The 114,040-nt window shown below is 72.0% G+C and carries 97 protein-coding genes, 2 tRNA genes, 3 pseudogenes and 1 riboswitch (2 of these 103 cut by a window edge); of the genes and pseudogenes, 41 read left to right on the top strand and 61 right to left on the bottom strand.

Annotated elements, in window-relative coordinates:
* Positions 1–248: the 5' portion of a DUF3145 domain-containing protein gene (locus ACIBR0_RS04030; RefSeq protein WP_396712592.1), read on the bottom strand. Its footprint begins 244 nt before the window's first position; only the first 248 of its 492 coding nucleotides appear in the window; it begins with the start codon at positions 246–248; its stop codon lies off the left edge, out of view.
* Positions 249–556: 308 nt separating this feature from the next.
* On the opposite strand from ACIBR0_RS04030, the gene ACIBR0_RS04025 reads away from it, so the two are divergent.
* The gene (locus ACIBR0_RS04025) at positions 557–886 is read left to right on the top strand and encodes a hypothetical protein (protein ID WP_396712591.1); all 330 of its coding nucleotides are present in this window, start codon (positions 557–559) and stop codon (positions 884–886) included.
* Between the two features lie 145 nt (positions 887–1,031).
* Here ACIBR0_RS04025 and ACIBR0_RS04020 read toward each other — a convergent pair whose 3' ends face one another.
* Positions 1,032–1,619 (bottom strand): carbonic anhydrase, encoded by a 588-nt coding sequence (locus ACIBR0_RS04020; RefSeq protein ID WP_396712590.1) that lies wholly within the window; start codon positions 1,617–1,619, stop codon positions 1,032–1,034.
* A gap of 146 nt (positions 1,620–1,765) precedes the next feature.
* On the opposite strand from ACIBR0_RS04020, the gene ACIBR0_RS04015 reads away from it, so the two are divergent.
* The 4 genes from ACIBR0_RS04015 (at position 1,766) to ACIBR0_RS04000 (ending at position 7,384) form a co-directional block, all read left to right on the top strand.
* Positions 1,766–2,782, top strand: a complete 1,017-nt coding sequence (locus tag ACIBR0_RS04015; RefSeq protein WP_396712589.1) for an alpha/beta fold hydrolase — start codon at positions 1,766–1,768, stop codon at positions 2,780–2,782.
* Between the two features lie 125 nt (positions 2,783–2,907).
* The gene (locus ACIBR0_RS04010; protein ID WP_396712588.1) at positions 2,908–5,025 is read left to right on the top strand and encodes a HelD family protein; all 2,118 of its coding nucleotides are present in this window, start codon (positions 2,908–2,910) and stop codon (positions 5,023–5,025) included.
* A 90-nt stretch (positions 5,026–5,115) separates the two neighbouring features.
* Positions 5,116–6,036, top strand: a complete 921-nt coding sequence (locus ACIBR0_RS04005) for a cation diffusion facilitator family transporter (protein WP_396712587.1) — start codon at positions 5,116–5,118, stop codon at positions 6,034–6,036.
* 150 nt (positions 6,037–6,186) lie between these two features.
* Positions 6,187–6,318: riboswitch (cyclic di-AMP (ydaO/yuaA leader) on the top strand.
* 4 nt (positions 6,319–6,322) lie between these two features.
* Positions 6,323–7,384, top strand: a complete 1,062-nt coding sequence (locus tag ACIBR0_RS04000; protein WP_396712586.1) for a coiled-coil domain-containing protein — start codon at positions 6,323–6,325, stop codon at positions 7,382–7,384.
* Positions 7,385–7,460: 76 nt separating this feature from the next.
* Here ACIBR0_RS04000 and ACIBR0_RS03995 read toward each other — a convergent pair whose 3' ends face one another.
* Positions 7,461–7,919: an SRPBCC family protein gene (locus ACIBR0_RS03995; RefSeq protein WP_396712585.1), complete on the bottom strand. Its 459-nt coding sequence runs from the start codon at positions 7,917–7,919 to the stop codon at positions 7,461–7,463.
* A 183-nt stretch (positions 7,920–8,102) separates the two neighbouring features.
* On the opposite strand from ACIBR0_RS03995, the gene ACIBR0_RS03990 reads away from it, so the two are divergent.
* Both ACIBR0_RS03990 and surE read left to right on the top strand, forming a co-directional pair.
* Positions 8,103–9,092 carry a 1-phosphofructokinase family hexose kinase gene (locus ACIBR0_RS03990; protein ID WP_396712584.1) on the top strand — a complete coding sequence of 330 codons (990 nt, stop codon included), beginning with the start codon at positions 8,103–8,105 and terminating at the stop codon, positions 9,090–9,092.
* Entirely contained in the window at positions 9,089–9,907 is an 819-nt protein-coding gene (gene surE, locus ACIBR0_RS03985; RefSeq protein WP_396712583.1) for a 5'/3'-nucleotidase SurE, read from the top strand. Before ACIBR0_RS03990 ends, surE begins: the two co-directional genes overlap by 4 nt.
* A gap of 36 nt (positions 9,908–9,943) precedes the next feature.
* Here the strand turns inward: surE and ACIBR0_RS03980 are convergent, their stop codons facing one another.
* Positions 9,944–10,306: an STAS domain-containing protein gene (locus ACIBR0_RS03980; RefSeq protein ID WP_396712582.1), complete on the bottom strand. Its 363-nt coding sequence runs from the start codon at positions 10,304–10,306 to the stop codon at positions 9,944–9,946.
* A gap of 368 nt (positions 10,307–10,674) precedes the next feature.
* On the opposite strand from ACIBR0_RS03980, the gene ACIBR0_RS03975 reads away from it, so the two are divergent.
* Complete coding sequence (locus ACIBR0_RS03975) at positions 10,675–10,821, top strand: hypothetical protein (RefSeq protein WP_396712581.1); 147 nt, start codon at positions 10,675–10,677, stop codon at positions 10,819–10,821.
* A gap of 118 nt (positions 10,822–10,939) precedes the next feature.
* Positions 10,940–11,347 (top strand): hypothetical protein, encoded by a 408-nt coding sequence (locus tag ACIBR0_RS03970; RefSeq protein ID WP_396712580.1) that lies wholly within the window; start codon positions 10,940–10,942, stop codon positions 11,345–11,347.
* A 144-nt stretch (positions 11,348–11,491) separates the two neighbouring features.
* Here the strand turns inward: ACIBR0_RS03970 and ACIBR0_RS03965 are convergent, their stop codons facing one another.
* The gene (locus tag ACIBR0_RS03965) at positions 11,492–14,182 is read right to left on the bottom strand and encodes a cellulose binding domain-containing protein (protein WP_396712579.1); all 2,691 of its coding nucleotides are present in this window, start codon (positions 14,180–14,182) and stop codon (positions 11,492–11,494) included.
* A 272-nt stretch (positions 14,183–14,454) separates the two neighbouring features.
* Here ACIBR0_RS03965 and ACIBR0_RS03960 point away from each other — a divergent pair, with 272 nt between their 5' ends.
* A complete protein-coding gene (locus ACIBR0_RS03960) occupies positions 14,455–15,153 on the top strand; it encodes a BON domain-containing protein (RefSeq protein ID WP_396712578.1) in 699 nt (232 codons plus the stop codon).
* A 4-nt stretch (positions 15,154–15,157) separates the two neighbouring features.
* Positions 15,158–15,706 carry a DsbA family protein gene (locus tag ACIBR0_RS03955; RefSeq protein WP_357039009.1) on the top strand — a complete coding sequence of 183 codons (549 nt, stop codon included), beginning with the start codon at positions 15,158–15,160 and terminating at the stop codon, positions 15,704–15,706.
* Positions 15,707–15,730: 24 nt separating this feature from the next.
* Here ACIBR0_RS03955 and ACIBR0_RS03950 read toward each other — a convergent pair whose 3' ends face one another.
* On the bottom strand, positions 15,731–18,454 hold the full coding sequence (locus tag ACIBR0_RS03950; protein ID WP_396712577.1) for a LuxR C-terminal-related transcriptional regulator: 2,724 nt from the start codon (positions 18,452–18,454) through the stop codon (positions 15,731–15,733).
* Between the two features lie 191 nt (positions 18,455–18,645).
* On the opposite strand from ACIBR0_RS03950, the gene ACIBR0_RS03945 reads away from it, so the two are divergent.
* The 5 genes from ACIBR0_RS03945 to serS all read left to right on the top strand — a co-directional run bounded on the left by ACIBR0_RS03945 (position 18,646) and on the right by serS (position 23,946).
* A complete protein-coding gene (locus ACIBR0_RS03945; RefSeq protein WP_396712576.1) occupies positions 18,646–19,086 on the top strand; it encodes a hypothetical protein in 441 nt (146 codons plus the stop codon).
* Positions 19,083–20,240: an alcohol dehydrogenase catalytic domain-containing protein gene (locus tag ACIBR0_RS03940; protein WP_396712575.1), complete on the top strand. Its 1,158-nt coding sequence runs from the start codon at positions 19,083–19,085 to the stop codon at positions 20,238–20,240. Before ACIBR0_RS03945 ends, ACIBR0_RS03940 begins: the two co-directional genes overlap by 4 nt.
* A gap of 39 nt (positions 20,241–20,279) precedes the next feature.
* On the top strand, positions 20,280–21,458 hold the full coding sequence (locus ACIBR0_RS03935) for a saccharopine dehydrogenase family protein (RefSeq protein ID WP_396712574.1): 1,179 nt from the start codon (positions 20,280–20,282) through the stop codon (positions 21,456–21,458).
* Positions 21,459–21,505: 47 nt separating this feature from the next.
* Positions 21,506–22,582 carry a MerR family transcriptional regulator gene (locus ACIBR0_RS03930; RefSeq protein ID WP_396712828.1) on the top strand — a complete coding sequence of 359 codons (1,077 nt, stop codon included), beginning with the start codon at positions 21,506–21,508 and terminating at the stop codon, positions 22,580–22,582.
* Between the two features lie 80 nt (positions 22,583–22,662).
* A complete protein-coding gene (serS, locus tag ACIBR0_RS03925; protein WP_396712573.1) occupies positions 22,663–23,946 on the top strand; it encodes a serine--tRNA ligase in 1,284 nt (427 codons plus the stop codon).
* 32 nt (positions 23,947–23,978) lie between these two features.
* Here serS and ACIBR0_RS03920 read toward each other — a convergent pair whose 3' ends face one another.
* From ACIBR0_RS03920 to ACIBR0_RS03905, 4 genes are all read right to left on the bottom strand, one after another.
* The gene (locus ACIBR0_RS03920) at positions 23,979–25,808 is read right to left on the bottom strand and encodes a glycoside hydrolase family 15 protein (RefSeq protein WP_396712572.1); all 1,830 of its coding nucleotides are present in this window, start codon (positions 25,806–25,808) and stop codon (positions 23,979–23,981) included.
* 85 nt (positions 25,809–25,893) lie between these two features.
* The gene (locus ACIBR0_RS03915) at positions 25,894–26,514 is read right to left on the bottom strand and encodes a redoxin domain-containing protein (RefSeq protein WP_396712571.1); all 621 of its coding nucleotides are present in this window, start codon (positions 26,512–26,514) and stop codon (positions 25,894–25,896) included.
* A 25-nt stretch (positions 26,515–26,539) separates the two neighbouring features.
* A complete protein-coding gene (locus tag ACIBR0_RS03910) occupies positions 26,540–28,006 on the bottom strand; it encodes an NADH-ubiquinone oxidoreductase-F iron-sulfur binding region domain-containing protein (protein ID WP_396712570.1) in 1,467 nt (488 codons plus the stop codon).
* Positions 28,003–29,664: a hypothetical protein gene (locus tag ACIBR0_RS03905; RefSeq protein ID WP_396712569.1), complete on the bottom strand. Its 1,662-nt coding sequence runs from the start codon at positions 29,662–29,664 to the stop codon at positions 28,003–28,005. Before ACIBR0_RS03905 ends, ACIBR0_RS03910 begins: the two co-directional genes overlap by 4 nt.
* A gap of 290 nt (positions 29,665–29,954) precedes the next feature.
* On the opposite strand from ACIBR0_RS03905, the gene ACIBR0_RS03900 reads away from it, so the two are divergent.
* The 3 genes from ACIBR0_RS03900 to ACIBR0_RS03890 all read left to right on the top strand — a co-directional run bounded on the left by ACIBR0_RS03900 (position 29,955) and on the right by ACIBR0_RS03890 (position 33,335).
* Entirely contained in the window at positions 29,955–31,400 is a 1,446-nt protein-coding gene (locus ACIBR0_RS03900; protein WP_396712568.1) for an alpha-amylase family protein, read from the top strand.
* A 79-nt stretch (positions 31,401–31,479) separates the two neighbouring features.
* Positions 31,480–32,409, top strand: a complete 930-nt coding sequence (locus tag ACIBR0_RS03895; protein WP_396712567.1) for a L,D-transpeptidase — start codon at positions 31,480–31,482, stop codon at positions 32,407–32,409.
* A gap of 83 nt (positions 32,410–32,492) precedes the next feature.
* Positions 32,493–33,335: an alpha/beta fold hydrolase gene (locus ACIBR0_RS03890; RefSeq protein ID WP_357033392.1), complete on the top strand. Its 843-nt coding sequence runs from the start codon at positions 32,493–32,495 to the stop codon at positions 33,333–33,335.
* Between the two features lie 27 nt (positions 33,336–33,362).
* Here the strand turns inward: ACIBR0_RS03890 and ACIBR0_RS03885 are convergent, their stop codons facing one another.
* Entirely contained in the window at positions 33,363–33,623 is a 261-nt protein-coding gene (locus ACIBR0_RS03885; protein ID WP_396712566.1) for a hypothetical protein, read from the bottom strand.
* 4 nt (positions 33,624–33,627) lie between these two features.
* A complete protein-coding gene (locus ACIBR0_RS03880; protein WP_396712565.1) occupies positions 33,628–33,933 on the bottom strand; it encodes a DivIVA domain-containing protein in 306 nt (101 codons plus the stop codon).
* Positions 33,934–34,300: 367 nt separating this feature from the next.
* Here ACIBR0_RS03880 and ACIBR0_RS03875 point away from each other — a divergent pair, with 367 nt between their 5' ends.
* Together ACIBR0_RS03875 and ACIBR0_RS03870 are read left to right on the top strand one after the other, a co-directional pair.
* A complete protein-coding gene (locus ACIBR0_RS03875) occupies positions 34,301–35,179 on the top strand; it encodes a helix-turn-helix domain-containing protein (protein WP_396712564.1) in 879 nt (292 codons plus the stop codon).
* Positions 35,172–35,372, top strand: coding sequence for a DUF397 domain-containing protein (locus ACIBR0_RS03870; protein WP_396712563.1), 201 nt, complete (start codon positions 35,172–35,174; stop codon positions 35,370–35,372). The genes ACIBR0_RS03875 and ACIBR0_RS03870 overlap by 8 nt, the downstream gene beginning before the upstream one ends.
* Positions 35,373–35,447: 75 nt before the next feature.
* On the opposite strand, the gene ACIBR0_RS03865 is transcribed toward ACIBR0_RS03870, so the two are convergent.
* On the bottom strand, positions 35,448–36,176 hold the full coding sequence (locus ACIBR0_RS03865; protein ID WP_396712562.1) for a hypothetical protein: 729 nt from the start codon (positions 36,174–36,176) through the stop codon (positions 35,448–35,450).
* Positions 36,177–36,187: 11 nt separating this feature from the next.
* A complete protein-coding gene (locus tag ACIBR0_RS03860; RefSeq protein WP_396712561.1) occupies positions 36,188–36,727 on the bottom strand; it encodes a hypothetical protein in 540 nt (179 codons plus the stop codon).
* A 440-nt stretch (positions 36,728–37,167) separates the two neighbouring features.
* On the opposite strand from ACIBR0_RS03860, the gene ACIBR0_RS03855 reads away from it, so the two are divergent.
* Positions 37,168–38,316, top strand: coding sequence for a site-2 protease family protein (locus tag ACIBR0_RS03855; protein WP_396712827.1), 1,149 nt, complete (start codon positions 37,168–37,170; stop codon positions 38,314–38,316).
* Between the two features lie 17 nt (positions 38,317–38,333).
* Here the strand turns inward: ACIBR0_RS03855 and ACIBR0_RS03850 are convergent, their stop codons facing one another.
* On the bottom strand, positions 38,334–39,575 hold the full coding sequence (locus ACIBR0_RS03850) for an FAD-binding protein (protein WP_396712560.1): 1,242 nt from the start codon (positions 39,573–39,575) through the stop codon (positions 38,334–38,336).
* Between the two features lie 102 nt (positions 39,576–39,677).
* Between ACIBR0_RS03850 and ACIBR0_RS03845 the strand changes: the two genes are divergently transcribed.
* Positions 39,678–40,118 carry a hypothetical protein gene (locus tag ACIBR0_RS03845; RefSeq protein WP_396712559.1) on the top strand — a complete coding sequence of 147 codons (441 nt, stop codon included), beginning with the start codon at positions 39,678–39,680 and terminating at the stop codon, positions 40,116–40,118.
* 45 nt (positions 40,119–40,163) lie between these two features.
* Here the strand turns inward: ACIBR0_RS03845 and ACIBR0_RS03840 are convergent, their stop codons facing one another.
* Positions 40,164–41,093 carry an LLM class F420-dependent oxidoreductase gene (locus ACIBR0_RS03840; RefSeq protein ID WP_396712558.1) on the bottom strand — a complete coding sequence of 310 codons (930 nt, stop codon included), beginning with the start codon at positions 41,091–41,093 and terminating at the stop codon, positions 40,164–40,166.
* Between the two features lie 19 nt (positions 41,094–41,112).
* Positions 41,113–43,074 carry a GTP-binding protein gene (locus ACIBR0_RS03835; RefSeq protein WP_396712557.1) on the bottom strand — a complete coding sequence of 654 codons (1,962 nt, stop codon included), beginning with the start codon at positions 43,072–43,074 and terminating at the stop codon, positions 41,113–41,115.
* Between the two features lie 203 nt (positions 43,075–43,277).
* Here ACIBR0_RS03835 and ACIBR0_RS03830 point away from each other — a divergent pair, with 203 nt between their 5' ends.
* From ACIBR0_RS03830 to ACIBR0_RS03815, 4 genes are all read left to right on the top strand, one after another.
* On the top strand, positions 43,278–43,649 hold the full coding sequence (locus tag ACIBR0_RS03830; protein ID WP_396712556.1) for a YciI family protein: 372 nt from the start codon (positions 43,278–43,280) through the stop codon (positions 43,647–43,649).
* On the top strand, positions 43,613–44,878 hold the full coding sequence (locus ACIBR0_RS03825; RefSeq protein ID WP_396712555.1) for an RNA polymerase sigma factor: 1,266 nt from the start codon (positions 43,613–43,615) through the stop codon (positions 44,876–44,878). The genes ACIBR0_RS03830 and ACIBR0_RS03825 overlap by 37 nt, the downstream gene beginning before the upstream one ends.
* Before the next feature lie 100 nt (positions 44,879–44,978).
* Complete coding sequence (locus tag ACIBR0_RS03820) at positions 44,979–45,680, top strand: dihydrofolate reductase family protein (RefSeq protein ID WP_396712554.1); 702 nt, start codon at positions 44,979–44,981, stop codon at positions 45,678–45,680.
* A gap of 198 nt (positions 45,681–45,878) precedes the next feature.
* Positions 45,879–48,023, top strand: a complete 2,145-nt coding sequence (locus tag ACIBR0_RS03815) for a DUF4153 domain-containing protein (protein WP_396712553.1) — start codon at positions 45,879–45,881, stop codon at positions 48,021–48,023.
* Between the two features lie 81 nt (positions 48,024–48,104).
* On the opposite strand, the gene ACIBR0_RS03810 is transcribed toward ACIBR0_RS03815, so the two are convergent.
* The 6 genes from ACIBR0_RS03810 to ACIBR0_RS03785 all read right to left on the bottom strand — a co-directional run bounded on the left by ACIBR0_RS03810 (position 48,105) and on the right by ACIBR0_RS03785 (position 55,920).
* Complete coding sequence (locus tag ACIBR0_RS03810) at positions 48,105–48,914, bottom strand: hypothetical protein (RefSeq protein WP_396712552.1); 810 nt, start codon at positions 48,912–48,914, stop codon at positions 48,105–48,107.
* Between the two features lie 146 nt (positions 48,915–49,060).
* On the bottom strand, positions 49,061–52,327 hold the full coding sequence (locus ACIBR0_RS03805) for a helicase HerA domain-containing protein (protein ID WP_396712551.1): 3,267 nt from the start codon (positions 52,325–52,327) through the stop codon (positions 49,061–49,063).
* Positions 52,324–53,058, bottom strand: a complete 735-nt coding sequence (locus ACIBR0_RS03800) for a hypothetical protein (protein ID WP_396712550.1) — start codon at positions 53,056–53,058, stop codon at positions 52,324–52,326. The genes ACIBR0_RS03805 and ACIBR0_RS03800 overlap by 4 nt, the downstream gene beginning before the upstream one ends.
* Complete coding sequence (locus tag ACIBR0_RS03795) at positions 53,055–54,131, bottom strand: endonuclease domain-containing protein (RefSeq protein WP_396712549.1); 1,077 nt, start codon at positions 54,129–54,131, stop codon at positions 53,055–53,057. Before ACIBR0_RS03795 ends, ACIBR0_RS03800 begins: the two co-directional genes overlap by 4 nt.
* Positions 54,128–54,922, bottom strand: coding sequence for a class I SAM-dependent methyltransferase (locus tag ACIBR0_RS03790; RefSeq protein WP_396712548.1), 795 nt, complete (start codon positions 54,920–54,922; stop codon positions 54,128–54,130). Before ACIBR0_RS03790 ends, ACIBR0_RS03795 begins: the two co-directional genes overlap by 4 nt.
* 110 nt (positions 54,923–55,032) lie before the next feature.
* Positions 55,033–55,920 (bottom strand): winged helix-turn-helix transcriptional regulator, encoded by an 888-nt coding sequence (locus ACIBR0_RS03785; protein WP_396712547.1) that lies wholly within the window; start codon positions 55,918–55,920, stop codon positions 55,033–55,035.
* A 25-nt stretch (positions 55,921–55,945) separates the two neighbouring features.
* Here ACIBR0_RS03785 and ACIBR0_RS03780 point away from each other — a divergent pair, with 25 nt between their 5' ends.
* Positions 55,946–57,184: an MFS transporter gene (locus ACIBR0_RS03780; protein ID WP_396712546.1), complete on the top strand. Its 1,239-nt coding sequence runs from the start codon at positions 55,946–55,948 to the stop codon at positions 57,182–57,184.
* A gap of 84 nt (positions 57,185–57,268) precedes the next feature.
* Here the strand turns inward: ACIBR0_RS03780 and ACIBR0_RS03775 are convergent, their stop codons facing one another.
* Complete coding sequence (locus ACIBR0_RS03775) at positions 57,269–58,657, bottom strand: cutinase family protein (RefSeq protein WP_396712545.1); 1,389 nt, start codon at positions 58,655–58,657, stop codon at positions 57,269–57,271.
* Positions 58,658–58,962: 305 nt separating this feature from the next.
* Here ACIBR0_RS03775 and ACIBR0_RS03770 point away from each other — a divergent pair, with 305 nt between their 5' ends.
* The 5 genes from ACIBR0_RS03770 to ACIBR0_RS03750 all read left to right on the top strand — a co-directional run bounded on the left by ACIBR0_RS03770 (position 58,963) and on the right by ACIBR0_RS03750 (position 62,614).
* Entirely contained in the window at positions 58,963–60,183 is a 1,221-nt protein-coding gene (locus ACIBR0_RS03770) for a sensor histidine kinase (RefSeq protein ID WP_396712544.1), read from the top strand.
* Positions 60,180–60,878, top strand: a complete 699-nt coding sequence (locus tag ACIBR0_RS03765; protein WP_396712543.1) for a DNA-binding response regulator — start codon at positions 60,180–60,182, stop codon at positions 60,876–60,878. Before ACIBR0_RS03770 ends, ACIBR0_RS03765 begins: the two co-directional genes overlap by 4 nt.
* A 271-nt stretch (positions 60,879–61,149) precedes the next feature.
* Positions 61,150–61,428: a type II toxin-antitoxin system Phd/YefM family antitoxin gene (locus ACIBR0_RS03760; protein ID WP_396712542.1), complete on the top strand. Its 279-nt coding sequence runs from the start codon at positions 61,150–61,152 to the stop codon at positions 61,426–61,428.
* Complete coding sequence (locus ACIBR0_RS03755) at positions 61,425–61,835, top strand: type II toxin-antitoxin system VapC family toxin (RefSeq protein WP_396712541.1); 411 nt, start codon at positions 61,425–61,427, stop codon at positions 61,833–61,835. The genes ACIBR0_RS03760 and ACIBR0_RS03755 overlap by 4 nt, the downstream gene beginning before the upstream one ends.
* A gap of 614 nt (positions 61,836–62,449) precedes the next feature.
* A complete protein-coding gene (locus tag ACIBR0_RS03750; RefSeq protein ID WP_396712540.1) occupies positions 62,450–62,614 on the top strand; it encodes a hypothetical protein in 165 nt (54 codons plus the stop codon).
* Between the two features lie 390 nt (positions 62,615–63,004).
* On the opposite strand, the gene ACIBR0_RS03745 is transcribed toward ACIBR0_RS03750, so the two are convergent.
* Entirely contained in the window at positions 63,005–63,589 is a 585-nt protein-coding gene (locus ACIBR0_RS03745) for a hypothetical protein (protein ID WP_396712539.1), read from the bottom strand.
* A gap of 343 nt (positions 63,590–63,932) precedes the next feature.
* Here ACIBR0_RS03745 and ACIBR0_RS03740 point away from each other — a divergent pair, with 343 nt between their 5' ends.
* On the top strand, positions 63,933–64,964 hold the full coding sequence (locus ACIBR0_RS03740) for a beta family protein (protein ID WP_396712538.1): 1,032 nt from the start codon (positions 63,933–63,935) through the stop codon (positions 64,962–64,964).
* On the opposite strand, the gene ACIBR0_RS03735 is transcribed toward ACIBR0_RS03740, so the two are convergent.
* The gene (locus ACIBR0_RS03735; protein WP_396712537.1) at positions 64,930–65,499 is read right to left on the bottom strand and encodes a sce7726 family protein; all 570 of its coding nucleotides are present in this window, start codon (positions 65,497–65,499) and stop codon (positions 64,930–64,932) included. The two genes, ACIBR0_RS03740 and ACIBR0_RS03735, sit on opposite strands and share 35 nt — an antisense overlap.
* A 497-nt stretch (positions 65,500–65,996) precedes the next feature.
* Positions 65,997–66,776 (bottom strand): annotated as a pseudogene (locus tag ACIBR0_RS03730) (hypothetical protein); the annotation flags it as partial.
* Between ACIBR0_RS03730 and ACIBR0_RS03725 the strand changes: the two are divergent.
* A pseudogene (locus ACIBR0_RS03725) lies at positions 66,768–66,974 on the top strand (NUDIX hydrolase); the annotation flags it as partial. The pseudogenes ACIBR0_RS03730 and ACIBR0_RS03725 sit on opposite strands and share 9 nt — an antisense overlap.
* On the opposite strand, the gene ACIBR0_RS03720 reads toward ACIBR0_RS03725, so the two are convergent.
* The 7 genes and pseudogenes from ACIBR0_RS03720 to ACIBR0_RS03690 all read right to left on the bottom strand — a co-directional run bounded on the left by ACIBR0_RS03720 (position 66,954) and on the right by ACIBR0_RS03690 (position 76,443).
* Positions 66,954–67,517 (bottom strand): HD domain-containing protein, encoded by a 564-nt coding sequence (locus ACIBR0_RS03720; protein ID WP_396712536.1) that lies wholly within the window; start codon positions 67,515–67,517, stop codon positions 66,954–66,956. The pseudogene ACIBR0_RS03725 and the gene ACIBR0_RS03720 overlap by 21 nt on opposite strands.
* 34 nt (positions 67,518–67,551) lie before the next feature.
* On the bottom strand, positions 67,552–71,061 hold the full coding sequence (locus ACIBR0_RS03715; RefSeq protein WP_396712535.1) for a tetratricopeptide repeat protein: 3,510 nt from the start codon (positions 71,059–71,061) through the stop codon (positions 67,552–67,554).
* A gap of 217 nt (positions 71,062–71,278) precedes the next feature.
* Positions 71,279–72,562 (bottom strand): tyrosine-type recombinase/integrase, encoded by a 1,284-nt coding sequence (locus tag ACIBR0_RS03710; protein WP_396712534.1) that lies wholly within the window; start codon positions 72,560–72,562, stop codon positions 71,279–71,281.
* 68 nt (positions 72,563–72,630) lie between these two features.
* Positions 72,631–72,707 (bottom strand) — tRNA-Ile (locus tag ACIBR0_RS03705).
* Between the two features lie 126 nt (positions 72,708–72,833).
* Positions 72,834–74,025 (bottom strand): annotated as a pseudogene (locus ACIBR0_RS03700) (NAD(P)/FAD-dependent oxidoreductase).
* Positions 74,015–76,135, bottom strand: coding sequence for an MMPL family transporter (locus ACIBR0_RS03695; RefSeq protein WP_396712533.1), 2,121 nt, complete (start codon positions 76,133–76,135; stop codon positions 74,015–74,017). Before ACIBR0_RS03695 ends, ACIBR0_RS03700 begins: the two are co-directional and overlap by 11 nt.
* 235 nt (positions 76,136–76,370) lie before the next feature.
* Positions 76,371–76,443: transfer RNA gene (locus ACIBR0_RS03690), tRNA-Asn, on the bottom strand.
* A 270-nt stretch (positions 76,444–76,713) separates the two neighbouring features.
* Here ACIBR0_RS03690 and ACIBR0_RS03685 point away from each other — a divergent pair.
* Together ACIBR0_RS03685 and ACIBR0_RS03680 are read left to right on the top strand one after the other, a co-directional pair.
* A complete protein-coding gene (locus ACIBR0_RS03685) occupies positions 76,714–77,109 on the top strand; it encodes a hypothetical protein (protein WP_357039169.1) in 396 nt (131 codons plus the stop codon).
* Between the two features lie 257 nt (positions 77,110–77,366).
* A complete protein-coding gene (locus ACIBR0_RS03680; protein WP_396712532.1) occupies positions 77,367–80,705 on the top strand; it encodes a ThuA domain-containing protein in 3,339 nt (1,112 codons plus the stop codon).
* Here ACIBR0_RS03680 and ACIBR0_RS03675 read toward each other — a convergent pair.
* Positions 80,681–80,812, bottom strand: coding sequence for a hypothetical protein (locus ACIBR0_RS03675; protein ID WP_396712531.1), 132 nt, complete (start codon positions 80,810–80,812; stop codon positions 80,681–80,683). The two genes, ACIBR0_RS03680 and ACIBR0_RS03675, sit on opposite strands and share 25 nt — an antisense overlap.
* Positions 80,813–80,815: 3 nt before the next feature.
* Between ACIBR0_RS03675 and ACIBR0_RS03670 the strand changes: the two genes are divergently transcribed.
* Both ACIBR0_RS03670 and ACIBR0_RS03665 read left to right on the top strand, forming a co-directional pair.
* On the top strand, positions 80,816–81,889 hold the full coding sequence (locus ACIBR0_RS03670; RefSeq protein ID WP_396712530.1) for a sugar phosphate isomerase/epimerase family protein: 1,074 nt from the start codon (positions 80,816–80,818) through the stop codon (positions 81,887–81,889).
* Positions 81,890–81,995: 106 nt separating this feature from the next.
* Entirely contained in the window at positions 81,996–83,180 is a 1,185-nt protein-coding gene (locus ACIBR0_RS03665; protein ID WP_396712529.1) for an ROK family protein, read from the top strand.
* Positions 83,181–83,222: 42 nt separating this feature from the next.
* Here ACIBR0_RS03665 and ACIBR0_RS03660 read toward each other — a convergent pair whose 3' ends face one another.
* The 25 genes from ACIBR0_RS03660 to ACIBR0_RS03540 all read right to left on the bottom strand — a co-directional run bounded on the left by ACIBR0_RS03660 (position 83,223) and on the right by ACIBR0_RS03540 (position 113,061).
* Positions 83,223–84,233, bottom strand: a complete 1,011-nt coding sequence (locus ACIBR0_RS03660) for a sugar phosphate isomerase/epimerase family protein (protein WP_357038449.1) — start codon at positions 84,231–84,233, stop codon at positions 83,223–83,225.
* 219 nt (positions 84,234–84,452) lie between these two features.
* Complete coding sequence (locus ACIBR0_RS03655; protein ID WP_396712528.1) at positions 84,453–85,286, bottom strand: ABC transporter permease; 834 nt, start codon at positions 85,284–85,286, stop codon at positions 84,453–84,455.
* Positions 85,283–86,212: an ABC transporter ATP-binding protein gene (locus tag ACIBR0_RS03650; RefSeq protein WP_396712527.1), complete on the bottom strand. Its 930-nt coding sequence runs from the start codon at positions 86,210–86,212 to the stop codon at positions 85,283–85,285. Before ACIBR0_RS03650 ends, ACIBR0_RS03655 begins: the two co-directional genes overlap by 4 nt.
* Before the next feature lie 91 nt (positions 86,213–86,303).
* Positions 86,304–86,969 (bottom strand): response regulator, encoded by a 666-nt coding sequence (locus ACIBR0_RS03645; protein WP_396712526.1) that lies wholly within the window; start codon positions 86,967–86,969, stop codon positions 86,304–86,306.
* Positions 86,966–88,165 (bottom strand): sensor histidine kinase, encoded by a 1,200-nt coding sequence (locus tag ACIBR0_RS03640; protein WP_396712525.1) that lies wholly within the window; start codon positions 88,163–88,165, stop codon positions 86,966–86,968. The genes ACIBR0_RS03645 and ACIBR0_RS03640 overlap by 4 nt, the downstream gene beginning before the upstream one ends.
* Before the next feature lie 264 nt (positions 88,166–88,429).
* A complete protein-coding gene (locus ACIBR0_RS03635) occupies positions 88,430–90,541 on the bottom strand; it encodes a ThuA domain-containing protein (RefSeq protein ID WP_396712524.1) in 2,112 nt (703 codons plus the stop codon).
* Positions 90,538–93,405, bottom strand: coding sequence for a carbohydrate-binding protein (locus ACIBR0_RS03630; protein ID WP_396712523.1), 2,868 nt, complete (start codon positions 93,403–93,405; stop codon positions 90,538–90,540). Before ACIBR0_RS03630 ends, ACIBR0_RS03635 begins: the two co-directional genes overlap by 4 nt.
* A 296-nt stretch (positions 93,406–93,701) precedes the next feature.
* Positions 93,702–94,769, bottom strand: coding sequence for a polyprenyl synthetase family protein (locus ACIBR0_RS03625; RefSeq protein ID WP_396712522.1), 1,068 nt, complete (start codon positions 94,767–94,769; stop codon positions 93,702–93,704).
* Entirely contained in the window at positions 94,766–96,193 is a 1,428-nt protein-coding gene (locus ACIBR0_RS03620; protein ID WP_396712521.1) for an alkaline phosphatase family protein, read from the bottom strand. The genes ACIBR0_RS03625 and ACIBR0_RS03620 overlap by 4 nt, the downstream gene beginning before the upstream one ends.
* Entirely contained in the window at positions 96,190–97,371 is a 1,182-nt protein-coding gene (eboE, locus tag ACIBR0_RS03615) for a metabolite traffic protein EboE (RefSeq protein ID WP_396712520.1), read from the bottom strand. The genes ACIBR0_RS03620 and eboE overlap by 4 nt, the downstream gene beginning before the upstream one ends.
* Entirely contained in the window at positions 97,371–98,225 is an 855-nt protein-coding gene (locus ACIBR0_RS03610; RefSeq protein ID WP_396712519.1) for a TatD family hydrolase, read from the bottom strand. The genes eboE and ACIBR0_RS03610 overlap by 1 nt, the downstream gene beginning before the upstream one ends.
* 1 nt (position 98,226) lies before the next feature.
* Entirely contained in the window at positions 98,227–98,847 is a 621-nt protein-coding gene (locus ACIBR0_RS03605; protein ID WP_396712518.1) for an EboA domain-containing protein, read from the bottom strand.
* A gap of 25 nt (positions 98,848–98,872) precedes the next feature.
* A complete protein-coding gene (locus tag ACIBR0_RS03600; RefSeq protein WP_396712517.1) occupies positions 98,873–99,817 on the bottom strand; it encodes a sugar phosphate isomerase/epimerase family protein in 945 nt (314 codons plus the stop codon).
* Entirely contained in the window at positions 99,814–100,698 is an 885-nt protein-coding gene (locus ACIBR0_RS03595; protein ID WP_396712516.1) for an SCO3242 family prenyltransferase, read from the bottom strand. Before ACIBR0_RS03595 ends, ACIBR0_RS03600 begins: the two co-directional genes overlap by 4 nt.
* Complete coding sequence (locus ACIBR0_RS03590; RefSeq protein WP_396712515.1) at positions 100,682–101,842, bottom strand: inositol-3-phosphate synthase; 1,161 nt, start codon at positions 101,840–101,842, stop codon at positions 100,682–100,684. The genes ACIBR0_RS03595 and ACIBR0_RS03590 overlap by 17 nt, the downstream gene beginning before the upstream one ends.
* Positions 101,843–102,475: 633 nt before the next feature.
* Complete coding sequence (locus ACIBR0_RS03585) at positions 102,476–103,669, bottom strand: Gfo/Idh/MocA family protein (RefSeq protein WP_396712826.1); 1,194 nt, start codon at positions 103,667–103,669, stop codon at positions 102,476–102,478.
* Between the two features lie 53 nt (positions 103,670–103,722).
* Complete coding sequence (locus tag ACIBR0_RS03580; protein ID WP_396712514.1) at positions 103,723–104,775, bottom strand: substrate-binding domain-containing protein; 1,053 nt, start codon at positions 104,773–104,775, stop codon at positions 103,723–103,725.
* Positions 104,776–104,898: 123 nt separating this feature from the next.
* Complete coding sequence (locus tag ACIBR0_RS03575) at positions 104,899–106,020, bottom strand: ABC transporter permease (protein ID WP_396712513.1); 1,122 nt, start codon at positions 106,018–106,020, stop codon at positions 104,899–104,901.
* A complete protein-coding gene (locus tag ACIBR0_RS03570; RefSeq protein ID WP_396712512.1) occupies positions 106,017–107,606 on the bottom strand; it encodes a sugar ABC transporter ATP-binding protein in 1,590 nt (529 codons plus the stop codon). The genes ACIBR0_RS03575 and ACIBR0_RS03570 overlap by 4 nt, the downstream gene beginning before the upstream one ends.
* Positions 107,603–108,781: an ROK family protein gene (locus ACIBR0_RS03565; protein WP_357030780.1), complete on the bottom strand. Its 1,179-nt coding sequence runs from the start codon at positions 108,779–108,781 to the stop codon at positions 107,603–107,605. The genes ACIBR0_RS03570 and ACIBR0_RS03565 overlap by 4 nt, the downstream gene beginning before the upstream one ends.
* A 256-nt stretch (positions 108,782–109,037) precedes the next feature.
* On the bottom strand, positions 109,038–110,090 hold the full coding sequence (locus ACIBR0_RS03560) for a YihY/virulence factor BrkB family protein (RefSeq protein WP_396712511.1): 1,053 nt from the start codon (positions 110,088–110,090) through the stop codon (positions 109,038–109,040).
* 65 nt (positions 110,091–110,155) lie between these two features.
* Positions 110,156–110,965, bottom strand: a complete 810-nt coding sequence (locus tag ACIBR0_RS03555; RefSeq protein WP_396712510.1) for an ABC transporter permease — start codon at positions 110,963–110,965, stop codon at positions 110,156–110,158.
* 12 nt (positions 110,966–110,977) lie between these two features.
* On the bottom strand, positions 110,978–111,778 hold the full coding sequence (locus ACIBR0_RS03550) for an ABC transporter permease (protein ID WP_396712825.1): 801 nt from the start codon (positions 111,776–111,778) through the stop codon (positions 110,978–110,980).
* Positions 111,779–112,090: 312 nt separating this feature from the next.
* Entirely contained in the window at positions 112,091–112,282 is a 192-nt protein-coding gene (locus tag ACIBR0_RS03545; protein ID WP_396712509.1) for a DUF397 domain-containing protein, read from the bottom strand.
* Positions 112,273–113,061, bottom strand: coding sequence for a Scr1 family TA system antitoxin-like transcriptional regulator (locus ACIBR0_RS03540; protein ID WP_396712508.1), 789 nt, complete (start codon positions 113,059–113,061; stop codon positions 112,273–112,275). Before ACIBR0_RS03540 ends, ACIBR0_RS03545 begins: the two co-directional genes overlap by 10 nt.
* Before the next feature lie 228 nt (positions 113,062–113,289).
* Here ACIBR0_RS03540 and ACIBR0_RS03535 point away from each other — a divergent pair, with 228 nt between their 5' ends.
* Positions 113,290–113,508, top strand: a complete 219-nt coding sequence (locus ACIBR0_RS03535) for a hypothetical protein (RefSeq protein ID WP_396712507.1) — start codon at positions 113,290–113,292, stop codon at positions 113,506–113,508.
* On the top strand, positions 113,508–113,735 hold the full coding sequence (locus ACIBR0_RS03530; RefSeq protein ID WP_396712506.1) for a flavin reductase: 228 nt from the start codon (positions 113,508–113,510) through the stop codon (positions 113,733–113,735). The genes ACIBR0_RS03535 and ACIBR0_RS03530 overlap by 1 nt, the downstream gene beginning before the upstream one ends.
* Before the next feature lie 164 nt (positions 113,736–113,899).
* Here ACIBR0_RS03530 and ACIBR0_RS03525 read toward each other — a convergent pair whose 3' ends face one another.
* Positions 113,900–114,040, bottom strand: partial view of an ABC transporter ATP-binding protein gene (locus tag ACIBR0_RS03525; protein WP_396712505.1) — the 3' end only. Its footprint extends 792 nt past the window's final position; the window shows 141 of its 933 coding nt (coding positions 793–933); its start codon lies off the right edge, out of view — the gene reads right to left on this strand; the stop codon is at positions 113,900–113,902.

Below are 114,040 nucleotides of genomic sequence, written 5' to 3'. Positions count from 1 at the left end.
CCGGGGCTCGGCTCCTCGGTCACCTCGAAACGGATCATGGGCCACTGCCGGAGGGCAGCAGCCAGCTCGGCGCCCGTTCCCGGACGGCCGGTCCACCCGCACTCGGCCCGGCGGGCGCCGGGATCGACGGGTTGAGCCGTCCACTCGAGGTTGACCGGCGCGGCAAGGACGCGCGCGATCGCCCACTCGACGTGCGAGCACACGGCGAGCGGGGTCGAGTGGACGTATACGACGCCACGCGTTGGCACGGTGACCTCCCGGAGAGCGAGGTGCGTCTTCCCCTACGACCTCGTCCGTCCGAGTGGTTCCGGAACTCATGATGACTGGTGTGACGGATGGTGCGCCAGAGAATCGGAAAATTCGCCGCCGGAATAGCCGGACGGGTGACCGCCGTTGACCCCTCACGACGCGATGACCAGCCAGGCATCGAGGTCGTGTACAGTTCCATCGGCGGCCTGTGCCGCGCACATCTTCCCGCGGGCCCACCCACCGGTGCCGTCCGCACAGCCCCCGGACGTTTCCGCGTCCTCCCGTACGTCTTGCAAGGAGTACCTCCGTGGCGAGCAACACCTCTAAGACCGCGCGCGCGTCAGTCCGGGCCGGCCAGGCTGGCCAGGGTGGCGCCCTCAGCGTGCTGGGCGAGTTCAAGTACGTGATTCCGCTCAACGGCGGCAAGCACGCCTACGTGCGGAACCTGACCAACGGCAAGACCGCGCACCTGCGCACCGACTCCGAGGCCTTCGTCGAGGAGATCCGGGTGCTGGCCGCGGCCGGTCACGCCGCCAAGATCCGGGCCGAGCTCAACGCCCTCAACGCCACCCACCCGGGTGACGGCTGGGACGCCACCGAGAAGCGCCTCGTCGAGGCCGGCGTCTTCGAGGGCTGAGCCCCTCCCCCATCGCGACACCGGAAACGCCCGTCGGGACCCCGTCCCGGCGGGCGTTTCCGCGTCCGCGCCCGCACCACCCCACCGTGTTAACAGGGGGCCCTTCCTCTACCTGAGGCGTTAAGCGAGGGCCCTTCCATTCACTTCACCGCAGGAGGGTCACCTCGCCGGTGGCGAGGTCGTAGAGGGCGCCGACGACGTCGACCCGACCGGCCGCGACCGGCCCGGCCAGCAGGTCGTCGGCGCGCAGCGCGCGCACCGTCCGCAGCACGTGCCGCCGGATCGCCACCGCGTGGACCTGCGGGTCGTCCGGGCCCGCCTCGACGACCGCCGGGGCGATCTCGTCGACCAGGTAGGCCAGGTCACCGCCGGGCCGTGGACCGCTGCGCAGCGCGTCGACAGTCGCGGCTACCGCGCCGCAGCGCTCGTGGCCGAGCACCATCACCAGCGGTACGCCGAGCTGACCCACCACGTACTCGATCGAGCCCCGGACGGCCCGGTCCAGCACGTGTCCGCCGGTGCGGATCACGCAGATCGAGCCGAAGGTCTGGTCGAAGATCGCCTCCAGCGGCACCCGGCTGTCGATGCAGCCGAGCAGGACGGCGTACGGCTCCTGGTCGCCGGAGGCGGACGCGGCGGCGGCGGTCACGTCGTGCCCGTGGACGGGCTGCCCGCTGACGAACCGCCGGTTTCCGGCCAGCAGGTCGGCCAGCGCGGCCCGGGGCGTACGCATGTCCTCAGCGTGACCGGTGCCGCCCCGTCGACGGGTGGGGTTGCGAATCTTCTCACCGGCACGGTTGGCGTGGTGTCATGACGGGTAGCCGGTGTTACCGCCGGGTATCCCCCGGTGTTCGATTCGCTCGACCTGGGGAGGTGACGATGTCGGAGATCCACGAGGTACGTCTTCCCGACGACGTCCGCCTGCACGTCGAGGTGACCGGCCCGGCGGACGCCGAGGTCACCGCCGTACTGCTGCACGGGTGGACCCTGGACGGGCGGGCGTGGCACCGGCAGCTCGCCCGGCTGCGGGAGCATTTCGGCGGCGCGGTGCGGGTCGTCACGTACGACGCCCGTGGCCACGGCCGGTCCAGCTGCATGGCGCTGCCCACGGCGACGCTGGCCCAGCTCGGGGACGACCTGGCCGCGGTGCTCGACGCGGTGGTGACCGACGGGCCGGTGGTGCTGGTGGGGCACTCGATGGGCGGTATGACGATCATGGAGTACGCGCACCGCCACCCCGAACACTTCGCCACCCGGACGGCCGGGCTGGTCTTCGTGTCCACGACCGCCGAGGGCCACACGCACACCGTCTACGGCCTGTCGCCCCGGATCGCCCGGTTGATCCGGCTCGCCGAGACCACCGGCGCCGGGGTGCTGGCCCGGTGCGGCGCGTGGCGTCCGCCCCGGCCGCTGCTGCGGGCGCTGCGGCCGAGCATCCGGTGGATGCTCTTCGGCGACCGTTGCGACCCGACCGACATCCGTCTGGTCACCTCCGCGGTGGCCCGCGCGTCGCTCCGCTCGATCGGCGGGTTCCGGGCCTCGATCGGGGCCCAGCACCGGCTGGAGACCCTCGCCCGGCTGGCCCACCTGCCGGCGGCGGCGCTGGTGGGCGACCGGGACCGGCTGACCCCGCCGCCGTGCGCCGAGTCGATCGCCGCCGCGCTGCCGGCGACCGAGCTGACGGTCTGCCCCGGCGCCGGGCACATGCTGATGATGGAGCGCCCGGACGAGGTGAACGAGGCGGTGACCGGCGTGCTGCGCCGGGTGCTGGACCGGCCGGCGGCGGAGCGGGCGGCGTCCGGGTCCCCGGCGGTGGCCGCGGCGGCGGCCATGACCGCGGCCGGACCGGAGGCCGCGTCGACCCCCGACGCGTCGGCGGGGGCCGGCGGGGAGTAGCGGCCGGCACGTCCGCGCACCTCAGGCACGGCTCGTTGCGGCGGGGCCGTACCCTCGTGCGGTCGGTGTGGCGCGCGGCGGTGGTCGTGCGGGTCGCCGCACGCCGGCGTCAGGAGGAGCGAGCGTTGACCGACCAGACCGCGCTGGAGCAGGAGATCGCCGCCGAGCAGCGGCACCTCGACCGGGTGTACGCCCGGTTGGCGGAGCTGCGTCGGTCGGCGGTCCGCGCCGAGCGGGAGGGGTACCGCCTGGCCCGGGTCGGGAACTTCGGCGCGCTCGTGGAGCGGGACGCGATGGTGTTCCACGCGGCGCAGCGGCGGCACGTGCTGGACGCCGAGTACGAGGGCCTGGTCTTCGGCCGGCTCGACCTGCGCGACCGTCAGGTGCTGCACGTCGGACGGCTGGGCATCCGGGACGAGGACGCGGCGACCTTGGTGGTCGACTGGCGGGCCCCGGCCGCCGCCGCCTTCTACCAGGCCACTCCGGCGGAGCCGCTGGGCGTGGTCCGGCGGCGCACGATCCAGTCGTCGGGCGAGCGGGTCACCCGGATCGAGGACGACCTGCTCGACCCGGAGGCCGCGCCGGCCGAGATGACGGTGGTCGGCGACGGTGCGCTGCTGGCGACCCTGTCGAAGGCGACCGGGCGCGGCATGCGGGACATCGTCGCGACGATCCAGCGGGAGCAGGACGAGGCGATCCGCTCCCCCGGCTCGGGCGTCACGATCGTCTCCGGCGGCCCCGGCACCGGCAAGACCGCGGTGGCCCTGCACCGGGCCGCGTACCTGCTCTACTCCGAGCGGAGCCGGTACGCCGGCGGCGGCATCCTGGTGGTCGGCCCGTCGACGGTCTTCGTGGAGTACATCGCCTCGGTGCTGCCGTCGCTGGGCGAGGACACCGCCACCCTGCACTCGCTGGGCACGCTGTTCCCGGGGATGCGGGCCACCCGCACCGACCCGCCGGAGGTGGCGGCGGTGAAGGGCTCGCTGCGGATGCGCCGGGTGCTGGAGCGGGCGGCCCGGGACGCGGTGCCGGACGGGCCGGTCGAGTTGCGGCTGCTGTACCGGGGTGAGCTGCTCCGGCTGGACCGGCGGGAGCTGGACGGGATCCGGGAGCGGGTGCTGCACCGGGGTGCCCGCCGCAACGAGGTGCGCCGGGCCGGCTTCGACGGCGTGTTCGCCGCGTTGTGGGCGCAGGCCCGCCGGCTGGGCATCGGCCGGCTGCCCGAGCAGCGCGCGTTCGAGGACGAGATCGCCGAGCGGTCCGAGTTCCGGGAGTTCCTGAAGGCGTGGTGGCCGCGCCTGCACCCCCGGCACGTGCTCGGCTGGCTGGCCCACCCGGACCGGCTGCGCCGGTACGCCGGTGGGATCCTCTCCGGTCGGGAGATCCGGTTGCTGGGCGACGCGTACCGGTCGCTGGGCGCCGAGGGGCTGACGATCGCCGACGTGGCGCTGCTGGACGAGCTGGACGAGCTGCTCGGCAAGCCGATGAAGCCGGCCCGCGCGAAGCGGGACCCGTACCGGCTCGCCGGCGGGGTGCGTGAGCTGAGCACGTTCGCCGACCGGCAGCGGGTCGCCCGGGAGGCGGCCCGGCAGCGGCCGGAGGACTACCGCGAGTACGCGCACGTCGTGGTCGACGAGTCGCAGGACGTCTCGCCGATGCAGTGGCGCATGATCGGCCGGCGGGGGCGGCTGGCGTCGTGGACGGTGGTCGGGGACCCGGCGCAGACCGCCTGGACCGGCGACCCGCAGGAGCTGACCCGGGCGCGGGACCAGGCGCTGGGCCGGCGTCGTCGGCACCAGTTCACCCTCACCACCAACTACCGGAACTCCGCGGAGATCTTCGCGGTGGCGGCGGCCGAGATCCGCCGGCTCTACCCCGACCTTCCGCTGCCGGTCGCGGTGCGGTCGACCGGCGTGGACCCGGTGCAGCTGGTGGTGCCGGCGTCGGAGCTGGAGACCACCGTCGTCGAGGCGGCCACCGCCCTGCTCGCGGAGGTGGAGGGGACCGTCGGCGTGGTCACGCCGGTGCCGCGCCGCGACGAGGTCGCGGGCTGGCTGGGCGGCCTGGGGGGACCACGACTCCAGGTGGTGACCAGCCTGGAGGCCAAGGGCATGGAGTACGACGGGGTCGCGCTGGTCGCGCCGGGCGAGATCCGGGCCGATCCGGGCTCGGGTGTACGGACCCTCTACGTCGCCCTGTCCCGGGCCACCCAGCGGCTGACCACGGTCGAGCCGACCGGCTGATCCGGGACGTCGACAGACCGACTTCAGTTGCACACATTGCGATGTGAGCATAGATTTGACGTGGGTCCGGACTGCGACGGAGGTTTCGGCGTGGGCGCAGGGCACGACCACCACCATGGTTCGATCGCGAACGCCGCATACCGCCACCGAGGGCGACTCTGGGCCGCTTTCGCGCTGCTCGGCGCGCTGATGGCGGTCGAGGCCGTGACGGCCCTCCGCACCGGCTCGCTGGCGCTGCTCAGCGACGCCGGGCACATGTTCACCGACGTGCTCGGCATCGGCATGGCCCTGGCCGCGATCACCGCCACCCGGCGGAGCACCTCCGACCCGCAGCGCACCTTCGGCCTGTACCGGCTGGAGGTGCTGGCCGCCCTGGCCAACGCCGTGCTGCTCTCCGGCGTGGCGGTCTACGTGGTGGTCGAGGCGGTACGCCGGTTCGGCGACCCCCCGGAGGTGTCCGCCGGCCCGATGCTGGTGGTGGCCGTGCTCGGCCTGCTCGCGAACCTCGTCGCCTTCGGCCTGCTGCGCCCCGGCGCCAAGGAGAACATCAACCTTCAGGGGGCGTACCTGGAGGTCCTCGGCGACCTGCTCGGCTCACTCGGGGTGATCGGGGCGGCCCTGCTGATCTCCGTCACCGACTGGTGGTGGGCCGACCCGCTGGTCGCGGTCGCGATCGGTGTGTTCATCCTGCCCCGCACGTGGCGACTGGGCCGGGCCGCGCTGCGAATCCTGGTCCAGGCCGCCCCGGAGCACCTCCAGGTCACCGCCGTGCACGACCGGCTGGCCGCCGTGCCCGGCGTCGCCGAGGTGCACGACCTCCACGTCTGGACCCTCACGTCGGGCATGGACGTGGCCTCGGCGCACCTCACCACGACCCCCGACGCCGAGGTCGGCGCCGTGCTGACGGCGGCCCGGACGGCGTTGCGGGAGGACTTCCGGATCGACCACGCCACGTTGCAGATCGAGCCCGGGGCGACTCCCGGGGCCTGCGGGACAGTCGAGTGGTGTTGAGCATCTCCTTAATTCAGAGTGTGTAAAGTGCGCTTATGCCGGTTTTGTCGGTAAGGACGTGCGCACCATGCGTCACCACCGCTGCAAGCGTCCCACCAGCACCGGTAGGCTCTGATCCGGCCTCCGCCAGGCGGCACCCACCGGTGCCGGCGGTGGCCGCCGCCTAATCGCCTGCCACGGCGAACCGGGGAACCGCGTTCCTGGGGTGCATCCGCGTCAGCGGTAGGGATCTTCCGTCCCGAACCCGTCAGCTAACCCGGTCGGCGGCTGACGGAAGGACACCTGCATGCCAACACCCGTACGACGACGCGCCGCCCGGACAGCGGCCCTGATCGCCGCGACGCTCGCCGTCGCCCTGGGCGGCACACCGGTCCCCGCCGGCGCCGCCCCCGCCCCGACCGCCGCCCTCGCCGCCCCCGGGGACGATGTGGAGGGCGGCACCCCCGCCCTGCGGGCCCAGCTCGAAGCGGCCAGCAAGGGCTACCTCGACGCCAAGCGGGCCCTGGACACCTCACTCCGGCGGCAGCAGCAGCTCGCCGCCGAGGTGAAGAAGAACGAGACCGAGCTGGCCGAGCGCAGCCAGCAGGTCGGGGACCTCGCCGGTCTCGCGTACCGCACCGGTCGGCTCAGCGCCGCTTCCGCCCTGCTCAACAGCAGCTCCCCGGACGGCTTCATGGACCGCGCCGCCGCGCTGGACCAGGTCGCCGCCAACGAGGACCGGGCGCTGCGCCAGCTCCAGGAGGCCCGCGACAAGGCCGCCCAGGCCAAGCTGGCCGTGGAGGTCGAGATCCGGGAGCAGACCAAGCAGCAGACGGTGATGGCCAAGCGCAAGCAGCAGGCGGAGAAGGCCCTCACCGTGGCGAACGAGCGGGCGTCCAGCCCGCCGACCAGCAGCGGCAGCCGCACCGCCAGCGCGACGGCGAAGCCGGCACCGCGCAACCCCGACGGCTCCTGGCCGACCGAGTCGTGCAGCGTGAACGACCCGACCCCGGCGGACGGCTGCATCACGCCGCGCACCCTGCACGCGCTCAACCAGGCCAAGGCGGCCGGCTTCACCCGGTACGTCTCCTGTTACCGGCCCGGCGGCTCGGGTGAGCACCCGAAGGGTCGCGCCTGCGACTTCGCCGCCCAGCAGGACGGTTTCGGTGGCGACGCCAGCGGTGGGGACCGGACGTACGGCAACAACCTCGCCGCGTTCTACGTCAACAACGCGGACCGGCTCGCCGTGCTCTACGTGATCTGGTACCGGCAGATCTGGCTGCCCAGCAGCGGGTGGAAGTCGTACAGCGGGGCCAACGGCGACCCCTCCAGCGACCACACCAACCACGTGCACCTGTCGGTCTACTGACCGGCGCCGACGGCCCCCGGTGGACGCCTCGCGGCAGCCCACCGGGGGCCGTCGCGTACGCCCACCGGACGGTCGCTCAGGTCGACGGCGGGCGCTGGTCGAGGGCGGCGCCCAGCCGGCTGGCCAGGGCCAGGTGAGCGGCGCGCGCCTGCGCGAAGGCGTAGCCGAACAACGGCGCCGGAGCGGTGAGGACGATCTCCACCTCGATCCGCAGGACGCCGTCCGGCTCGGCCCGCAGCCGCGTGTGGTTGCGCACCGTCGTCGCGGGTCGCTGCCGGGCCACCGTGACCACCTCGTCCGGGTCGGCGACCAGGACGTCGGCCCGGTAGGTGAGCGGGAGGCGCAGGGGCCCGACGGTGAGCCGGTCGGTGATCGCGTAGCTGGCCCGGGCGCCGGGCCGGGTCCGGATCCGACGGACCCGGACGATCAACGGATGCAGGTCGGCCTGCCGCTGCGGGTCGGCCAGCAGCGCGACGGCCTCGGCCGGCGTGCAGCGGGCCTGGACGGTGTAGGTGAAGGACTCACGCCTCGGCACGCCGTCTCCCCACCGTCGCCTCGTCGCCCGATCCTCGCCTACGACCGCTGTGCTGGCAACGCCCCGCCCGACACCCGCCGGACGACCGATGTTCGCCGGCCGTGGTGACTACGGTCAGGTCGGGGGGAATCACGGATGGCATCCAGAGCTGCGGAGGGCGGGACCGATGAGCGGGTACGAGCGATGAGCGGGCACGTGATGGTCTTCGCGCCGACACCCCGGCTGACGGTGACCGTCGACCAGCCCAGCGACGCCCCGGAGCTGCACCTGCATCCCGGCGGGCAGGGCGTGTGGCAGGCGCGGATGATCATGTCCCTGGGCGTGGACGTCGTGCTCTGCACCGCCCTCGGCGGCGAGATCGGCCAGGTGCTGGAGCCCCTCCTGGTCGGCGAGGGCGCCGACCTCAAGGTGGTGGTCCGCGAGACGGGCAGCGGCGGGTACGTGCACGACCGGCGCGACGGCACCCGGCGGGAGGTCGTGGACGTGCCGGGCCAGCCGCTGAGCCGGCACGAGCTGGACGAGCTCTACAACCTCGCGCTCGGCGAGGGCCTGCGCGCGCCGGTCAGCGTGCTCAGCGGACCGAACGAGCCGGCGCTGGTCCCCGCCGAGCTGTACCAGCGCTTCGCCGCCGACCTCGGCGCCAACGGCAGCCGGGTGGTGGTCGACCTGTCCGGCGAGCACCTGACCGCCGTGCTGGACAGCGGGGTCTTCTTCCTCAAGGTCAGCCACGAGGAGCTGATCGCCGACGGCCGGGCCGCCGGGGAGGACGAGGAGGAGCTCGTCCGCGCGATCTACGACCTGCACGACACCGGCGCCCAGAACGTCGTGGTGAGTCGGGCCGACAAGCCTGCCCTGGCCCTGGTCGACGGTGAGGTCTTCGAGGTGGAGATGCCCCGGCTCCAGGCCGCCGACCCGCGGGGCGCGGGCGACTCGATGACCGCCGGGGTGGCCGCCGTCGTGGCCCGGGGCGGTAACGTCCGCACCGCGATCCGGACCGGCGCGGCGGCCGGGGCGCTCAACGTGACGCGGCACGGCCTCGGCACCGGACGGCTCGACTCGATCACCGGGCTCGTCGACCGGGTGCGCCTGGCCCCCGCGGGCAGCCGGCCCCAGGAGCGGACCACTCCTGAGGAGCTGGCCGACCGGGCGGCCGACCGGGCGGCCGACCGATGAGCCTCCGGGTGCTGGTCACCAACGACGACGGGATCGCCGCGCCGGGCATCCAGGCCCTCGCCCGCGCCGCCGCCGACCGGGGCCTGGACGTGGTGGTCGCCGCGCCGCTGGAGGAGGCGAGCGGCACCAGCGCCGCGTTGACCGCCGTCGAACGCGACGGGCACGTGGTGGTCCGCGAGCACCCGCTGCCCGAGCTGGAGGGCGTGCCCGCGTACGGGGTGGGCGGCTCCCCCGGCTTCATCGCGCTCATCGCGGTGCACGGCGCGTTCGGGCCGCCGCCGGCGGTGGTGCTCTCCGGCATCAACCGCGGCGCCAACGCCGGCCGCGCCGTGCTGCACTCCGGCACCGTGGGCGCCGCGTTCACCGCCGTGTCGAACGGCTGCCGCGCGATGGCCGTCTCCCTGGACGTGCTCACCGCCGGCGAGGCCACGGCGGTCAGTGGCGGGGCCGCGGTGGCCGCCGCCGCCCGCGTACGCGACGCCGAACGGAACTGGTTCACCGCCGCGCGGGTCGCCCTGGACCTGCTGCCCCGGCTGACCGCCGGACCGACCGGGAGCGTGCTGAACGTGAACGCCCCCGACCTGCCCCACGGGCGCCTGCGCGGCGTGCGCCGGGGCACCCTGGCCAGCTTCGGTCAGGTGCAGATGACGGTGGCCGAGGCCGGGCACGGCTTCGTGCGGACCTCGCTGGAGGAGCCGGGCGAGGCGGCCCAGGCCGGCACCGACGTGGCACTGCTCGCCGCCGGGTACGCGTCGGTGACGGCGATCCGGGCGGTCACCGAGGTCTCGGACGTCGACCTGACCGGCCTGGACTGACCCGGCCCGCCCGGCTCGCCCGTCTTTCCGGCGGCCTCAGGCGCCGGGGATGACCTCGGGCGCCGAGGCGGCGGCGTAGTAGGGCTCGGGAGCGCCGAAGAGGCCCAGCAGGCCGGTCACCCAGAGCTGCCGGTGCACGAACCGGCTCGGCTCGGTGACGACGAGCTTGACGCCACTCACCTCGGCGGTCTGGAATCCGGCGACCATCGCGCTGATGCCGACGGAGTCGATGAAGGTGACGAGTCGCATGTTGAGCTCGATGCGGGTCGGTCGGCCCTTCGCCAGGACCTCGGCGATCGCCTCGCGCACCTCGTACGCGGTGTCCACGTCGATCTCGCCACGCGGAGCGATCTCGATGACACCACCGGGCAGAACCGACTTCACGATCGACAGGCTCACGCGAGCACCTCCACTCGCCCGTCCCCCGGGCGCCTCATCAGTACGCGGGCCGCGACCGAGAGTATTCCTCCGACGGCCTCGGTCGCCACCCCTCGGGATGAGCAATTCTGCTGTTCGGGTGCAGAAAATCGCCCTTATCCGGACTTTTCACTTCTTATTCACCCGACGCTCGCCCCGGTGGGACGACGTCGCCGGATCAGGGTAACGGTCTTCCGCCCGGACGGCCGCAATCACCGTCCCCGGGCGTGCCCCACCCCGCCTCACCCGTGCCGGCGCACCCGGCCGGCCCGGCGTGGTGTCATCCGAGGGGTTGCCGGCGATGCCTACCATCGGCCGGAGGACGGCGACTGCGACGGAGAGGACGATCGATGATCAGGAGACTTGCCGCGCTGGCCGGAGTCGGCGCGCTGCTCGCCCTCGTACTGGCCTGCGGTTTCGGCGGCGGTGGCGACGGTGACGAGGACGACGACGAGGACTTCGCGCGCGGCGTACCGGCGGCGGTCACGCTCCGCTGACCCGCACCGGTTTGCGCGGGCGGCCCGCTGGGCATCAGCGGGACAGGCGAAGCGCAACGCCGGAGACGCCGGAGTCCGAAGTGGCGCGGGGCTTCGGCACCCCGAGGAGGTAACCCCGATGTTCGGAACCAACCTGCTGGACCGCCGCAGCAAGCCCGAGCGGATCGCGGACCAGGCGTGGCAGCACCTGCTCTCGGCGGTCGGCTCGGCGGGCGAGAGCGTACGGGACACCGCCCGCTCGGCCCGTCGTGGCGGCTCCGGGCTGGCGGACGAGGCCGGCGACCTGGTCGGCTCCGCGGCCGACGAGGCGCGGCGCCGGGCCACACTGGCCTTCGACGCGCTGGCCGGCCGCCGGCCGGCACTGCCGTGGACCCTGCTGATGGGCGCCGCCCTCGTCGGCGCCGCCGTCGGCTGGGCCGCGGGCACGGCCGCCCGGGCCGCCGGCAGCCGCGGCGACCGCGCCGTCGACGACATCGAGTTCGTCGACGTCGACCGGCCCAACTCCCCCGTCAACCTGGACGGCTGAGCGAACACGACACGGGCCCCGGACGACCTTGGAGTCGTCCGGGGCCCGTGTCGTGCCCACCCCGCCCGCGCGGGGCCGGCCCGGCGGGGGCGCGACCCCCGGGGGACGGGTTTCCGGGGGTCGCGCGTCAGCGGGCCGTAGCGGTCACCGGGCCGTGCAGGTCACCGCGGCCGGTGTGCCGTTGCGAGTGGTCCAGCTGCCGAGGAAGCCGACGGTGGTGCTCGCCCCCGCACCGAGTGCGCCGTTCCAGCCGGCGTCGCGGACGGAGACGGTCGCACCGGTCTGGGTGTGCGTACCTCCCCAGAGCTGGGTGACCCTCTGCCCGTCCGGGAAGGTCCACCCCACCGTCCAGCCGGCGATCCCCGAGGTGCCGCCGTTGCGGACGACCACCTCGGCCTGGAATCCGCCGGACCACGATCCGGTGACCCGGTAGGTGGCGAGGCAGCCGCCGGGAGGTGGGGTCGTCGGCGTCGGCGTCGGACCGGTGGGCGTGGGCGTCGGAGTCGTCGGCGTGGGCGTGGGGGTGGTCGGGGTGGGCGTGGGGGTGCCGCCGACCCGGTCGGCCACGAGGATGCCCCGGCCGTTGGTGCCGAGGTAGACCCGGCCGTACACGCGGGGGTCGCCGGTCAGGGCCTCGCCCGCGTTGCCGTACTGGTGCCGGTCGTCGTTGATCCGTACCCAGGTGGCGCCGGTGTCGTCGGAGCGGAAGACGCCGTGTTGGCCGTCGACCGTGCCGATGAGGAACAGCGCCGGGTACGTACGACCGGGAGCCGCCTTGCCGAAGCCCACGTTGCCGGCGCTGGTGACGGTACTCGACCGGGTGAAGCTGGCTCCGCCGTCGGTGGAGTGCCACAGCCCGTTGGAGCCGGCGAGCCAGATGTCGCCCTGTCGTCCGGGTACCGCCTTGAACCGGGCGCTGCTGGGCAGGCCGGTGGCGGCGCTGGCGGTGAAGCTGGCGCCGCCGTCGGTGCTGACGTGGAAACGGCCGCCGCCGAAGCCGTAGAAGCGGTTCGGGTCGACCCGGTCGGACTCGATCGTCGCGTTCGCCGGGATGCCGGTGGACGGGGTCCAGGAGGTGCCGAAGCCGGTCGACCGGACGACGGCCCGGCCGGCGTCGCCGGGCGCCCAGACGAACCGGCTGCCGTCGGCGGACGCCGCGACCGTGCCGCCACTGTTCACACCGGACGGTTCGGTGCCCTGGAACCAGTTCGCGCCGCCGTCGGTGGAGAACGCGACGTGGCTGTCGCCGGGGCGGTCGGCGTCGGTGAAGTTGCCGGCCCGCACCATGATCTCCGGCCTGGTCTCGGCGTAGTCCAGGCTCGTGGTGGTGGTGAAGCCGGGCCGGGTGAACATCATCGGCGGTACGGCGTCGAGATCGGTGTGCCGGAAGCCGCCGATGTCGCCGAGGCCGCTGACCAGGGGCGCCCCGGAGGGCGGGCTGATCAGGTCGAGCACGGCGGTCTCCTCCAGACCCTTCGCCATCGGGCGGATGGTGAGCTTCTCGGCGGTGCCCCACTTCGTCAGGTCGGTGGTGCCGTAGATCGTCGCGCCGGTGCCGTACATCATCCGGTTGGGGTCGTGCGGGTCGATCTCCATCGACTCGGTCATCCAGCCCAGCTTCGGCGAGGTGTCCGGTGGGCTCGGGTCGGTGTTGCCGAAGGTGAGCCACGGCGAGGTGGAGACGTCCATGGTGTAGCGGAAGCTGCGCTGCGGGTACGACGTCCAGTCCCAGATCCGGCTCCACGTGGCGCCGCCGTCGGTGCTGCGGAAGAACTGCACGTCCGGCCACCAGGCGATCTGGGTGGCGACCATCAGGGTGTTCGGGTTCTTCCGGTCGATGGTCAGCCCCGAGTAGCCGAAGGTGTTGTCGGTGCTGGTCGACGGGACGGGGCTGATCCGGGTCCAGGCGCCGGTGGACCGGGTGAACTTCCAGACGTCGCCCTTGCCGCCGTCGTACGGGCCGCCGGTGTCGCTGGTGGCGATGTAGAGGTGGCCGCCGACCGGGTCGACGACGCCCTTGTGCGCGAGGTAGCCGGTGGGCTGCCCGGGGATGCGCTCCCAGGTCACGCCGGCGTCGGTGCTCCGGTACACCGGGTTCTCCTTGTCCGCGACCCCGACGTAGACCGTCCGCGTGGCGGTGCCGGGCGTGCCGGTGGCGGAGTCGAAGCTGACCCAGGTCAGGCCCTGGTTCTGGCCGTTGTAGCCGTTCGGGTCGCCCGGGTCCACGCGGTAGTTCCCGGCGTTTGGGAAGCTGGCGACACGGGCCCAGGTCGCACCGAAGTCGGTGCTGCGCCACAGGCCGTTGCCGCCCTCGGCGCCGTAGTAGACGACGTTGTTGCGGTGGGGGTCGACGGCGAGCCGCTCCCCCATGCCCCGGCCGGGCATGTTGCCGCCGTTCTTGAAGGGCAGCTCGGTGGCCTGCCAGGTGGCGCCCCTGTCGGTCGACCGCAGGATCGCGCCGTTGTTCGGGTCCCAGTCGTTGGTGTACATGCCGACGGCGGCGTACACCCGGTTGGTCTGCACGGGGTCGGTGGCGACGCTGACCACGCCGTTCCAGCCCCACTTGTCCGGGCCCACCCAGTCCAGCAGCGGCGTCCAGGACCCGCTGGTCTGCTCCCAGCGGTACAGGCCGCCGATGTCGGTGCGGGCGTAGATCAGGTTCTTCTCGGTCGGGTTGAAGACGATGCCGGGAACGAAGCCACCGCCGTCGATCCGGACGTTCTTCCAGGCGTACGCCTCGGCGGCCGGCGCTCCGACGGCGGTGAACGGCACCGCGACCACGGCCGCGACGGCGGCCAGCGCGGCCACCACCACGCCGACGACACTTCTCCGCATCTGCGGGTTCCTCTCGGGGGGAGGCCCGGACGCAGGGGGACCTGGTGTCCGGGACGGGCGACGTGCGGTACTGGCCGGAGCTGCCCTGGCTTCCGGCGGTCGGCGCGTGGCTCCCGCATCCGAGGATCGGCTCACCCTAACCCATCCACACTGCTGCATGGAAGCGCTCCCAGAACCTCACCCGGGCCGGGTGAGGAGACGTCACCCCCACCGGCGGGAGGATCAGGAGGCGTGCGACGCGTCCGGCGTCGGCATCGAGGAGGGAGTCACCGATGGCCATCGCGACGATCAGCCGTCTCGACCAGGAGATCCAGTCCGCCGTCCTCGACGAGTTGACCTGGGAGCCCCGGGTCCGGCCGCACGAGATCGGCGTGACCGTCTCCGAGGGCGTGGTCAGCCTGACCGGCCGGGTGGACAGCTACGCGAAGAAATGGGCCGCCGAACGCGCGGCGCACCGCGTCGCCCGGGTCCGCGCGGTCGCGAACGACCTCACCGTACGACTGGACGGCGGCGCCGAGCGGGCCGATGAGGACATCGCCGCCGCTGCCGCGCACACGCTGGAGTGGGACGCGTTCGTGCCGGTCGGGCAGGTCGACGTCACCGTCGCGCAGGGCTGGGTGACGCTGCACGGCGAGGTCGAGTGGGAGTACCAGCGCCAGGCCGCCGAACGCGCGGTGGCCCGGCTCACCGGCGTACGCGGGGTCGGCAACGGGATCACCGTCCGCCCCGGCATCCGGGCCGACGCGCACACCCTGACCGACCGGATCGTCGACGCCCTCGCCCGGAACCGGGCGACCGAGGCGGAACGGATCGACGTCCGGGTGCACGGCGACACGGTGGTGCTCAGCGGGCTCGTGCACTCGATGCCGGAACGGGCCGAGGTGGAGCGGACAGTCTGGTCGGCGCCCGGTGTCCGGGAGGTGCAGAACCGCGTCGCCGTCGCCCCGGTGCTCGGCGCGGGCGGGCGGTGACGCGATGACCACCCCTCTTCAGGTGACCGCCCGACTCCGGACCCCGGTGACCGACATCGACCACGTACGCGGGCCGGTGGACGCGCCGGTGACGATCGTCCAGTACGGCGACTTCCAGTGCCGGTTCTGCGGTGCCGCGTACGCGAACCTCGCGGAGCTGCTGCGGCAGCGGGCGGAGACGGTCCGGCTGGCCTACCGGCACTTCCCGATCGCCAACGTCCACCCGTACGCGGAGAGCGCCGCCGAGGCGACCGAGGCGGCCGACCGGCGCGGACGGTTCTGGGAGATGCACGACTGGCTGTTCGAGCACCAGGACCAGCTCGACCCGGTGCACCTGTCGCTCGGCATCGAGCAGCTCGGACTGCCCGCCGACGAGATCCGTGCCGAGATCGGGCGCCAGGAGTACGGCGACCGGGTGCGCCGCGACTTCGTCGGCGGCATCCGCAGCGGCGTCAACGCCACCCCGACCCTGTTCGTCAACGACGTCCGCCACGACGGCGGCTACGACCTCCCGGAGCTCCTGACGGTGGTCGACGCGACCGCCAACCCGTGAACCGCTCGTGGCCGGAGGGCGGGATCAGATCAGGTGGAGGTCGCGGGCGCGGCGGACGGCGTCCCGGCGACGGGTCGCGTCGAGCTTGCGGTAGATGTTGCGGACGTGGGTCTTCACCGTGTTGACCGACAGGGACAGCTCGGCGGCGATCTCCACATTGGACAGGATGCTCTGCAGGTACCGCAGGATGGTCAGCTCCCGCTCCGTCAGCGGCTCGTCCAGCTCCGCCGGACCCGGCCCCGGCGGGGGGCCGTCGGGCGGCTCGTCGACGCCGCGCACCAGGTCGCTGACCGTCGGCCAGTGCGCGGTGCCGGCGTCGAGGTGCGCGGCGAGCAGGTCCCGCACGCCGGGCTCGGCGCGGGTGAAGGGCCGGCGGTAGCCCTCCGGCGCGGCGAGGTCCAGTGCCCGCTCCAGGATCCGCCCCGCCCGCCGGTCGTCGGCGGCGCGCCGGGCCAGCACCGCGTCCAGCACCGCGGCGTCCAGCCGGACCGGCAGCGGCCAGTCCGCCGCCTCCGGCGCCTGCCAGTCCGGCAGCGTGCGGTCGGCTGCCCGGGGGTCGCCGGCACGCAGCTCGACCCGGGCCAGCGCGACCGCCAGTGACTCGACCGGCGCGGCGCCGTCGCGTACCCGGTCGGCGAGCAGGCTGCGGGCCGTGTCCAGGTCGCCCCGCGCACCGCGCACGTCCGCCTCGGCGGCGATCAGCCAGTGCGTCAGCTCTCCCGCGCCGGGCCGGTCGGCGAGCCGTTCGCGGGCCTCGACCAGCGTCCGGTGCCCGCCGGCGAGGTCACCGGCGTCGCGCAGCAGGTGCGCCCGGCACAGCGCCGCCACCGCGCCGGCCGGTGCCTCGCCGGTCGCCGGGGCCGCCAGCGCCAGGTTCGCCTCGGCCTCCTCCGGCTGGTCCCGGTGCAGCGCCACCACCGCCAGCGCCAGGTACGCGTAGCCGCAGTCCAACCGGCACGCCCAGCCGTGGCAGGGCGGCAGGGCCAACGCCTCCCGGGCGAGGTCCTCGGCGGCCCGCAGGTCGCCCCGGACCGCGTGCAGCAACGCCGCCCGGCTCGCGCCGACGAGTTCGGTCCGGAGCCGGCCCGCCTCCCGCGAGGTGGACACCGACCGGGCGAAGGCCGCGGCGGCGGCCCGCAGGTCCCCGTCGGCCAGGTCGGCCAGTCCGAGGGCGGTCTCGGTGACCGCCCGCACGTCGGCGTCGGTGACGGCGTCACCGCCCCGGGGTTCGGCCGGCAGGGGTGCGGGCGGGTGGGCGGCGCGCAGCCGGTCGGCCGCGGCGCGTACCCCGGACGGGTCTCCGGCGAGCCGGGCCAGGGCCAGCTCCACGGCGGCGGCCAGCGACCGGAACCGGTCCCGGCGGGGCGCCGGCAGCGACCGGGCGGCCTCCACCGCCATCCGCAGGTGACCCGCCGCCGCGTCGCCGTCCCCGGCGTGGGCCCGCTCGGCGGCGCAGGCCAGGGCGAGCTCCGGGTCGTGCCGCACCGCGTCCGCCGGCGGGGGCGCGGGCGCCGGGCCGGTCGGCCCGTCGCCGTCGTAGGGGGCCAGCTCCGGCCAGCGGGCGACGAACAGGTCGGTGGCCCGGGTCCACTCCCCGGCGTGCAGCGCGTGCCGCAGGGCGTCGGCCGGACGGCCGTTGTCGGCGTACCAGCCCGTCGCCCGCAGGTGCAGCTCACGCAGCTCGTCGGCCGGCAGCCGGGCCAGCTCGGCGTGCAGCAGGTCGGCCAGCAGCGGGTGGCAGCGGTACCAGGGTGGGCGGCTGTCGTCCCGGCGCAGCAGGCCGCCGTCACTGGCGAGGCCGGCCAGGGTCTCCTCGGTGTCGGCGCGCCCGGTGAGCGCATCGGCGAGGCCGGTGCAGACCGTGTCGGCCACGGCGGTACGCCGCAGCACGTCCCGGGTCTCGGAGTCCAGGCCCGCGAGCACCTCCTCGTTCAGGTAGCCGGCCACGTCCGGCTGGTCACCCCCGAACTGCTCGACCCAGCGGGCCGGATCGGGCCGCCCGCGCAGCGCCAACGCGGCGAACCGGAGCGCGGCCGGCCAGCCCCCGGTGCGTTCCCGCAGCCGGCGCACCCCGGCCACCGGAAGCACCACCCCGTGGGCGGTCAGCAGGTCGGCGATCTCGTCGCCGGTGAACGCCAGCTCGTCCGGGCCGACCTCGGTCAGCTCGCCGGCCAACCGCAGCCGGTGCACCGCCAGCGGCAGCCCGGCCCGCGCGCCGACCAGCAGCCGCAGCCGTCCCTCGGCATGCCGGAGCAGGAACTCCAGCCCGGTCAGCGCCGCCGGGTCGGTGATCCGGTGCAGGTCGTCGAGGACCAGCAGGACCGGCTGCTCCCGGGCGGCGAGCGCCACGGCCAGCAGCTCCAACTGGTCCGGCCGCGGGGACCGGTCGGGCAGCGGCGGCTCGGACCGGCCGTCGGTCTCCCGGGTGGCCGCGCGCAGCGCCGCCGCGAGGTAGGTCCAGAGCCGGTCGGAGTCGTCACCGGCCTCCACGGCGACCCATCCGACACCCGCACCCGGGCCGGCCCCCGCGACGGCGTGCCACCACGAGGCGAGCAGTGTCGTCTTGCCCCAGCCGGCGGGCGCGGAGACCAGGGTGACCGGCCCGGCGGTCCCCTCGTCCAGCGCCCGCAGCAGCCGGGGCCGGAGGACCACCGGTTCCGGCAGCGGCGGTGGCGCCATCCGGGACGCCAGCAGCGGCGTACCGGCCGTGGTCGCGGCGACCCCTGTCTTCCCACGGTCCTCCGGCACTCGGCCACACCCCCAACGGACTCGTGCCGCTCCCCAGGTCCTGCGGCCCGCGGTTACCCCGCCCGGCCGGGTTCACCCCTTCCGGGGGAACCGGCTTCACCCCGCCCCGCCCGACCCTGGAGAGGTTCGCGGGACGGCACCGCACCGGCGGACCGGACAACGGCACCCTGGGCGACCGGCGGGGAGGAACGGTGGGACGGATCGCACGGACGACCGGCGTCGCCGTCGCGTGGGCGGCCGGCGCGGTGGCGGCGCGGGCGCTGCGCGTACGCCGTCGGAGAAGCTGGCCCCGCGCGGCCGGGACGGACCCGCGGCCCGGACGCTGGCAGGTCGTCACGGTCGACCGCGCGCCCGGCGAGGTGCTGCCCGGCGGACGGTGGGCGGAGCCGCTGCGCCGGCTCGGCAACGCTGTGCAGGTGGAGGTCCGGCCGGCGCCGGGGTGCCGGGGCACCGAGCTGGCCGCCCGACCGCGGGCCGGCGCGACGCCCGCCGGGCTCGCCGCCCACACCGCCGGTGACGACCCCGGGCGGCCGATCCGGACGGCGCTGCGGCAGGCCAAGCAGCTCGCCGAGACCGGCGAGGTGCTGCGCGCGGACCGCCCGGCCATGGACCGCGCGGGGCCGCCGGGATGAGGGCGCTGTGCTGGGTGGGTGCCGGCGAGCTGGAGGTACGCGAGGTGCCCGACCCGGAGCTGCGAAACGGCCACGACGCCGTCGTGCGGGTACGGCGCAGCGCCACCTGCGGGGGTGACCTGCCGCTGCTCGCCGGCCGCGTGCCGTACCTGGCCGTCGGGGACGTGCTCGGGCACGAGTTCCTCGGCGAGGTGGTCGAGGTGGGTCCGGAGGTGCGCCGGCACCGGGTGGGCGACCGGGTGGTGGTGTGTGCCGGGGTGGCCTGCGGCGCCTGCTGGTACTGCCGGCGCGACCTCTTCGCCTGCTGCGACAACGGCAGCGCTGACCCGGCGGTCGCCGAGGAGTCCTGGGGACACCCGACCGGCGGGGCGTTCGGGCAGCCCCGGGCGATGGGCGGGTTCGCCGGCAGCCACGCCGAGTACGTCCGCGTCCCGTACGCCGACGTCGGGGCCTTCACCGTCCCGGAGGCGGTGGAGGACGACCGGGCGCTGTTCGCCTCCGACGCCGCACCGGCCGCCTGGATGGCCGCCGACCTCGGCGGCGTACGCCCGGGGGACGTGGTGGCGGTGTGGGGGGCCGGCGCGGTCGGGCAGCTCACCGCCCGGGCCGCGGCCCTGCTCGGCGCGGAACGGGTCATCGTCGTCGACCGGCACCCTGACCGGCTGCGGATGGTCCGGCGGCACGCCGGCGCGGAGACGATCGACTACTCGCTCGCCGACGTCCCCGCCGAGCTGCGGGAACGCACCGGCGGCCGGGGACCGGACGTGTGCGTCGAGGCGGTCGGCGCGGGCTGGGACGGTGACACGCCCCGGTCCCTGGCGGATCGGTTCACCGGCCGTCCGGAGCGACCCGACGCGGTACGCGAGGCGGTGCACGCCTGCCGCAAGGGCGGGTCCGTGTTCGTGCTCGGCGAGTTCACCGGCTTCGTGGACGCCTTCCCGCTCGGCGCGGTCACCGCCAAGGGGCTCACCGTGCGGGGTGCCCGGCAGCACGGGCAGCGCTACATCCCCATGCTGCTGGAGCGGATGACCTCGGGCGAGTTGCGCACCGAGCACCTGGCCACCCACGAGCTGCCGCTGGAGCAGGGGCCGCAGGGGTACGCGTTGTTCCGCGACCGGGCCGACGGCTGCGTCCGCACGGTCCTGCTGCCGTAGCCCCGTGACCGGCGGCCGGGCGGGTGGCAGACTCGGCGGATGCGTGACGACCGCCCGTACGACCTCGTCCTGTTCGGCGCGACCGGCTTCACCGGGGCGCTCACCGCGGAGTACCTGGCCCGCAACGCGCCACCCGGGCTGCGCTGGGCGCTCGCCGGACGCAACCCGGAGAAGCTCGCGACGGTCCGCGGACGGCTCGCCGCGATCGACCCGGACCTGGCCGGGTTGCCCCTGCTCACCGCCGACGTGACCGACGCGGAGTCGCTGCGGGCGGTGGCGGAGAGCGCCCGCGTCGTCGCCACCACCGTCGGGCCGTACGTGCACCACGGCGAGCCGCTCGTCGCGGCCTGCGCCCGGGCCGGCACCGACTACCTGGACATCACCGGTGAGCCGGAGTTCGTCGACACCGTGTACGTGCGGCACCACGCCGAGGCGGTGCGCACCGGAGCCCGGCTGGTGCACACCTGCGGCTTCGACTCGGTCCCGCACGACCTGGGCGTCTGGTACACGCTCAAGCACCTGCCCACCGACGGGCCGGTCACCGTCGACGGGTACGTCCGGGCCGGCGGCAGGTTCTCCGCCGGCACCTACCACTCGGCGCTGACGGCGTTCTCGCGTACCGGTGAGACGAGCCGGGCCGCGAAGGAGCGCCGGGCGGTCGAGCCCCGGCCGGAGGGTCGCCGGGTACGCGCCGTACCGGGGAAGGTCGGCCGCTCGAAGGACATCGGCAGGTGGGCGGTGCCGCTGCCCACCATCGACCCGCAGGTGGTCCGCCGCTCGGCCGCCGCCCGCCCGGAGTACGGCCCGGACTTCCGCTACCGGCACTTCGCGGCGGTGAAGCGGCTGCCGACGATCCTCATCGCCGGTGCGGGGTTCGCCGGCCTGGTCGGGCTGGTGAAGGTGCCTCCGACGCGGCGCTGGCTGCTGGGCCGGCTCGCCTCCGGCCAGGGGCCGACGCCGGAGCAGCGGGCCAAGTCCTGGTTCCGGGTGCGGTTCGTGGGCACCGGCGGCGGCCGTCGGGTGGTGACCGAGGTGTCCGGCGGCGACCCCGGTTACGACGAGACGGCGAAGATGCTCGCCGAGTCGGCGCTGTGCCTCGCGCTGGACGACCTGCCGGCCACCTCGGGCCAGGTGACCCCGGTGACGGCGATGGGCGACGCGCTGCTGGACCGGCTGGTGAAGGCGGGCATGACCTTCCGCGTGGTGCAGGACGGTTGACCCTCGACCAGCTTGAGGGGACAGGATCAGTCGTCGTGGAGAGCGACCTGCGCAGCATCGGCGAGCTGGCCCGGGCCAGCGGCCTGACGGTCAGCGCCCTGCGGTTCTACGACTCGGCGGGCGTACTGGTGCCGGCCCTGGTCGACCCGGTCACCGGCTACCGCTGGTACACCGACGACCAGGTGCGGCCGGCGCGGCTGGTCGCCGGGCTGCGCCGGGTCGGCATGCCGGTCGCCGGGATCGCCGCCGCGGTACGCGCCGAGCCGGCCGCCGTGCACCGCCTGCTGGACGCGCACCTGCGCCGGCTGGAGGACGGCCTCGCCGACGCCCGCCGCGAGCTCTCCCGGATCCGCACCCTCATCGATCCCGAGGAGCAACTCGTGACCACCCGCATCGTCGTGTCCCGCGCCGCCCTGGCCGTCGCCGTGGACGCCGTCCGCTTCGCCGTCGGCACCGACCCCGACCTGCCGGTGCTCACCGGCGTGCTCCTCGACGCCGGCCCCGACGGTGTCCGGCTGGTCGCCACCGACCGCCACCGGCTCGCGGTGGCACACGCTCCCGGCCGTCTCGACGGTCCGGCCGCGGCGGTCCTCGTCCCGGTCGGGCTCGTCGACGAGGCGCGCGTCCTGCTCGACACGGGTGCCGGGAGCACTCCGGAGGCGCACCTGACCGTGACCGCCGGCACCGTCGAGGTCGCCGTGGCCGGGCGTACGGTGTCCGCCGCCGTCCTGCCGTACGACTTCCCGGACTGGCGCCGCCTGACGCGGACGGCACCGGCCGACGGCCCGGCGCACCGCGTGACCGTCGACGTGGCGGCCCTGCGCGCGGCGCTGACCGGCGCGGACGCCCCGGTGGTCCGCCGGCGGCACGAGGGGGCGGACCTGGCCGTCACGGTGCTCGGCCCGGACGGGCGGGGCGGGGTACGGCTGTTGGGCTCCGACGAGGTGGACAACCCGGCGGACGGGTTCCGGGTCGGGGTGAACGGCGCGTACCTGCTCCAGGCCCTCGACGCGGCCGGCGACGGCCAACTGGTGCTGGAGCTGGACGGGCCGATCACCCCGCTGGCCGTCCGCCGCGCCGACGACGACAGGTCCTTCTCGATGCTGATGCCGATCCGGCTCTGACACCGGGCCGGGGCCCCGAGGGCCGCGACGGTAGCATCGGGAGGTTCACCTGACGTCCGGACGGAGGCGTACGGAGCAGCATGCTCGACATGGAGTTGATCCGGAAGGATCGCGACGCGGTGGCGTCCGCGCTGGCCAAGCGACTGGACCCGGCGGAGGTGACCCGCGCGCTGGACGAGATCCAGCAGCTCGACCAGCAGCGGCGCAGCCTGATCAGTGAGATCGACGGCGACCGCCAGCGCCGCAAGGCCGAGGCCCGGGCGTACGCGGAGGCCAAGCGGGCCGGCCGGGAGCCCGAGGTGGCCGCCCCGGAGGCGGGCCGCAAGCAGCTCGCCGAGCTGGAGGCCGAGCTGGACGAGGTGCAGGGCCGCCTGCGGGACCGGATGAGCGAGCTGCCCAACCTGCCCGCCGACGACGTGGTGCCCGGCGGCAAGGAGGCCAACCGGGTCGTCAGGACCTTCGGCGCGCCGCCGGAGATCGAGAAGCTCCGCGACCACGTCGAGCTGAGCCGGATGCTCGGGCTGGTCGACCACGAGCGCGGCGTCAAGCTCGGCGGCTCGGGCTTCTGGATGTACACGGGCATGGGCGCGCGGCTGGAGTGGGCGCTGCTCAACTGGCTGATCGACCAGAACATCGGGGCGGGTTACGAGTTCCTGCTCCCGCCGCACCTGCTGCTGGACACCGCCGGCTTCGCCGCCGGGCAGTTCCCCAAGTTCTACGACGACGTCTACCACCTGGACCGGCAGTCCGCCCCGCGCGGCCAGTTCCTGCTGCCGACGTCGGAGACGGCGATCCTCGGCGCGTACCAGGACGAGATCCTGGAGACCGCCGCGCTGCCCCTGAAGCGGTTCGCGTACACGCCGTGCTACCGGCGGGAGGCGGCCGGTTCGCACTCGGACGAACGCGGCACGGTCCGGGGTCACCAGTTCAACAAGGTGGAGATCTTCCAGTTCACGCTGCCGGGGCAGGCGGACGCCGCGCTGGGTGAGATGGTCGCCCACGTGGAGAGCCTGGTCGAGCGGTTGGGCCTGCACCACCAGACCAGCCTGCTGGCGGCCGGCGACTCCAGCGCCGCGATGCGCAAGACCCTCGACATCGAGGTCTGGATGCCGAGCACCGGCAAGTACAAGGAGGTCTCGTCGGTCTCCTGGGGCGGTGACTACCAGGCCCGCCGGGCGGCCATCCGCTACCGCGAGCCGGGCGGCAGGCAGACCCGCTTCGTGCACACGCTCAACGGCTCGGCGCTGGCCACCAGCCGGCTGTTCCCGGCCATCCTGGAGCAGTTCCAGCAGCCCGACGGCTCGGTCGTGGTTCCGGAGGTCCTCCGCGACCGCCTGGGAGCCGACGTCCTCACCCCGCGCTGAGTGTGCGCCGCCGCCGGTCCCCGGCGGCGGCGTCACCGGCGGGCGTCGAGCATCTCGTTCAGGACGGTCGCGGTGCTGATCAGCGACAGGTGGCTGAACGCCTGCGGGAAGTTGCCGATCTGCTCGCCGCTCGGGGCGATCTCCTCGGAGTAGAGACCGAGTTGGCTGCTGTAGGTGAGCATCTTCTCGAACGCCAGCCGGGCGTCATCGAGGCGACCCGACTGGGCGAGGGCCTGCACGTACCAGAAGGTGCACATGGTGAACGTGCCCTCGTCACCGGGCAGGCCGTCGGGTGACACGGCCGGGTCGTAGCGGTAGACGAGGGTGTCCGACACGAGTTCGGCGTCCATCGCCCGCAGGGTCGACTGCCACATCGGGTCGCCCGGCGTGACGAACCCGACCGCCGGCATGCTCAGCAGCGAGGCGTCCAGCACGTCGGTGTCGTAGTGCTGGACGAACGCCTCCCGTCCACGGTGGAATCCCCGGCTCATGATCTGGTCGTACACGGCGTCGCGGGCGGTCGCCCACCGGGACAGGTCGGCCGGGCGGCCGAGGCGCCGGGCGAGGCGGATGGCCCGGTCGAACGCCACCCACGACATGAGGCGCCCGTAGGTGAAGTCCTGGCGACCGGCCCGGGTCTCCCAGATGCCGTCCTCGGGCCGGTCCCAGTGGTCGCAGAGCCAGTTCATCATGCGAATCGTGTTCCGCCAGTGGTCGTGGGAGCTGCGTAGGCCGTGGCAGTCGGCCAGGTGCAGGCAGTTCATGGTCTCGCCGTAGATGTCGAGCTGGAGCTGGGTCGCGGCGTCGTTGCCGACCCGGACCGGACCGGACCCGCGGTAGCCCTCCAGGTGGGGCAGCAGCTCCTCGGAGAGGTCGCGGCCACCGTCCACGCGGTACATGACCTGCACCGGTACGTGGTTCTCCTCGGCCTCCGTGATCCGCGCGTTGATCCACTCCAGGTACCGCCGCGCCTCGTCGGTGAAGCCCAGCCCGAGCAGGGCGTGCACCGAGAACGAGGCGTCGCGGATCCACGTGTAGCGGTAGTCCCAGTTCCGTTCCCCGCCGATCCGCTCGGGCAGCCCGGCCGTGGGCGCCGCGACCAGCGCGCCGGTCGGGGCGTACGTCATCAGCTTGAGCGTCATGGCGGAGCGTTCCACCATCTCCCGCCACCGCCCGGTGTAGCGGGAGCGATCCAGCCAGCGCCGCCAGAAGTCCCGGGTCTCGGCGAACAGCTCCTCGATCTCGTCCGGATGCACCACACGGGGCGACTCGGCGGGCCCGGCATGCATGATCACGCCCCCGACATCTCCCTCGGTGAGGGTGCCGACGATGCGGACGCCGCCCTCCTCGCGGACGAAGTCCCCTTCGTCGAGGAGCGGTTGGCCACGCCGGACCGGGTTGACGGTGAGGGAGAGGTCCCGGCCCCGGAAGACCGTCCCGTGTCCAGTGAACTCCACCGTGTGCGTCTGCCGGCCGTAGTCGAACCGCGGCTGGCAGTCCATCCGCAGCCGCATGCAGCCTCGGACGATGCGGACCATCCGGACGATCGTGTGCCGGTCGGTCACCGTCTCGCCGGTCACCGGCATGAAGTCGACCAGTTCGGCGACGCCGTCGGCGCTGAGGAAACGGGTGATCAGGATCGGCGTGCCGGGCAGGTAGAGCTGTTTGCAGACGTGGTCGACCTCGTGCGGGCTGATCGTGAAGTGTCCGCCGCGTCGCCGGTCGAGCAGACCGGCGAACAGGCTGGGCGAGTCGAAACGGGGCGCGCAGAACCAGTCGAGCGTGCCGTCCCGGGACACGAGCGCGGCCGTCTGCAGGTCCCCGATCAGGCCGTGATCCTCCACCGCGGGGTACGTGTCCATCACAGCCTCCCCAGGCCTCGCGTGGCGTACGCAGCGTTACCCGTTGCGACGGGTCGCACACGCTGCCGCGCGGCCGGGCGCGGCGTCAGGCGGCGAGGGCCTTCAGGCGGCGGGTGAGGTCCTCGCCGTCGAGGAACCCCTGGTGCACGACCTTTCCGGTGCGGTCGATGATGACGAAGGTGCTCTGCTCGACGATCTCGAAACGCCGCCACAGCGCGCCGGTCCGGTCGTCGAGCTGCGGAACGGCGGCCAGCTCGAACTCGGTCACGAAGTCCTTCATCGCGCGCTGCTCGCCGAGGCCGGCGACACCGATGACCGGCACGGTGTCCCGATACGCCGGCGCCACCTCGGCGACCGTCCACGCCTGCGACGCGCAGGTGGCGCACCACGGCGCCCAGAACCACAGCACCACCGGCCTGCCGGCCAGCGCTCCGGTGTCGAAGGGCGCGCCGTCGAGGGTCCTCGCGGTGAAGCGCAGGGTCTCCGGCACGGCGACCGGCGCCGCCGCCGCCGAGGGCGCGCCGGTCGTCGGCGCCGCGGTCGCGGCGGTCGCGGCGGCGGCCGGCGTGGCCCGGTCGGCGTTTCCGCAGGACGCGGCGCCCAGCAGCGCGGCGACCAGGGCCACCGCCGTGCCGGCCCGCCGGGCGCGCCACGCCGGGTCACGCCGACCGCCCGGTCGTCCGGTGCTCACCGCTACGCGGAGCATCCGCGTCTCCCTTCGTACGGGCGCGCTACTCGACCGTGGACAGCCGCAGCGCGAGTTCGGGGCAGACCTTGACCGCCTTCAGCGCGCCCTCCCGCAGCCAGGTCGGCACGGGGGTGGGCGGAAAGGCGGGGTATCCGTTGGCGTCGAGCCGGATGAAGTCCGGTACGACGTGCGCGCAGAGGCCGTGCCCGTCGCAGCGCGACCAGTCCAGGGTGAGCTTCTGCGGGTTCTCGTCGGGCGCGCCGGGCAGGCCCATCACGCCCTTGACCCGCCGGCCGCAGCCGTCGCCGGTGGTGTGCAGGCGCAGGTCCTCGGCGAAGACCTCCATCGCCGAGAGCGCGAACCGCGCCGTACCGTCGGGGTGGCTGCACGCCCCCCGGCCCTTGACGTCGCCGGCGGCGGCCCGGACCACCTCCACCGGCGCGCTGCCGGACACCGCCAGGTCGACGGCGCGGGCCAGGTCCGGCAGGCCCATCCTGCACGGACCGCACTGGCCGGCGGACTCCCCGGCCAGGTAACGCACCACCTGCGCGGCCTCGCCCAGCGGGCAGGTGTCCGTGCCGAGCGGAACGACGATGCCGGCGCCGAGGGTGCCACCGACGGCGGCGAGGCCCTTGCGCGAGATCTCGGCCCGGTCCGCCGCCTCCTGGGTGATCCACTTGCCGTGGTAGCCGCCCACCAGGATGCCTTGCGAGTCCGGCACCTCGCACAGGTCGAGGATCTCCCGCAGCGGGGTGCCGGCGGCACACTCCACGACCGCCGGCCGCTTCGCCGCGCCGGTCACGGTGAGCAGGACGGTGCCGGGTTCGTCGTCGGTGCCGAGCGCCGCGTACTCGTACGGTCCGAGCCGGGCGGCCACCGCGAGCTGGGCGTACGTCTCGGCGTTGGACAGCAGGGTGGGCAGTCCACCGACACCGGAGTCGCTGGAGCGCTTCTTCGTGCCGGGCGGGATGTGCGGCAGGCCGTTGATCCCGTTGACCAGCGCGCCGCCCTCGCCGGAGATGAACCGGTGCGGCACGGTGACGATGGTGGTCTCCACCGGCATCCGGCGTTCCTGGAGCGCCTCGGCCAGCGAGTCGCGGCCCACCCCGTCGTCGGCCACCCCGATCACGATCTCCTCGGCGTCCAGCGCGTACGCGGCCAGGGCGGCCCCGTCGAGGATCAGGTGCGGTGCTCGGGTGAGCAGCACCTTGTCCTTCCAACTGGCCGGCTCCCCCTCGCTGGCGTTGACGACCACGACGGCACCGAGGTCCTGCCGCTCGCAGGACTCCAGCACGGCGCGCAGCTTCTTCGCGAACGGGAAACCGGCCCCGCCCTTGCCCTTGAGCTGGACGCCCTCGGCGAGCCGGAGCAGGTGGGCCGGCTCGATCGGCCCGATCGGGCCGTGCACCTCCTCGTGGGCCAGCAGGTCGAGGCGGCCGAACTCGGCGAAGCCGGCGGTGAGCCGGGGCTCACCGACGCAGGCGACCGGGGGCACCGTCGTACGCATCACTTCGCCTCACCCCGCAGCCCGGCCCAGTACGCGCCGTCGACGTCGGCGGCGTTGGCGCGGCGGCGCCGGGCGGAGCGGCTGTCCCCGGCGGCCCGGCGGGCGCGGCGGGAGGCGAGGTCGACCAGGGTGGGGGTGTCGTCGACGGGCGGCACGTCCTCGGCAACGTACCGGGCCGGCGGCCGCCAGTAGTCCGGCTCGGCCTCGGGCAGGTCGTCCTCGGCGCTGTGCCGGCCACTGCCGCTGCGCGGGGCGGCCGAGATCGGGCCGGCGGAGATGGGACCCGCGGAGATCGGTCCCGCCGAGATCGGCGAGGTCGTCTCCCAGCGCCGCGGGCTGTCCCACGGCTCCTCGGGCTCCTCGAGGCCGGCCGGCGGCGACACCGGGTAGCGGCTCCGGACGTCGGCGCGCGACCGGCGGCCGGTGCCGACCTCGTCGTCGTCGCGGTAGCGCCGACCGCTCGGGGCGGGCTCCTCCTCGACCCGGCGGGACAACCGCTCCTCGGACCGCCGAGCTGCCACCGGCTCGCGCTCGGTGTCGCGGCGGCGCGACGACCGTGGCTCGTCCGGCTCCTCCACCCGCCGTCGGGCGGACCGGGCGGCGGGCGCCTCCAGGTCGTCCCGGCGCCGGCCGGAGCGGACCGGGACGGGCTCCGGTTCCTCGTCCCGGCGGCGGCGCGGGGGGCGGGTCGGCTCCCGGAGGGAGCCGGCCTCGGGCACCACCGGCACGGTGAACCGTTCCGGGTCACGGCGCCGGCCGCCGGACGCGGTCCACGAGCCGGCGGCGGTGGTGTCGGCCCACCCGGGCGTCCGCTCCGCGGTCTTCTTCTCCTTGTCGCGCCGGCCGAGACCCTTGAGCAGCGACCGACCGGTGGTCTCCTCGGCGGGCCGGGCGGCCATGGCCTTGTTGATGGCGGTGGCCTGCTGCTGCTCCCGGCTGCGCCGGCCCAGGCTCACCGAGAGCCGGACGAGCAGCGCCAGCACGACCAGCAGCACGCAGGCGAGGTAGCTGACGATCACCCAGGGCGCCGCGGGCCGGCCGGCGTTGAGGCCGTGGAAGATTCCGAACGGCCAGGAGAGGTACGCGGCGGAGTGCAGGGTCCGCCAGAGCCACTTCGGACCCACTCCCGCGAAGCGGGCGCGGATGATGCCGGTCCAGAACACGCTCACCATCAGCAGGGCGGCCACCGTGCCGAGGCCGACGTAGAGGCCCCGGCCCCCGACGAACGGCACGACCGCGTCGGTGGCGGAGGCCCGCCCGGTGGCGATCTTCGTCAGTACGTGGAAGACCAGTCCGGCGACGCCGAGGATGCCGGTGGCCCGGTGCGCCGACTGCAGCAGCACCCGGTGCCGGATCAGCAGCACCAGCCGGTCGGTGGCGAGCAGCCCCATCATCACGGTGAGACTCAGCGACACCAGGGTGATCACCCCGGCGAAGAACTCGGTGAAGAAGAAGCCGTACGCGTACGCCGTCGAGCCCACGCCGGTGAGCATGGTGACCGCCCACGCCCCGGCGAGGGCGGAGACACCGAACAGGACCGCCGCCGCCCGGGACCGCGTGCGGACCCCCCGGCTGCTGGTGGTGGTCCGGACCGTCGTGGCCTTCTGGTTCTGTTGTGCCCGGGCCATCTGCTCCTCGATCGTCTCGCGGTGGCGCGCCACCGGCCGACCCTGCTCCCCCTCCTGTACGGAAGGGCGCGGCCGGCGGATCACCCGAGGCGAAGAATTTCTCGTCACTCCGTCGAACCGCGCGGCGGTCGGGCGCGTGTACGGGCCGGTGTGTCGCAATGCGCGGACGGACGGTAGTGACGCATGTCCATGCGTTGACAGCCCCTGTAACTCGCTTGTAATCTTTCGGAAAATTTCAGGCCGAGTTGCAAGATCCCGGCAACTGGAAGCCCCTCCCCCTGGCACCACCACCCCGTCCCCATCACCCCCGTATGGAGTCACAGATGCATCGACGTCGATGTTTCTCCGCGGTCGCCGCCCTCGGCGTGATCGCGAGCCTGCTCCTGCCGACCGTCGTGACGGCACCCCCGGCCGCCGCGTCTCCCGCCGGCACCAAGAAGGTCATCGCCAACCTGTTCGAGTGGAACTGGTCCTCGGTGGCGAGCGAGTGTCAGAGCACCCTGGGCCCGAAGGGCTACGGGTACGTGCAGGTCTCCCCGCCGCAGGAGCACGTCAAGCGCTCCGAGTGGTGGGTGGCGTACCAGCCCGTCAGCTACCGGATCGAGTCCCGCAGGGGCACCCGGGCGCAGTTCAAGTCCATGGTCGACACCTGCCACGCCGCCGGCGTGAAGGTCATCGTGGACGCGGTCATCAACCACATGTCCGGCCAGGACAACGGCGGCACCGGCTGGGCCGGCTCGTCGTACGGGCACTACAACTACCCGGGCATCTACTCGTCGCAGGACTTCCACTACTGCGGCACCTCCGGTAACGAGATCACCAGCTACGGCGACCGGTACCAGGTGCAGAACTGCGAGCTGGTCAACCTCTCCGACCTGAAGACCGAGTCGGACTACGTCCGGACGAAGATCGCCGGGTACATGAACGACCTGCTCTCGCTCGGCGTGGACGGCTTCCGGCTGGACGCCAGCAAGCACATGCCGGCCGGGGACATCGCCGCCATCAAGGGCAAGCTGTCCCGCTCGGCGTACATCGTGCAGGAGGTCATCTACGGCGCCGGTGAGCCGATCACGCCGAACGAGTACACCGGCAACGGCGACGTGCACGAGTTCCGGTACGGCAAGGACCTGGCCCGGGTGTTCCGCTCGGAGAAGCTCGCCTACCTGCGCAACTTCGGCGAGGGCTGGGGCCACCTGCCCAGCTCGGTCTCGTCGGTGTTCGTCGACAACCACGACACCCAGCGCGACGCGGCCGGCGTGCTGACCTACCGGGACCGGGGCATCTACGCCCTGGCCAACGCCTTCATGCTGGCCTGGCCGTACGGCTCGCCGACGGTCATGTCCAGCTACACCTTCAGCGGGCGCGACCAGGGTCCGCCGCAGGACTCCAGTGGCAAGGTCCTCAACACCGCCTGCTACTCCGGCTGGGAGTGCGAACACCGTTGGGGCGTCATCGCCAACATGGTCGGCTTCCGCAACGCCACCGAGGGCGCCGGCGTCGTCAACTGGTACGACAACGGCAACAACCACATCGCCTTCGGCCGGAGCGGCAAGGGCTTCATCACCATCAACGACGAGGACTACGCGATCAACGGCCGGTCCTACTACGCCGGGCTCCCGGCGGGCCGGTACTGCGACGTCGTCCACGGCACCTACTCGGCCGGCTCGTGCAGCGGCTCGGTGATCACGGTGGACGGCAACGGCTGGTTCGCCGCGAACATCCCCGCCCACGACGCGGTCGCCATCCACATCGGCGCCCGCCTCAGCTGAAGTGCAAGCAAGGGCCCCTTGTTATCGCCATCTGCATAACAAGGGGCCCTTCCTAACGCCCGAGTCGTACAGTGGTTTGGTGCCTTTTGACCGGATCAGCCCGTCGCGTCGGTTCCGCTGGATCGGCGCGGCGGTGGGCGTACCCCTGCTGTTGCTGGCCGCCGGTGCGACGGGCTGGGCCCTGACCCCGGAGCCGGCGCCCCCGACGGTGACCCGGCCGGCGGCGCAGGGGCCGACGGCGCAGGGGCCGGCGTCGCCCACGGCGGCACCGACCCCGACCCCCGCGGAGAGCGTGCCGCCCGCCGCGCCCGCGCCCGCCGGCCTGCCGGTGGTCGACTACGGCCCGGCACCCGCCGGCTTCCCGGCCGACCCGGACACCATGGACACCACCCCGCTCACCGAGGGGGTGCACCCGACGCGCCGGATCGCCGCCTACACCGCGCCCGGCGGCCGGCCGTTGGCGTTCCTCGCCCCCACCATCAGCGGCGTCGAGGTGACCATGCCGATCGCCCAGCGCCGGGCGGGCTGGACGGCGGTGCTGCTCCCCTCGGCGAACCGCACCCTCGCGTGGCTGCCCCCCGGCGGCTTCACGACCGTCGCGCTGCGCGACCAGATCGTCGTCGAGCGCAAGCCGCACCGGCTGACCTGGTACCGCGCCGGCCGGGCCGTCCGCTCCTGGGAGGTCAGCCTCGGACAGCAGGGCCAGGAGACCCCGCTGGGCCGCACGTTCGTCCTGGGCCGGACCCCGCCGCCGGAGGAGGTGTACGGCGGCGTCGACATCTTCGCCCTCGGCGCCGTGCCGGACGACCCGGACGCGGTCCCCGCCGGCCTGCGCGGCGCGCACATCGGCCTGCACAGCTGGTACCACGACGGCGAGTTGGGCGAGAACACCACCAACGGCTGCATCCGGCTGACCCGGAGCGGCCAGCGGGAACTGCTCGCCGAGGTACGTCCCGGCACCAGCGTCGTCGTGGTGGACGAACTGTCCGCCCCGCCGCCGACCGCCTGACGATTCCCGGCACCCGGAACGGGTAACCGCCCCGAGCCCGTCGCACCGGCGGTGCCGCCGCACGCCGAGCGGAAGGGGACGCCATGGCCCTCGCGCCCGACACCGTGGTCCTGATCCACGGGCTGTGGATGACGTCACGCAGCTGGGAGCGGTGGGCCGACCGGTACGCCGCCCGGGGCCTGCGCGTGGTGGCCTCCCCCTGGCCCGGCATGGAGGGCGAGGTCGAACAGCTCCGGGCGGACCCCACGCCGATCGCCCAGCAGAGCATCGGGGAGATCGCCGACCACTACGACCGGCTGATCCGGGGCCTGCCGAGACCGCCGATGATCATGGGCCACTCGTTCGGCGGGCTGATCGCCCAGATCCTGGTCGACCGGGGCCTCGGCGCGGCGGCCGTCGGGGTCCACCCGGCCGCGCCCAAGGGCGTTCTCAAGCTGCCACTGAGCACCCTGCGGTCGGGGTTCTCGATCCTGCGCAACCCGGCGAACCGGCACCGGGCCGTGCCGTTCACCGCCGACGACTTCCACTACGCGTTCGGCAACACCCTCGACCGGCGGGAGTCGGACCGGGCCTGGGAACGGTACGCGGTGCCCGGCTCCGGCCGGGTGCTCTTCGAGGGCGCCTTCGCCAACCTCGACCCCCACTCGCCGGCGCGGGTCGACACCGGCCGTCACGACCGGGCCCCGCTGCTGCTCCTGGCCGGCGGGGCCGACCACGTGGTGCCCGCGTCGGTGGTGCGCGGCACCGCGGCGCTGTACCAGAAATCGCGGGCGCTGACCGCGTACCACGAGTTCGCCGGGCGGTCGCACTTCACGGTGGGACAGCCGGGGTGGGAGAAGGTCGCCGACTACGCGCTGGACTGGGCGGTACGAGCGGCGGCCCTGCCCCGCGAGGTGACCATCGCCCGCGAGACACCCCGCCCGTGACCTACAGGGCTACGAGCGTCAGAAAAGTCAAACGACCCGCCTGCGGTACCGCAGGGAGCACTCACCGTCGTGCTCGGGCCGCAACAGGCAGCGCAGACCCCCGGGCATCAAGCGATCACAAAAGGCCCAGTGGCGTACGTTCTGGTCGTCCTCGGCCGAGACGGTGGTGCCGCCCGGCTCGGTCTGCGGTAGAACGTGCGTCCAGTGCGCCACCACCCGGGCCAGCCGTTGGGCGGAGAGCAGATCGTTGGCGACCACCGGCAGGTGGATGACCCAGCGCTCGCTCACCGGCCTACCCCCGCTCGTTGCGGGCCCGCGCCTGCTCCGACTGCCAGCGGCGCAGCGCGTCCTTGACCCGCTCGGTCTCCCGCCGGCTCTGCGCGAGCGCGTCGTAGACGACGGCCAGGTCGCCGGCCACCCGGTCGAGGAACTCCCGCACCTCGCCCGGGTCGAGCCCGCGATGCCCGAGCGACGTCGCCCGGAACCGCCGCTCGCGCACCTGCCACGGCCGCAACGGATGGTAGGCCGCCGAGCGGTAGCAGGTCGGCCCGAGAACCGACCGCTGGCGACGCCGGGGACGCCGGAAGAAGACGCGCATGGCAGAACCTGCCTCTCAACCGTCGAGATCGAACTGTGGAAGGGGCGGGCCCGCAGGCCCGCCCCGCACCGACGGACCCACCCCGGCACCTGCCACCGCAGCCTCGATCGGCGGTACGACAGCAGGGCACACATAGCCACTGAGCAGCGACAACTCCACAATGGCCGCAGAGGCAGTGAAGCACCGCATCACATCAAATGCAACGTCTAACAAGAGTCGCCTGCGACGCCTCTGATATCGCTAGTGGAACGCAGTGTGACGTGTCTATTGTTTCTGATACATCGGCGGCGTTTAATTGGGCAGATGCGCGTCAACCGTGACCTGACCATCGGAGGCAGGGGTGTCACAGGCCGTAACGGGATCGACCATGCTTCGGCGGCAGCTCGGCAGGAAGCTCGAAGCACTTCGCAAGGCCGCCGGGCTGACGATGGAGAAGGCAGCCGAGGAACTGGACCGGGCGAGGGCGACCCTCTACCGCATCGAGAGCGGCGCCGAGAACGTCCGCTTCCGGGCGGCGGACGTCAAGGAGATGCTCCGGCTCTACGACGCTTCCGATGAGGACACCGAGCTGGTTCTTGCGATGGCAGCTGCCACGCGGGAGAACAAGAACTGGTGGCACGACTACATCGGCTCCGGCCTGCCCCGCTGGTTCCAGCTCTACATCGGGCTGGAGGCCGCCGCCTCCGACATCCGCAAGTATCAGCCTGAACTGGTCCCCGGCCTGTTCCAGACCCGCGCCTACGCCGAGCAGGTCTTCAAAATGCCCGGCGGCTCGGTCGACGCCGGAGACAGCGACGAGCGGCAGCGCGCCGTCCAACTCCGGATCGAACGACAGGGGCTGCTCACCAGGTTCTCGGCTCCGCAACTGAGCGTGATACTCAATGAAGCGGTGTTGCGCCGCCCGGTGGGCAGCGCCACGATCATGGCGGAGCAGCTACACCAGATCCTGAAGGCCGCCGAACTACCGAACGTAATCGTCCAGGTGCTGACATTTTCTGCCGGACTGCACGCCGGGGCGATGGCCGGAGCCTTCTCGATCATGGAGTTTCCCCGAGACAGCAGCGGCAAGGAGGTGGAACCGCCGGTGGCTTACCTGGAGGCCGCGACCGGGGCGATCTACCTCGACAAGCCCCATGAGATCGCCGCCTACGATGCCATCTGGGCCGACATGGCACGCCGCGCCCTCAACGAGTCCCGATCGAAGAACCTGATCCAGCAAGTCGCAGAGGAGTATTCCCGTGCCTGACCTGACCGGTGCCGTCTGGCGCAAGTCCAGCCGCAGCAACAACGGCGGCGACTGCGTCGAGGTCGCCGACAACCTCCCCGGCGTCGTCGGGCTCCGCGACAGCAAGGACCCGAGCGGCCCGATCCTCACCGTCGACCCGATTGCCTGGGCCACCTTCGTCCACGCCATCACGGACGGGACGCTGAGCCGCTGAATCGACGATGAGGCTCGCCTTACGGCGACGTCAGCCACCGGTCCGAGCTGAGCCGCCGGACTCGCACTGACCTGATCAGGACTGTGGTGGTTCGATCCAACTGTCGAGGCGGTATACGAGCGCGCAGTAGTCGTCGGCCTGGTCCACCACGGGCTCATAGAGAACACCGTCGGCGCCTAGCTTCATCGCGAGTTCCTGCCCGAAGGCTGCCGACAGACCGAGGATCGTATTGCCGTTGCCATCTATCAGCGGAATGTCGAGGCCGTACGAGACCCCGGATTCGAGGACGCGGATGTAGATCCGGCACCGATCGCCGCCATGAAGCATGAACCCGGTGAACGCGTACACGTCATCCACCGACTCGCGGATCGGCCCGCGTTGCATGAGGTGAAACAGATGAAGCAGTGTCTGCTCGGGTGCGATGGTGAGACGCGCGCTGGCAATCTCGGCTGCCGATAAGGCGATCAGCGTGTTGCCGTAGCAGTCCGTCCGGAGAGTGGCAGGCGACGCGGCATGGCCGGTCGCCTCCACCAGCACGGTACGTACATGGGCCAGCACCGCGTCGACGTCGTGCAGAGTCCAGTCGCGGTACAGGTCTGGCAGCGACACCTCGACAGCAACGCCGGACGTCATCGAGGCGTCGCCCGAGAGGGCCACCCGGGACCGTCGGTCGTCCGCCCGAACGACTCCGCGAAGCCGCGGGAGGGAGGCGGTGGCTGAACCTGGAGGACCGAGTATCAGCGGAAGCATCACACTTAGCAAAAGCTCATGCGCGTGGTCCCAGTTCTCCAGGCTCGTCGACATGCTCTCCGTCCTCAGCCAGCCTTGACTCGGTTGACGGCGCTCGGGCACTTGGTCTTGCCCTTGCAGTAGCCCGTGATCACTCCAATGTACGCACCATCGGGAGTTTCATACTCGCGGTCATTCGTACGCGTGGAGAGCTGAACGCCGAAGATGACGGTCTCCCGGACACCGAGATTCCTGTCCACCAGCAGCGCTGTGTAGTTGCTCTTGGCGTCCGGACCACGCGATTTCAACACGGCCTTCCACGGCTCGAGCGACGTCAGATTGTGCCGTCCGCTGTAGTGCCGGTAGCCAAGCCTGCTGTCACCGAGCCGCAGCGGAACGTATGTGCCGCTCAAATCACGACCGCTCCATACGACGCTCCACCACTGACCGTCGTTGCCACCGCCGGGATCGAAGCCCGGGGCCGAGCTGGGACCGTCTCCCACCTTCGGCCTGTCGGATCCGGAAATGGGCTCGGTGACAGAACCGCCGTCGAGCCGCACGCGGAACCGATCCGGGATCCCCTTCGAGGGCAGCGAATCGATGGCCGCCGCGGAGAGTGCGGTCACCGCCGCGTACTCCTCGACATCTCGGCTATCAGATCGATCAATCTACGGGGGAGGCGTACGCCCAGCCCGCCCCATCGGGAGTGACGACCTTCACACGATGCGTTAGCGGTAAAGAAGGGCAAGGCAATGTCGCGACGGTGCATCAAGATTTGGTCGTTGTAACAGTTGCTCGCCTGAGTGGCGCATCGGTGTGCTACGTCCTCCGCGATCCACCTCACGGCAGTTCCCGGTACGCCGCGCAGCAGCATCAATGCCGACCGGCCGGAGCTGAGCTGCGCCAACTCGCCGTCGATGAAGCGGTGAAGAAGGCGGCAGGCGAACCCAGGAACGCTGGATGTTCGTCGGTGTGTGGTGCAGCCGCCACGGTGAAAGGATCACATCGCCTCATGAGGGACGTTCAGCCCTGGCATGGCAGCACCTTCCAGGGGTATGACCGGTACATGAGGGCGAGTTTCCGGCTTGGCCGGATTGCGGGCGTACCGGTCGGGGTCAACTGGAGCGTCCTGGTCATCTTCCTGCTGATCGCGTGGGCGCTGTCGGCCAATCAGTTCCCCCGGTCGTACCCGGACCGGCCGGTGATCGCGTACGTCCTGGCGGGTCTCGCCGCGGCGGTCGTCTTCTTCCTCGGCCTGCTCGCCCACGAGGTCTCCCACGCGATCGTGGCGAAGCGCAACGGCCTGGAGGTCGGCGGCATCACGCTCTGGCTCTTCGGCGGTGTCGCCGAGCTGAAGGGTGAGGCGCCCAACCCGGGCGCGGAGCTGCGCATCGCCGGTGTCGGGCCGCTGGTCAGCCTGCTCATCGGGGTCTTCTTCGGCGGCATCGCGGTGGCGCTCGCCCTGACCGGCTACGAGGGGCTGCTGCTCGGGGTGCTGGCCTGGCTGGCCGGGATCAACGTGTTGCTGGCCGTCTTCAACGTGCTCCCCGCCGCGCCGCTGGACGGTGGCCGGCTGCTGCGCGCGGCGGTGTGGAAGGCCACCGGCGACCGGACGAAGGCGTCGGTGGTGGCCGCCCGCGCCGGCCGGATCCTCGGTGTGGTGCTGATCGGCCTGGGATTCTGGCAGTTCATCGCCGGCGCCGGCTTCGGCGGGCTGTGGCTGGCCCTCATCGGCTGGTTCCTGATCGGCGCCGCCGCCATGGAGGAGCGGCAGGCCCGGATGGGCGACGCGCTGCGCAATGTCCGGGTCACCGACGTGATGACCCCGCAGCCGCAGACCGCCTCGGGCGAGATGACGGTCGCCGACTTCGTGGACAACTACCTGTTCGCGTACCGGCACTCGGCCCTGCCGCTCACCGAGGAGGGCCGGCCGGTCGGACTGGTCACCCTCGACCGGGTACGCGGCGTCGCGGCGGACCGCCGCGCCGGCACCACGCTGGCCGAGGTGTCCTGCCGCTCCGACGAGTTGGTGCTCGCCTCCCCCGACGAGCAGCTCAACGACCTGCTCCCCCGGCTGTCCGAGTGCGCCGACGGGCGGGCTCTGGTGGTCTCCGAGGGTCGGTTGGTCGGCATCGTCTCACCCAGCGACATCAGCCGGGCCGTCCAGCGCGGCAGCCTGCGCGGGCAGCTCGCCACGGGACGTCCGGGCGCCTGACGCGCCCGGCCGGGCGATCAGCGCGGGACGTACCGGTCGAGCAGATCCGTGCGGAACACGCCCGCCGGGTCCAGCCGCGCCGCCAGGACGCGGAAGTCCGCGTACCGCGGGTAGGTGGCGGCGACGGCGGCCGGCGGGACGTCGAAGACCTTGCCCCAGTGCGGGCGCGGCGCGAACGGTGCCAGACGCTCCTCCAGGGCCGCCACCACCGGGCGGACCCGCGCCGCGTCGGCGATCCAGGTGAAGTGCACGGCGAGGCTGTCGCGGCCCTGGCTCGGGCTCAGCCAGAGCCGGTCGGCGGCGACCGTACGCAGCTCGCAGACCTGGAGCACCGGCGCGATCAGGTGCGCCACCGGGTCCAGCGCGGCCAACACGTCGGCCGCGGCCGTCCGGGGCACCAGGTACTCCGACTGCAACTCCTCACCGCTGCTCGGGGTGAAGCCGAGCCGGAAGTGCGGGAGCCGCTCGTGCCACGGCCCGGCCGCACCGAGCTGCGGGGTGCAGTGCTCCGCGGAGAGGCCGGCGACCGGGTGGCGCGGGTGGTCGGCCGCCGCCGTACCGAGCCAGTCCGCCTCCGGCGGCGGGTCCTCCGCGCGCTGCTTGAGCCACACCTCCCGCAACGCGGGCGTCCGCCAGTCGGTGAAGACACTGACGCTGTACGCGGACCCGAGCGCGGCGTCCAGCGCCGCCCGGGACAGGCCGAGGCGGACGTACTGGCGCAACGCGAAGGTGGGCACCACGTCCAGGGTGACCCGGGTGACCACACCCAGCGCGCCGAGCGAGACCACCGCGCCGGACAGCGTGTCCGGGTCGCTCTCCCGGTCGATCGTGACCAGGTCCCCCTCGCCGGTGACCAGTTCCAGCCCGGCGACGGCGGCGGCGAGGCTGCCGAGGCGTTCCCCCGAGCCGTGGGTGCCGGTGGCGACCGCACCGGCGACCGAGATGTGTGGCAGCGAGGCGAGGTTGGCCAGCGCGTACCCCCGCTCGTGCAGGAGGGTCGCGAGGTCCCCGTACCGCGTCGCGGCCGGCACGGTGACGGTCGCGGCGTCCGGGTCCAGCTCGACCGCGCCCGGCAGCGCGGCGAGCGACACCAGGTCCCCGGTGGTGTCGCCGAGGCGGTTGAAGGAGTGCCCCGTGCCCACCACGCGCAGCCGGTCGCTGCCGGCCACCAGCCGGCGCAGTTCGTCCAGCGACGCCGGCTCGTGGAACCGCCGGGCGGCGTAGTGGACGTTGCCCGCCCAGTTGCGGCGCGGTGCCATCAGGTGCCCCCGTCCGTCGTGCCGCCTCCCCGGCGGGTGCCGTGCGCGCCCGACGGTACGCCCCGACGGTTACCGCCGTCGAAGGCGGGGAACCCTGTGCGGATGAGCACCTACCGCGATCCCGCCCCGCGGGGCGACGTCTTCCCCTCCGAGGAGGAGATCGACCCGACCGGTACGGGGGTGGAACCGGCGAGCGCCCCGCCGGCCGGTCACCGGACCGCCGAGGCGTTCGGCCAGTGGGCGGCCGGCACCACGCCGGGCCCTCAGCCGACGCCCGCGCCGCCCCCGGCGCCGACGCCGGTGCCGCACCCCGGTCCCCCGCCGCGGGGTCCCGAGGGACGGTCGATCGTCACGCACCACCTGGACGGCTCCGTGGAGGTGGTCACCGACCTGGACGGCGACGGGGTCGCCGACGTGGTGCAGTTCGACCTGAACGGCGACGGGGTCCCCGACGTCACGTACGTCGACAGCGACCGCGACGGCCGACTCGACACGATCCTCCGCGACCCGGGAGCGTCCGGCTCGCAGGAGGTCCGGCGTTAAGAGGGGACCCTTCCTCTACCCGAGGCGTTAAGAAGGTGCCCTTCCTTACACCTGGGGCAGGATTGTGGTGGCGACCAGGTCCAGGTGGTCCAGGTCGGCCAGGTCGAGCACCTGGAGGTAGAGGCGGCTGCTGCCGGTCTCCGCGTACGCGCCGATCCGGTCGACGACCTCGGCAGGAGTGCCGGCGAGGCCGTTGGCGCGCAGCTCGTCCGGGTCCCGGCCGATGGCGGCGGCCCGCCGGGCCACCTCCGCGTCGTCCCGCCCGCAGCAGAGCACCAGCGCGTTGGACCACACCATGCCGGCCGGGTCGCGACCGATCTCGGCGCAGGCCGCGCGGACCCGGTCGAACTGGGCGACGGAGTCGGCGACCGAGGCGAACGGCAGGTTGAACTCGTCGGCGTACCGGGCCGCGAGGCGGGGTGTGCGCTTGGGACCCATGCCGCCGAGCAGGATCGGCGGGCGCGGGTCCTGCACCGGCTTGGGCAGGGCCGGTGAGCCGCTGACCGGGTAGTACCGGCCCGCGAAATCGAAGGTCTTCCCGGGCGGCGTCTCCCACAGGCCGGTGATGACGGCCAACTGCTCCTCCAGCCGGTCGAACCGCTCGCCCAGCGCCGGGAACGGGATCCCGTACGCGGTGTGCTCCTCGGCGTACCAGCCGGTGCCGATGCCCAGCTCGACGCGGCCGCCGCTCATCTGGTCGACCTGCGCCACGGTGATGGCGAGCGGGCCGGGCAGGCGGAAGGTCGCGGCGGTCATCAGGGTGCCCAGCCGGATGTCCCGGGTGTCCCGGGCCAGGCCGGCGAGGGTGGTCCACGCGTCGGTCGGACCGGGGTCGCCGCTCACCGAGCCCATCTTCAGGTAGTGGTCGGAGCGGAAGAACGCTCCGAAGCCGGTCTCCTCGGCGCGGCGTGCCACGGCGAGCAGGTCGTCGTAGGTGGCGCCCTGCTGGGGTTCGGTGAAGATCCGAAGTTCCATGTCCCGAGCATAGGGTCGTTCACCGGGTGGCCGCCGCGAGCTGCCGCTGGGCCAGGAAACGCGTGTACTCCACCCGGTCGAACGGGTTGCCGTCGGTACGCGGGCGGCGCGGTGGCCTCCCGCCGACCGCCCGGTCGCCGCGCGGCACCGACGTCCACACCCCCTCACCCCGGGTCAGGTCCGGCAGCCGTCGCCGGACCTCGGGCTCGCACCGGGCCGGCAGTTCCCCGGTGACGTGCCACGAATCCGCTCCCGGCTCCGTGCCGTCGATCCGGCCGCCCAGCCCCGCCAGGTACGCGGTCACCGCACCGAGCGTGTCCGCCGGAACCTCGCAGTCGACGTGCCGGCACGGCTCGTACACCCGGGTGCGGGCCTGCGCCAGGGCCTGCATCAGCACGTACGGGGTGAGGTTCCGGAAGTCCCCGGCGGCGCTCACCGGCGACCAGTAGCCGCTGTGGGTGAGGGTGACCGCCACGTCGGTGACCGGCCAGCCGTGGACGCCCTGGTCGAGAGCGGCGAAGACGGTCTCCTCGATCGCGGTGTGGAACGACAGCGGCAGCGAGCCCAGTTCCACCGCCAGCCGGTAGGTGACCCCCTCCCCCGGCTCGACGCGCAGTCCCACCGTGGCCAGGAACCCGTTGCCGATGATCTCCACCGCCTGCCCGACCCCCACCGGGCGCTCGACGTGCAGCAGCTCGCCGGGGGCGAAGACCGCCTGCACCCCGTACGTGTCGGCGAGCGTCGTGGCCAGCACCTCGCGCTGCACCTCGCCGTAGAGCAGCACGCTCGTCGCGCCGCCGGCAGTGACGCGGGTCCGGATCAGCGGGTCCGTGGCGGCCAGGTCGAGCAGTGCGGCGTGCAGCGCCTCGGCCTGCTCTGGGCGGCGCGGCCGGACGGTGGTCTCCAGGGTGGGCGCCGGGAAGTGCGCGCCGCCGCCGAGACCGTCGGGCGAGCCGAGCTGGTCGCCGATGCGCACGTCGGTCAGCCCGTGCAGCCGCGCGATCCGCCCGGCGGTGAGCGTCTGCGACCCGTCGTCCGGTGCGCCCGCGACGTGCAGCGCGGTCACCCGGACCCGCTGGTCGCCGACCCGGCCGTCGGGCGTCCGGCGGTACGCGGTCACCCGCTGGCGGCGGGTCAGCTCGCCCCCGTACGAGCGGACGTGCGCGACGCGCTCCCCGCCGGGTCCCCGGTCGACGGCGAAGACCCGGGCCCGCAGCCCGGGTTCGGGCGGCGGCGACGGTGGCAGCAGGTGGGCGAGGGCGTCGAGCAGCTCGGGTACGCCGGCCCCGGTGATCGCCGATCCGAAGTACAGCGGGTGCACCCGCGCCGCGGCGGTCTGCGCGCGCAGCGCGGCGCGTACCCGGTCGGGGGCGGGTGGCCGGTCCTCGACCAGCGCGGCGAGCAGTTCGTCGTCGTGGTCCGCCAGCACGGTGGCCCAGTCGACCACGGCGGCGGGGTCGCGCCGGTCGTACGCCCGCACCGTCGCGGTGGCCGTGCCGGCCGCGCGGACCGTGCCCATCGGCGCGACGCCCGGGGTGAGCAGTCGGCGGACGTCCGCGACCAGCGCGTCGGTGCGGGCGCCGACGCGGTCGACCTTGTTGACGAACAGCACCGTGGGCAGCCGCAGGGACCGCAGGGTCCGCATGAGGACGCGGGTGTGCGGCTGGACGCCCTCGACGGCGGAGAGCACCAGGACGGCGCCGTCGAGCACGCCGAGCGCGCGTTCGACCTCCGCGACGAAGTCGCTGTGTCCGGGGGTGTCGATGAGGTTGACCTGGCGCCGCCCGACGGAGAACGCGGCCACCGCGGAGCGGATGGTGATGCCGCGCCGGCGTTCGATCTCGCCGGTGTCGGTGCGGGTGGTGCCGGCGTCGACGCTGCCGAGCCGGTCGATCGTGCCGGTGTCGAAGAGCAGGCGCTCGGTCAGGCTGGTCTTACCAGCGTCGACGTGCGCCAGAATGCCGATGTTGACGGTCTCCATGGGCTGACGGGTCCTCGAAAGCTCGCATCCGGATGGGAAGGAAGTTTTCGAGTCGGCGCATCGCCCCTGCTCCCGTCGTCGGTGACCGCGGTCGGTACCACGCTGGCACACGACGGCCGTGGTGGCGAGGTGTTTTCCGCGGTGGAGCGACCGGGCCGGCGCGGTACGGTCCTGTCAGCCACCCGGCGGCGAGGGGAGACGCGATGAAGTACCTGATGCTGATCTACGGCAACGACGAAATCTGGAGCAGCCTGCCCGCCGACGACTTTTCCACGTTGATCGGCGAGGTCGACGCGTTCAACGATGCGCTGCGGGCCTCCGGAGAGCTCGTGGACAGCCAGGGACTCGTGCCCCGCGCGCGGTCGGTGCGGATGACCGGGGACACGCCGGTGGTCACCGACGGCCCGTACCTGGAGGCCAAGGAGTACGTCGGCTCGTACTTCGTGGTCGACGTGGACGGGGAGGAGCGGGCCCTGGAGATCGCCCGGTCGTACCCGGCCCTGGGGTTCGGCACCGGGAACGGCGGCGGCCTGGAGGTGTGGCCGCTGATGTCCGGGAACGGCAGCGAGCCCTGAGCCGCGACGAACCTCTCGGTGACCTGCTGCGCCACCTCGCGCCGCAGGTGCTCGGCGCTCTGGTGCGCCGCTACGGCGACTTCACCCGGGCCGAGGACGCCGTCCAGGACGCCCTGCTCGACGCCGTGCGGACGTGGACCCGCGACGGCGTGCCGGAGCACCCGGGGGCCTGGCTGCGGACCGTCGCGACCCGCCGGTACGTCGACCAGGTACGGGCCGACACCGCCCGCCGGCGGCGGGAGGTGGCCGTGGTCGACGCCACCCCCCGCGACGCGCTGGTGGCCCCGCCGCCGGACGCCGAGCCGGCCCGTGACGACGTGCTGGAGCTGCTCTTCCTCTGCTGCCACCCGGCCCTCGGCCCGTCCGCCCAGGTGGCGCTCACCCTGCGCGCGGTCGGTGGGCTGACCACCGCCGAGATCGCCACGGCCTTCCTGCTGCCGGAGAGGACGATGGGGCAGCGCATCGTCCGGGCCAAGCAACGGCTGCGGGAGGCCGGTGCCCGGTTCGACCTGCCGCCGGAGCCGGAACGGGGTCCCCGCCTCGCCGTCGTCCTGCACGTGCTCTACCTGATCTTCAACGAGGGCTACAGCGCCAGCAGCGGCCCTGAGCTGCGCCGGGTCGACCTGACCCGGCAGGCGATCCGGTTGACCCGCCGCCTGTACGAGCGGCTGCCCGACTCCGGCGAGGCGGCGGGGCTGCTCGCGCTGATGCTGCTGACCGAGGCGCGGGGCGCGGCCCGTACCGGAGAAGACGGTGACCTGGTGCCGCTGGCCGAACAGGACCGTACGCGCTGGGACCGGAGCGCCATCGCGGAGGGCACGGCGCTGGTCGCCCACAGTCTGGCGACGCTGCCGCTCGGGCCCTACCAGGTGCAGGCCGCCATCGCGGCCGTGCACGCGGAGGCGCCGTCGACGGCGGACACCGACTGGCCGCAGGTCCTGGCGCTGTACGACCTGCTGGAGCGGTTGGCGCCGGGCCCGGCCGTCACCCTCAACCGGGCGGTGGCCCTCGGCGTGGTGCGCGGTCCCCGGGCCGGGCTGGACCTGCTGGGCACCCTGGAGTCCGGGCCCCTCGCCGGTCACCACCGTCTGCTCGCCGTCCGCGCCCACCTCCTGGAGGAGGCCGGAGACCTGCCGGCTGCGGCGGCGGCCTGGCGGGAGGCCGCCCGCCTCGCCGGCAGCCTCCCCGAGCGGCGTCACCTCGTCCGACGGGCCGCCCGCCTGACGTGACCGCCGTCACACCCCCGTCCGGTAGAACCGCGCCGCCCGGCTCCGATCACCCGGTGAGCGGCGCCGCCAGGGTGCCGCCGGGGTGAGAGGAACGACCGCGATGACCAAGGTGACCGCACAACTGTCCGTGTCGCTGGACGGCTTCTACGCGGGGCCGCGGCACACCGGTGACGGCGACTGGGTGACGTCGGCCGAGAGCGCCGGCTTCTTCCGGGTCACCCGCTGGGCGACCGACGCGATGGCGTGGCGGGAGCGGCAGGGCTTCGCCGGCGGCCTCCGGGACACCAACTCCGAGATCATCGCCGAGACCTTCGAGGCGGCCGGCGCGTACGTCATGGGGCGCCGGTTGGCCGACGGCGGTGAGGTGCCGTGGGGCGACGAGCCGCCGTTCCGCGCGCCGGTCTTCGTCGTCACGCACCGGCCCCGGGAGACCCTGGTGCGCGGCGGTGGCACCAGCTTCACGTACGTCACCGACGGGATCGCCAGCGCGGTCGACCAGGCGCGCGCCGCGGCCGGCGGGAAGAACGTCGCGGTGGCCGGCGGTGGCAGCCTCGTCCGGCAGGTGCTCCGGGCCGGGCTGCTCGACGAGTTGGAACTGCACGTCGTACCGGTGGTGCTCGGCACCGGCCTGCGCCTGCTCGACGCCGACCTGGACCTCGGCGAGAAGGAGGCGATCGAGCTGACCCCGATGCGGGTGGTGCCCACCCCCGAGGTGACCCACATCCGCTACCGGGTCGAGGGCCGCGCCCCGCTCGTGCTCGACGACCGCGGCAGCGGCGGCGGCCCCACGACCACGCGGTGAGTGCCGCGGCGGCGGGGACGGGTCCGAGGTTGGCCTGATGTCTGTGTGACATTTTCATGTCACACAGACATCAGGCTCAGCCTGCCATCACGGGTCGGGGCGTACGGGGTGGCGCGCGGGTGTCGGCGGCGCGGGACAACGGGGTGCGTGCGCGTGGCCCTACAGTGTCAGCACCCCGAAGCGATCAAGGAGGGTGCCATGCCCGAACCGACCCCGGTGCCGGAGGCCGCAACGCCGTCCACGCCTTCGGGTACCGCGCCGGCCGCGTCGGAGGGTGTCGTCGGCATCCCCGCCGAGGCGGCACCCCGCCTGCTGGTCGTGCCGGAGACCACCGGCCTCCCGTCGATCGAGTGGCCCGGCCGGACGGACCAGCCGGCATGGGCGATTCCGGTGAAGGTACCGTCCGGCACGCGGGGCTACGCGGTCTTCCTGCCGCTGCTCCCGGCCGCCGCGGACTCGGCGAACGGTACGGACACACCCGCGGCACCCGCCGACACGGCCGTCCCGACGCAACGCGACGCCACGCCGGCGAAGGCCGCGGCGACCGTCCCGACGGACGCCACCCCGCCCACGAACGGCGCCGAACCGACCGGCCCCGCCACCGGTCGCACCGCCGACGGCCCCGCCTCCGACGGTGCCGCCTCCGACGGCCCCACCCCCACCGGCCCCGCCTCCGACGGTGCCGCCGGGTCCGGCCGTGCGACGCCCCCGCCGTCCGGCAACGGAACCGCCCAGGGACCGCCGCCCGGCTGGCCGGTCCACCCGGGCGGCCCGCGCCCTCCGCACGGGGTGCCCTACGCGTCGGCCACGTCGCCGTACTCCTTCCGCCCGCAACCACCGCAGCCGTCCTTCCTCCGGACGATCTGGCCCGGGCCGGAGGCCGCACGGGGTCGGACGACCCCGGCGGCGGTCCTGGCCGGTGCGCTCGGCGTGGCCGCGTTCGTGCCGCTCACCCGCACCGGCATCGGCTGGTTCCTCGGCTGGCTCGCCCTGACGGTCGCGGTGGTGGTCGCCGTCCGGCACCGCGTCGCCGGTCGGCCCCGCGCCGAGCAGGCGGTACGCGCGGGGTGGGCCGCGGCGGCCCTGGCCCTGCTGGCCGTGCTGGCGTTCCGGAACGCCTGGTGGCTGGTGACGTTCTGCGTGCTCGGCGCGCTCGGCTGCGCCGCGTTGGCCATCGTGGGTGGTCGCCTCATCCGGTCGATCCTGTTCAGCGTGGTGGCCGCGCCACTCGCCGCGTTCCGGGGGCTGCCCTGGGTACGACGGCACGTCGAGGCGCCGGCCGACACCGGCACCGTCCGGCGGGTCGTCGGGTCGGTCGTCGCCACCCTGGCGGTGCTGCTCGTCTTCGGCGCGCTGCTCTCCTCCGCCGACGCCGCCTTCTCGCTGGTGCTGGGTGAGGTCATCCCGGAGGTCAGCGTTCCGGCGACGTTCCGTGGGACGTTCCTGCTCGCGGTCGGCGGGCTGATCGCGGTCGCCGCCGTCTACACGATCACCGCCCCGCCCGACCTGTCCCGGGTGGACCGGCCCACCACACGGAGCCTCGGCATCGTCGAGTGGGCGCCGCCGATCGCCGCCCTGACCGCCCTCTTCGTCGGCTTCGTCGCCGTGCAGTTCACCGTGCTGTTCGGTGGTGAGCGGCACGTGCTGCGCACCGCCGGCCTGAGCTACGCCGAGTACGCCCGCAGCGGCTTCTGGCAGTTGGTCGCGGTCACCCTGTTGACGCTGGCCGTGCTGGGTGGGGTCACCCGCTGGGCGCGACGGGAGACGCGGACGGAGCGGATCCTGCTACGGATCATGCTCGGCCTGCTGAGCACGCTCAGCATCGTCATCGTGGTGTCCGCACTGTCCCGGATGTACACCTACCAGAAGGTCTACAGCTTCACCGGGGAACGGATCTTCGTGATGGCCTTCGAGCTGTTGCTCGGCGCGGTCTTCCTGATGGTCATCGCCGCCGGTGTCCGCTGGCGCGGCCGGTGGGTCCCGCGTCTGACGGTGGCGCTCGCGGTGGTCATGCTGCTGAGCCTCGCGGTGCTCAACCCGGAGGACTACGCGGCCCGCCGCAACATCGCCCGGTACGAGCAGACCGGGAAGATCGACGCCTGGTACCTGCGGGCGCTGTCCGCCGACGCCACGCCGGCCCTGAGCACGCTGCCCGACCCGGTACGCCGGTGCACGCTGAGCTGGATCGCCGACGACCTGGCCGAGCCCGACCCCTGGTACGCCTGGAACCTGGGGCGCGTCCGGGCCCGGGAGGCGCTGGATCGGGTCGGGCCGGGTGCGGTGGGCGGTCCGCGCGACTGCCGCGCCGCCGACCAGTACGACCTGCCGAAGACGCGCGACTGACCCGACGCCGGTGGTCCGGCTCGTGACACGGTTCCGGCCGCCGGTGACCTCGCGGTCGCCGGCGGCCGGCGCGTCAGCCCGTCACCAGGGCGCCGGGACGTTCAGCGGGAGGCAGCGTCGGGTGCCGGGGACCGGCTGGTAGCAGGCCGAGGCCTCCAGGTTGTACGTGTGGTCGAACCGGTTGAAGGACGCGCTTCCGCCGTTGACGCAGGTGCCTCCGCTGACGGTCGTCCCACCGGTGACGGATGCCGTGGCGCAGCCTGTCGACGTGGCGGTCTTCGTGACGGTGCTCAGCGAGGAGCGCCGATCGGAGGACTGGTGTGAGCCGTACCCGGTCAACCGCACGCCCGGCCGGGTGACGGAGTACTGGAAGGAGGTGGAGGTGTAGTAGTTCCAGCTCGCCCCGGTACCCACCGTCCGCAGCTCGGGATCGGTGGCCGAGGGCGGCACGTACAGGTAGTAGCCCTTGTCGTTGGTCGTGGTGCCGGGGATCATCCGGTAGACGATCACCAGCAGGCCCTGGCTGAAGGTGCCGGTGGAGTACGTCAGGTAGGTGCCGTTGCCGCAGGTGGTGCGGTCGGCGACGTAGCCGGCACCGTTGGCGTAGAGCATCACCCGGGCGCAGCGCCCGTCGTCGGCGGTGTCCTCGATGGTGCCGAACGTGTTGACGGTGCCGAAGCTGTCGCTGGCGTACCCGGTCAGGCGCACGCCGGGCAGGGTGCCGGCGTACTGGAAGGCGCTCGGGTGGTAGTAGCTCCACGACGCCGACCAGCCCGTCCCCGGGGGCAGGGCGAGGGCGGGCGAGGCGGGCAGCAGGGCGGCGACCAGGGTGGACACCAGGGCGGCGACCAGCAGTGCGCCGGTCCGCCGCCATCGACGAGGGATGGTCATTCGTCCTCCGATCCTCGGGGCGCTCACGATGCGCCGGGATCAGGGTGGCCGGGAGTCCCACCGGCGGCGACGACTCAGTCCCGTTGCGGACACGGTGGGTAGCCGACAACGGACGCGCGTCTGCCCGACAGCGGGCGTACGGCGGGTCAGCTGTCGGGCCCGCCCGGGCGGGCCCGGGTGACGACCTCCTCGGGGGTCAGCGGCGCCTTCGGGTGGTGGGTGAGGCACAGCGGGGTGCGTACCTTCACGAACGAGAACCCCTCCCCCGCCGCGTAGAACTCCCCACTGCTCAGCAGGCCGATGTCGGGGAGCCGACCGCCCTTGGCCTCCGCGAGCTGCCGGGCCGCGTCGATCTGCGCGGGCGCGTTGAGCAGCCCGAAGAACTGCGTCGTCGCGTTGCCGGAGATCTGGTTGTGCAGGCCCTTGGGCGCCTGGGTGGCGAAGACCAGCCCGAGCCCGTACTTGCGGGCCTGCGAGGCGAGCGCGATCGAGCTGGCCGTGCAGGCCGTGTTCCCGGTCGACGGGGCGAGGGTCTGCGCCTCGTCCATGACGAAGAGCCCGCCCAGCGGCCGGTCGCCGGCGGGGTGCCGCTTGATCCAGGCGAAGAGCGCCATCTGCAACTGGTTGACGAAGCTCTGCCGTTCCTGGTCGGAGGTGAGACCGACGAAGCTGATCACCGACACCCGCGCCCGTCGTCCCGGCGACGGCGTCAGCAGCAGTCCCGGGTCGGCCGGTGCGCCGACCCCGCCGAAGAGCGGGTCGGTGACCATCGCCGCCTTCAGCGTCTCGGCCAGATCCTGGCCGAGCTTGTCGGCGCGGGCCAGCCGGCTGACCCCGTCGGGCAGGTCGGCGAGGAACTCGGTGAAGCCGGACAGGCCCACCATGCCGCTCCTCGCGTACGCCTGGAGGGCCTCGGTGAGGACGGCCTTGCCCTGCTGGGCCAGCCGGGTCGACCGGTCGACGCCGGCCCGCGGCGCGAGTGCCTCCACTGCGGAGCGGATCGCCTGGTCGAACTCGTCCGGCCAGTCACGTAGGGCGGTGAAGTCCGGCAGCGGCTGGAAGCTCAGCGGACGCCCGGCGGTGACCCGGGGCGTCCACACCGTGACCTCGGTGTGGGCGAGGTAGTCCTGGGCCCGCTCGGCGTCGCCGGGGCCCCAGCCGCTCGGCGGGGCCGGCCACGGGTCGCCGAGCCGGGCGAGGTCGTTGTTGGGGTCGAGCACGATCGACGAGACGCCCTGCCGGGCGCACTCCTCGACGAGCCGGCGGATGAGCACCGTCTTGCCCGAGCCGGATCCGGCGAACACGACCGCGTGCCGGCGGAGCGACTCCAGGTCCACGGTGAACGGGTGCCCGCCCTCGACGGTCCGTCCCAGCCCGATCGACCGCCCGTCGGCTGCGGCGACGACGGGGTGGGGTGTCCGGCCGTCGGCGCCGACCACGAGGTCGACCGCGTCGGGGGGCACGCGCACGGCGGCGGGCCTCGTCGACGGTCCGCTGACAGCACCGGCGGGGCGGGTGACGTCGGCGGCGGGCGCGGTGCCCGGTCTGGGCACGGTGTCGGCGGGTGCCGGGTCGGGCCCGGGCAGGACCGCCCGGAACAGGCTGGTGCCGCTGGCCGGGCGGCGGGCCACCAGCCACTCCTGCAACGCGGCGGACGGCTCGGCCGCCAGCACCCGCAGCGCCGCGAAGACCCGCAGGTCCGCCTCCGCCACCCCGCACCGGACGCCGCCGGCCGCGTCGAAGGCGGTCAACACCTCGGTCGTACGTCTCCCGCTCGGCCACGGGTCGTTGCGCAGCAGCACCAGCCGGCGTTGCGGCAGCTCCCGGTCCAGCCCGGCCATGGTGCAGGCGGCCCGGACCCGCGCGGTGACCGCGACCGCGTTGGGGTGGGCGACGGCCCGGAAACACCAGTGCGCCTCGTTCTCGGTGGCCTCGTCGAGCACCTCGATGAGCCGCCCGTGCAGCGCGGGCTTGCGCCCCGGCGGGGGGTCGTACTTGTAGGTGGCACCGGTCGGCGCCTGCTCGGCGATCCAGGCCGCCAGACCGGCCGCGAGCAGCGGCGGCATGTGCTCGTCCTCGGTGGCCGGGGCGAGGGCGGCCGCCACGTCCGCCGCGGCGACCAGTTCGGCGAACCGGGCGTCCAGCTCGCGGAGCTGCCGCTCGTCCGCCGTCTGGTCGCCGGCCCCTCCGGCACCGGGGGCCGGCGTCGATGTCGCGTCGGCGCCGTCAATGAGGCGGTCGAGTTCCACCACCTCGTCGCGGTCGCGGCACCAGGAGACGTGGCGGTCGACCCGGCGCAGCAGGGCGCGCGGCGTCAGGGTGGGCGCGTCGACGAAGGCGCCGGCGTGGATCGGCCACGTGGGGTGGGGTGGTACGAAGCGCGGACCGGCGAACGCGGCGGACAGCCGCTTCGCCACGATGGCCCGGCCGATCTCCGGGGTGGGGATCCGGTCCGGGAGGGTGGCCTGGCGGAACCGGTCCCCGACCGGGGTGGGCGCGCTGCGGGTCAGCAGCTCCCAGGTGTCCGGCAGGCAGGAGACGACGACGAGCGTGCGGCGGGTGACGTCGCGGAGCTTGAGCAGGCCGTCGGCGATCGGGCCGATCACCTTCGCCTGGCCGTCCTCCAGCCCGGCGTGCTGGTCCAGCAGCGACGTGCTGGTCTGCGCGAAGAGCGTGTCGAGCTGGTCGACGGCGATGACCGTGGGGTCCAGCGTCAGCGCCATCAACCGGGAGATGTCCTGGACGATCTGCTGCGGGGTACGGATCGCGGCGCTGAGCCCCCACGCCGCCCGACCGGCCGGGTCGCCCGCCTCGGAGATCAGGTGGGCGTAGCCGACGTCCTGCGCCTCGAAGTCGACGGCGCCGTGCAGGACCAGTGCCCGGGCCGTGTCCTGGCAGTCCCGCCCGACCTCCCGGTCACGGGTGCGCAGCGCCCGGATGAACGCGTCCAGGTGCTCGCGCTCGACCGGTCGCATGCCGGCGACCGCGTCGCGGACGTCGACCGGCAGCCCGAGCTGGGGGGTGAGCCGGCGCAGGAAGGTCCGCAGCTGGGTGCCCCAGCCGATGTGGTCGCGGCCCATGCCTTCCACCAGGGCCAGCGCGACGCTCTCCCAGAACGTCTTGCCGCTGACCATGTCGACCAGGAAGAAGTAGCCGCCGTCGTGCTGGATGCGTTCGCGTACCGCGCCGAGCAGGTGCGTCTTGCCGGCGCCCGCGCGGCCCTGCATGGCCACGCCGAGCGGCACGCTGGTGTCGTCGGTACGCGCCCGCGCCACCCCGCGCAGGATCTCCGCGACCACCTTTTCGTGCAGCTCCGGCACGTTGTGCCGGCTGGGCCGCCAGACGTCGTCCGGGGTGACCGCCGGCTGGAGACTCACCGCCTCCAGGGCGGCCCGCTGGTCGTCGGGGATCACGCCGCGCCGATCGCCAGGGCGTGGTTGTCCTCGTTCCCGATCCGCACGGCCGCGGCCCGGTCCCGCGGGGTCAGCGACTTGGTGTTCGCCACCGGGATGATGCGGACGTCCTCCCGGCCGACCATCGTCCGCAACGTCGCGTCGACCGTGGCCCGGTCGGTGTCGCTGAGCCGGTCCCGGACGTCCGCGAGGCCGACCCAGGCGCCCGGCGCCCTCGCCAGGTCCCGGTACGCCGCGCGGACCCTCGCCTCCACGTCCGCCGTCGCCACCGGGGCGGTCGTCGTGACCGGGGCGGTCGTCGTGGCCGGGGCGGTCGTCGTGGCCGGGGCGGCGGGCTCCGGCGCGGTGACGGCGGCCGGAGCCGGCTCGCCGGTCTGCTTGAAGAAGTCGCCGTGGCTGACCCGCAGCCGGTCCAGCGAGCGGTGCAGGTTGGACAGGAGGGTGAACAGGGACCGACTCGCGGAGCCACCCTGCTTCGGCGGCGGGGCGGTGTGCAGCTGCCGCACCACCCGCCAGCCCTCGTCGGTCAGCTCGTGGGCGAACGGCCGGTGCGACCGGTCGGTCTCGACCAGGCCGAGCCTGACGAGCTTCTCGTTGTCCTTGCCGGTCAGCGCGAAGCCGGCCAGCTCCCGCAGCTCGGCGTTGGTGAGTCGGCGTGCCTCGACCATCAGCACCACGAGGGCGTTGATCTGGTTCGGCGTCAGGCTCGGGACGTCCGCCGGGCTCGTCATGGTGTCTCATCTCCGTGGGGGTACGTGCCGTCCGTGCGTCGCCGGGCCAGCAGCCGACGGATCCCGTCGACCACCGCCGGCACGTCGGACTGCACCTGCTCTTTGGTGAAGCGGAGCACGTCCAGCCCGAGAAGTTGCAGCTGCACGTCCCTCCGCCGGTCGTTGGCGAAAGTGATTCGCCCCCGATGCTCCGGGCCGTCCACCTCGACCGCAAGACCCTCGGCGGGCCAAAACAGATCCAGCCGGTACGACTCGCCGAGCGCGTGCCACTCGTAGGTCTGGTTCCAGCGCCGGCCCCGCGCCCACTCGTGCGCCGCGAGGGCGCGTTCCAGCGCCTGCTCCGCCGGGCTGTCGCCGCGCGGCACCCCGGCGATCGGCGGCCAGGCCAGCACCACCGGTTCGCCGCTGGGACCGCTGTCGGGCCTCCCACCTGCCGTGCGGTCCAGCTCCGCGAAGCGCGCCGGCACCCGCACCGGCACCGGGCGGACCCGGTCGGCCCGACGCAGGGGCGCGCCGGTCAGCCACACCGTGAAGCCGCCGTGCCGCACCAGCCACTCGGCCGCGGCCACGAGCGTCCGCTCGGCGTCCGCGCCCAGGTCGGGCAGGGCGACGAGGAGTACGCAGCCCTTCCGGTCGTACGCTTCCGCGAACACCCGGGCGAGCCCGACGGCGCGTACCTCCGCCGGGAAGCGGGACCGGCCACCGGGCCGGCCCGGACCGCGCAGCCCACGCTCGGCGAGGTCGGCGAGGAACGGGCCGAAGTGCGGGGAGCGGGCGGCGGCGCGGGCCGCGAGAGCGCGGACCGCCGCGACGCCGAGCGCCCCGTCCCCGTCGAGGCGCTCGGCTCCCGGCAGCCAGCGGGGGAACATCGTCAGCGCCACGGCGTCCAACTGGTCGAGAAGGGCGTCCACCAGGTCGCCGAGCGGACCCACGACGGTGGGCCGGTAGTGCACGACGGCGGGCGCCGACGGCGGCAGCGGGTCCAGCGCCACCCGCAGCAGTTCGGGGTCGACGTCCGGCAGATGGCTGACCCGCCGCGGCGGCGGAGCCGCCCACCAGTCCTCCAGGGTCACCGTGCCGCGGTGCCGCGGACCGCCCAGGCTCGCGCGGTGAGCCGGACCGACCCGTCCGCCTCGACGGGCAGGCAGGAGGAGATGAGGTCGCGCAGCGCGGCCCGGTCCGTCTCAGCCAGCGATGCCACGTAGGTCGGTGCCGGGCCCTGACCACCCAGGAACGGCGTCCAGTACGCGTCGAAGTCGGCGAACACCGTGGGCACGACGACCGGCTGCACGGCCACCGCCTCCAGGCCGGCCTCGGTCCACAGGGCATGCAACGCGTCGGGACGGCACAGCGGGAACCGGCGCCCCTCGTCCAGTTTCGCCGCCGCCGGGTCGAGTGCCTCGGCCGCCGACCAGAAGTGACGCATCATCGCCATGCCCCCGGCGTAGTCCCAGACGTACGCGGCCGCGACGCCGCCGGGCCGGACGACCCGGACGAACTCGGCCGCCGCCCGCGGCGGATCCGGTACGAAGTTGAGCGCCAGCCCGCTGACCACGACGTCCACGCCGTCGTCGGTCACCGGAAGCGCCCGGGCGTCACCCACTTCAAAGGAGGCCCGGGGGTCGCCGACCCGGTCCCGGGCGTGCCCGAGGAACCCGGCCGACGGGTCGACCCCGGTCACGTGCGCCGGGTCCGCCTCGGCCAGGACCGCCGCGGTCAGCGCGCCGGTGCCGCAGCCCACGTCGAGCCAGCGCAGGCCGGACGGCAGGTCCAGCCAGCGCAGGAAGTCGCCCGCGACCAGCCGGCTCCACCGGCCCACGTACGCCTCGTAGGCCTCGCCGTCGGCCCACACCGATTGCGCCATGCCGGCACCCTACGACACCGACGGGCCGACGAGGGGTCCCGGAGGCGATCCAGAACGGTGCCGTGATCCCCCGGACGCTCGCCAACAGACCGCCACGCATGATGGCCGGCTTACCCGGCGACCTGAACGTGGTTCCGAACCAGGCGCAGCATCTCGTCGACCGAGCCGGCCGGATCGGTGACAGGGAACTGGACGGCGCGCACCGTCGCGGCGTGGTCGAGCAGCAGCGTGGCCCGCTTGAGCCGGTCGGTGCCGGCGGCTCGGAAGGTGGGCAGCAGCAGCGCCGTGGCGAGCCGCCCGTCGGCGTCGGAGAGCAGAGGGAACGGCAGCTCGGCATGCGCGGCGAAGGCAGCCAACTGGTCCGGACGCTGAGTGCTGACCCCCTGGATCCGCGCACCAGCGGCGGCGAAATCGGCGGCCCGTGCCGCATAGGTGCTGGACTCGAGCGTGCAGCCGGGCGCACCGGGGATGTCCCCCCAGTACGGCGGGAGGCCCTGTACGCCGGGTACGAACGCGCCAGGAAAGCAGTAGAGCACCGTCCAGGCACCCGGATCGGCAGGCGACACCGGTACGCCGTCGTGGCGCACCAGGGTCAGCTCGGGGATTCGGCGTCCGACGAGGGCGTGCACCCGGCGCGCCTCCGCCGACCCGGCCGCCGCCGTGGCGGTGAGCGCCCCGTCGCCGAGCACGTGCCGGTCACCCCACTCCTGTAGCGCGATCAGCACCGGCAGCAGACCTTCGCCCTTGGCGGTGAGCAGGTAGTCGTGGCGCGGCGGACGATCCGTGTACCGCTGACGGTGCAGCACGCCGTGCTCGACGAGGGCGGCGAGACGCTCGGTCAGGGCGCGGCGGCTCATCCCGAGCCCCCGTTGCAGGCCGTCGAAGCGGGTCACGCCGCCGGCGATGTCGCGGATGAGCAGGAAGGTCCACCAGTCGGTCAGCACGCCCAGGGATTGGGCGATGCCGCAGTCCACGTCCGCAAGGTCGACTCTTCTCACACCCACCACTATAGTCAGTTCCATTATGAAACTTACTGCCTTCTGGCGCTGGTGGGCCGCCGGCACGACAAGTCACCTCGGCTCGGCGGTCGGCGGGGTGGCCCTGCCGTTGACCGCGCTGACCGTGCTCGACGCGTCGGCCTTCGAGATGGGTCTGATCGCAGCGGCCGGCTACCTCGCGTACCTGTTGATCAGCCTGCCGGCGGGGGTGATCGTGCAGCGCGTACCCCTGCGCGGCATGCAGGTCGCCCTGGATCTGATCCGGGCCCTCGCCATCGCGTCCGTCCCCCTGGCCTGGTGGATCGACGCCCTGACGGTGGCCCAGCTTGTCGCGGTGGCCCTGGTCGTGAGCTTCGCCAACGTGCTGTTCGACGTGGCGAACCAGACCTTCCTGCCGGAGATCGTGCCGGCCGCGCAGTTGCAGGCGCGCAACAGCCTCAACTCCGGCACGCACGCGACCACCCAGCTGGGCGGGCCGTCTCTGGGCGGACTCGCGGTGCAGCTGCTGGGTGCGGTGCCGACGCTGTTCGTGGACGCCGTCAGCTATCTGGTATCCGCCGTGCTGCTGCGCACCCTTCCGGCCCGGCGGGTGCAGCGACCGACCGAGCGGCCACCGATGGTCACCATGATCCGCGAGGGCTGGCACTACGTGCTGCGACACCCGATCATCGGGCCGGCCATGTGGGACGCCACCGCGACGAACTTCGTCTGCGGCGCGATGCTGGCCCTCTTCCCGTACTACCTGGTGCGCGAGCTGCACGCGCCGCCGGTCATGGTTGGGCTGCTGCTCGCCGCCGACGGCCTCGGAGCGCTCATCGGCGCCGCGCTGACAACCCGGTTCACCGACCGGGTCGGCACCGCACGCGGTCTGATCGTCGCGGCCTTCGTCGGCGTGGCCGGCGCGCTCATCATCCCGCTGGGCACCGGCACCGCCGCCTACGTCGCCTTCGCCGCGGGCAACATCGTCTTCTCCGTCTCCTCGGTGGTGCTCAGCGTGACCACCCGCACCTACCGGATGCTCGCCAGCCCGCCGGAGCTCCTGTCGCGGGTGATCGCCACGGTCAAGTTCGTCTCCTGGGGCGCCATCCCGCTCGGCGGCCTGCTCGCCGGCGCCCTCGCCGGGCCGCTCGGCGCCCGCACCACTCTGCTGATCTTCGGGGCGCTCACCGTGCTGTCACCGGTCATCTATCTGTCGACCCCGATCCGCCGGCTGCGCGACCTGCCGCTCGACGCCGCCCCGCAACCCGCCGAAGTCCGGGTGTGACCACGACGAGGCGAAAGCTCAGGTCATGCTCGCAGCGGGTCCGCCCGGCCGGGGAACGGCCGGGCGGACCCGCTGTCGTGGGGCTCAGATGAGGTTGGCGAGCGCGGCCCAGGTGTTGGGGCCGGGGACGCCGTCGACGGGGCCGGTGTACCCGCCGAGCTGCGCCATCCGCTGCAGGGCGGAGTACGTGTTGATGCCGGGCACGCCGTCGATCGGGCCGGTGTAGCCGTAGCCGGTCATCACCTTCTGCACGCCCTTCCAGGAGTTGACGCCCAGCACGCCGTCGGCCGGTCCGGTGTACCCGCCGAGCTTGGCCAGCCGCTGCAGCGCGGCGTAGGTGTTGGTGCCGGGCACGCCGTCGATGGGGCCGGTGTAGCCGAACCCGCGCAGGACCGTCTGGATGCCCTTCCACGAGTTGACGCCCAGCGCTCCGTCGACGACCCCGGTGTAGCCGCCCTTCTGCGCCAGACGCTGCAGCGCGGCGTAGGTGTTCGTCCCGGGGAGCCCGTCGATCGGGCCGGTGTAGCCGTATCCGCGCATCACCTGCTGCACGCCGGACCAGGTGTACGTGCCGGGCGCACCGTCCACCGGGCCGGTGTATCCGCCGGCCTGCGCGATCTCCTGCAGGATCACGCCCTCCGACACCGACGGGATCGGGGTCGCGTTGCCGCCGCCCGCCGGGTAGCCGCCCAGGCCCAGCTTGCCCATGATGAACTCCCACGCCCGCCCCACGACCTGGCTGCGCAGGTAGGTGGAGTTGTGCACAGTCCAGTCCCACGCCAGCTCGTCGTGGTCGCAGATCGTGTCACCGTCGTAGCAGTAGGAGTGCAGCCGTGAGGCGATCCAGTTGAGAGTGCCTTCCGGGCGGTGGATCACCCCCGGTCCGTCACCGGTGTTGCGCGGGTCGTTGAAGAGGTCTTCCTTGCGGTAGCCGGGGTCACCATAGAAGACCACGGCGGCGATCTTGCTCTTCGCAGCAGTGCTCAATCCGACGGGAACGGCAACCATCGGGTCGATCAGATAGTTCGGGTTGAGAGCCTGACCGATGACGGTCGCCCCCTGGGAGAATCCCAGCAGCACGGTGCGCGAACTCGGGCAGCTGACGGCGAGCTGATTGAGTTCCTCCCTCAGATTCGCCACCCCTACGGCGACGTCCTGGGTCAACCAGGCGTTCTGGATCAGGCCGGCGGCGCGAACCGTGATGGCAGGCGTCGCCTTCAGCTCCTGGACGAGCGGAGGCAACGCCAACGTGCCGAAGCCTCCGGTCGTGTAGGTGTTGCCGAATGGCCCCGTGCCCGTACCGGCGGCCTCGTTGGTGCCGCGCGCGCCGATGACGACGACCTGCGCGCAGGTGGCCGTGGTCGAGCCGGCTGACGCCGGGGCGGCGGTCACGGTCACCGCCGCGCCCACCACGAGGGAGGCCAACGCGGTGAAGGCGCCGAGCCGCCTGATGGGCCTGGTACTGGCTGTCATGCGAGTCTCCTGCTTTCGGGGGTGGGTGGTCCGGGGACGCCGTAGCTGCTGACGAGGCCGCGGAGCCCGTTGATCACAACCCACCGCCGGTGAGGCGACAACCCAACGAAATCGCAGAATGCGGTGCCTCTCCGTCCCCATTCAGCAGCGCATCTGTCGGCCCGCCTGCGGGAAACCGGGCGACGACCTCTCTACCTTCCGCCTCGCCGCTGGCATACCATGATCGCCACGTTTCCGGGACCCGCGGCAACCCAACGAATCCGCGAATCTCGCGGCTGGGGCCCTCGACTACATGAGGGAGGAACATGAGCAGCCGGAGCAGGCTGTGGCGTGTCGCGGAGCTGCCGACGACCAGGGCCGGCGTGGAGCGGGCGTTCTCGTACTTCATCGCCGGCGTCCGCATCGGCACGCTCGCCCAGATGATCCCCGCCGTGCACGCCGGCGTCACCACGTCACCGCACGGCATCGCCTACGCCGTCTGCTGGGCGGCCGCGGCGCTCGCCTCGGTCGCGGTGAGCGTGGCGACGCTGGTACGCCGCCGACCCCTCGGCGCGGCGGTCTCCGCGCTGGACTACACGCTGGCCTGTCTGCTGCTTCTGCTCGGGCCGCTGGTGCTGGTGCCGGGGGAGCGCTTCGGCACCTGGGTCGCCTACCAGCCCGGCTACGCGCTGTCGGTCATCATCACCGCCGGCGGCGTACGCAGCGTCGCCCTGTGGGCGGGCGGCATGTTCGGCATCGCCGCCTGCTACCTGGTGTACCTCGGCGGCGCGTTCAGCGGGGAGATGATCTCCACCGCGGTCGGCAACATCCTGACCTTTGTGGTGTACGCGCTGGTCGCCCGCATGTTCTTCGGCTACACCCGCCGCATCGCCCACGACGCCGACACCTCGCGGGCCCGCGCCGCCGAACTGGCCCGTCGCGAGGAGGAACGCCGCGCCCAGGTGATGATGCACAACGGCGTCGCCGTGATGCGCATGCTCACCGAGCCGGGCACCGACGCGGCGCGCTCGCGGCTGCTGGACCTGGCCGAGGTCGAGGTGCAGCGCATGCGCTCCTACCTGCGCGGTCGCCCGCCCGACCGGGACGGCGACGGGTCCGACACCGCGCTCGCCGCGATCATCGAGCGGGCGTGCGAGCGCTTCGCCGACCTGCCGGTCGAGACCCTGCTCGACCTCGGTGCCGGGGTGCGCCTGTCCGCCGGGGACGCCGAGGCCGTCGAGCGCGCGCTGGACAGCCTGCTGCTCAACGTACGGGCACACGCCCGCGCCGACGGCGTCGTGGTCCACCTCGACCAGGGCCCGGACGGCGGCTGGACGCTGACCGTGCGCGACGACGGCGTCGGCTTCGACCCCGCGGCGGTGACCCCCGGCGTCGGGCTGCGCGAGGTCGTCGTCGGCGAGCTGCGGCGGCGCGGACTCGACGTCGACGTCGAGTCCGCGGTCGACTCCGGCACCACCGTGACGATCTCGTGCCACGCACGCTCGGCCGCGTGCGGCGATCACGACGCCGTCAGGGATGCCGCATGAGGCCCACGGTCGCCGTCGTCGACGACGCGTCGCTGATCCGCGAGTCGGTGGGGCTGCTCATGACCGGCCTTGACGTCGTCGCCGCTGTGGCGACGGTGGAGGAGCTGGTGCGCCGCCGCCCGGAGGCCGACCTCGTCGTGCTCGACCTGCACCTGGCCAACCTCGAGCAACAGCCCGACGTCCGGCAGGGCATCGCCGCGATCCGCACGCTGACCACCAGCGGCTACCGGGTCTGCGTCTACAGCCAGGAGGAGCGCCGGTTCGTCCTGGCCGCCTGCATCGCCGCCGGCGCCTGCGGCGTGGTCTCCAAGGCGCTGCCGACGGCCAGGGCCGAGCAGCTGTTCCTCGATGCGGCCGCCGGCGGCACCGTCGTGCCGCAGGCCGTCGTCGGGATCCTGGAGGTCCTGGTCCGGCGCGACTGCATCACCCTGCTCAGCGAGCGCCAGCGCCAGCTCCTGCACGGCCGCGCCCGAGGCCTGAGCTACGCCCAGGTCGCCAAGCAGCTGTACGTCAGCGAGTCCACGCTGCGCGGATACTGGCTGGACCTGACCCGGTCACTGTCCGAGTCGCTGCGCAACCTCACCCCCGGCGAGATCGAGCGAGCCCTCGGGCTCGCCCCTGGTGACCTGCTGGAGTTCTGGTCCGGCGAGGCGACCGACGGCAAGGATTGGTGGCGTACCGCCGCGCCCGAGTGAGATCGCCGGTGGTGCCCGATGATTCCGGCGCGACGGGCCAAACCGTCGGTCGGTCATCCTGCCTGGATCGCGTCGACGCCACGCCGGCGTCCGGCCGACATTCGTGGCATCCGAGGGCAGGCGGTGGTCGAACGGGGTGCCGCGTTGCGGGATTACCGGAGGGCCTCCTGATTGGCTGCATGGTGCCGGCGGTTCTTGTCGTGGCAAGGAGGAAGCCGCTGGTCACGCGAGCTACTGGAACTGTAGAACATTTAGTTCTACACTTCTGTCCATGGAGCGCATCGGTGTGCGGGAGCTGAACCAGAACACGAGCCAGGTGTTGGCTCGGGTGAGCGGCGGCGAGACAGTCGAGATCACCGACCGCGGTCACCCGATCGCGCGACTTGTTCCAGTAGGTGACGACAGGTCGATGCTGGCCAAGCTGGTAGCTGCGGGGCGAGCCGTCGCCCCCACCGGCGGCGGTCCTGTTCCGCTTCCACCGAAGCTCGGCGACGAGGATGTGGACGTGGCCGCCACCCTTACCGCACTGCGAGACGAGGAGCGCTGGTGATCTACCTCGATTCCGCCGCCGTCGTCAAGCTGGTTCGGCAGGAGGCATGCAGCGGTGACCTCGTCTCCTGGCTCAACAAGCACGACGACGTGCCGCTGGTTTCCTCTGCCCTCGTCGAGGTGGAAGTGCCCAGAGCGCTGCGCCGGTCAGCTCCGCAAGCCTTGATCGGAGTACCGGCGGCCGTCGGACGGCTCTTCCGACTAGAGATCGACAGCACGATCCGCGCGACCGCAGCCGCGTTCGCCGAGCCGACGCTACGCAGCCTCGACGCCATCCACCTCGCCACCGCCCAGGTCTTGACCAACGAGTCCGGAACGACACTCATCGCCTTCGTCACCTACGACCGGCGACTGCTTGAATCCGCCAAGGCCGCAGGACTACCCGTAGCAAGCCCCGGCCAAAATTGACTCGCCGCTCCCGAGGACGGGCACCGGAAGAAGGCGCATCCGCCTCCCCGAAGCCCGACCTCCGCCCGCGTCTCCGCAGATGTCGAGCCGAACGTGACGAACCCGTGCGGCGCTGCGGCGGAACTCGCTCACCTGCTGCCAAGAACGTGAGTCGGGCCGGAGCATGGCAGCGAGGCCAGGATATCCGCCGCGACCTGCGCTTCTGCGGCCCTGGCCCCCTCCGTTTGGGTATCAGTTCCGGGTGGGGCGGGCGGGACTCGAACCCGCGACCGAGGGATTATGAGTGGCCTTCGCGGCGGAGACTGCGCCTACTTGCTGCAACTACAGCCACAGTCGGCGCGACTCCACAGCACTGCGACCACTTTGAAGCGCCCTGACTTCGCACCACACGCCGCACCACGCGCAATCCGGTCCGTTGCGACCCGCTGCGTCACCGCGCCGGGTGCGCAGGAGGTGCGTACGGTCGGGTGGTTCGGTAGTAATCGGGCTGTGCTCTACAGTGTTCCTTGCACTTCTGAATCACCTCGTGATCGATGACTCGGCGCTCGGTCGTCGCCGTCGACGTCGGGAGGCGACCGCCTTTCGTGTCGGTTCGTTGATCGAGGAGGTGATACATGAGTGCAGCGGGCGAGCCCACCGGCTCGACCAACGCCACCCCGCCGAACGGCATCAACCGCCGGCAGGAAGTGGTGCAGGCAGCGATGCTGATCATCCAGGTGATCGCTTGGCTGGCCACGATCGCAAGCGCTGCGGTCGTGATAAGCAGCCGGCTCACCTGACCGGATGGTCAGATGAGCCGCTGACTGCGCGATTGCCCCCGTCGGGCCTAGCAACCTTAGGCGGGGGCTTTCGTGTGTGCGAACAAGGGAGCGCTGCACAACCTCATCCGTAATATCAGAGATGAGGTTACACCAACTCGCTAGAAGTCACCCCTACCGAGTTGATTACTTCTAACGGTCCAGCTAACCAGTGGCACCGGACCGGCACGCTGGTCGTCGTCGCGGCCGGCATGAACCAGGCGGTGCAGGGCGTCCACTGGGCGATCACCGCGTCCGCCGCCCCGGCGACTGGCATCGGAGTGTGGAGGGCAGTGCAGCTGCTCGGGATGACGCTCAAACCACCTGCACTGGCGGGACATCGAGGTGCCGGCCGACGACGATTGGCGGCCGTCATCTCGCCTGCGGCGGCACCGGCTGGGCGCCAGGGCGCTTCTCGCGGTCGGACGGTTCCTGGCTCCGCTGCACCAGCTCCTGAAACTTCCAGAGGGCCCGCACCCGCGCCACGACCTGCCACCAGCGGCCGTCAAGGATCAGGGCCATCTGCCCGGTCAGGTCGAGAATCTGCTGCGCCTTGTCGTGTCGGGTGCGCTGGGACAGCATGATTCCTTGCGCGGTGCCGATGTACGACATCACGACCTTCATCGGACCTGAGTAGAACATGCCGGCGTGCCGGTCCATGTTGTCGGCCATCGCCTGTGCATGTTCACGCAGCCGGTCGTAGTGGCGTTGCCGCTCAACACGCAGGGTCTCTCTGGACTGCTGGTCGGCGTCTTTCGGAATGTCTATGGAGAGGAACGTCGCTGACAGGCCGATGGCGGTGAGCGCGGCGGACAGTTCCCGTCGTGACCGGTGGGCGGCGAGGATGCGTTCTTTGCGCGCTTCGAGGCGCGGTTTGGCGGCGTATTCGATGCCGAGCGTGACGATCAGGGCAGTGACGGCGGAGGTGGCGACGGTGTCCCAGTTGATCGATGGCATGCGGGGCAGTGTGCCGTCCGGGTACGACGCGAGGATGGTTTCGCGGTTGTCGGGTCGGTGACTACCTCGGCGCTGCGGTTCGCCGGAACCACCGACCCACTGATGAAGCTGTCGCCGCACCACCCCGTCGCCGATCTGAATGCCCCCAAGTCATGACAGGAACGGTAGAACAAACTACCAACAGGCAGAAGCCACGAGTAGCGCCATAGCCTCTTAATATGTCAATCCGCCCAAACCCTGAGATCAGATTCATTAGCCAAAGTCAACTCGTTACATCCTGAGTTCTCTCAGATACTTTAAGTAGCCATAGGTCCCGATCGGCCGAGACATACTGGGGGCGGCTATGGCTCGATACTGGCCCGTACTTAAGGCACGTGCAGACGAGTTCAAAGCGTTAGCGCAGCTTCGGGACCAGGAGGTCGGCCGCGTGCGGCCCCTGTTCGAGGTCTCACCCTCGGTTGACGGCCCAACCCAAGCCGGTCTCAAGTTCGTACGTCAGGTGCGAGACGCGGCGCCTGCTGGCCTGACTCTCGGGGTCGACACAATCTACGCCAGGGTCAACGATGACGGTCGACCACTGATCACGGAGATCGCCAACGACCTAGCCCAGTGGGGCATCCCCATCGCCCCAGTCATCCGCCTACACGATCCAGACGAACATCTGTCCGCGTGCGGAGAGGCGGCTCGCCTCCACAACGAGACAGCCATCGTGCGACTCGGCAGCATCACCACGGATCCCGACCCTGTCGCCGATGCAGCTCGGATATCCAAAGCTCTGTCTATCGCAAAAGTCAGTCGTGATCGATGTCATCTGGTGGTGGACATGGCTGAGGTTCGTTCCGAACGAGACGTCAGCCGGGCGGAGCAGGTCGTCAGGAACGTGCTGGACTCACTGGGCGACGAGGGATGGGCCTCTGTCGTGGTCACGTCGGGCGCTATGCCGCCTGCCATTACGAACCTGCCTCGCAACGAAGCTACACCTCTGACGAGATGGGATTGGAAGCTCTGGAGACGGCTAGCCGACCGCGGCCCAGATTTTGGCGACTACGCAATCGCGCATCCAGCCATACAAACCACCGGCGGCCGCGGGCCACTGCCCAGCCTCAGGTACACCGCCGGGGAGAATTGGTGGATTTACCGTTGGGCTCGCCACGAAACCGGCGGCAACGACACTTTTTATGACCTGTGCCAAGCCCTAATCTCATCCGACCATTGGCCAGCCGAGGGCCCAGACTACTCGTGGGGCGATAGCGAGCTCGCGCGGTGCGCCAGACGCCAGCCGGGGCCAGGGAGCGCAACGCAGTGGCGAGCATGGGGAACCTCTCACCATCTCGCGCATGTCACGAGCGAGCTGGCCAGTCCTCCCGCGCCCTGAGCACGCGCCGCACCTCCGCCTGCAACTCCCCCAGCTCTAGCGTCTCGGCGAGGCGTTCCCATACGAACCACCTCGGCGCCTTAGACAAGCCACCATGGTTGCCGCGTTCCCTCAGCAGCGCCATTGCTTCCTCCCGCCAAAGCAATTGCGCCACAGAGAACGGATTAGGACTGGGGTTGCGGCTGCCACGGCGGACGTTCCGAATCCGGACTGCGCGCTTACCAGGAGCGGCGAGCCAGACGCCCCACCACGACGGAACTATTTCTGAAGCTTGATCCAGATACCGATCGGTCGTCACCAGCGAGGCCCGGTCGAGCACCCGGCTATACAACTCGGCCTGCATTCCTAGTCGACTCAGTTTATCCTCATCGCTTTTAATCTCGAAACCGGATATGTGGCCGTTGATGACTGCCACATCTACCCTGGTTCGGCCAGCGCAGAGACCCAACTCGTGGCGAATGTAAGTGTCCGGCTCCGAGTGATACTTCAAGGCGAGACGAGCCGTTAGCGCCTGACGTATATCGCTATCGCGCATCCCGCCTCCTCTTCCGCCCGATGCTGCCCCGACCGTCGATACTTCCATACGGGGTTCAGCGCATCTAGCACCCGGCGCCCCTCAGACCGTGTAGGTGATTCCGAGCAGCACATGAGCACGGTGTAGAGCGGGCCGCCGAGAGCACCGCAGGCAAGTTCGCGTAGGGACGAGCAAGACGCTTCCCCCGAACCGGCTGTCTGGCTCTGAGCGGGCCGGCCTGCGCGGGTCGGTGGCGGTGGTCGGCGCTCGTTGTGGGAGGGGCTGAACCATCTCCGCATCTCCGCATCTCCGCAAACATGCCTGTGAGCTGGGCGAATGCTTGCGGAGATGCGGAGGTCCGTCGAACGGCCATCTCCGCAATCGGGGTCCATCTCCGCACTAGGTTGCGGAGATGCGGAGATCGATAGTCCCTGATGGTCTGATCTCCGCAGAGAGTTTCCGCTGGTGGTTGCCGGTGGCTGCGGCGTTGCGGAGATGCGGAGATGGTTCAGCGGTTTTCATCCGTCGTGGTGCTCGACCCAGAAGACGGTGCGGTCGCCTCGGTCGTTGCGGCCGGCGCGGATGACGTGGTTACCGCGCCAGCGTCCGGCCTGTCCGGTGAGCATGCGGCCGAGTTGCAGTGGGTTCGGTAGGCGGCCGTTGTGGGTGGTGATGAACTGCCCGTCCCACGGGTCGTGGAGGTCGCTACCGAGTTGCAGGGGTTCGGCGTCGCGGCGCAGGTCGGCGGCGGTGATCGCACGGCCGCCGTGGCGGTCGTGCCAGGTGGTAAGGAACGCGCGCCAGCGCGTTTCGTCTTCATCGATCTCACGGATGTTAGCGGCGTTGGTGAGGGACCCGTCGATGTCGTGATGGTGCAGGAAGCCGCCGAGGGCTTGCGCCCACGGGGTGAACTGCCGCATCGACAGCCCGGACACCTTCAGCGCTCCTTGGCGGGTCCAGTCGAGGACGAGGACCAGGAGGTGCCACAGGACGGTGAGTTGGTTGGTCGGGTCGGTGATCCACTGGTCGAGGTGCGGAATGCCGAATCCGGTCTGGTCGCGTAGTTCGGGGCGGGGCATGTCCGGGTCGAGGTGCACCCGGACGGTGCGGGAGGCCATGTCTCCGCCGACTTGCAGGTTGTTGCCGGTGGCCATCCACAGCCGGTCGTTGACGGTGGCGATGTTCCGCGACGCGCCGAGCTGCCCGTCGGACCAGACGCCGCTGGTGACGAGCTGGGCGAGCACCGGGGAGTCGATGACGCTGCCCTCGGCGAGGTTGTCCCAGATGACATGGCGTACAGCGATGGCGAGGTCCGCCAGCAGTTCTCAATCTGCTTCCGCGCCCGCTATGTCGCCGGTGAACCGACGCCTAGCAGCGAGTCCTCAGAGGTCCGGTGGGTCAGCAGGGACGACCTGGAGACCCTGCCAATCCACCCATCGACGCGGCTTCGCATCGATCACGGCTATGAGCGACGGTCAGAGCCCTACATCGGTTGAAAACTCCCGGCCGGCCAGGCGCTTCTCGGTCCGGCGGACGGCGGCGAGCAAGGTCGGTTCAGCCCTAGCCCAAAACCTCGTAACAAGATGCTCCGGACCGTACCTAGCGCGCACCTCCGCCAGCCGGTCATGCACATTTAAGGCCTGCCCGTCGGGGCCTGTGGTCATGTCTGCATACCAGAGAGCATCCCGCAACTCCGTTTCTTCGTCCGCAAAGCCGGTGCGGAGTTCGGCTGCAAGTCCCCTCTCCTCCGCTTCGAACAGAGCGCAGGAGTGATGCGCGACCAAAGCAGCCAGTCGGACGCAACAGCCCTCTGACCGCAGCCACCGGGCTCCGTCCAAGGCATGGGAACCGGTCTCGACGATGTCCGGCGCGTAGCCGATGTCGTGTAGCCAGGCGGCAGCAACAAGTAGGGGTCGCTCATCAGGGCCAAGTATCGGCGCGATGCCGGGCGCCTTATCGGCCACAGCCTTCACATGTTCCCACCGGCGAGGAAGGGAAGTAGCCAGCTTCCCCTCAGCCAGGCCCTTGGCAGCACTCACGTCCACTCCAGCAACCCTACTCGCCGCAGAACTGTCATCGCCCACTCGGTGCGCCCCCGCGCCCCGAATAAGTCAAAATGGTCCGTGCCGCCAACGCTTGGGCATCGCCGTCTGCTGCCGATAGGAGGCTCATCAAGAGATGCGACGCCTCCGTGTAACCGGCCCTATCGACCATTTGGCCGTAGAGCGAGCGCAACACTCTTGGCAGCGGATCAGGCACCCCCGATCTTTCGCGTAGGCCGAAACGAACCCCCTTAATCGCCGCAGCAAGTTGAGCCGGCCCGAGCCACGACTGCACGATGGTCCGAGTAAGGAGTGTCTCCAAGTTACTCGAAGCGTCCTGCTCGCTCCCTGCAATCTTAACAAGCCCTATCGACGCACTTGTGAGCCATGCAGTGAACTGCTCGGCGTTGCCAGCCGTACGCGCAAGTGCCGCCATAAGGAAATTCAAGGTCACAGTCGGATTACGCCATGCCCAAACACGCGATAGGTAGGAGGCAGCACCCTTAGCCTGCCAGCCGTCAGATGCGGCAGCGAGCTCCATGATCGGCGCAGAAAATTCGATATCTACATAAAAGTTGCTGACCAACTTCGCCAGGCTCGCAACCCGCTCAGCCTCCAAGAAAACGCCACTAGCATGCAGATGCTCGATCAGCGCGACCGTTCCGAAACTCGGAATACCCATACTCGTGGCGAGTTTACGCATCAGCACGTCATCGGACCAATAGACCCATTGGTGCTCTGCTGCCGCATCAACACCGTTGAGCCAGGGCATGTTCGATAGGTCCCGGAACTGGCGAAGCTCAGGCCAGGGTATCCGGGACAGCCCTTCCATCATTTGTACAATTCCGCGTGCCCGGTCAAGCATCGTCGCAAGATCATCGTCACTGGTTACGGAAACGCCCCCCCGACCCTGCGCAGGATCCCAAACCATGGTGACGGTCGACCGCGCAGCAAGCGAATCGCGCGCCTCCAAGGCGTCCTTGTATATCTCATCGGTTGTCAACACAGCGAGGGGGGTACCGAGAAGCGTGGTGATAAAGGGCCCGTCCAGCAGAACAAGTGAGTGCAGCGCAGTGGCATCGATCATTACCCGCTGCTGCAGGGACGCTCGCACACCGGTTCGATCTGAATCGGAGAGGCCGGGGTCAACTGCGAAGACGAAGCCAGCGGCCCGGCTTATCGACACCTCAGCCATAGATCGGCCCGTCACCGATGAAGCCATGCCCAGGGGCAGCTCCGCGGATTGAACACGCTTGAAGACGTCTTCGCGTGCCTCGTACGCTTGCCGCAAGTCCTCCTCAAAAGGCTCAAGCGGGTTCGACTCCGGCCCGATCCGCATCATCCGGAAGTGAGGACTCTCCGGAAACTCCTCGACAAACTCCTGCGTCGCCGCCCGAAGCGCCTCCAAATCCTCTTCGGAAAGCTCGGGCCCTCTGCGGCCAACACCCGTATACAGAAGGCCCAGAAAGGCGGCCAGGAGTTGTTCGTCTCCGGGCCACTTCTTCATTAGACGCAGCGCCTCTCCGACGAAACGCGAATCGCGTGAGAAGCGGGAGTTCAAGTTCAGCCAAAGCAAGGCCTCCACCCTGCTCCTAGGCTCAAATGGCGCACCATTGATGGTTAACGCCTGCCAAGCACTATCCAGATCGCCCCGGTTGAAAAGGCATTGCACGAGCGCCCAGTGTGCATCGACGTCTTCCGGATTCTCTGCAATCATTAGTCGGGCGACATCCGCGGCTTTGTCCCAGCGGCCATCAGCTGCCTCAATTTCCAGCAGCATGGCTCGGACTCTCGACACACCACCCCAACCGGCACCGCCCAGGTCGAGGCTCGCCTGAGCCGCTTCACGCGCGTGTGCCGGATTTCCCGCTTCCCTGAAGCGTTCAGCCGCCATGGACATAAGACGAGGGTCGCCCCACCGGATTGCGGATTCCCTCAACGTCTCGGCGGCAAGCTGGACGTTTCCCTCAGCAAAGTATCGGTCCGACAATTGTATTGCGAGGAGTCTGCTTTTGCTTACGTTCGCCCTCAAGCTAGCGATATCGCCAGACCCTGCGGCAACGACCGAACCGATTGCTTGCAGTTCCTCTACGAACTCGGCGTTGACGTCGTCAGAGAGATCTCGCAGATCGGGGGGCGCAATGCCGGAACCCGCCATACCCATTGCGGCCTGCAGCTTTTCTTCGTCAGTTTCTGCGACCTCCCACACTTTCCTCCATGCTTCTTGGGTTTGCTCTGCGCCATCCGGTGCCGAGCGCTCAGTTAACGTAGCGGCGATGTGAGCCCGGACATACTCGCCTTGCACCAGTGAGGCTAGCTCTCTCGCCCGCTCAACTCGGCCCGTGATTGCCGCCGCCAGCGCAGCATCCGCCGTTAAGTCCTTGCTGCCGACTTCGCTTGGCCATGCTTCTCCATCCGGCGTAGGCTGAGAAATCCGCCAAGCGAGGTCCGCGTTCTCAGACAGAATCGCCGCCCTAACCGCGGTAAGCACTGCCTCCGCTGAATCTCCAAACCACTTACGCCGTTCGTCCCTGACACGAATAGCCAGGTGCAAGGCTTGCTCAGTATCGGCAAACCTATGGCTGGAGCCGCGCCGAACGGCACGCACGAGCAGCAGTTGTGCGGCAAGCAGTGCGGCACCAGTGCTCCCCGTAGTTCGCCAGGCGTCCTGCGCTCTTGCGATAGCACCGTTGCGATCGCCCTTTCCGAGCTGGATCGAAATTCCGAAGACACCCTTCAAAGCCTCGTCACGTGGCGACTGTGGCTTCCATTCGCTGATGAGTCGTTCCGCCCTCTCCCAGTCCTCCTCGTGAGCAGCTATATATGCAGCAGCCAACGGTAAGTCTGCAGCTAGTCTTTCCAGCTCGGAGACTGCTTCCGCTAATGAGAACGATAGCTTCCGGACTGCAGAGAGGGTCGCCCAGTAGCTTCGAGGAAAAGCGCCGCGGCCGAGCCCATCCTGATAGAAGGCGACTGCCGCTTGCGGCGCCCCATAGTCTCCCGCAACCGTGCCGAGCCAACAAAGCACTCCTGACGGTGCTTCTGAAAGCCAATGGGGAAGCGCATCCGACCATTGTCTTAGGAGGGCAGCACGCTCCTGCGTTGCGGACAACTCGATAACCACACGTTCAAATCCGGGCCACTGCGCGCGGAGCTGTCTGGCATCTTCCGCCAACAGCGGCGGCAAGGTCTGCAGCGAAGACTCGAAGCTACTGCCGGCATCCATTCGCCTGATGACGGCGTCGCGCGCTGCGGACACGTCAAGGCGGGTCTTTTCTGCCTCACCCCTAACAACTTTCAGGTTCCATTCACTGGACAAGGCGGTTGCTTCGGCGGGAGTATGAGCAGCCAAAAGGCAGTAGGTTATGACATATAGAAGGGTTACAGCCTTCTCTTCCACCTCATCTTGTCCGACGTCCTTCACAAGTGGGGCGAGACTGGTGGCAGCGTCGCTTAAGGAAGAGGCGCTGTACTCGCGTAACCATTCCTGCGACTGCGGGGCCTTCAACCATCTCAACGCCGGGAGGAACCCGACCTTCATTCTATAATCGCGAGCCCTCCGCGAAACGGACCAAGCTACGCGGTAGCGAAGTGTCCACTTCAAAGCCAGATTCCCGACCAACCGCCCCATAGCAGGCCCAATGGTCTTTACTAGAGTCGCAATTGCGACAGAAGTCGGCTCCACGAGGACCTCCGAGCAGGCATAGGGAGGCTCATCTTGCCAAACCGTCGACAGCCGCGCCCGCAACTGCGCATGATCATGGTTTGCGGTCAACCTGCCGAGGCGGCGGCTTCACAGGCATGCGCCCGGCTAGGGTGACAGCAGCACGCTGATCAGACTCAGAAAGCCAAGCGGCATAGACGCGCAGGGTGGTGGCTCCTCCCCCGCCGTGCCCCAGTCGGCCCGCGACGGTCCGCACGTCGACGCCCGCGGCAATTAGCTCCGTTGCTGAGTAATGCCGCAGGGCATGCAGGTTCGTTGTGATGCTGAGCCGAGCGGCCATCCGGCTGAACCGCTGGGTGGCGGTATCCGGCACTAACGGCGTGCCGCCGTCCGGGTCCGGCGAGAACACGTAGCCCTCGCCCGGCAGGGAGAGCCCGAGGGCCGATGCTCGTTCCTCGCAACGCACCAGCTGGTCGCGCAGCACCTCTACCGTCTCCGCGTCCAGGGCCACACGCCGCTGCTGGTGCGTCTTGGTGTCCTTCTCCCGCAGCCTCCCCGCGTCGTCCGCGTAGAGAGCGGTCCGTAGGGTCAGTACGGCCGCGTCCAGGTCGACCGCGGACCACCGCAGCGCGCACAGCTCACTCCGACGCGCCCCCGTCGTCATGGCCACCCACACGAACGCGCCCCAGTCGGGATCCTTCCACGCCTGAGTAACGAGTCGGGCCGCTTCGGGCGCCGTTGGTGGGTGCGGGTTGGGCTGAGGCATCCCGGGCTTCTCCGCTTGGTCTGCCGGGTTGACCGCAATCCAACGCCACCGGACGGCCCGGTTCAGCGCACCGGACAGAATCCAGTGAATCTGCCTGATCGATGCCGGGGCGAGCGGCTTGCACTCGTGCGGCCGACACTTGTCGGTGCAGTCGTGCGGCCCTGCCTTCCGGTGCTCGATCGCCTTCCGGCTGCCTCCACAGTGGTCTCGACACTTCCGCAGCACCGCGTAGAACGACTCCAGCGTCTCGGCGTCCAGCCGGCCCACCGGCAGCTTGCCGAGCAACGGCCGAACGTGCTTGTTCAGCTTCTTGACGTAACCCTGCCGGGTCGATGCCTCCACGTCGAGCACCTCAAGCCACCGGTCAAGCAGCTGGTCGACGGTGGCACGGGTGCGCGGGTTGCGCCGGTCGTCCACCTGGGCGAGGAACCGCGTACGCGCCTTCTCGGCTTCCTTCCGGGCGGTCGGGCCGGCGGGGATGGTCTCGGTCAGGTAGTGCCGCTTCTTCGTGATGGGGTCGATGCCCGCGTAGACCTTCACCCGGAGTGAGCCGCTGGGCAGTTCCTCGACCTCGCCGCGCTGGCGCTTCCCGCGCCCGTTCGCCGTCGCCATGGGGCCGACCGTAGCGCGCTCGCACCACGAGTAGCACCACGCAAAGATCGGCGATCTAGCGTTTGTGCTGGTGGGGCGGGCGGGACTCGAACCCGCGACCGAGGGATTATGAGTCCCCTGCTCTAACCGGCTGAGCTACCGCCCCGGCACCGCGCCGGATCCTATCCCGCCCGATCCATCACCGGCCAGCATCACGGCGTCGTCGGCGCAGCAGCACGATGGGCAACGCGAGGATAACAGTGAGCAGCCATCCCGGCTCGCGGTCCCCTTCTCAGCCGGTGCGCAGCCCGTCCAGGACCGCTCCGGCGGTGCGCCAACCGCTGGCCAGCGCGCCCTGGATGGACGGGCTGTCGCGGTGGTCCCCGGCCACGTAAAGCCCGTCACCGAGCGACACCGGCTTGCGCAGCCGCCCCTGCGGCGGGGGCGCGGCGGGCAGCGCGTCCGTAGAGGCGGGTCAGCTCCGCCCGTACGGTCGGCTCGGGTGGGGCGGACGGGCCGACCACCGAGGTCGCCACCAGGTGCTTCCCCTCCGGCGCGTACGTCGGCGCGGCCCGGCTGATCACCACCGTGTTGGCGACGGTCTCCCGTCGGTCGCCGTCGAGCAGCAGGATCGGTTCGTCCAGGGGCGCGGTGTCGGTGCTGTGGTAGTAGGTCGTGTAGCTGTGCATGCGTACCGTCGCCAGGGTCGGCAGCAGCATGGTCGCCGCCGGCGGGTCCACGGCGACCACGACGGCGCGGCAGGCGATGTCGCCGGCCTGGGTGCGGACCCGACGGGGCGCGACCTCGGCGACCGGGGTGTCCAGGTCGATGAGGTCGGCGGGCAGCGGGTCGGCGACCGCCCGCGGCAGCGCGGCCATGCCCTCGGCGGGTAGGCCGATGCGGCCCCGGGCGAAGGACCGCAGCACCATCGCGAGGACGTGGCTGGAGGTCTCCAGCTCCCGGTCGATGAAGACGCCGGAGAGGAACGGGCGCAGCAGTTCCTCGATGATCGCGTCGGAGAGCCCGGCCCGGCGAAGCGCGGCCTCGCTGGTGGTCTCCGGGGCGGCGAGCAGCCGCCCGGTGGGCAGGGTGGCGCTGCCGGCGGCGAGCGCGGCGAAGCGCACCCGGTCGAGCAGGGAGCCGATTCCGGCGAGCGCGGCGCGAGGCGCGCCGGTGGGCTCACGCAAGGGGTTGACCAGGCGTTTCAGCTCGTCGCCCTTGCGCACCAACACGCCGGAGGTGAAGTAGCCGAGGTGCAGGCGGTCGACGTCGAGCAGCTTGCCGAGTTGCGGGTAGGCGGTGTTGAGGACCTGGAAGCCCCGGTCGAGGAGGTACCCGTCGACGGTGTCGGTGGCGACACGGCCGCCGAGCCGACCGCCGGCCTCCAGCAGCCGCCACGGGACGCCGGCCCGGTGCAGCCGCCGGGCCGCGGCCAGGCCGGCCAGGCCGCCGCCGACGATCACCACGTCGGTCTCAGCCAGCATGACGCGCCTCCCCCTCACCCTGGGACCGGGACAGCCGGCCCGGCCACCACACCTTTGGCCCGATGTCGTACGCGAGTGCCGGCACCAGCAGCGAGCGGACGACGATGGTGTCGATCAGCACCCCGACCGCCACGGCGACGCCCAGCTCGACGAGCACCACCAGCGGGAGCACGGCGAGCGCGCCGAAGGTCGCGGCGAGCACGATGCCGGCGGAGGTGATCACGCCGCCGGTGACCGCGAGGCCGGCCAGCACGCCGGCCCGGGTGCCCCGTTTCACCGACTCCTCCCGGACCCGGCTCATCAGGAAGATGTTGTAGTCGATGCCGAGGGCGACCAGGAACACGAAGGCGAAGAGCGGGAACGAGGCGTCGACGCCGGGGAAGTCGAAGACGTACCGGAAGATCAGCGCACAGAGCCCGAGTGTGGCGGCGAAGCTCAGCAGCACGGTGGCGATCAGCAGGATCGGCGCGAGGACCGCCCGCAGCAGCAGGGCCAGGATGATCGCGATGACCACCAGCACCACCGGGATGATCACGTTCTGGTCGCGCCGGGAGGCGTCGGAGGTGTCCACGTTGATCGCGGTGAACCCGCCGACCACGGAGTCCGAGTTGGGTACGGCGTGCACCGCCACCCGCAGGTCACGGATGGTCCGCTCGGCGCCGTCGCTGTCCGGCGGGTCGGCCAGCGTCGCCTCCAGTTGGACGCGGCCGTCGACCACCTTCGGGGGCGCGTTCTCCTCGGGTGGGCCGGCCCGCTCCGCGGTGACCGGGCGGACGGCGGCCACACCGGGGACGCCCCGGGCCACCTCGGCGACCTGGCGCGCCGTCCCCTCGGTGGTGAAGATCGTGGCCGGGCTGCCGGTGCCGGCCGGGTAGTGCCGGGCGATGACCTCCTGCCCGGCGACCGAGTCGGTCCGCTCGGTGAACAGGTCGGTCTGGCCGAGGGTGGTCGCGCCGAGTTGGGTCAGGCCGAGCGCGAGCGCGGCCAGCAGGACCGCGGTGACCAGCCAGACCGGTCGGGCCCGCCGGGCCACGAATCCGGCGACCCGGCTCCAGATGCCGTGCTCGGCCTGCGGGTCGGCGCGGTCGTGCCGGGGGCGGCGCGGCCAGAACGCCCACCTGCCGCCGAGCACCAGCAGGGCCGGCAGGAAGGTGAGCATCACCAGCAGGGTGGCGCCGATGCCGATGGCCGCGACCGGGCCGAGCGCCCGGTTGGAGTTGAGGCTCGACAGCAGCAGGCAGAGCAGGCTGAGGATGACGGTGCCGCCGGAGGCGATGATCGCTGGCGCGGCGCCCTTCCAGGCGGTCCGCATGGCGTCCCAGGGACGCTCGTGCCGGTGCAGTTCCTCCCGGTACCGGGCGACCAGCAGCAGTGCGTAGTCGGTGCCCGCGCCGAACACGAGCACCGTGAGGATGCCCTGCGCCTGCCCGTTCAGCTTGATCACGTCGGCGTCGGCGAGCAGGTAGACGAAGACCGACGCGAGCGCGAACGACATGCCGGCGGCGAGGAGCGGGAAGAGCCACAGGATCGGGCTGCGGTAGACGACCAGCAGGATCACCAGCACCACGCAGAGGGTGACCACCAGCAGGGTGCCGTCGATCGCGGAGAAGACCTCGATGAGGTCGGCCAGCAGGCCGGCCGGCCCGGCGACGTCGACGGTCAACCCGTCCCGGTCGCCGCCGGCCACGGCGCGCAGTTCCTCGACGGCCGCGCCGATCGCCTCGCCCTCGGCGTCGTCGATGGGCACCACCACCTGGAGGGCCTGCCCGTCCTGGCTGGGGATCGGCGGCGGCAACGGCGCCACCACCCCGGGCACCCGGGCGAACCGGGCGGCGTCCGCGGCGACCCGCTGCCGGTCGGCGTCGGTGATGCCGGAGGTCCGCTCGTAGACCACCAGCGCCGGGGTGGTCTGCCGGTCGACGAAGCCGCCGGACAGTTCCTGGGCCCGGGTCGCCTCGGCATCGGTGGGGAGGAAGGAGGCGTTGTCGTTGGTCGCCACCTCGCTCAGCCGGCCGGCGAACGGCCCGGCCACCCCGCCGATGACCAGCCAGGCGAGCACGACGGCCACCGCGACCAGCGTGACCCTGCCCCGGCCACCTCTTCCGGACATCCGCATCCCACCCTGAAACGACGCATCAATCGACGCAGCGGGAGTCTAAGTCGACATCGCCCATCCTGCCGGCCAAGCGGAAGGAAGGGCCCCCTCTTAACGCATTTCGCAGAGGAAGGGCCCCTTGTTAACGCATGGCGGATGTGCGGCCGTCCAAGCGGAACGCGCGCGGAGGGGCCGGGCCGGGAAGACGGCGAACGCCCGCCGGCATGCCGACGGGCGTCTGGTGGAGAAGCTCCCCCGTTTGGACTCGAACCAAAAACCTGCCGGTTAACAGCCGGCTGCTCTGCCAATTGAGCTACGGGGGATCGTGCTGCCGCCCGCCGGAAGGATCTCCTTCGCCGTGCGACGGGGACAAGAGTACAGGACTCCCCCGGGCGGCGGTCCAGGGGGTTACCCACCCGAACAGACGCCACGATCACCAGAATAAAGCAGACAAATCGCCATCACGGCACAGGGAGGCATGAGCAGAGAGCAGGATGGGTAGTTAGCTGCCGACAGAGGACGCAGGCGCGAATTGGTCGACCCCGGCCGGGTATGCGGGGGCCGACGGCGCGTCAGGTACGAGAGGAGCCGCCATGCGCGGAAAGATCATGTTTCTTGGCGGGCTGGCTGCGGGATTCGTCCTGGGCGCCCGTGCCGGTCGGGAGAAGTACGAGGAGTTGGTGATCCGGGGCCGCAAGGTGCTCGACCACCCGACCGTCCAGGAGGCGGCGGGTGTCGCGCAGGCCCAGGCGACCCGGCTCTACAGCGAGGGCAAGGACAAGGTCAGCCAGTCGAAGCTGGGTGAGAAGCTGGGCACCGGCACCGGCAACGGCCAGAAGCAGGAGCTGACCGCCGCCGACGACGCGTTCGCCGGCACGCCGGCCACCGTCGGCGCAAAGTCGGGCTCGAGCTCGGCCTCGGGCACTCCGTCGGCCACCACCACGCCTCGCAACAGCAAGCCGTCCAGCTCGGGCACCAGCGGCGTCTGATCCACCGCACCACTGAGCGGGCCGGTCACCCTCGGGTGACCGGCCCGCTGGCATGTGTACGCCCTTGTCGGACCACTTTCGCCAGATCGAAGCGAAAGTTCGCACGATCCGGCGGAAACTTCTGCCTCCAAAGTCTTCTCTTTGCTCCCGTCCGCAAATATCGTCCTGCATAGAACCTGGCCAGGCTCTTGGTACGTCCCGTGACCTCCTCGACGACAACCGTCGAGGCGGACAGCGCCCGACCAGAGCGAGGTTCGATGCGCAGACCAATCGGCCGAAGGGCCGCCACCCACCTCAGTGTCCTCACCCTGCTCGGCGCGACGCTCGTCGCGGCCGGTGCCCCACCGATTTCCACGCTGGCGAGCGCCGCCGCGCCCCTGACCGCTCCCGCCCCAGTCAGTAACGGCATCGAGTACAAGGTCCTCGTCTTCACCCGATCCGCCGGTGGCAGCCACACCGCGACCGACGCCGGGGTCGAGGCGATCCGGCAACTCGGCGGCGAGCGTCGCTTCACCGTCGAAGTGACCGACGACGCCCGCAAGTTCGACGCGCCCCACCTCAAGCAGTTCCGCGCCGTGGTGTTCCTCAACACCGCTGGCGACGTCCTCAACGACACCCAGCAGGCCGCGTTCGAGCGGTACTACCGTGACGGAGGCGGCTTCGTCGCCGTCCACTCGGCGATCGAGGCCGAACCCGGCTGGTCCTTCCTGGACAACGTGCTCGGCGCCCGGGCGAGCGGGGCCGCCACGGCGGCGGCCCCGGCCACCGTCACCGTCGCCGACCGGGTGCACCCCGCCTCGGCGAACCTGCCGGAGCGGTGGCGGCACACGGACCGCTGGTACAACTACACCACCAACGTTCGGGGCGTCTCGCACGTGCTGGCCACGGTGGACGAGAAGACGTACGCCGGCGGGTCGATGGGCTTCGACCACCCGGTCACCTGGTGCAAGGACTACCAGGGCGGCCGGTCGTTCTACACGGGTCTCGGTGCCACTCCGGACAGCTTCTCCGGCACCGACCTGCGCGCCCACCTCGGTGGGGCGATCCAGTGGGCGGCCGGGGTGACCGACGGCGACTGCGGCGCGACCGTGCTCGCCAACTACCAGATGACGGTTGTCGGGGCCCAGCCCAACGTCAACGAGCCGATCGGCTTCGACGTGCTCCCCGACGGACGGGTGCTCCAGACCGACCGGCGTGGCGGCGTACGCCTGCACGACCCGGAGAGCAACCGGACCACCGTGCTGGCGCAGATCCCGGTCTACACCCACAGCGAGGACGGCATGTACGGCCCGGCGATCGACCGGGACTTCGCCACCAACCGGTGGGTCTACCTCTACTACGCGCCCCCGCTGGACACCCCCACCGGAGGCGCGCCGACCACCAGCACCGACCCGACCACGTGGGACCGGTGGAAGGGGTACTTCCAGCTGTCCCGGTACAAGTTCGTCGACGGGGAGACGCCGTCGCTCGACCTGGCCTCGGAGCAGAAGATCCTCCAGGTGCCGGTGGACCGGGGCGCCTGCTGCCACGTGGCCGGCGACATCGCCTTCGACTCGAAGAACAACCTCTGGCTGGTCACCGGCGACGACACCCCGTCGGGCGCGGGCGGCTCCGGTGGCTTCTCGCCGCACAACGACTCGGTCAGCGCGACCGGCGTGTACCAGGCGCCGTTCGCCGACGCCCGGCGCAGCTCCACCAACACCAACGACCTGCGGGGCAAGGTCCTGCGGATCACCGTGGGCGAGGACGGGTCGTACACGGTTCCGGAGGGCAACCTCTACCCGGCCGGTACGGAGAAGACCCGGCCGGAGATCTACGCGATGGGCCTGCGGAACCCGTTCCGCATCACCCTGGACAAGAACGACGTCGCCTACGTCACCGACTACTCCCCCGACTCGTCCACCGCGGCGGTGGGCCGTGGCCCCGCTGGTACCGGCCGGATGATGGTCGTCGACAAGCCGGCCAACTACGGCTGGCCGATGTGCGTGCAGCCGAACCTGCCGTACATCGAGATGAACTGGACGACCAGCCCGATCTCGCCGGTCGCGCCCTTCGACTGCGCGGCGCCGCGGAACACCTCGCGGCACAACACCGGGCTGACCGCCCTGCCGGCGGTGGAGAAGTCCGAACTGTGGTACTCCTTCCAGGCACCCACCCCGTGCCCGGAGTCCTACCTGTCCACACCGACGCAGACCTGCCCGGTGCTCTTCCCGGAACTCGGCACCGGCGGTGTCGGACCGCACGGCGCGGCGCGCTACGACTACGACCCGGAGCTGAGGTCGGAGACGAAGTTCCCCGCGTACTTCGACGGCGCGATCTTCTTCGGTGAGTTCACCCGGGACACCCTGAAGGAGGTCCGGCTCGACTCGCAGGGCGACATCCTCAAGATCAATAACGTGTTGAACTGCGGGCAGGCGCCCACCTCGCCCACCAAGCCCTTCCTGTGCGACAACCCGATGGACATGCGGTGGGGCGCGGACGGCAACTTCTACCTGCTGACGTACGGCGACGGTTTCTTCAACGTCAACCCGGACGCGGCGATGCTGAAGTTCAGCTACGTCAAGGGGCTGCGAGCGCCCAACGCGGTGCTCACGGCGACGCCGACCAACGGCATTGCGCCGCTGACGGTGGCGTTCTCCAGTGAGGGCTCGAAGGACCCGGACCCGGCGGACTCCATCTCGTTCGCCTGGGACTTCGACGGCAACGGCACCACCGACTCCGTCGACCCGAACCCGACGCACACCTACACCGCCAACGGCGTCTACACCGCACGGCTGACGGTGACCGACTCCAGCGGCAAGAGCGCGTCGGCGAACACCACCATCACGGTCGGCAACACCGCTCCCACGGTGACCGTGCACACCCCCGCCGAGGGCGGCTTCTTCAGCTGGGGCGACGACATCCCCTGGACGGTCACGGTCACCGACCCCGAGGACGGGCCGGTCGACTGCGCCAAGGTGGAGGTCACCTTCGTGCTCGGCCACGACGAGCACGGGCACGGTGAGGCCAACCAGTTCGGGTGCTCGGGCGTCCTGCCCACGGACCCGGACGACGCCTCCCACGGCGGCTACATCTACGGGGTGGTCAGCGCCTCGTACACCGACGGCGGCGCCAACGGACAACCGGCGCTGACGACGGTGGACCAGCAGATCATCCAGGACAAGCGGCAGCAGGTGGAGTTCGCCCGCGACGAGTCCGGCACCACCGTCGGCACCAGCGCCGACACCGGCGGCGGGCAGCAACGGGGCAGCCTCGACCCGGGCGACTGGATCGCGATCAACAACACGGTCGACCTGCGCAACATGGGGTCGGTGACGCTCCGGACGTCCGGCGGCAACGCGGCGACCGCCGGGCAGCCCCGGTTCGCCGTCCAGCTGCGGCTGGACTCGCCGACCGGTCCGCTGCTGACCACCGCCACGGTCAACGCGACCACCGGCAACAACGCCTTCACCAGCACCACCGTGCCGATCAGCGACCCCGGAGGCCCGCACCGGCTCTACCTGGTCTTCGCCACCGTTCCCGGCGGCCCGACCAGCGGCTTCGGCAACCTCAACTGGGTCGAGTTCAGCGGTCAGGGCGTCGGCGTCACCCCCTGACGGACCACCGGCCGGGCCGCCGCACCGGCGGCCCGGCCGGACAACCTCGGGGTCACCACCCCGGTGGCCCCGCTCCGCACCACCCGCACCAGCACCGAGAGAGGCATCAGATGAACGACAGTCAGCACGGAATGAGCCGGCGCCGGATGCTCGGCGCCCTGGCCGGCGTCGCCGGCGCGGCGGCGGTCGGCGCCGCCGGCTGGACCCCGGCCGCCGGCGCGGACGGCAACGGCCTGCTCGTCCCGACCGGCAAGCGCGGCATCATCCTCTACAGCGTCCGGGACCGGATCAGCGCCGCCCCGGACGCCACCGGGGTGCCGTACGGGTTCGAGCGGGTCCTCGCCCGACTCGCCGAGATCGGCTACAAGGAGGTCGAGTTCGCCGGCTACAACCAGAACGTCGGCATCCTGGGCCGGCAGATCACCCCCGCGGAGATCCGCAAGATCCTGGACGACAACGGGCTGCGCGCCAACGGCTCGCACGCCTCCATCCCGGGCTCCGTCACGCCGGACACGATCGCCGCGTTCGAGCGGACGCTCGACACCGCCGAGATCCTCGGCATGACGCACGTCGGCACCGGTAGCGACCCGACGAACAGCAACTACAAGACCGACTGGGACGCCGCCGCCGACCGGTGGAACACCTTCGGCGAGATGGCCGCCGCCCGCGGGCTGAAGCTCTACACGCACAACCACGACGCGGCGTACAACTTCCTGCTCGACAGCGGGCCGCTGGACGCGCTGGGCCGCCCGACCCGGTCCTCCGGCGTCCGGAAGCTGGAGTACTTCATCGGCCTCACCAACCCGGAGTGGGTGTGGTTCGAGATGGACATCTTCTGGGCGCACGTGGCCCGGCACCGGTGGCACACCTACGTCGACCCGGACGGCGTGCCGCAGACCGACGTCTTCGACCCGCTGGCCACGGTGGCGGCCCAGCCGATCCGGTTCCCGCTGTTCCACGCCAAGGACGGCGCGTTCAACCCGGCGACCACCAACGGGTACGACATGGTGCCGCTCGGCCAGGGCGACATCGACTACGGCGGCTTCTTCGCCAACATGGGCGCGAAGGGCTACCACAACCCGATGTGGGAACAGGACAACGCACCGGGCGGCGCCGCCGACCCGGGCCGGTCGCTGCGCTACGCCGAGGTGAGCTTCCAGCACATGTCGGGTCTGCGGGGCTGACGGACCCGACCGTCGCGGGGCCACGTCCGGGTTCACCGGGCGTGGCCCCGTTCGCTACGCGGGGGAAACACCGCCGTGGCAGACTCGCGGCCGGGAGGTGATGGCGATGGTGTCGGTCCGGCCGGAGACCACGGACCAGGCGCGCCTGGTCACGCTGCTGCGCGACGACGGCCCCCGCTCACGGGTGGAGCTGGGCGACGTGCTGGGTCTGCCCCGTGCACGGCTCGCCGCCGAGGTGGAGCGGCTCGTCGAGGCCGGCCTGGTGGAGGCCGCCGGTCCCGCCGCGTCCCGCGGCGGCCGGCGCTCGTCGCTGTTGCGCCTGGGGCGCGGGGTGCGCTTCGCCGGCGTCGTCGTCGGTACGCGGGACCTCGTCGTCACCGTCACCGACGGGGAGCTGACCCCGCTCGCCGAGCTGCGGGAACCCGTCGACGTACGGCAGGGACCGGAGCCCGTGGTCCGGCGCGCGGTCGAGCTGATCGCCAAGCTCCGGGCCGAGCTGGGGCTCGGCCGGCTCACCGGCGTCGGCGTGGCCCTGCCCGGGCCGGTGGACGTCCGGGAGGGCATGCCGATCTCGCCGCCGCTGCTGCCCGGCTGGCACCGGTTCCCGGTGCGCGACACCATCGCCGCCGAGCTGGGCACTCCCACGCTGGTCGACGACGACGCCAACGTCGGCGCCCTCGGCGAACGGCACGCCGGCGTGGGTCGCACCTTCGACGACTTCCTCTACCTGCGGCTCGGCGCCGCTGTCGGCTGTGGCCTGGTGCTCGGTGGCGGCCTGCACCGGGGCGCCACGGGCAGCGCCGGCGACATCGCGCACCTGCGCCTGACCGAGGACGGCCCGACGTGCGTGTGCGGCGAGGTCGGCTGCCTCCAGGCGTACTGCGGCGACAGCGGCCTGATCGGCGCGGCGCTGGCGGCGGCGGACGCGGGCCGCTCCCCCGCGCTGGCCGCCCGGTTCGACGAGGCCGGCACCCTGACCGTGGCCGACCTCGCGGCGGCGGCCGGCGCGGGTGACCCGGCCGCCCACGGCGTGGTCCGCGAGGCGGGACGGCGGCTCGGCCAGGTGCTGGTCGGGCTGGTGAGCTTCGTCAACCCCGCGATCGTGATCATCGGCGGTGCGCCGGCCGGACTCGGCCACGCGCTGCTCGCCGAGGTCCGCGCCCTCGTCTACCGCCGGTCGGCGCCCTTGGCGACCGGCACGATGTCGATCGTCCTGTCGGACCTGAACGAGCGGGCGACGGTGGTCGGCGCCGCCCGGCTGATCAGCGACCACGCCTTCACGGCGGGCTGAGCCGGGGCCGGCCGGAGTCGAGCCCCGGCCGGCCGCGGCACCTCAGTCCTTGCTGCTGCTGAACGCGGCGTCGAAGGCCGCCGAGGGTGCGTCGAAGGCGAGCCGGCGGACGAACTGCAACGCCTCCGGCGCCCCGACGAGGCGGTCCATCCCGGCGTCCTCCCACTCGATGGAGATCGGGCCGTCGTAGCCGATCGCGTTCAACGCGCGGAAGCAGTCCTCCCAGGGCACGTCGCCGTGGCCGGTGGACACGAAGTCCCAGCCCCGCCGCAGGTCGGCCCAGGGCAGGTGCGAGGAGAGCCGGCCGCGCCGGCCGTCCCCGGTGCGCACCTTCGCGTCCTTGCAGTCGACGTGGTAGATCCGGTCGGCGAAGTCGAAGATGAAGTTCACCGGGTCCAGCTCCTGCCAGACAAAGTGCGACGGGTCCCAGTTGAGCCCGAACGCCGGCCGGTGACCGATCGCCTCCAGGGTGCGCTTCGTCGTCCAGTAGTCGTATGCGATCTCGCTCGGGTGCACCTCGTGGGCGAACCGCACGCCCACCTCGTCGAAGACGTCGAGGATCGGGTTCCACCGGTCGGCGAAGTCCTGGTAGCCGCGCTCGATCATCGACGGTGGCACCGGCGGGAACATGGCGAGGGTGTGCCAGATCGACGAGCCGGTGAAGCCGACGACCGTCTTCACCCCGAGCTTCGCCGCCGCGCGGGCGGTGTCCTTGATCTCCTCGGCGGCCCGCCGGCGTACGCCCTCGGGCTCGCCGTCGCCCCAGATCCGGGCCGGGAGGATGTCCTGGTGCCGCTCGTCGATGGGGTGGTCGCAGACCGCCTGGCCGACGAGGTGGTTGGAGATCGTGAAGACCTGGAGGTTGTGCTTCGCGAGGGTCTCCCGCTTGCGGTCGACGTACGAGTCGTCGGCCAGCGCCTTGTCGACCTCGAAGTGGTCGCCCCAGCAGGCGATCTCCAGACCGTCGTAGCCCCACTCGGAGGCGAGCCGGCAGACCTCGTCGAACGGTAGATCGGCCCACTGGCCGGTGAAGAGCGTGATGGGTCGCGCCATTGTCCTTCTCCCCTGTCGTGATGGGGATTCCGTAGTGCGGGACCGGGGCGAGGGATGACCGGCCGAGCCGGTGCGGCGGCGGACGGGCACGGACCGGTGGGCACGGGGATACGCACCTGGGCCCGACGGGTTGCGCCTCCCGCCGGGTCACCGGCCACCTGCTCGGTCGCCGCCCCCACTCTATTTCCGCCGGGGCGCACAGCGGAAGGCCCCCTCCGGTCAGGCGTCGCGGCGGCGCAGGAGCACGGTGGCGGCGCCGACGAGGACCACCAGCCAGCCCACGAACACCGCCGCCCCGGCACCCGGGGAGAGCAGGTCCGGGTTGGACGAGATGGACATGAACGCCTCGCCGGCGTTGGAGGGCAGGTACGGCGAGACCGCGTCGGAGACGCTCTCCGGCAGCAGTGAGATCACGCCGGGCACGACGAGGAGCAGCGCCACCACGGTGGTGATCGCCCCGGCGGTGTTACGCAGCAGCGCGCCCACGGCCATCCCGAGCACGCCGACGCCGGCCAGGTAGAACGCCGCGCCGAGCACCGACCGCAGCACCCCGTCGTCGCCGAGGGAGATGCCCTCGTCGCCGAGGATGCCCTGCGCGCCGAGGAAGGTCAGCAGGGCGGTCGGCACCAGCACCGCGAGGGAGACACCGGCGAGGACGGCGATCTTCCCGACGAGCACGGGCCAGCGCTTCGGCACCGCGGCCAGCGAGGAACGGATCATCCCGGTGGAGTACTCGCCCGCGACCAGCAGCACCCCGAGGGTGCCGACCAGCAACTGGGCGAGGTTGACGCCGCCGAGACTCGCGCCCAGCGGGTCGAGCGAGGAGGGGCCGCCGGGCGGTGCCGGCGTGCCGGGCTGCGGCGGGTTGTCCGCCAGCACGGCGGAGAAGGCCAGGCCGAGCCCGGCGAGCAGGGCGACGGTGGCGATCAGCATGATCACCGACGAGCGCAACGAACGGAACTTGATCCACTCGGCGCGTACCACCCGCGCGGGGGTGACCTTCGCGTCGGCAGGGACGGTGTCGGTGGCTCGGGTCAGGGTTTCGGTGCTCATCGGGCGGTCCTTCCGGCAGCGGTGGGCTCGGCGGTGTACTCGACCGCGTCGCGGGTCAACGTCATGAACGCCTCCTCCAGCGAGGTCTGCTGGGAGGACAACTCGTGCAGGGTGAGGCCGGCGGCGGCGGCCCGGTCGCCGACCTGCTCCCGGGTCAGCCCGGTGACCTCCAGCAGGCCGGGTTCGCCGCCGGTCACCGTCACGTCCGGGCCGACCAGCAGGTCGCGCAGCGTTGTCGCCTGCGGCGAGCGGACGCGTACGGTGTCGTGCGCGGCCTGCGCGACGAACTCGGCGACGGACACGTCGGCGATGAGCCGGCCCCGGCCGATCACGATCAGGTGCTCGGCGGTCATCGCCATCTCGCTCATCAGGTGCGACGACACGAAGACCGTCCGGCCCTCGGCGGCGAGGCCCCGGAGCAGGTCCCGGATCCAGCGGATGCCGTCCGGGTCGAGGCCGTTGACCGGCTCGTCGAGCATCACGACCTTCGGGTCGCCGAGCAGCGCGGCGGCGATGCCGAGTCGCTGGCCCATGCCGAGGGAGAATCCGCCGGCCCGCTTGTCGGCCACCTCGTGCAGGCCGACCAGGTCGATCACCTCGTCGACGCGGCGGCGGCCGATGCCGTGGGTGGCGGCCATGGCGAGCAGGTGGTTGCGGGCGGTACGGCCGGTGTGCACGGCCTTCGCCTCCAGCAGCGCGCCGATCTCCCGCAGCGGGGCGGCGTGGTCGGCGTACCGGCGACCGCCCACGGTGACGCTGCCCGAGGTGGGCGTGTCGAGGCCGAGGATCATCCGCATGGTGGTGGACTTGCCGGCGCCGTTCGGTCCGAGGAACCCGGTGACGAGGCCCGGTCGCACCTGGAAGGTCAGGTCGTCGACGGCGACCTTGTCGACGTAGCGCTTGCTCAGGTTGGTCACATCGATCATGCGACCAACGATCGCCCGCGTACTCGGGCCCCCGCGTCGGCCAGCGGCGGACACCTGGACGTACCGCGGACGCGGTAGGCGGATGCCTCCCCTACCGCGGCTGGACCAGACCGCTCTGGTACGCGATCACGACGAGCTGCGCCCGGTCCCGCGCGCCGAGCTTCGCCATCGCCCGGTTCACGTGGGTCTTCGCGGTCAGCGGGGAGACCACCAGCCGCTCGGCGATCTGCTCGTTGGACAGGCCGGTGGCGACCAGCGTGACGACCTCCCGCTCCCGCTCGGTGAGCACCCGCAACTGCTCGGGGGTGGCCTGCGCGTCCGGCTCGGGCTGCGTCAGGAACCGGGCGATCAGCCCACGGGTGGCCTTCGGTGACAACAGGGCGTCGCCGGCGGCGACGGTACGGATGGCGTCCAGCAGCTCGGCCGGATCGACGCCCTTGCCGAGGAAGCCGCTGGCACCGGCCCGCAGCGCCTCGAAGACGTACTCGTCCACCTCGAACGTGGTCAGGATCAGCACCCGTACGCCGGCCAGGGCCGGATCGGCGGTGATCTCCCGGGTGGCGGCGAGCCCGTCCAGCTCGGGCATCCGGATGTCCATCAGCACCACGTCGACAGGCGTCGCGCGGAGCTGGTCGACCGCCTCCCGCCCGGTCGCCGCCTCGCCGACCACGGTCAGGTCGGGCGCGGAGTCGACGAGCACCCGGAACCCGGCGCGGAGCAGCTTCTGGTCGTCGGCCAACAGCACCCGGATCGTCACTCGGCCGCCTCCTCGGGCGCGGGCAGGTCCGCGCGTACCAGAAAACCGCCGTCGGGTCGCGGCCCGGCGGTGAAGGTGCCGCCGACCGACTCGGCCCGCTCCCGCATGCCGAGCAGACCCATGCCGGCACCCGGCGTGCTCCCGGGCCCGTCGGGTGCCGGCGGCGGCGAGCCGGCACCGTCGTCACGTACCTCGATGGTGAGGCCGGCGGCGTCGTAGCGCAGGCGGACCGCGACGGCCGCGCCCGGCGCGTGCTTGTGGGCGTTGGTCAGGGACTCCTGGATGATCCGGTACGCGGCCACGTCCACCGCCGTGGGCAGCGGCCGGGGCTGCCCGGCCACGGTCCAGCGCACCGGCTGCCCGGTGGCGAAGCCCTCCACCAGCGCGTCCAACCGGTTCAGGCTCGGCGCCGGCTCGACCGGCGCGTCGGTCTCCTCGTCGCGGCGCAGCACCCCGAGCACGGTGGTCAGCTCGTCCAGCACGGTGCGGCTGGCCGCGCGGACGTGCCCGAGCGCCTCCTCGGCCGCGTCCGGCTGCCCGCGCAGGAGGTGGCCGGCCACCCCGGCCTGCACGTTGATCAGGGCGATGTGGTGGGCGACCACGTCGTGCAGCTCGCGGGCGATGCGCAGCCGCTCCTCGGCCACGCGGCGGCGGGCCTCCTCCTCGCGGGTCTGCTCGGCGCGAAGGGCCCGCTCCTCCAGCACCGCCACGTACGCCCGCCGGCTGCGCACGGCGTCACCGGCCGCCACGGCGACGCCGAACCAGAGCAGCAGCACCACCACCGCCGGGTCCACCCAGGAGACACCGAGCGTGACCACGGCCGCCGCGCCGACCACGACCGCGCTGACCGCGCCGGCCACGGCGGCGGTCCGCCGGTCGGTCCGGGTGGCGACGGTGTACGCGGCCAGCGCCACCGACAGCACGAACGGTCCCCGGGCCTGCTCCACCAGGATCGACACGGCCGCCGTGACGGTGACCGCCGCGAGCACCGGCAGCGGGTACCGGCGGCGCAGCACCAGTGCGGCGCAGGCGGCCAGGGCGATGAGCACCGCGCCGACGCCCAGCGGATCGCGGGGCGGCCCGCCCGGCGGGTCCACCGGCAGCAGGCTGACCAGGAAGAGCAGCGCGGCCAGCACGGCGTCACCGCCGGTCGGGTGCGCCCGTGCCACCCGACGCCACTCCGCGAGGCGTCCCATGCGGTCAAGGTACGGCAGCGGCCTCGCCGCCGACCGCTCCCACCCGCGATCACCCCGCCCCTGGCGGAGATCGGCTGGCCGCCTCCGGCGGGTCGCGCGCGGGGCGGTGGGAGTCGTGGCGGCCTGATGTCTGTGGGACATATTCATGTCACAGAGACATCAGGCGCTCGGGCGTCGTCGCGGCCGGAGCACGACAGCACGGGGCCCCTGCCGTGGCAGGGGCCCCGTGGGTGGGAGGAGGCCGAGTCGACCGGTGGCCTCAGGTCAGGGCAGGATCCACTTCTGGTTGGCGCCGGTGTGGCAGCTCCACAGGTGCACCGCGGTGCCGTCGGCGGAGTTGTTGCCCGACACGTCCAGGCACTTGCCCGACTGCGGGTTCTTCAGTGTGCCGTCGGCCTGCGCCGACCAGTTCTGGGCACCCGAGCCGTTGCAGGTCCACAGTTGGATCTTGGTGCCGTCGGCCGACCCGCCGCCGGAGACGTCGAGGCACTTGTTGAGGGCCTTGATCGTCGAGTTCGGCGTCACCGTCCACGTCTGCGCGCCCGAGCCGTTGCAGGTGTAGATCTGGATCTGCGTGCCGTCGGCCGTGCCACTGCTGCGCACGTCCAGGCACTTGCCGGCCAGGCCCTTGATCGGGCCGGTGCCCGGGGTGCCACCGGTCCCCTTCACCAGGGTGAAGTCGTCCACGTCGAAGAGCCCCGTACCCGAGCCGGTGAAGGTGAGGTAGAGGTTCTGGGTGCCCGACGGGACGTTGGACAGGTTCGTCGTGACGTCGGCGAAGGTGGTCCAGCTACCGGTGTTGGGCACCGCGACCGAGCCGAGCACGGTGCCGGTGGTCGAGCCGGTCCGCACCTGGATCGTGCCGCCCGGCCCGCCGGAGACGATCCGCGCCTTGAACGAGGTGACGCCGGTCAGCGAGACACCGTTGTACGCGGCCCAGTCACCCGGGTCGATGTAGCCGAGGGTCTGACCGCCGTTCGCACCGGCCTTGGTGAACGGGGTGACCCCGCTCTGCGAGCTGAACGACTCGGCCTGGATCGTGGTGTTCCCGGTCGGCGGCGGGGTGGTGCCCAGCTCCTTGATCCGGATGTTGCGGAACGACGCGTCGTCGCCGTTGCCGTGGTTCTGGATGCCGATGTGGCCGGCCAGCGACCGTGCCGGGTTGGTGTTGGTGAAGTCGTTGATCTTCGACCCGTTCAGGAAGACCTGGAGCCGCTCACCCTCGACGAGCAGCTCGTAGGTGTTCCACTCCCCCGGCGGGTTGAGCGCCGCGTCCCGGGCGGCGATGTCGGCGGACTTGAAGGTGTAGACGGCGCCGGTGGTGCGGTCGGCGGCGTCGGTGGCGTCGATCTGGATCTCGTAGCCGTTGTTCACCGCCGACCAGGGGTCGCTCGACGGCGGGAAGCCGATGAAGACGCCCGAGTTGCCGTCCCCGGCCAGCTTCCAGTCCAGCTTGAGCGAGTAGTTGGTGAACTCCTTCGCGCTGTACCAGAGCATGCCGAGCCCACCGACGGAGGTCAGCGTGGCGTCGGAGTTGGTGAAGCTGCCCGGCCCGGCCTGCGACCAGCCGGTGGTCGAGCCGTTGTAGAGGGCGGTGTAGCCGGTCTCCGCCCGGCAGTCGGCCTTCGTGCGGCCGGCCGCGTACCGGATGCCGCCGAGCAGGTGCGCGCGGAACGCCGAGTCGGCGTACGACGCCTGGGTGTGCCCGCCGCCGGTGTAGAAGGCCCGGCCGCCGCTGTAGGTCTTGCACCACGCGTGCGGATGGTCGGCGCCCATCGAGCCGCCCGAGTACGAGCCCTCGTCGAGGGTGGCCAGGACGCGGGCGGTGGAGCGGGCGTTGGTGGTGTAGTTGTACCACTCGTCGGTGCGGGTCCAGGTCTGCGGCAGGTGGGCGGTGGCCGCGTGCGCCCGGTTCTCCACCTTGACGTTCGCCTGCTGGATCGCCGGGTGCGAGGCGAAGTACGCCCCGACCAGGTTGCCGTAGAACGACCAGTTGTACTCGGTGTCGGCGGCGGAGTGCACACCGACGTAGCCTCCGCCGGAGCCGATGTACGACTCGAAGGCGGTCTGCTGGGTGGCGTTGAGCACGTCACCGGTGGTGTTGAGGAAGATCACCGCCTCGTACTGGGCGAGGTTGCCGGTGGTGAAGGCGGCGGCGTCCTCGGTGGCGGTGACGGTGAAGTTGTTCGCCGCACCCAGGTCCCGGACGGCCTGGGTGCCCACCGCGATGGAGTCGTGGCGGAAGCCGGCGGTCTTCGAGAAGACCAGCACGTCGTAGGCGGCGTCGGCAGCACTGGCCGGAGTGGCCGGGGTGGTGCAGGCCAGCACGGCGAGGGCGGCGGTGGCCACGCCGATCACGGATCGGAGGATTCTCATGGCAGGGTCCACTTCTGGTTGGCGCCGGTGTGGCAGGTCCACAGGTGCACCGCGGTGCCGTCGGCGGAGTTGTTGCCCGAGACGTCCAGGCACTTGCCCGACTGCGGGTTCTTCAGCGTGCCGTCGGCCTGCGCCGACCAGTTCTGCGCGCCGGTCCCGTTGCACGTCCACAGCTGGATCTTCGTACCGTCGGCCGACGCCCCGCCCGAGATGTCGAGGCACTTGCCCAGCGCCTTGACCGTCGAGTTCGGCGTCACCGTCCACGTCTGCGCGGAGGTGCCGTTGCAGGTGTAGATCTGGATCTGCGTACCGTCGGTGGTCGCCGCGTTGCGGACGTCGAGGCACTTGCCGGCGAGCCCGACGATCGGCCCGGTCCCGCCACCCGAGGAGCCGGTGGTGAAGGTGAACGAGTCGACGTCGAAGAGCGCCCCGGCGCCACCGGCGAAGGTCAGGTAGAGCGTGGTGGTGCCGGCCGGCGGGCTGGAGATGGTGCCGGTGACGTTCTGGAAGGTCTCCCAGGAGCCGGTGACCGGCACGGTGGCCGAGCCGAGCACGGTCCCGGTGGCCGAGCCGGCGCGGACCTGGAGGGTGCCGCCGGCGCCGCCGGAGGAGACCCGGGCGGTGAACGAGGTCGCGTTGTTGATCCGGTACGGCTCGAACGCGATCCAGTCGCCGTTGTCGATGCTGCCGACGGTCTTGCCGCCCTCGGCCGTCGCCTTGCTGTACTGCTGGATGCCCGAGGAGGTCTTGTAGTGCTCCGCCTGCCGCTTCTTCGGCTGGAGGGTGTGCTGCTTGTGGGTGGTCAGCCCACCCGCGTCGGTGTACTCGGCGTCGAAGATGGCGAAGATGTTCGCCGCGTCGTCGTGCTCACCGTCGACCGGGATCGTGATCGACCCGGAGCAGCCCTGCTTCGAGGTGATCTGGTGGCCGTGGCTGTCGTGCCCCAGCACGTACGTCATCTTGACCTTGGTGCAGTCGATGGTGCCGTCCTCCGGGTCGGTCACCGTGATGCTGAACGGCACGGTGTCCCCGTAGCTGAACAACTGGCCGTTGCCGGGGCTGGTGATGGTCACCGTGGGCGCGGTGTTGCCGACGCCGATCTGCACGTTCGCCGTACCGGTGGCGTTCTGCGGGTCCCTGACGGTCAGCGTGACGGTGTACGTGCCGTTGGCGGTGTACGTCTTGCTCGGGTTGGCCGCCGTCGAGGTGGTGCCGTCGCCGAAGTTCCACGAGTACGTCAGCGCGCCACCCTCCGGGTCCGACGACCCGGCCGAGGAGAAGTTCACGGTCAACGGGGCCGCGCCGGAGGTCTTGTCCGCCGCCGCGACCGCCGTCGGTGCCGCGTTGCCGCCGCCGATGTAGTCGTAGCGGTAGAGGGCGGAGTTGGCGTCGCCGTTGAAGTAGCCGGTGCCGTAGTCCAGGACGTAGAGCGCGCCGTCCGGGCCGAACGCCATGTCCATGACCTGCTTGCCGTTCCAGGGGAACGTCTCGATGGTGCCCGGTGAGCCGTCGGCGTTGAGGTGGATCGGCTTGACCCAGCCGCGCCCCAGCTCGCCGGCGAAGAACTGCCCGTCGAAGCCCTGCGGGAACTTCGTGGTGGACGGGTTCGACGCGCTGTACCGGTAGACCGGGCCGGCCATCGGCGACTCGGAGCCGCCGCCGAACTCGGGCGGGCTGCCGGCGTCACCGGCGTACCGGATCCAGGCCGCCTTCGCCCCCGGCAGGGTGGTCAGGCCGGTGTTGCGGAACGAGTTGTTGATCGGGCCGCCGGTGCAGTTGTACTTCGCGCCGGCCGTCCCGGCGGCGAAGTCCCACTCGGCGTACGTCTCGTTCGCGGTGTTGGTCCCGGTGCAGTACGGCCAGCCGTAGTTGCCGGGCCCGGTGACCCGGTTGAACTCGACCTGACCGCTGGGGCCACGGCTGGTGGTGGTGCCGGCGTCCGGCCCGTAGTCACCGACGTAGACGATGCCGGTGGCCTTGTCCACGCTCATCCGGAACGGGTTGCGGAAGCCCATCGCGTAGATCTCGGGCCGGGTCTTCGGGTCCGAGTCGACGAACATGTTGCCGGCCGGGATCGAGTACGTCCCGTTCGCGTTGACCTTGATCCGGAGGATCTTGCCGCGCAGGTCGTTGGTGTTGGCGGCACTGCGCTGCGCGTCGTACGCGGGGTTGCGGTTGGTCCGCTCGTCGATCGGGGCGTACCCGGCGGAGTCGAACGGGTTCGTGTCGTCACCGGTCGACAGGTACAGGTTGCCGGCCGCGTCGAAGTCGATGTCACCGCCGACGTGGCAGCAGATGCCCCGGCTGGCCGGGACGTCCAGGACGTCGACCTTGCTGCCGGTGTTGATGGTGAAGTCGGCGTTGAGCGTGAACCGGGACAGCCGGTTGACGCCGTCCCAGGCGGAGAAGTCGCTGCCCGTCGCGGGCGCGTCGCCGGACGGCGTGGACAGCGGCGGCGCGTAGTAGAGGTAGATGTGCCGGTTGGTGGCGAAGTTCGGGTCGACCCCGACGCCCTGGAGCCCCTCCTCGTCGTGGGTGTAGACGGCCAGGGTGCCGATGACGGAGGTGTTGCCGGCGGAGTCGGTCCGGCGCACCGTGCCGTTGCGGGCGGTGTGCACGACCGAGCGGTCCGGGAGCACCGCGATGGTCATGGGCTCGCCGACCTCGGCGGCCCCCTTGGCGAGAGTGACCTGCTGGAAGTCGGTGCCCACGATGGGGTGGGCGGAGGCGGCCGTGGGCCCGCCCAGTGCGGCGGGCCCGGCGCCGAGGGCGACCGTGCCGGCAGCGGCGGCCAGGACCAGCGCGGCGCTGGCGGAGAACCATCGTCGGTTGCGGTGGGGAGTGGTGGAGTCCGATGTGGACATATGGGGGGGTCCCTTCCTGACGAGTGATCTGCCAGGGCGGGCGCGCGCCGTCGCGCCGAATGCCGTAGCGGGAGGATGCAGGCCTGCCGGGTGCCGACCCGGCCGGCCGTGACGACCGGTGGCCGGCGGGCCACGCGGAGATCACCAGTCGATGGGTTCCCGCGCCGCCGGTTCACCTCGACGAAACACCGTTGCGATGGCCACGACATTAAGTCGCATCCGTCGATGTGTCCATACCTTCCGGCCGCCCAACATGAACTTTTGTCTATGGAAGCAAAAGTTCCGGGAGAGCGGTCTCAGAGAGGACGGTCGACGGCCTGCGCCGCGAGGGACGTGAGCGCCGCACGGGCGGACTCGTCCAGTGGCGCGTCGACCAGGGCCGCCAGGGCCGCCTCGGCCCGTACGCGGATCATCTGCTCGATCTTCTCCCGTGCGCCGGTGCTCTCGATGATGCCCCGCAACTCGGCGGCGCCGTCGGCGTCCAGCGCCGGGTTGCCGAACAGCTCCCGCAGTCGCGCCGTCTGCGCCCGGTCGGCCGCGTCCCGGGCCAGGGCCATCATCACCGTCGGCTTGCCCTCGCGGAGATCGTCCAGGACGGACTTGCCGGTCACCGCCGGGTCCCCGAAGACGCCGAGGACGTCGTCGCGGAGCTGGAACGCGTCACCGAGCGGATCGCCGAACTCGGCCAGCGCGGCGACCAGCTCCGGCGCCGCCCCCGCCAGCGTGGCCCCGATCTGGAGCGGCCGGGTCACCGTGTAGCGGGCGCCCTTCATCCGGATCACCGTCAGTGCGCTGGCCACCGAGCCGTCGCCGACGCCGGACACGAGGTCCAGGTACTCCCCCGCGATCACCTCGGTCCGCATCAGGGCGAAGACCGCGTACCCCCGGTGGATCGCGTCGGCGCTCAGGCCACACTCGTGGAACATCTGGTCCGACCAGGCGGCGCAGAGGTCACCGCAGAGCAGCGCGGTGTTGCGCCCGTACGCCTCGGGGTCCCCGCGCCACGACGAGCGGGCGTGCAGGTCCGCGAAGAGCCGGTGCACCGACGGTTCACCCCGACGACGGTCACTGCCGTCCAGGATGTCGTCGTGGATCAGCGCGAACGCGTGGAACAGCTCCAGGGCGGCGGCGGCCACCACGATGGGGCTGCCGTCCGACCCGCCGGCGCCGCGCCAGCCCCAGTAGCAGAAGAGCGGGCGCAACCGCTTTCCGCCGGCCAGCACGAACCGGTTCAGGGCGGTGAACACGCCCCGGGGGGCGCCGTCCGGCCAGTCCGGCCCCTGCCGGTCGAGGAACGCGGCCAGCTCCGCGTCGAAGCGGGCCCGCAGCCCGCTCACGTCGGTCGGTTCGGCGGTGACCGTCACGACGCCTCCCCGGTCGGGTGGGGCGCCGCCGGGGCGCCGGCGCGGTCGGACAGCCCGGCGAGGTGCAGCAGCAGGGCCTTGACCTCGGTGGCGGCGATCCGGTCGCGCGCGGCCGACGCGTCGGAGCAGAGCAGCACCGGGCCGTCCGCCGGGTCGGCCGGCAACCGGCCGTGCGAACCACGCACCGCCCGGGCCCCGGCGTCCAGCCCGACGGCGCTCATCAGGTAGCGCATCCCGAGCTTCTTGCGGGCCAGCGCGACGGCGGCCCGCCGCTTCGCCGCGCCCGGGGCGGCCGGGTCGAAGAACAGCTCCGCCGGGTCGTACCCGGGTTTGCGGTGGATCTCCACCAGCCGGGCGAAGTCGGGTGCCCGGCCGTCGTCGAGCCAGTAGTAGTACGTGAACCAGGCGTCCGGCTCGGCCACCAGCACCAGTTCCCCGGCGCGCGGGTGGTCGAGCCCGTGCGTGGCCTTGCCGGCCTCGTCGAGCACCTCGGCCACCCCCGGCAGGCCGGCGCAGAGCTTCGCCACCGCCGGCACGTCGGCCGGGTCCTTGACGTAGACGTGCGCGACCTGGTGGTCGGCCACCGCGAAGGCCCGCGACGTCCACGGGTCCAGGTACTCCATCCCGGCCTGTGTGTGCACCCGCAGCAGCCCCTCGGACCGCAGCAGGCGGTTCACGTCGACCGGCCGGGACACGTCGGTGATGCCGTACTCGGACAGGACCACCACGGTCGTGTTCCGGTCCCGCGCGGCGTCCAGCAGCGGCGCGAGGACACCGTCCAGTTCGGCCGCCGCGGCGGCGGCCCGGGGCGACGAGGGCCCGAAACGTTGCAGGTCGTAGTCCAGGTGCGGGACGTACACCAGGGTCAGGTCCGGTGCCTGCTCGGTGAGGATCTGCTCGGCGGCCCGGCAGATCCACCGCGAGGAGGGCAGGCCGGCCGTCGGTCCCCAGTAGGTGAACAGCGGGAAGGTGCCGAGCCGGTCGGTGAGCGCGTCGTGCAGCTCCGGCGGGTCGGTGTAGCAGTCCGGCTCCTTGCGCCCGTCGGCGCGGTACACCGGCCGTGGGGTGACCGTCCAGTCGACGTCCGCGCCCATCGCGTACCACCAGCAGACGTTGGCCACCGTGTAGCCCGGCCGCGCCCGGCGGGCCGCCGTCCACAGCTTCTCGCCGCCCACCAGGGCGTTGTGCTGCCGCCACAGCAGCACCTCGCCGAGGTCCCGGAAGTACCACCCGTTGCCGACGATCCCGTGCTCGGCGGGGAGGGCCCCGGTGAGGAAGGTCGACTGCACCGAGCAGGTCACCGCCGGCAGCACGGTGCCCAGCTCCGCCCGGAACCCACCGTCGGCCACCGCCCGCAGGCGGGGCATGTGCGCCAGCAGCCGCGGGGTCAACCCGACGACGTCCAGCACCAGAAGTCTTCTCATACCGCCACCTCGCGTCGATCGGTGAGCCCCAGTGCGACCAGTTCGTCGCGGGCGAAGGCCAGTTCCGCGGCGATGCCCGCCGCCAGCTCCGCGTCGGTGCGCGGGCGCCGCGCCGCCGGCAGCACCCCCCAGGTGTACGTCTCGACGTCGAGGTGGTCGCAGCCGGCGACCGGACCGGCGAACAGCTCCGTCAGCGCGGCGCGCAGCACCGGCAGGGTCGAGTTCAGCGGTGGTTCTGGCGGCGCGTGCAGCGGCACGTGGTAATGCACCCGCCACGGGCCGGGCAGCCCCGCGTCCAGCGCGGCGTCCAGGTCATCGGCGCTGTGCACCGGGTCGGCCGGGTCCGCCGCGGCCCCGCACCCGGCGGACCGGGTCTGGTGCAGGAAGCGCGGCTCGACCCAGCGGCGCAGTGCGTCCGTCGTACCGGCCGGCGCCTCGATCGCGGCGGAGACCTGCACCTTGACCACCGGCAACCCGGCCGCCGCCAGCCGGGTCAGCGCCGTCGCCGGGTCCTCCCAGGCGCAGGCCAGGTGGGCCAGGTCCAGGCAGATCCCGAGCCGGTCGGTGTCCACGCCGGCCAGCAGCGAGCCGGCCTGCCCGGTGGTCTCCACGACGCACCCCGGTTCCGGCTCGAAGCCGACCCGGACCGGGCGGCCGGTGTCCCGCTCGACCGCGGCGAGACCGGCCGCCAGCCGGTCCAGCCGGTGCCGGGCGGCGTCCGCGCGCGCCGCGTCCCAGGGCTCCCGCCAGGCCAGCGGCAGGGTGGAGACCGATCCGCGCGCCGCGTCGTCCGGGAGCAGGTCGGCCAGCACCCGGGCCAGGTCCAGGGTGTACGCCAGCCGCGCGTCGGTGGTCCAGTCCGGGTGGTACACGGCGCCCTTGACCACCGGGGCCTGGAAGGCCGCGTACGGGAAGCCGTTGAGGGTGACCACCTCCAGACCCCGCGCGGTCAGCTCGGCACGCAACCGGCGGCGCAGCGCGGGATCGGCGGCCAGTTCGGCCGCGACCGGGGCGGCCAGCCACAGCCCGAGGCCGAGCAGGTCGACGCCGAGCCGCTCGCGGACCGGCCGGGCGTGGCTGTCCAGCTGGGCGACGATGCCGGCGAGGTCCTCGGCCGGGTGCACGTTGGTGCAGTAGCCGAGGTGGACCGTGGTGCCGCCGGCGTGCCGCAGCCGCATCAGCTGCCGCCGCGCAGGATCGAGTTGCCGGTCTCCGGGTCCACCGCGGCCAGGTCCTCGTCGCGCAGGTCGAGCCGCCCGGACTGGCCGTAGAACTCGACCGGGTTGCGCCAGAGCACCCGGTCGACGTCGTCGTCGGTGAACCCGGCCAGCAGCATCGCCTCCCCGGTCGCCCGGGTGAGCAGCGGGTCCGAGCGCCCCCAGTCCGCGGCCGAGTTGACCAGCATCCGCTCGGTCCCGTACGCGCGCAGCAGCTCGACCATCCGCGGCGGCGACATCTTCGTGTCCGGGTAGATCGAGAAGCCCAGCCAGCAGCCGCTGTCCCGGACCAGCTTGACGGTCACCTCGTTGAGGTGGTCGACCACGACCCGGCCGGGGTCGATGCCGGACTCGGTGACCACGGCGAGGCTGCGCTCCACACCCCGGGCCTTGTCCCGGTGCGGGGTGTGCACCAGCGCCGGGAGGCCGTGGGCGACGGCCAGGGCGAGCTGCGCCGCGAAGGCCTCGTCCTCCTCCGGCGTCATCGAGTCGTAGCCGATCTCGCCGACCGCCACCACGCCGTCCTTCTCCAGGTAGCGGGGCAGCACGTCGAGCACCGGGCGGCAGCGCGGGTCGTTGGCCTCCTTCGGGTTGAGCGCGACGGTGGCGTGGTGCCGTACGCCGAACTGGCCGGCCCGGAACGGCTCCCAGCCGATGAGCGAGTCGAAGTAGTCGGTGAACGAGCCGACGCCGGTGCGCGGCTGCCCGAGCCAGAAGGCCGGTTCCACCACCGCGCGGACCCCGGCGGCGGCCATCCGCTCGTAGTCGTCGGTCGTCCGCGACGTCATGTGGATGTGCGGGTCGAAGATGCGCATGTCACGCCTCCCTGGGGTGCGGTTGGCCGGCCTGGGCGGCGAGCCGGTCGAGCAGGTCGGTGGCGTCGGCGGGCATGGTCCGGCCGGCGGCGGCGCGCTCGGCGGCGAGGGCGGCGAGCATCCCCGCCAGCTCGCCGTCGGCACGCTCGTCGAGGTCGGCGACCACGGCCAGCGGAACGCCCATGAACACGCACTTGAGCACGGCCTGCCGCCAGGCGGACGGGTCCAGGTGCCGGGCGTACGGGCCGAGGGCCGCGGCGACCAGCCGGGTGTCGTTGGTGCGGATCGCGTCGTGCAGCAGGGGCACGCCGGCCGCGCCGATGGGCAGCAGCGGCAGCGCCCGCAGCACCGCCCGCTTCTCGGCCGCGTCGCCGTGCCGGTAGAGGGTGTCGGCGTACGTGGCGTGGTCGCCGGGCAGCGCGGCCAGCAACAGGACGCGCGCCGCGTCGTCGGCGGTCCAGCCGGGCAGCTCGGGCAGGTCGTCCCGGCCGCAGCGCCGACCGGCGGCGGCGAACGAGCCGGTGACCGTCGCGGGCTCGGCCGTCACCCGGCGCAGGGCCGTGTCCAGCCAGTCGGGATCGGGTACGCCCCGAAGGGCCTCCCGCAGTCGATCCGGTGTCATCGGATTCTCCTCCCTCGTGTGCTGTTCAGTGGGGCGCGGCGGTCCCGTCCTCGGCGTCGGCCGCGTTGGTGGCGTTGGCGGCGTCAGCGGCGCGCAGGAAGTCCAGGGAACGGGCGGCGACGGCGGGGGCGGCGTGCGAGTGCCGGGGCAGCTCCACCGCGACCAGGCCGCGATAGCCGACCTCGCGCAGCGCGCGCAGCACCGGCGGGAAGTCGATCTCGCCGGTGCCGAACTCGAGGTGCTCGTGGACACCCCGCCGCATGTCGTCGATCTGCACGTTCACCAGGTGTCCGGCCACCTCGCGCACGCAGTCGGCCACCGGCCGGGGCTCCAGGCAGCGACAGTGTCCGATGTCGAGGGTGAGGCCGAGACGCGCCGGTGCGCCGAGCGCGGCGTGCAGGCGACGCCAGCCCGCGATGTCCTCGACCAGCATCCCCGGTTCCGGCTCGAAGCCGAGCGTCACGCCGGCCGCGTCGGCGGCGTCGACCACGGTCGCGCAACCGGCCACCAGCCGGTTCCAGGCGACCGCCGGCGGGACCGCCTCGGGGCGTACGCCGGCCCAGAAGGAGACCGCCTCCGCACCGAGGTCGGCGCCCACCCGTACGGCCCGGCGCAGGAAGTCGATCCGCAGGGCCGGGTCGTCGTGCAGCAGCGTCGGGGCGTGCTTGTGCCACGGGTCGAGCAGGTACCGGGCGCCGGTCTCCACCACCACGCCGAGACCGAGCGCGTCCAACCGGCGCGCCACGGCGGCGACCCGCCCGGCCAGCCCGGGGGCGAACGGGTCGAGGTGGTCGTGGTCCAGCGTGAGCGCCACCCCGGCGTAGCCCAGCTCGGCGATGACCGCCAGCGCGTCGTCCAGCCGGTGGTTGGCGAAGCCGTTCGTGCCGTACCCGAACCGCAGCCCACCCGCCGGCGACGACGCGCCGGGCGCGGAGTCGGGCGCGGCGGAACGGGGCTGCGGGACGGTCATGTCGGGGAGACCTTCCGGGCCAGCCGGCGGGCCAGTGGTGCCGCCGCCGCGACCGCCACGCCGAGCAGACCGGCGCCGGCGCGGGCGGTCAGGGCGCCCTGGAGGGCGGGCAGCCCGGTGATCCCGGCGCCGACCGCCGCGCGGACGCGGCCGGCGGACGGATCGACGACCACCCGGGCCTGCGCCGCCCCGTACCGGGCGGCGTACCAGGTGGCCAGCAGGGCCGGCAGGGCGGCGAGGGCCGGACGGTCGCCGGTTCTGGCCGGGCCGGTGGTGGCCGGTGGGCGGCCGGCACCGGCGGCGACGAGGGCGGTGCCGGCCAGGGTGCGCAGCGGCAGCGCCATGTCGGCCCCGTCGACCTCGCGGCGGGACAGCGCCGTGACGGTCCAGGTGTGCGCGGCGACGGTGACCGCCGCCGGAACGGCCCGGGACAGCCGGCCGCCGGTCGCGCCGAGCAGCACGTCCAGCCCCCGGCAGGCGGCCATCACGGCCGGTCCGGCGGCGGTGTTCTTGGCGCGCAGGTCGTACCCCCAGACGGCCGTGGCGAGCGGGACCGCCACCGCCGCCGCCCGCCGGCCCCCGACGGCGGCGGCGAGGCCGACACCGGCGGCGGTGAGCCCGACCGCCAGGCCCAGCGCGACCTCCGGGGCGACCCGGCCGCTGGGGATCGGCCGCTCCGGGCGTTCGACGGCGTCCAGCCGCCGGTCGGCCCAGTCGTTGCCGGCCATGCCGGCCCAGTAGAGCAGCACCGAGGCGGCGGCCAGTCCCGGCGTCCGCCGGTCCAGCGACCCGGCCGCCGCGGCGCCGGCGACGACGTCGCCGGGGACCGAGAGCGCCGCCGGGGCGCGCACCAGCTCGGCGAGATCAGCGAGGGTCGGCACCGGAAACCCCCTCGTGCAGACGACGGGTGTACGCGCACAACCGGTTCCACTGGTCGCCGAGCGAGTGCGTGGGCGCGCCCAGCGGGTCCTTGAAGAAGAATGCCAGGTCCGCCAGCGGGCCGGTGTCGCCGGCGGCGTGCGCGGCGGCGGTGAGCCGGGCCAGGTCCAGCACCAGCGGCGCGGCCAGTGCCGAGTCGCAGCCGTGCCAGGTGAACTCCATGCGCATCCCGGTGCCGAGGAAGCCGGCGAAGGTGATCAGGTCCCAGGCGGTCTTGAAGTCGCCCAGTTCCTCGACGTAGTCGATGCGGGTGCCGCCCTGCGGGACGTACCCGAGGATCTCCTCGAGCACCCGCTGTTTGCTGGCCACCTTGGCCGCGTTGGCGGCCGGGTCGGCGAGGGTGGCGCCGTCGCCGCCGCCGAGCAGGTTGGTCCCCGACCAGGAGCGCACCGCGAGGTGCCGCATCGCGAACATCGGGGCCAGCACCGACTTGACCAGGGTCTCCCCGGTCTTGCCGTCGTGCCCGGCGTACGGCAGGCCCCGCTCGTCGGCGAGCGCCCGCAGGGCGGGCAGGCGCAGCCCGGTGGACGGGGTGAAGTCGACGTACGGGCAGCCGGCCTCGACCGCCGCGTACGCGTAGAGCGAGCTGGTGGGCAGCACCTCGTCCGCACCGGCGAGCGCGGCCCGCAGCGCGGCCGGGTCCGTGTGCGCCGGATGCGGGCCGGCGGCCGGCTCGGTGGCCGAGACGTTGACCACCACCACCCGCGCGAGATCGTGCCGCTCCCGGAACGCGGTCAGGTCCTCGACGGTCGCGGCGGCCCGCTCGGCCTGGGTGCCGACGGTGGGTGCGGGACGTAGCTCCCGCTCGACCTCGGCCAACTCGGTGCCCAGGGCGTCGACCAGCCGAGCCGGCACCACGCCGGCGGCGGCGAGCGACTCGGCGCGCTTGGCGAGCGGTGTCGCGACCACGTCGTGTCCACCGAGGACCAGGTCGGAGAAGGCCGGCAGGGCGGGACCGCGCAGCTCGGGCAGCTCGGTGACGCAGCCGGTCGGGCCGGTGAGGCCGGACCGTAGGGCGAGCGCCCCGACGATGCTGGTGGTCGCGACGGAACCGCGCGCCCCCACCAGCCAGACACCCGTACGCATGGTGCTCCTCTCCGGTCGCGAGGAACCGGCCTTGCATTGATTTACATAGATATCAGAAGCCTGATCCGAAAACTACTCATCTGAGCGGATGGGCCCCGTCCGCCGTCCAACCCCGGGAGAAGCGGTCCGAGCCGGCGTCGAAGTCGGCGGCGACGACGCCGGACCGGTGCCCGGTGCGGTGCGGACGGACGGGGCTGGCAGGCAGGGGCGGTCGGCGTCTCGACCCTGCCTCCCCCGCATCCGGCCGGTCGGGACGGCGGCGTGCGCCCGACCGGACGTCATCAGGAAACGCGGTCCGCCGTGCGGCGGTGAGGTCGGTCGGCGTGGGCGGCGGTAGAGGCTGGTCGGGGCACGATGTCCTCCGGATAGCCGGGGTCGCGGCGGCCCTGCGGCGCGCGGGACGGTGGTGGGTGGTGGTGGTGGTGGTGGGGTTGGTGGCGGCCCTGGCGGGTCGCCGGATGTGGCGGTCCTCCGGTGCGGCCGGGGAATCCCGGTCCGGCCGCACCGGAGACCGTCCTGCTCGTACCATCCGTGCCGTCGGCCCGGCTGGCACGCCCCGTCCGGCGCCGACCTCGTCCCGGCCGCGGGGCGCAACCGCGGCCGGTCCCTCGCCGGTCGGCGTCGGGGGGTGACTCAGGCGGCGACCGTGGCCAGCGCCGGCTCCACCTCGGTCCACGAGGAACCGAGGTCCGCCGAGCGGGTCACCGCGTCCAGCACGAGCTGGACCTGCAACGCGTCGGCGAACGAGGGAGTCGGGTCGGCACCGGTGGCGACCGCCTCGATGAAGTCCCGCATCTCGTGGGTGAAGGAGTGCTCGTACCCGATGATGTGGCCCGGCGGCCACCAGGCCGACATGTACGGGTGCTCGCTCTCGGTCACCAGGATCCGGGTGAAGCCCTGCTCGGCGGTGGGGCGCGTCGCGTCGTGGAACTCCAGCTCGTTGAGGCGCTCCAGGTCGAAGACCACCGAGCCGAGCGACCCGTTGATTTCCACGCGGAGGGCGTTCTTGCGGCCCGTCGCGAACCGGCTCGCCTCGTACGTCGCCAGGGCGCCGCCGTCGAGCCGGGCCACGAAGACCGCGGCGTCGTCGACGGTGACCAGCCCGGTGGCCGGCCGGTGACCGTCCACCGGCCCGGCACCGTCCACCGTGGCGGCCAGTCCGCTCGATCCGGCGGGCAGCGGCCGTTCCTTGACGAAGGTCTCGGTGAGGGCGCTGACCCCGCTGATCCGCTGGCCCGTGACGAACTGGGTCAGGTCGATGATGTGCGCCCCGATGTCGCCGAGCGCACCGGAGCCCGCCTTGTCCCGCTGCAGGCGCCAGACCAGGGGGAACTGCGGATCCACGATCCAGTCCTGCAGGTAGGTCGCCCGGACGTGCCGGATCACCCCGAGCCGTCCGTCGGCGACCAGCTGCCGCATCATCGTGACCGCGGGCACCCGACGGTAGTTGAACCCGCACATCGACCGCACTCCCGAGGCCTGGGCGACGGCCGCCGCGGCGGCCATCTCCCGTGCCTCGGACACAGTGTTGGCCAGCGGCTTCTCGCACAGCACGTGCTTGCCGGCGGCCAACGCGGCCAGGGCGATCTCGGCGTGGCTGTCACCCGGGGTGCAGATGTCGACCACGTCGATGTCGTCGCGGGCGATCAGGTCCCGCCAGTCCGTGGTGTACGCGTCCCAGCCGAGCCGGTCGGCGGCGTCGGCTACCTTCCCGGCGTCCCGGCCGCAGATCAGCGCCATCCGGGCCCGTGCCGGCAGGTCGTACACCCGGTTCACGGTGCGCCATGCCTGCGAGTGCGCGGCGCCCATGAACGCGTAGCCGACCATGCCGACCCGCAGTTGCTTGTCTGTCGTGGACAAGGTGGGTCTCCCCCCGTGTGTCAGAACCCGAGCTTCAGGTAGGTGCTCGCGTTCTCCTTGGTGATCGTCTCGGAGGCGAGGATGATCTCCTTGGGCACCTGGAGCTCCACCAGGTCGGACATGCCCTTGCCCTGTCCGATCAGGCGGGCCAGCGAGATGGCCGAGGAGGCCATCGACGGGCTGTAGGTGACCGTCGCCTTCAGCACGGTGTTGTCGGCCTGGATGTCCTCCATCGCCTTCTTCGAGCCGGCGCCGCCGACCATGAAGAACTCCTTGCGGTTGGCCTGGTTGACCGCCGCGAGGACGCCGATGCCCTGGTCGTCGTCGTGGTTCCAGAGCGCGTCCATCTTCGGCAGGGCCTGGAAGAGACCGGTCGCGGCCTGCTGGCCGGAGTCGGCGGTGAACTCCGCCGGCCGCCGGTTGGCCACCTTGAACCCGGCCTGCGCCAGGGTGTCGGCGAAGCCCTTCGACCGCTCCTGGGTCAGCTCCAGGGAGTCGATGCCGGGGATCTCGCCGATGATCGGGTTGGTGACGTTCTTGGCCTTGAGCTGCGCGATGATGTACGTCGCGGCGGCGACGCCCATGCCGTAGTTGTCGCCCTTGATCTGCAGCCGGTAGGCCTTCGCGTCCGGGAACGCCCGGTCGAGGTTGACCACCGGGATGCCGGCCTGCATCGCCTCCAGGCCGAACGCGTTCAGCTCCTTGCCGTCGTGCGGCAGCAGCACGATCACGTCGGGCTTCTGGGAGATCAGGGTGGACAGGGCCGCCCGCTGGGCCGCCGCGTCCGCGCCGGCCTCGACCGTCTTGAACTCCACGTCGGAGTACGCGGCGGCCTGCGCCTTGGCGTTGTTGGTGATGGCGGCGATCCAGCCGTGGTCGGCGGCCGGGGCGGAGAAGCCGACGACGACGCGCTTGCCGGGCTCGGCGTTGCCGCCCGGGGCGGCCGCCTTGGTCTGCGCCTCGGTCGGCGACTCATCGTTGCTGGTGCAACCGGCGAGCAGTACGCCGGCTCCGACGGCTGCGCCGCCGAAGAGCAGGCGACGGCGTGACAGGTCACGACTGTGCTGGGTCATGACGACCTCCTGGTCTGGCGTGGTGGAGGGGAAAGGGTGTGCGGGGTCCGGCCACCGTCGCGGTGTCGGGTGGCCCAGGTGCGTTGTGGTGTCCGGTGGTCCGGTGGTGCGGTGGTGCGGGTGTTATCGGGTGGTGAGCCGGTTCCGGCCCAGGAACTGGGTGAGGCTGCGGAACTGGACCTGCTGGACCAGGACGGCGGCGACGATGATGCCGCCCTTGACCATGTTCTGGGCCTCGGTGGAGAGGCCGTTGATGGCGAAGAGGTTCGTGATCGTCGAGAAGATGATCACGCCGAGCAGGGAGCCGATGATCGTTCCCCGCCCGCCGCTGAGCAGCGTGCCGCCGATGATCGCGGCGGCGATCGCGTCCAGCTCGTAGAGGTTCGCCATCGCCGCCTGGGCCGAGTTGGCCTGGGCGGTGAGCATGACGGCGGCGATACCGCAGCAGAGGCCGGAGAGCGCGTAGAGCAGCACGGTGTGCCGCTTGACGTTGATGCCGGCCAGCCGGGCCGCCTCCGGGTTGCCGCCGACGGCGACCGTACGCCGGCCGAAGGTGGTGCGGTTGAGCAGCACCCAGCCGGCCACGACCACCGCCGCCAGGATGTAGACCAGCAGCGGGATGCCGAGCAGCGTGTTGCTGGCGATGCCGTTGATGAACTGGTTGTCCGAGACCTGGGTCTGCTTGTCGGAGATCTCCGCCGCCAGGCCACGGGCCGCCACCAGCATCGCCAGCGTCGCGATGAAGGGCACCAGCCGTCCGTACGAGATGAGCACGCCGTTGACCAGGCCGACCGCGAGACCGACGGTGAGCGCCGTGAAGATCATGCCGCCGGCGCCGAAGTTCTGGGTCGCCACCGTTGTGGCCCAGACCCCGGCGAGGGCGACGATCGCGCCGACCGACAGGTCGATGCCGCCGCCGATGATGACGAACGTCATGCCGACGGTGACCACACCCACCACGGACGCCAACTTGAGGATGGTGAGGGTGTTGGCCCACACCCAGTCCGGGTTGGAGTAGAGGTCGGAGCGGGTCGCGGCACCGATCGCGATCAAAATGACCAGCACACCGATCAGGCCGAGGTTGCGCCGGGCGCCCTCGCCGTTGTCGCCGCTCCACCAGGAGAGCCGGCCGCCGGCAGTCGCCTTCTCGCCCGCGGCGGCGGTCTCCGCCGGGTCGACCGGCGGCGACTGTGCCGGCAGTTGTGCCGCGCGCTCCGGCGCTGCGGTGGGAAGTGTGTCGCTCATGCCGGTGCGCCTTCCATCAGGGACCCCGCCATGACGAGGTCGAGCACGGTGTTCTCGTCGAGTTCGCCGGCCGGGGCCTCACGGACCACCCGGCCCTCCCGCATGACCAGCACCCGGTCGGCCAGGCCGAGGACCTCGGGCACCTCGCTGGAGACCAGCAGCACCCCCACGCCACGGGCGGCGAGGGCACGGACGACCTGGTACAACTCGGCGCGGGCGCCGACGTCCACGCCCCGGGTCGGCTCGTCCAGCAGCAGCAGCTTCGTGTCGCCGAGCAGCCAGCGCCCGACCACGACCTTCTGCTGGTTGCCACCGGAGAGGGTGCGCACCGGTCGGCGTACGTCGCGGGGACGCAGGTCGAGGCTTTCCGCGATCCGGTCGGCCTCGGCCCGTTCCCTGCCGGTGTCGGTGAAGCCGGCACGGGCGTACCGGCCGAAGGTGGCCAGGGTGACGTTGCGGTAGATGGGCTCGCCCAGCAGCAGCGCCTGGCTCTTGCGCTCCTCCGGGGCCATGCCCATGCCGGCGCGGACGGCCGCGCCGACGCTGCCGGGACGCAGTGCCCGGCCGCCCATCCGGACCGAGCCGGACTCGGCGCGACGCGCGCCGAAGATGGTCTCCAGCAGCTCGGACCGGCCGGACCCGACGAGCCCGGCGATGCCCACGATCTCGCCGGCCCGGACGTTCAGCGACACGTCGGCGAACTCGCCGGACCGGGTCAGCCCCTCGACCTGGAGCAGCTCGTCCCCGACCGTGTCGGTGGCGGGGCGGTCCGGGAAGACGTACTCGATGGTGCGGCCGGTCATCCGGGAGACCAGGTCGCGGGTCGGGGTGTCGCGGGCCGGGAGGTTCGCCGCGGTGGTCCGGCCGTCCTTGAGGACGGTGACGCGGTCGCCGATCTCGCGGATCTCCTCCATCCGGTGCGAGATGTAGATGACCGCGATGCCCTGGGCGGTCAGCTCCCGGATGATCCGGAAGAGGTTGCCCACCTCGTCGTGGGCGAGCACGGCGCTCGGCTCGTCCATGATGATCAGTCGGGCCTCGTGCGACAGCGCCCGCGCCATGCTGACGACCTGCTTGCCGGCCGCCGGCAGCGAGCGCACCATCCGGCTGGGCGGAATCTCGGCGTGGCCGAGCCGGCCGAGGATCTGCCGCGTACGCCGGGCCATGTGCCCGCGGCGGACGAAGCCGAACCGGCGAGGCTCGTGGCCGAGGAAGGCGTTCTCCGCCACGGAGAGGTCGTCGACCAGGTCGAGCTCCTGGTAGATGGTGGCGATGCCGGCCCGCATCGCGGCCTGCGGGTTGGCGAAGGTGGCCGGCTCACCGCGCCACTCGACGGTCCCGGAGTCCGGACGGTGCACGCCGGCGAGCACCTTGATCAGGGTCGACTTGCCGGCGCCGTTCTGCCCGAGCAGGCAGTGCACCTCGCCGGCACGGACCTCCAACTGCACCCCGTCCAGGGCGCGTACGCCCGGGAAGGTCTTGACCACGTCGGTGAGGCGCAGGACCACCTCGCCCGCGACGGCGTCGGCGGGGGCTTCGACCAACGGAGCATCTGTCACGAGTGTCTCCTCGGATTGCTCGGTCATGACGCCTCCGCGAAGGCCACGTCGCTCGCGAGGACGGCGGCACCGGCGACGCCGGCCCGCGGTCCCAGCTCGGACAGGACGACCGGGAGGTTGCCGGTGGCCAGCGGGAGCGACCGGCGGTAGACCACGCTGCGGATCTCGGCGAGCAGGATGTGACCGAGCTGGGCGAGCCCACCACCGATCACGATCATCGACGGGTTGGTGAAGCTGACCAGCCCGGCCAGCACACCGCCGACCCGCCGGCCCCCGTCGCGGATCAACTGGATGCAGGCGACGTCGCCCTCGACGGCACCCTCGGCCACGTCCACGGCGTTCAGCGTGCCCCGGGCGGTCAGCCGCTCGGCCAGGGCCGGTGACACGCCGCTGCGCGCGGCGGCCAGGGCGTCCTTGGCCAGGGCGGCACCGCTGAACAGGGCCTCCAGGCAGCCGACGTTGCCGCACGAGCACATCGGACCGTGCGAGTCGACCTGGATGTGCCCGATGTCCCCGGCGCAGCCGTCGGTGCCCCGGTAGACCTCGCCGGTGAGGTAGATCCCACACCCTATTCCGGTGCCGATCTTGACGAAGAGGAAGTCGTCGACCGAGTGGGCGACGCCTCCGTGCCGCTCGCCGATGGCCATGATGTTGACGTCGTTGTCGACCACCGCCGGGCAGCCGTGCTCGCGGGTGAGCAGCTCTCGCACGGGGAAGCGGTCCCAGCCCGGCATGATCGGCGGGGAGACCGGGACGCCGTCGCGGAAGCTGACCGGGCCGGGCACACCGATGCCGACCGCATCCAGCCGCTCGTACGCACCGTCCACCTTCGCCTTGTGCAGCAGCTCGTTGACCCGCTGGAGGGTCACCTTCGGGCCGTTGCGGATGTCGGCGGGCTCGGCGTACGCGGCGACCGGTTCCAGCCGGCCGTTGACCACCTCGACGTCGATCGAGCTGGCGCCCAGGTCGACGGCGGCGAAGCGCAGCTGCGGGCTCAGCTCCACCAGGGTGGAGCGCCGGCCGCCCCGGGATGCGGCCAGCCCGGCCTCGGCGACGTAGCCGAGACCGACCAGTCGCTCCAGCTCGGCCAGCAGCCGGGGGCGCGGCATCTGGAGCCGGTCACCAAGTTCGGCGCGGGAGACCGCCCCCTCGTCGCGGAGCAGCCGCAACAGTCGTACGTGCAGGGGGTCGACGGTCCGCACCGGGACTCACCTCTTCATGGGACTCGTTCACATCGACGCAATGCCGATGTGTCGTGTCCGACACAGTAGGAGCCTTCCGTGCCACCTGTCCAGAGCTTCGGCCAATCCGTTCCCAACTTTTGTCCGAACGAACAAAAGCTTCAAGTGGATCAAGAAAAGCATCACGCCGCGCGGGAACGGTGGAGATCGCGGACACGACACTGCCCCGCCGTCCGGGTGGACGACGGGGCAGGAGCCGATCGGGTCTGCCGGGCGGTCAGCGGCGGCCGGCGGCGTTGCGCTTCTTCTTGAGCTTGCGGTCGTCGCGCAGCTCGACGTACGGCTCGTCGTCGGCCGAGTGCCCGGCGGAGATGGCGCGGCTGCGCTCCAACTCGGCGTCGAACTCGGCCCCGAGCAGGATCGCGATGTTGCTCAGCCAGAGCCAGATCAGGAAGATGATCACACCGGCGAGCGCGCCGTAGGTCTTGTTGTACGAGCCGAAGTTGCTGACGTACAGCGCGAACAGGCCGGAGATGACCAGCCAGATCACCACGGCCAGGACGCCGCCGGGGCTGACCCAGCGGAACCCGCCGTGCTTCGCGTTCGGCGAGGCCCAGTAGAGGATGGCGAACATCAGGCTGACCAGGAGCAGCAGCACCGGCCACTTGGCGATGTTCCAGACCGTCACGGCCGTCGAGCCCAGCCCGATCGCGTCCCCCACCGCCTCGGCGAGGCCACCGGTGAAGACCACGATCACCGCGCAGGCCAGCAGCATCACGCCGATCACGGCGGTCACCCCGACGCGGATCGGCAGCGTCTTCCAGATCGGCCGGCCCTCCGGCACGTCGTAGATGGTGTTCGACGCGCGCATGAACGCGGCGATGTAGCCCGAGGCCGACCAGAAGGCTGCCAGCAGACCGAGGATGGCCGCGATGCCGGCGAAGCCGCCGCTCTGCTTCGCCTGGTCGATCGCCCCCTCGATGATGGTGCGGATGTTGCCCTCGGGCACCGTCTGGCTGACCGTGTCCCGCACGCCCTCGGTGGCCTCCGGGCCGAGCAGGCCGAGGATCGAGACCAGCACCAGCAGGCCGGGGAAGATGGAGAGCACCCCGTAGTACGTCAGCGCCGCCGCCCAGTCGGTCAGGCTGTCGTCCTGGAACTCCCGGACCGTGCGGCGCAGCGCCGCCTTCCAGCCGGCGCCCGGCAGCTGGGCGGGGCTGTCCGGCCCCTCGTCCGGTCCGACCGGCCGCTCCCGGTCACGGGCTCCGGCGCCCGCCGCGCCGCTCACTTCACGGTCGCGCCCGTGCGCGGAAGACTCATCGGAGGCCATCGCCCCTCCCTCGTGGTCGGCGGTGTCCCCCTCGACATGCCCCGGCGGAGGCGGTGGTTAACCACCTACTTGTAGAGCAACCTGCCCATCCGGCGCGAAGCGACCAGCAGGCCGAGGCCGAGCACCACCAGCAGGTAGAGCACGTCGAGCACCCACCCCCAGCCGCCGGTGCCGACGGCGATGCCGCGGATCAGGTGCACCGCCCGGTAGAGCGGGGTCACCTCGATCAGCCACCGCAGCACCGTCGGGTACGACTCGGCCGGCACGAACGTCCCGGAGAAGAGGAACAGGGTGAACTGCGCCGACCCCATCAGGTCGAAGTCCTGCCAGCTACGCATGAAGGTGGAGATGGCCATGCCGAGCGCGCCGAAGGCGAAACCGACCAGCACCGCGGCGGGGAAGGCCACCACCGCCCGCGCCACGGTCGTCAGGTCCATCACGACCATCACCGCCAGGAACGCGGCCGAGTACGCGCTGCCCCGCAGCATCGCCCAGGCCAACTCGCCGAGGGCGATCTCGAACGGCTGCACGGGGGTGGCGATCACCCCGTCGTACAGCTTCATGTACTTCAGCTTGCCGAAGAAGTTGAAGGTGGTCTCCGCCAGCGCACCCGTCATCGCCGACGACGCGAGCATCGCCGGGGCGACGAAGGCGGCGTACGTCACCACCTCACCGCCGGGCAGCGGGATGTCGCCGACCAACGCGCCGACCCCGACGCCGATGGAGAGCAGGTAGAGCAGCGGCTCCACGAAGCCGGAGATGAGCAGCAGCCAGTAGACCGACCGCAGCGCGGTGACGTTGCGTTCGGTCACGGAGGCCGAGCGCCGGGACGCCGAGGAGACGTCGACCAGGCGGGGCAGGACGAAACTGACCATGGACATCCTCCCCTAGACCACGAGCCGGCGGCGGAACGTGTGGCGGGCCAGCAACCAGCCGCCCAGCGCCCACACCGCGAGGTAGAGCAGGTGACCGGCGACCGACCACTGGGGAGCCACGCCCAACGTGGCCGCCCGGCACAGGTCGACGGCGTGCCAGAGGGGCGTCGCGTACGCCAGCCACCGCAGCACCGCCGGTAGCGACTCGACCGGGAAGAACACCCCGGCGAACAGCGTCATCGGGATCACCGCGAAGCGGAACAGCATCGCCAGCCAGCTGTCGCTGTCCACCAGCGCCGCGTACGCGAAGGTCGGTGCGGCCACGGCCAGGCCGAGCAGTGCCACGACCGGGAGGACGGCCAGCGCCCACGGCGAGTGCACCGCCCCGAACAGCGCCGTGACCAGGAGGAACGCGGCGATGGAGGAGAGCACCCGGAAGACCACGAAGGCCAGGTGCCCGCCGAGCACGTCACCCACCCGCAGCGGCGCCGCGCTCTGCGCGAAGTACGTCTTGATCCACCGGAAGTTGCTGAACACCGGCCACGTGGATTCGCCGATGGCCACCTGCAGGGCGGTCGAGGCGAGCAGGCCCCCGACGATCCAGTCGAAGTAGCGCACCCCGCCGACGCCCTGGTCGATGTAGGCGCCGACCCCCAGGCCGAACCCGACAACGGTCAGCACGGGCAGCAGGAAGGAGGAGAAGACCCCCGCCCGCCAGGTCCGTCGGTAACCGACCAGGTAGTGCGCGAGCACCGCCACCGCCGGCACGCGCGGCAACGGCGGCCGGGCCCGCTCCCGCGCCTGCTGCGTCACGCTCACCCGACACCCCCGTCTCTCCCGCGCCGACCACCACGGCCTTCCTACCCCAGGGGTACGACAGACCCGGGCCACCCTACGGCGACGCGGCTGCCCTGTCGCCGCTATTCCGGGCGGGACGGGTCGGCTCCCGCACCGCACGTTCGGGATGAGCCGAACCCGACGGGGAGGGTCCGCCCGCCCTTGATCCACTCGACGTCATTGACACCGGGGTATCCGGCGACCGGGGATACCCCGATGTCAGGGAAAGCGAGTGGATCAAAAGCCGGATGGGCCAGGGACGCGCCGAGTCGGGTGCCGCGCGCCGATTCAGGGGCGGGCGGGCAACGCGGCGACGAAGACGCGCCAGGAACCGGGCGCGAAGGTCAGCGCCGGTCCGGCCGGGTCCTTCGAATCACGTACGGCAACCACGCCGGAAAGGTTGTCGGCAACCTCCACGCAGTTACCGCCGCTGCCGTTGCTGCGGGTGCTCTTGCGCCACCGGGCGCGCGTCAGATCCATGTCTCCGCCACTTCCGTCATCAGGTCGAGGGACTGCTGCTGCGATAGTGCCTCACCCCTGATCGACTCCCAAACCTCGACCATCTGCCGCAGGTACTCAGAACGGTCGATCACCTGCCCATGCCGCTGCCCGTCCAGGTAAACAACGTCCTCGCCAGCAGACGAGGTGGCGATGACAAAAGGGCCGTCGAGGCCAGCATAGGCTCCGGCCGAGGTCGGCACGATCTGGATTCTGACCCGAGGCAGCGTCGAACCAACCTTCACCAGGTGGCAGAGCTGCTCACGCATCACGGGTGGCTTGCCGATGCAGCGCCGAAGCACATACTCATCGACAACCACACTGAGCAGCGGGGGTCGCTCCCGGGTAAACACCGCTTGGCGGTCCAGCCGCGCAGCGACCTGCTGCTCGATCTCGTCCGTCGCGAACAACCCAGCCCCCACGAGAATGGCGCGAGCGTAACTCTCCGTCTGGAGGAGACCCGGCACATAGAGCGGCTCGTAGGTCCGCAGGGCCGTCGCCTCCTGCTCGATGCCGGCCCAGTCGCGGAACCACGGCACCACGGTCTCCCGGCTGATCCGCCTCTGGATCCGTTCGAATCGACCGTCCGCGCCGAAGACCGCGTCACAGCGGCGGGCGAAGTCGACGCTCGGCCGCCGCTCGCACGTCTCCACCTTCGCCACCAGCGCGCCCGAGTAGCTCAGCGCCTCGGCCAGCGCCGTCTGCGACATGCCGGTGGTGACCCGGGCCAGCCGCAACTCCTCCGCGAAGTGGTCCAGCATGGACGATCGTTCCACGGACAGCCTCCGTACATCCTCGTACCGCCCGGGGTCGGGCCGCCGTACGCGCTGGTCGTCGGCGCGCGGGACCTCCCACCGTAGTCGCGTCCTCAGCAGACTGTCACGCAGCGGAACCGCTCACGGGATCGGACGGCGGGCGGGACCAGGCCGGGGGCGTCCGGCGACAACGAGGTCCCGGGCGCCCCTCTCCAGACGACGGAGGCTCACCGCATGCGACTGAAGTTCTGGCGCTGCCGGCGTTCGACGCCGCCCGCCCCGCTCCCCCGCCGTACGCCCCACGCGCGCCCGGCGTGGGCGACCGCGCCGACGGAGGTCTTCCCGACCGACGCCCCCGGACGCCCGGGGCGGCTGACGCGGGCGCAGGAGTGGCGGGCGAACGGGGGCACCTGGCTGCCGTCGCCGCGCCGGTCCGAGGAGGGCACCCGCTGATGCCGCGCTACCGCCCGCACGTGGCGGCGCGCCCGTCCTGGCGCTGCCGGGTGTGCGGTGCCGCGTGGCCCTGTTCACCGGCCCGGCTGGCGCTGCTCGCCGAGTACCGCGAGAACCGGACGGGCCTGCTGATCTACCTCGGCGCGCTGCTGTACGAGGCCACCGATGACCTCACCGAATCGGACGGGCTGGCCGACCGCTTCCTGACCTGGGCGCGGGCGCGGTGACGGACACGGCCGGTCAGCCGCGAACCGCGCGGAGCAGCGACCGGAGCGCGTAGGCGAGCAGCAGCACGCCCGCGCCGGCGTGTACTCGGACCGGCCGGCGGGTGGGTGTGAGGAAGGGGCCCCTGTACCACGCCAGGCGTTAACAGGGGGCCCTTCCTTTCACCTCAGTCGACCAGGGTGCGGCCGGTGAGGTGCAGGAAGACGTCCTCCAGGCTGCTGCGTCGGACCAGCACGTTGGCCGGCGTCAACCCGAGCGCGGACACCTCGGCCACCGCCGCGTCGCCGTCCGGCACGTAGAGCAGGAT

This window comes from Micromonospora sp. NPDC049497 (genome assembly GCF_044465805.1).
Taxonomy (GTDB): Bacteria; Actinomycetota; Actinomycetes; order Mycobacteriales; family Micromonosporaceae; genus Micromonospora.
The sequence above is the reverse complement of the archived record's forward strand: the minus strand, read 5'-3'. Positions and strand labels throughout refer to the sequence as shown.

Coding starts and splice junctions, on each gene's coding strand:
- ACIBR0_RS03650 (WP_396712527.1), bottom strand. CDS start 86,212: ATGATCGATGTGACCAACCTGAGCAAGCGCTACGTCGACAAGGTCGCC.
- ACIBR0_RS03780 (WP_396712546.1), top strand. CDS start 55,946: ATGAAACTTACTGCCTTCTGGCGCTGGTGGGCCGCCGGCACGACAAGT.
- ACIBR0_RS03555 (WP_396712510.1), bottom strand. CDS start 110,965: ATGGTCAGTTTCGTCCTGCCCCGCCTGGTCGACGTCTCCTCGGCGTCC.
- ACIBR0_RS03890 (WP_357033392.1), top strand. CDS start 32,493: ATGGCCCTCGCGCCCGACACCGTGGTCCTGATCCACGGGCTGTGGATG.
- ACIBR0_RS03575 (WP_396712513.1), bottom strand. CDS start 106,020: ATGAGCGACACACTTCCCACCGCAGCGCCGGAGCGCGCGGCACAACTG.
- ACIBR0_RS03975 (WP_396712581.1), top strand. CDS start 10,675: ATGATCAGGAGACTTGCCGCGCTGGCCGGAGTCGGCGCGCTGCTCGCC.
- ACIBR0_RS03760 (WP_396712542.1), top strand. CDS start 61,150: ATGGAGCGCATCGGTGTGCGGGAGCTGAACCAGAACACGAGCCAGGTG.
- ACIBR0_RS03715 (WP_396712535.1), bottom strand. CDS start 71,061: ATGAAGGTCGGGTTCCTCCCGGCGTTGAGATGGTTGAAGGCCCCGCAG.
- ACIBR0_RS03695 (WP_396712533.1), bottom strand. CDS start 76,135: ATGTCCGGAAGAGGTGGCCGGGGCAGGGTCACGCTGGTCGCGGTGGCC.
- ACIBR0_RS03850 (WP_396712560.1), bottom strand. CDS start 39,575: ATGGCACCGCGCCGCAACTGGGCGGGCAACGTCCACTACGCCGCCCGG.
- ACIBR0_RS03620 (WP_396712521.1), bottom strand. CDS start 96,193: ATGAGAAGACTTCTGGTGCTGGACGTCGTCGGGTTGACCCCGCGGCTG.
- ACIBR0_RS03580 (WP_396712514.1), bottom strand. CDS start 104,775: ATGACCCAGCACAGTCGTGACCTGTCACGCCGTCGCCTGCTCTTCGGC.
- ACIBR0_RS03960 (WP_396712578.1), top strand. CDS start 14,455: ATGGCCATCGCGACGATCAGCCGTCTCGACCAGGAGATCCAGTCCGCC.
- ACIBR0_RS03800 (WP_396712550.1), bottom strand. CDS start 53,058: ATGACGAGCCCGGCGGACGTCCCGAGCCTGACGCCGAACCAGATCAAC.
- ACIBR0_RS03540 (WP_396712508.1), bottom strand. CDS start 113,061: ATGCTGGACCACTTCGCGGAGGAGTTGCGGCTGGCCCGGGTCACCACC.
- serS (WP_396712573.1), top strand. CDS start 22,663: ATGCTCGACATGGAGTTGATCCGGAAGGATCGCGACGCGGTGGCGTCC.
- ACIBR0_RS03920 (WP_396712572.1), bottom strand. CDS start 25,808: ATGGACACGTACCCCGCGGTGGAGGATCACGGCCTGATCGGGGACCTG.
- surE (WP_396712583.1), top strand. CDS start 9,089: ATGAGCCTCCGGGTGCTGGTCACCAACGACGACGGGATCGCCGCGCCG.
- ACIBR0_RS03855 (WP_396712827.1), top strand. CDS start 37,168: ATGAGGGCGAGTTTCCGGCTTGGCCGGATTGCGGGCGTACCGGTCGGG.
- ACIBR0_RS03820 (WP_396712554.1), top strand. CDS start 44,979: ATGACCAAGGTGACCGCACAACTGTCCGTGTCGCTGGACGGCTTCTAC.
- ACIBR0_RS03815 (WP_396712553.1), top strand. CDS start 45,879: ATGCCCGAACCGACCCCGGTGCCGGAGGCCGCAACGCCGTCCACGCCT.
- ACIBR0_RS03765 (WP_396712543.1), top strand. CDS start 60,180: ATGAGGCCCACGGTCGCCGTCGTCGACGACGCGTCGCTGATCCGCGAG.
- ACIBR0_RS03830 (WP_396712556.1), top strand. CDS start 43,278: ATGAAGTACCTGATGCTGATCTACGGCAACGACGAAATCTGGAGCAGC.
- ACIBR0_RS03710 (WP_396712534.1), bottom strand. CDS start 72,562: ATGGCGACGGCGAACGGGCGCGGGAAGCGCCAGCGCGGCGAGGTCGAG.
- ACIBR0_RS04020 (WP_396712590.1), bottom strand. CDS start 1,619: ATGCGTACGCCCCGGGCCGCGCTGGCCGACCTGCTGGCCGGAAACCGG.
- ACIBR0_RS03630 (WP_396712523.1), bottom strand. CDS start 93,405: ATGTCCACATCGGACTCCACCACTCCCCACCGCAACCGACGATGGTTC.
- ACIBR0_RS03970 (WP_396712580.1), top strand. CDS start 10,940: ATGTTCGGAACCAACCTGCTGGACCGCCGCAGCAAGCCCGAGCGGATC.
- ACIBR0_RS03790 (WP_396712548.1), bottom strand. CDS start 54,922: ATGGCGCAATCGGTGTGGGCCGACGGCGAGGCCTACGAGGCGTACGTG.
- ACIBR0_RS03770 (WP_396712544.1), top strand. CDS start 58,963: ATGAGCAGCCGGAGCAGGCTGTGGCGTGTCGCGGAGCTGCCGACGACC.
- ACIBR0_RS03880 (WP_396712565.1), bottom strand. CDS start 33,933: ATGCGCGTCTTCTTCCGGCGTCCCCGGCGTCGCCAGCGGTCGGTTCTC.
- ACIBR0_RS03955 (WP_357039009.1), top strand. CDS start 15,158: ATGACCACCCCTCTTCAGGTGACCGCCCGACTCCGGACCCCGGTGACC.
- ACIBR0_RS03875 (WP_396712564.1), top strand. CDS start 34,301: ATGCTTCGGCGGCAGCTCGGCAGGAAGCTCGAAGCACTTCGCAAGGCC.
- ACIBR0_RS03665 (WP_396712529.1), top strand. CDS start 81,996: ATGGTGTCGGTCCGGCCGGAGACCACGGACCAGGCGCGCCTGGTCACG.
- ACIBR0_RS03965 (WP_396712579.1), bottom strand. CDS start 14,182: ATGCGGAGAAGTGTCGTCGGCGTGGTGGTGGCCGCGCTGGCCGCCGTC.
- ACIBR0_RS03585 (WP_396712826.1), bottom strand. CDS start 103,669: ATGGTCGGCTACGCGTTCATGGGCGCCGCGCACTCGCAGGCATGGCGC.
- ACIBR0_RS03560 (WP_396712511.1), bottom strand. CDS start 110,090: ATGGCCTCCGATGAGTCTTCCGCGCACGGGCGCGACCGTGAAGTGAGC.
- ACIBR0_RS03660 (WP_357038449.1), bottom strand. CDS start 84,233: ATGGCGCGACCCATCACGCTCTTCACCGGCCAGTGGGCCGATCTACCG.
- ACIBR0_RS03745 (WP_396712539.1), bottom strand. CDS start 63,589: ATGCCATCGATCAACTGGGACACCGTCGCCACCTCCGCCGTCACTGCC.
- ACIBR0_RS03545 (WP_396712509.1), bottom strand. CDS start 112,282: ATGGATCTGACGCGCGCCCGGTGGCGCAAGAGCACCCGCAGCAACGGC.
- ACIBR0_RS03590 (WP_396712515.1), bottom strand. CDS start 101,842: ATGCGTACGGGTGTCTGGCTGGTGGGGGCGCGCGGTTCCGTCGCGACC.
- ACIBR0_RS03835 (WP_396712557.1), bottom strand. CDS start 43,074: ATGGAGACCGTCAACATCGGCATTCTGGCGCACGTCGACGCTGGTAAG.
- ACIBR0_RS03775 (WP_396712545.1), bottom strand. CDS start 58,657: ATGACAGCCAGTACCAGGCCCATCAGGCGGCTCGGCGCCTTCACCGCG.
- eboE (WP_396712520.1), bottom strand. CDS start 97,371: ATGCGGCTGCGGCACGCCGGCGGCACCACGGTCCACCTCGGCTACTGC.
- ACIBR0_RS03845 (WP_396712559.1), top strand. CDS start 39,678: ATGAGCACCTACCGCGATCCCGCCCCGCGGGGCGACGTCTTCCCCTCC.
- ACIBR0_RS03530 (WP_396712506.1), top strand. CDS start 113,508: ATGCCGCGCTACCGCCCGCACGTGGCGGCGCGCCCGTCCTGGCGCTGC.
- ACIBR0_RS03610 (WP_396712519.1), bottom strand. CDS start 98,225: ATGCGCATCTTCGACCCGCACATCCACATGACGTCGCGGACGACCGAC.
- ACIBR0_RS03655 (WP_396712528.1), bottom strand. CDS start 85,286: ATGAGCACCGAAACCCTGACCCGAGCCACCGACACCGTCCCTGCCGAC.
- ACIBR0_RS03900 (WP_396712568.1), top strand. CDS start 29,955: ATGCATCGACGTCGATGTTTCTCCGCGGTCGCCGCCCTCGGCGTGATC.
- ACIBR0_RS03570 (WP_396712512.1), bottom strand. CDS start 107,606: ATGACCGAGCAATCCGAGGAGACACTCGTGACAGATGCTCCGTTGGTC.
- ACIBR0_RS03935 (WP_396712574.1), top strand. CDS start 20,280: ATGCGTGACGACCGCCCGTACGACCTCGTCCTGTTCGGCGCGACCGGC.
- ACIBR0_RS03740 (WP_396712538.1), top strand. CDS start 63,933: ATGGCTCGATACTGGCCCGTACTTAAGGCACGTGCAGACGAGTTCAAA.
- ACIBR0_RS03735 (WP_396712537.1), bottom strand. CDS start 65,499: ATGCGCGATAGCGATATACGTCAGGCGCTAACGGCTCGTCTCGCCTTG.
- ACIBR0_RS03675 (WP_396712531.1), bottom strand. CDS start 80,812: ATGCCTCTCTCGGTGCTGGTGCGGGTGGTGCGGAGCGGGGCCACCGGG.
- ACIBR0_RS03990 (WP_396712584.1), top strand. CDS start 8,103: ATGAGCGGGCACGTGATGGTCTTCGCGCCGACACCCCGGCTGACGGTG.
- ACIBR0_RS03810 (WP_396712552.1), bottom strand. CDS start 48,914: ATGACCATCCCTCGTCGATGGCGGCGGACCGGCGCACTGCTGGTCGCC.
- ACIBR0_RS03640 (WP_396712525.1), bottom strand. CDS start 88,165: ATGGGACGCCTCGCGGAGTGGCGTCGGGTGGCACGGGCGCACCCGACC.
- ACIBR0_RS03940 (WP_396712575.1), top strand. CDS start 19,083: ATGAGGGCGCTGTGCTGGGTGGGTGCCGGCGAGCTGGAGGTACGCGAG.
- ACIBR0_RS03685 (WP_357039169.1), top strand. CDS start 76,714: ATGCGCGGAAAGATCATGTTTCTTGGCGGGCTGGCTGCGGGATTCGTC.
- ACIBR0_RS03840 (WP_396712558.1), bottom strand. CDS start 41,093: ATGGAACTTCGGATCTTCACCGAACCCCAGCAGGGCGCCACCTACGAC.
- ACIBR0_RS04000 (WP_396712586.1), top strand. CDS start 6,323: ATGCCAACACCCGTACGACGACGCGCCGCCCGGACAGCGGCCCTGATC.
- ACIBR0_RS03600 (WP_396712517.1), bottom strand. CDS start 99,817: ATGACCGTCCCGCAGCCCCGTTCCGCCGCGCCCGACTCCGCGCCCGGC.
- ACIBR0_RS03635 (WP_396712524.1), bottom strand. CDS start 90,541: ATGAGAATCCTCCGATCCGTGATCGGCGTGGCCACCGCCGCCCTCGCC.
- ACIBR0_RS03670 (WP_396712530.1), top strand. CDS start 80,816: ATGAACGACAGTCAGCACGGAATGAGCCGGCGCCGGATGCTCGGCGCC.
- ACIBR0_RS03750 (WP_396712540.1), top strand. CDS start 62,450: ATGAGTGCAGCGGGCGAGCCCACCGGCTCGACCAACGCCACCCCGCCG.
- ACIBR0_RS03915 (WP_396712571.1), bottom strand. CDS start 26,514: ATGCTCCGCGTAGCGGTGAGCACCGGACGACCGGGCGGTCGGCGTGAC.
- ACIBR0_RS03605 (WP_396712518.1), bottom strand. CDS start 98,847: ATGACACCGGATCGACTGCGGGAGGCCCTTCGGGGCGTACCCGATCCC.
- ACIBR0_RS04015 (WP_396712589.1), top strand. CDS start 1,766: ATGTCGGAGATCCACGAGGTACGTCTTCCCGACGACGTCCGCCTGCAC.
- ACIBR0_RS03680 (WP_396712532.1), top strand. CDS start 77,367: ATGCGCAGACCAATCGGCCGAAGGGCCGCCACCCACCTCAGTGTCCTC.
- ACIBR0_RS03865 (WP_396712562.1), bottom strand. CDS start 36,176: ATGTCGACGAGCCTGGAGAACTGGGACCACGCGCATGAGCTTTTGCTA.
- ACIBR0_RS03535 (WP_396712507.1), top strand. CDS start 113,290: ATGCGACTGAAGTTCTGGCGCTGCCGGCGTTCGACGCCGCCCGCCCCG.